General features: G+C 61.2%; 119 protein-coding genes, 1 tRNA gene, 1 other RNA gene, 1 pseudogene and 1 riboswitch (2 of these 123 only partly in view). Of the genes and pseudogenes, 69 read left to right on the top strand and 53 right to left on the bottom strand.

What is annotated here, in order from left to right:
- Positions 1-320: the end of a DMT family transporter gene (locus FTO60_RS11445; RefSeq protein ID WP_148056082.1), read on the top strand. It extends 583 nt beyond the left edge of the window; the window shows 320 of its 903 coding nt (coding positions 584-903); its start codon lies beyond the left edge, outside the window; it ends in the stop codon at positions 318-320.
- On the opposite strand, the gene FTO60_RS11440 is transcribed toward FTO60_RS11445, so the two are convergent.
- Positions 313-996: an NUDIX hydrolase gene (locus tag FTO60_RS11440; protein WP_148056081.1), complete on the bottom strand. Its 684-nt coding sequence runs from the start codon at positions 994-996 to the stop codon at positions 313-315. The two genes, FTO60_RS11445 and FTO60_RS11440, sit on opposite strands and share 8 nt — an antisense overlap.
- 13 nt (positions 997-1009) lie before the next feature.
- Positions 1010-1399 (bottom strand): DUF983 domain-containing protein, encoded by a 390-nt coding sequence (locus FTO60_RS11435; protein WP_148056080.1) that lies wholly within the window; start codon positions 1397-1399, stop codon positions 1010-1012.
- A 197-nt stretch (positions 1400-1596) separates the two neighbouring features.
- Here FTO60_RS11435 and FTO60_RS11430 point away from each other — a divergent pair, with 197 nt between their 5' ends.
- The 4 genes from FTO60_RS11430 to FTO60_RS11415 all read left to right on the top strand — a co-directional run bounded on the left by FTO60_RS11430 (position 1597) and on the right by FTO60_RS11415 (position 3673).
- Positions 1597-2130 (top strand): EF-hand domain-containing protein, encoded by a 534-nt coding sequence (locus FTO60_RS11430; protein WP_148056079.1) that lies wholly within the window; start codon positions 1597-1599, stop codon positions 2128-2130.
- Positions 2131-2230: 100 nt separating this feature from the next.
- A complete protein-coding gene (locus FTO60_RS11425; protein WP_148056078.1) occupies positions 2231-2827 on the top strand; it encodes an RNA polymerase sigma factor in 597 nt (198 codons plus the stop codon).
- The gene (locus tag FTO60_RS11420) at positions 2811-3167 is read left to right on the top strand and encodes a hypothetical protein (protein ID WP_254696791.1); all 357 of its coding nucleotides are present in this window, start codon (positions 2811-2813) and stop codon (positions 3165-3167) included. The genes FTO60_RS11425 and FTO60_RS11420 overlap by 17 nt, the downstream gene beginning before the upstream one ends.
- Positions 3168-3169: 2 nt before the next feature.
- Positions 3170-3673 (top strand): periplasmic heavy metal sensor, encoded by a 504-nt coding sequence (locus FTO60_RS11415; protein ID WP_148056076.1) that lies wholly within the window; start codon positions 3170-3172, stop codon positions 3671-3673.
- Between the two features lie 6 nt (positions 3674-3679).
- Here FTO60_RS11415 and FTO60_RS11410 read toward each other — a convergent pair whose 3' ends face one another.
- Positions 3680-5080 carry a diguanylate cyclase gene (locus tag FTO60_RS11410; RefSeq protein ID WP_148056075.1) on the bottom strand — a complete coding sequence of 467 codons (1401 nt, stop codon included), beginning with the start codon at positions 5078-5080 and terminating at the stop codon, positions 3680-3682.
- Positions 5081-5173: 93 nt separating this feature from the next.
- Here FTO60_RS11410 and FTO60_RS11405 point away from each other — a divergent pair, with 93 nt between their 5' ends.
- The 3 genes from FTO60_RS11405 (at position 5174) to FTO60_RS11395 (ending at position 7875) form a co-directional block, all read left to right on the top strand.
- Positions 5174-5452 carry a DUF3572 domain-containing protein gene (locus tag FTO60_RS11405; protein WP_148056074.1) on the top strand — a complete coding sequence of 93 codons (279 nt, stop codon included), beginning with the start codon at positions 5174-5176 and terminating at the stop codon, positions 5450-5452.
- Between the two features lie 79 nt (positions 5453-5531).
- Positions 5532-6230, top strand: coding sequence for an HAD family hydrolase (locus tag FTO60_RS11400; protein WP_148056073.1), 699 nt, complete (start codon positions 5532-5534; stop codon positions 6228-6230).
- An 85-nt stretch (positions 6231-6315) separates the two neighbouring features.
- Complete coding sequence (locus tag FTO60_RS11395; RefSeq protein WP_148056072.1) at positions 6316-7875, top strand: trimethylamine methyltransferase family protein; 1560 nt, start codon at positions 6316-6318, stop codon at positions 7873-7875.
- Here the strand turns inward: FTO60_RS11395 and FTO60_RS11390 are convergent.
- On the bottom strand, positions 7872-8759 hold the full coding sequence (locus tag FTO60_RS11390) for a zinc ABC transporter substrate-binding protein (RefSeq protein WP_148056071.1): 888 nt from the start codon (positions 8757-8759) through the stop codon (positions 7872-7874). The genes FTO60_RS11395 and FTO60_RS11390 overlap by 4 nt on opposite strands.
- Positions 8760-8832: 73 nt before the next feature.
- On the opposite strand from FTO60_RS11390, the gene FTO60_RS11385 reads away from it, so the two are divergent.
- The 3 genes from FTO60_RS11385 to FTO60_RS11375 are packed head-to-tail and all read left to right on the top strand — an operon-like array spanning position 8833 to position 10843.
- Entirely contained in the window at positions 8833-9327 is a 495-nt protein-coding gene (locus FTO60_RS11385; protein ID WP_148056070.1) for a Fur family transcriptional regulator, read from the top strand.
- Positions 9324-10055, top strand: coding sequence for a metal ABC transporter ATP-binding protein (locus FTO60_RS11380; protein ID WP_148056069.1), 732 nt, complete (start codon positions 9324-9326; stop codon positions 10053-10055). The genes FTO60_RS11385 and FTO60_RS11380 overlap by 4 nt, the downstream gene beginning before the upstream one ends.
- A complete protein-coding gene (locus FTO60_RS11375; RefSeq protein WP_148056068.1) occupies positions 10055-10843 on the top strand; it encodes a metal ABC transporter permease in 789 nt (262 codons plus the stop codon). Before FTO60_RS11380 ends, FTO60_RS11375 begins: the two co-directional genes overlap by 1 nt.
- Here the strand turns inward: FTO60_RS11375 and dtd are convergent.
- From dtd to FTO60_RS11320, 11 genes are all read right to left on the bottom strand, one after another.
- Positions 10840-11283: a D-aminoacyl-tRNA deacylase gene (gene dtd, locus FTO60_RS11370; protein ID WP_148056067.1), complete on the bottom strand. Its 444-nt coding sequence runs from the start codon at positions 11281-11283 to the stop codon at positions 10840-10842. The genes FTO60_RS11375 and dtd overlap by 4 nt on opposite strands.
- A complete protein-coding gene (locus FTO60_RS11365) occupies positions 11280-12194 on the bottom strand; it encodes a carbohydrate kinase (protein WP_148056066.1) in 915 nt (304 codons plus the stop codon). Before FTO60_RS11365 ends, dtd begins: the two co-directional genes overlap by 4 nt.
- A 15-nt stretch (positions 12195-12209) precedes the next feature.
- Positions 12210-13331, bottom strand: a complete 1122-nt coding sequence (locus FTO60_RS11360) for a primosomal protein N' (replication factor Y) - superfamily II helicase (protein ID WP_148056065.1) — start codon at positions 13329-13331, stop codon at positions 12210-12212.
- A gap of 127 nt (positions 13332-13458) precedes the next feature.
- Positions 13459-13782 (bottom strand): MobA protein, encoded by a 324-nt coding sequence (locus FTO60_RS11355; RefSeq protein ID WP_148056064.1) that lies wholly within the window; start codon positions 13780-13782, stop codon positions 13459-13461.
- 5 nt (positions 13783-13787) lie between these two features.
- Positions 13788-14885, bottom strand: a complete 1098-nt coding sequence (locus tag FTO60_RS11350) for an SPFH domain-containing protein (RefSeq protein ID WP_148056063.1) — start codon at positions 14883-14885, stop codon at positions 13788-13790.
- Positions 14886-14922: 37 nt separating this feature from the next.
- Positions 14923-15774: a DUF2927 domain-containing protein gene (locus FTO60_RS11345; RefSeq protein ID WP_148056062.1), complete on the bottom strand. Its 852-nt coding sequence runs from the start codon at positions 15772-15774 to the stop codon at positions 14923-14925.
- Positions 15775-15921: 147 nt separating this feature from the next.
- Positions 15922-17124, bottom strand: coding sequence for a toxic anion resistance protein (locus FTO60_RS11340; RefSeq protein WP_148056061.1), 1203 nt, complete (start codon positions 17122-17124; stop codon positions 15922-15924).
- Between the two features lie 21 nt (positions 17125-17145).
- Positions 17146-18012: a 5-bromo-4-chloroindolyl phosphate hydrolysis family protein gene (locus FTO60_RS11335; protein ID WP_148056060.1), complete on the bottom strand. Its 867-nt coding sequence runs from the start codon at positions 18010-18012 to the stop codon at positions 17146-17148.
- Between the two features lie 135 nt (positions 18013-18147).
- Positions 18148-18993 (bottom strand): TerC family protein, encoded by an 846-nt coding sequence (locus FTO60_RS11330; RefSeq protein WP_148056059.1) that lies wholly within the window; start codon positions 18991-18993, stop codon positions 18148-18150.
- Between the two features lie 60 nt (positions 18994-19053).
- A complete protein-coding gene (locus FTO60_RS11325; RefSeq protein ID WP_148056058.1) occupies positions 19054-19881 on the bottom strand; it encodes a pseudouridine synthase in 828 nt (275 codons plus the stop codon).
- A 9-nt stretch (positions 19882-19890) separates the two neighbouring features.
- Positions 19891-20673, bottom strand: coding sequence for a class I SAM-dependent methyltransferase (locus tag FTO60_RS11320; RefSeq protein WP_148056057.1), 783 nt, complete (start codon positions 20671-20673; stop codon positions 19891-19893).
- A gap of 125 nt (positions 20674-20798) precedes the next feature.
- On the opposite strand from FTO60_RS11320, the gene FTO60_RS11315 reads away from it, so the two are divergent.
- Positions 20799-21248 (top strand): nucleoside deaminase, encoded by a 450-nt coding sequence (locus FTO60_RS11315; RefSeq protein ID WP_148056056.1) that lies wholly within the window; start codon positions 20799-20801, stop codon positions 21246-21248.
- A gap of 47 nt (positions 21249-21295) precedes the next feature.
- On the opposite strand, the gene FTO60_RS11310 is transcribed toward FTO60_RS11315, so the two are convergent.
- Positions 21296-21991: a metal-dependent hydrolase gene (locus FTO60_RS11310; RefSeq protein WP_148056055.1), complete on the bottom strand. Its 696-nt coding sequence runs from the start codon at positions 21989-21991 to the stop codon at positions 21296-21298.
- Between the two features lie 127 nt (positions 21992-22118).
- Between FTO60_RS11310 and gatC the strand changes: the two genes are divergently transcribed.
- The 5 genes from gatC to rnpB all read left to right on the top strand — a co-directional run bounded on the left by gatC (position 22119) and on the right by rnpB (position 25719).
- The gene (gene gatC, locus FTO60_RS11305) at positions 22119-22406 is read left to right on the top strand and encodes an Asp-tRNA(Asn)/Glu-tRNA(Gln) amidotransferase subunit GatC (RefSeq protein ID WP_148056054.1); all 288 of its coding nucleotides are present in this window, start codon (positions 22119-22121) and stop codon (positions 22404-22406) included.
- Positions 22406-23890, top strand: coding sequence for an Asp-tRNA(Asn)/Glu-tRNA(Gln) amidotransferase subunit GatA (gene gatA, locus FTO60_RS11300; RefSeq protein WP_148056053.1), 1485 nt, complete (start codon positions 22406-22408; stop codon positions 23888-23890). The genes gatC and gatA overlap by 1 nt, the downstream gene beginning before the upstream one ends.
- Positions 23891-23922: 32 nt before the next feature.
- Positions 23923-24633: a hypothetical protein gene (locus FTO60_RS11295; protein ID WP_148056052.1), complete on the top strand. Its 711-nt coding sequence runs from the start codon at positions 23923-23925 to the stop codon at positions 24631-24633.
- Positions 24634-24686: 53 nt separating this feature from the next.
- Complete coding sequence (locus tag FTO60_RS11290; protein ID WP_172623935.1) at positions 24687-25313, top strand: N-acetylmuramoyl-L-alanine amidase; 627 nt, start codon at positions 24687-24689, stop codon at positions 25311-25313.
- Positions 25314-25325: 12 nt separating this feature from the next.
- An RNA gene (rnpB, locus tag FTO60_RS11285) (RNase P RNA component class A) lies at positions 25326-25719 on the top strand.
- On the opposite strand, the gene ppsA is transcribed toward rnpB, so the two are convergent.
- Positions 25720-28092: a phosphoenolpyruvate synthase gene (ppsA, locus tag FTO60_RS11280; protein WP_148056050.1), complete on the bottom strand. Its 2373-nt coding sequence runs from the start codon at positions 28090-28092 to the stop codon at positions 25720-25722.
- 132 nt (positions 28093-28224) lie between these two features.
- Between ppsA and FTO60_RS11275 the strand changes: the two genes are divergently transcribed.
- Both FTO60_RS11275 and rpmG read left to right on the top strand, forming a co-directional pair.
- Complete coding sequence (locus tag FTO60_RS11275; protein ID WP_148056049.1) at positions 28225-28593, top strand: hypothetical protein; 369 nt, start codon at positions 28225-28227, stop codon at positions 28591-28593.
- A 108-nt stretch (positions 28594-28701) separates the two neighbouring features.
- The gene (rpmG, locus tag FTO60_RS11270; RefSeq protein WP_011750518.1) at positions 28702-28869 is read left to right on the top strand and encodes a 50S ribosomal protein L33; all 168 of its coding nucleotides are present in this window, start codon (positions 28702-28704) and stop codon (positions 28867-28869) included.
- Positions 28870-28928: 59 nt separating this feature from the next.
- Here the strand turns inward: rpmG and FTO60_RS11265 are convergent, their stop codons facing one another.
- The 6 genes from FTO60_RS11265 to FTO60_RS11240 form a co-directional block, all read right to left on the bottom strand.
- Complete coding sequence (locus tag FTO60_RS11265) at positions 28929-29540, bottom strand: hypothetical protein (RefSeq protein WP_148056048.1); 612 nt, start codon at positions 29538-29540, stop codon at positions 28929-28931.
- Positions 29541-29644: 104 nt separating this feature from the next.
- Positions 29645-30043: an MAPEG family protein gene (locus FTO60_RS11260; RefSeq protein ID WP_172623870.1), complete on the bottom strand. Its 399-nt coding sequence runs from the start codon at positions 30041-30043 to the stop codon at positions 29645-29647.
- A 13-nt stretch (positions 30044-30056) separates the two neighbouring features.
- Positions 30057-30779, bottom strand: coding sequence for a PEP/pyruvate-binding domain-containing protein (locus FTO60_RS11255; protein WP_148056046.1), 723 nt, complete (start codon positions 30777-30779; stop codon positions 30057-30059).
- 14 nt (positions 30780-30793) lie between these two features.
- Positions 30794-31591 (bottom strand): hypothetical protein, encoded by a 798-nt coding sequence (locus FTO60_RS11250; protein ID WP_148056045.1) that lies wholly within the window; start codon positions 31589-31591, stop codon positions 30794-30796.
- Positions 31592-31706: 115 nt separating this feature from the next.
- Complete coding sequence (locus FTO60_RS11245; RefSeq protein ID WP_148056044.1) at positions 31707-32480, bottom strand: Bax inhibitor-1/YccA family protein; 774 nt, start codon at positions 32478-32480, stop codon at positions 31707-31709.
- 170 nt (positions 32481-32650) lie between these two features.
- Positions 32651-32863 carry a DUF1127 domain-containing protein gene (locus FTO60_RS11240; RefSeq protein WP_148057136.1) on the bottom strand — a complete coding sequence of 71 codons (213 nt, stop codon included), beginning with the start codon at positions 32861-32863 and terminating at the stop codon, positions 32651-32653.
- Positions 32864-32990: 127 nt separating this feature from the next.
- Between FTO60_RS11240 and FTO60_RS11235 the strand changes: the two genes are divergently transcribed.
- On the top strand, positions 32991-33845 hold the full coding sequence (locus FTO60_RS11235; RefSeq protein WP_148056043.1) for a LysR family transcriptional regulator: 855 nt from the start codon (positions 32991-32993) through the stop codon (positions 33843-33845).
- On the opposite strand, the gene FTO60_RS11230 is transcribed toward FTO60_RS11235, so the two are convergent.
- Positions 33842-34798 (bottom strand): NADPH:quinone oxidoreductase family protein, encoded by a 957-nt coding sequence (locus FTO60_RS11230; RefSeq protein ID WP_148056042.1) that lies wholly within the window; start codon positions 34796-34798, stop codon positions 33842-33844. The genes FTO60_RS11235 and FTO60_RS11230 overlap by 4 nt on opposite strands.
- A gap of 290 nt (positions 34799-35088) precedes the next feature.
- On the opposite strand from FTO60_RS11230, the gene FTO60_RS11225 reads away from it, so the two are divergent.
- The 5 genes from FTO60_RS11225 to FTO60_RS11205 all read left to right on the top strand — a co-directional run bounded on the left by FTO60_RS11225 (position 35089) and on the right by FTO60_RS11205 (position 39085).
- Complete coding sequence (locus tag FTO60_RS11225; RefSeq protein WP_148056041.1) at positions 35089-35460, top strand: helix-turn-helix domain-containing protein; 372 nt, start codon at positions 35089-35091, stop codon at positions 35458-35460.
- 62 nt (positions 35461-35522) lie between these two features.
- Positions 35523-36338, top strand: coding sequence for an inositol monophosphatase family protein (locus FTO60_RS11220; RefSeq protein ID WP_148056040.1), 816 nt, complete (start codon positions 35523-35525; stop codon positions 36336-36338).
- A 63-nt stretch (positions 36339-36401) separates the two neighbouring features.
- The gene (locus FTO60_RS11215; protein ID WP_148056039.1) at positions 36402-37088 is read left to right on the top strand and encodes a transglutaminase family protein; all 687 of its coding nucleotides are present in this window, start codon (positions 36402-36404) and stop codon (positions 37086-37088) included.
- Positions 37089-37210: 122 nt separating this feature from the next.
- On the top strand, positions 37211-38545 hold the full coding sequence (locus FTO60_RS11210; RefSeq protein WP_148056038.1) for an 8-oxoguanine deaminase: 1335 nt from the start codon (positions 37211-37213) through the stop codon (positions 38543-38545).
- A gap of 57 nt (positions 38546-38602) precedes the next feature.
- Complete coding sequence (locus FTO60_RS11205; RefSeq protein ID WP_148056037.1) at positions 38603-39085, top strand: CAP domain-containing protein; 483 nt, start codon at positions 38603-38605, stop codon at positions 39083-39085.
- Here the strand turns inward: FTO60_RS11205 and guaD are convergent.
- Positions 39082-40368, bottom strand: coding sequence for a guanine deaminase (gene guaD / locus FTO60_RS11200; protein WP_148056036.1), 1287 nt, complete (start codon positions 40366-40368; stop codon positions 39082-39084). The genes FTO60_RS11205 and guaD overlap by 4 nt on opposite strands.
- 112 nt (positions 40369-40480) lie before the next feature.
- Here guaD and mgtE point away from each other — a divergent pair, with 112 nt between their 5' ends.
- The 5 genes from mgtE to FTO60_RS11175 are packed head-to-tail and all read left to right on the top strand — an operon-like array spanning position 40481 to position 45493.
- A complete protein-coding gene (gene mgtE / locus FTO60_RS11195) occupies positions 40481-41851 on the top strand; it encodes a magnesium transporter (RefSeq protein ID WP_254696790.1) in 1371 nt (456 codons plus the stop codon).
- On the top strand, positions 41848-42408 hold the full coding sequence (locus FTO60_RS11190) for a 5-formyltetrahydrofolate cyclo-ligase (protein ID WP_148056034.1): 561 nt from the start codon (positions 41848-41850) through the stop codon (positions 42406-42408). Before mgtE ends, FTO60_RS11190 begins: the two co-directional genes overlap by 4 nt.
- Entirely contained in the window at positions 42405-42788 is a 384-nt protein-coding gene (locus tag FTO60_RS11185) for a DUF1801 domain-containing protein (RefSeq protein WP_148056033.1), read from the top strand. Before FTO60_RS11190 ends, FTO60_RS11185 begins: the two co-directional genes overlap by 4 nt.
- A gap of 41 nt (positions 42789-42829) precedes the next feature.
- Entirely contained in the window at positions 42830-43645 is an 816-nt protein-coding gene (locus FTO60_RS11180; RefSeq protein WP_148056032.1) for a TIGR00282 family metallophosphoesterase, read from the top strand.
- A 60-nt stretch (positions 43646-43705) separates the two neighbouring features.
- The gene (locus FTO60_RS11175) at positions 43706-45493 is read left to right on the top strand and encodes an SLC13 family permease (RefSeq protein ID WP_254696789.1); all 1788 of its coding nucleotides are present in this window, start codon (positions 43706-43708) and stop codon (positions 45491-45493) included.
- Here FTO60_RS11175 and FTO60_RS11170 read toward each other — a convergent pair.
- Complete coding sequence (locus FTO60_RS11170; RefSeq protein ID WP_148056031.1) at positions 45484-46218, bottom strand: glutamine amidotransferase; 735 nt, start codon at positions 46216-46218, stop codon at positions 45484-45486. The genes FTO60_RS11175 and FTO60_RS11170 overlap by 10 nt on opposite strands.
- A 15-nt stretch (positions 46219-46233) precedes the next feature.
- The gene (locus FTO60_RS11165) at positions 46234-48012 is read right to left on the bottom strand and encodes an SLC13 family permease (protein ID WP_148056030.1); all 1779 of its coding nucleotides are present in this window, start codon (positions 48010-48012) and stop codon (positions 46234-46236) included.
- Between the two features lie 160 nt (positions 48013-48172).
- Here FTO60_RS11165 and FTO60_RS11160 point away from each other — a divergent pair, with 160 nt between their 5' ends.
- A complete protein-coding gene (locus FTO60_RS11160) occupies positions 48173-48922 on the top strand; it encodes a YebC/PmpR family DNA-binding transcriptional regulator (protein WP_148056029.1) in 750 nt (249 codons plus the stop codon).
- Between the two features lie 6 nt (positions 48923-48928).
- Here FTO60_RS11160 and FTO60_RS11155 read toward each other — a convergent pair whose 3' ends face one another.
- Positions 48929-49651: a leucine-rich repeat domain-containing protein gene (locus FTO60_RS11155; protein ID WP_148056028.1), complete on the bottom strand. Its 723-nt coding sequence runs from the start codon at positions 49649-49651 to the stop codon at positions 48929-48931.
- Between the two features lie 110 nt (positions 49652-49761).
- Between FTO60_RS11155 and FTO60_RS11150 the strand changes: the two genes are divergently transcribed.
- The 3 genes from FTO60_RS11150 to rpoD all read left to right on the top strand — a co-directional run bounded on the left by FTO60_RS11150 (position 49762) and on the right by rpoD (position 54751).
- Positions 49762-50658: a DMT family transporter gene (locus tag FTO60_RS11150; protein WP_148056027.1), complete on the top strand. Its 897-nt coding sequence runs from the start codon at positions 49762-49764 to the stop codon at positions 50656-50658.
- A 29-nt stretch (positions 50659-50687) separates the two neighbouring features.
- Positions 50688-52637: a DNA primase gene (gene dnaG, locus FTO60_RS11145; RefSeq protein ID WP_148056026.1), complete on the top strand. Its 1950-nt coding sequence runs from the start codon at positions 50688-50690 to the stop codon at positions 52635-52637.
- A gap of 131 nt (positions 52638-52768) precedes the next feature.
- Positions 52769-54751: an RNA polymerase sigma factor RpoD gene (gene rpoD / locus FTO60_RS11140; protein ID WP_148056025.1), complete on the top strand. Its 1983-nt coding sequence runs from the start codon at positions 52769-52771 to the stop codon at positions 54749-54751.
- A 27-nt stretch (positions 54752-54778) separates the two neighbouring features.
- Here the strand turns inward: rpoD and FTO60_RS11135 are convergent, their stop codons facing one another.
- On the bottom strand, positions 54779-55207 hold the full coding sequence (locus FTO60_RS11135; protein ID WP_148056024.1) for a hypothetical protein: 429 nt from the start codon (positions 55205-55207) through the stop codon (positions 54779-54781).
- Positions 55208-55424: 217 nt separating this feature from the next.
- Here FTO60_RS11135 and FTO60_RS11130 point away from each other — a divergent pair, with 217 nt between their 5' ends.
- A complete protein-coding gene (locus tag FTO60_RS11130) occupies positions 55425-55682 on the top strand; it encodes a hypothetical protein (RefSeq protein WP_148056023.1) in 258 nt (85 codons plus the stop codon).
- Between the two features lie 32 nt (positions 55683-55714).
- On the opposite strand, the gene FTO60_RS11125 is transcribed toward FTO60_RS11130, so the two are convergent.
- Complete coding sequence (locus FTO60_RS11125; RefSeq protein ID WP_148056022.1) at positions 55715-57328, bottom strand: sulfotransferase; 1614 nt, start codon at positions 57326-57328, stop codon at positions 55715-55717.
- An 83-nt stretch (positions 57329-57411) separates the two neighbouring features.
- Between FTO60_RS11125 and FTO60_RS11120 the strand changes: the two genes are divergently transcribed.
- The 4 genes from FTO60_RS11120 to ribD all read left to right on the top strand — a co-directional run bounded on the left by FTO60_RS11120 (position 57412) and on the right by ribD (position 61181).
- Positions 57412-58983 (top strand): amidohydrolase, encoded by a 1572-nt coding sequence (locus tag FTO60_RS11120; RefSeq protein WP_148056021.1) that lies wholly within the window; start codon positions 57412-57414, stop codon positions 58981-58983.
- A gap of 1 nt (position 58984) precedes the next feature.
- The gene (locus FTO60_RS11115; protein WP_148056020.1) at positions 58985-59497 is read left to right on the top strand and encodes a hypothetical protein; all 513 of its coding nucleotides are present in this window, start codon (positions 58985-58987) and stop codon (positions 59495-59497) included.
- Between the two features lie 131 nt (positions 59498-59628).
- Complete coding sequence (gene nrdR, locus FTO60_RS11110) at positions 59629-60096, top strand: transcriptional regulator NrdR (protein ID WP_148056019.1); 468 nt, start codon at positions 59629-59631, stop codon at positions 60094-60096.
- A 14-nt stretch (positions 60097-60110) separates the two neighbouring features.
- Positions 60111-61181 carry a bifunctional diaminohydroxyphosphoribosylaminopyrimidine deaminase/5-amino-6-(5-phosphoribosylamino)uracil reductase RibD gene (gene ribD, locus FTO60_RS11105; protein ID WP_148056018.1) on the top strand — a complete coding sequence of 357 codons (1071 nt, stop codon included), beginning with the start codon at positions 60111-60113 and terminating at the stop codon, positions 61179-61181.
- On the opposite strand, the gene FTO60_RS11100 is transcribed toward ribD, so the two are convergent.
- The 3 genes from FTO60_RS11100 to FTO60_RS11090 all read right to left on the bottom strand — a co-directional run bounded on the left by FTO60_RS11100 (position 61178) and on the right by FTO60_RS11090 (position 65796).
- Positions 61178-63211, bottom strand: a complete 2034-nt coding sequence (locus tag FTO60_RS11100) for a capsular polysaccharide biosynthesis protein (protein ID WP_148056017.1) — start codon at positions 63209-63211, stop codon at positions 61178-61180. The genes ribD and FTO60_RS11100 overlap by 4 nt on opposite strands.
- A complete protein-coding gene (locus FTO60_RS11095) occupies positions 63211-64344 on the bottom strand; it encodes a polysaccharide biosynthesis/export family protein (protein WP_148056016.1) in 1134 nt (377 codons plus the stop codon). The genes FTO60_RS11100 and FTO60_RS11095 overlap by 1 nt, the downstream gene beginning before the upstream one ends.
- Before the next feature lie 165 nt (positions 64345-64509).
- Positions 64510-65796, bottom strand: coding sequence for a capsule biosynthesis protein (locus FTO60_RS11090; RefSeq protein WP_254696788.1), 1287 nt, complete (start codon positions 65794-65796; stop codon positions 64510-64512).
- 132 nt (positions 65797-65928) lie between these two features.
- Between FTO60_RS11090 and FTO60_RS11085 the strand changes: the two genes are divergently transcribed.
- The 6 genes from FTO60_RS11085 to FTO60_RS11060 all read left to right on the top strand — a co-directional run bounded on the left by FTO60_RS11085 (position 65929) and on the right by FTO60_RS11060 (position 70004).
- On the top strand, positions 65929-66531 hold the full coding sequence (locus tag FTO60_RS11085) for a riboflavin synthase (protein ID WP_148056015.1): 603 nt from the start codon (positions 65929-65931) through the stop codon (positions 66529-66531).
- Between the two features lie 167 nt (positions 66532-66698).
- Positions 66699-67829 carry a 3,4-dihydroxy-2-butanone-4-phosphate synthase gene (gene ribB / locus FTO60_RS11080; RefSeq protein ID WP_148056014.1) on the top strand — a complete coding sequence of 377 codons (1131 nt, stop codon included), beginning with the start codon at positions 66699-66701 and terminating at the stop codon, positions 67827-67829.
- Positions 67830-67965: 136 nt separating this feature from the next.
- Positions 67966-68481 (top strand): 6,7-dimethyl-8-ribityllumazine synthase, encoded by a 516-nt coding sequence (locus FTO60_RS11075; RefSeq protein WP_148057133.1) that lies wholly within the window; start codon positions 67966-67968, stop codon positions 68479-68481.
- On the top strand, positions 68478-68945 hold the full coding sequence (gene nusB / locus FTO60_RS11070) for a transcription antitermination factor NusB (protein WP_148056013.1): 468 nt from the start codon (positions 68478-68480) through the stop codon (positions 68943-68945). The genes FTO60_RS11075 and nusB overlap by 4 nt, the downstream gene beginning before the upstream one ends.
- Before the next feature lie 175 nt (positions 68946-69120).
- The gene (locus tag FTO60_RS11065) at positions 69121-69435 is read left to right on the top strand and encodes a hypothetical protein (protein WP_148056012.1); all 315 of its coding nucleotides are present in this window, start codon (positions 69121-69123) and stop codon (positions 69433-69435) included.
- A 26-nt stretch (positions 69436-69461) separates the two neighbouring features.
- Positions 69462-70004: an HdeD family acid-resistance protein gene (locus tag FTO60_RS11060; protein WP_148056011.1), complete on the top strand. Its 543-nt coding sequence runs from the start codon at positions 69462-69464 to the stop codon at positions 70002-70004.
- A gap of 399 nt (positions 70005-70403) precedes the next feature.
- Here the strand turns inward: FTO60_RS11060 and FTO60_RS17710 are convergent, their stop codons facing one another.
- From FTO60_RS17710 to FTO60_RS11050, 3 genes are all read right to left on the bottom strand, one after another.
- A complete protein-coding gene (locus FTO60_RS17710) occupies positions 70404-70547 on the bottom strand; it encodes a hypothetical protein (protein WP_172623869.1) in 144 nt (47 codons plus the stop codon).
- Between the two features lie 117 nt (positions 70548-70664).
- The gene (locus tag FTO60_RS11055; RefSeq protein ID WP_148056010.1) at positions 70665-71084 is read right to left on the bottom strand and encodes an SRPBCC domain-containing protein; all 420 of its coding nucleotides are present in this window, start codon (positions 71082-71084) and stop codon (positions 70665-70667) included.
- Positions 71081-71401, bottom strand: coding sequence for a helix-turn-helix transcriptional regulator (locus FTO60_RS11050; protein ID WP_148056009.1), 321 nt, complete (start codon positions 71399-71401; stop codon positions 71081-71083). Before FTO60_RS11050 ends, FTO60_RS11055 begins: the two co-directional genes overlap by 4 nt.
- A gap of 115 nt (positions 71402-71516) precedes the next feature.
- Here FTO60_RS11050 and FTO60_RS11045 point away from each other — a divergent pair.
- Positions 71517-72001: pseudogene (locus tag FTO60_RS11045) on the top strand (MmcB family DNA repair protein).
- Between the two features lie 281 nt (positions 72002-72282).
- On the opposite strand, the gene FTO60_RS11040 reads toward FTO60_RS11045, so the two are convergent.
- The gene (locus tag FTO60_RS11040) at positions 72283-72468 is read right to left on the bottom strand and encodes a DUF6324 family protein (protein ID WP_148057132.1); all 186 of its coding nucleotides are present in this window, start codon (positions 72466-72468) and stop codon (positions 72283-72285) included.
- A 132-nt stretch (positions 72469-72600) separates the two neighbouring features.
- Here FTO60_RS11040 and FTO60_RS11035 point away from each other — a divergent pair.
- Positions 72601-72677, top strand: a tRNA-His gene (locus FTO60_RS11035).
- Positions 72678-72784: 107 nt separating this feature from the next.
- Here FTO60_RS11035 and FTO60_RS11030 read toward each other — a convergent pair.
- From FTO60_RS11030 to FTO60_RS11010, 5 genes are read right to left on the bottom strand one after another with little or no spacing between them, the layout of a single operon-like run.
- The gene (locus FTO60_RS11030; RefSeq protein WP_148056008.1) at positions 72785-73087 is read right to left on the bottom strand and encodes a DUF4387 family protein; all 303 of its coding nucleotides are present in this window, start codon (positions 73085-73087) and stop codon (positions 72785-72787) included.
- Positions 73080-74426 (bottom strand): acyclic terpene utilization AtuA family protein, encoded by a 1347-nt coding sequence (locus FTO60_RS11025; protein WP_254696787.1) that lies wholly within the window; start codon positions 74424-74426, stop codon positions 73080-73082. The genes FTO60_RS11030 and FTO60_RS11025 overlap by 8 nt, the downstream gene beginning before the upstream one ends.
- Positions 74426-75958 carry a tripartite tricarboxylate transporter permease gene (locus FTO60_RS11020; protein WP_148056007.1) on the bottom strand — a complete coding sequence of 511 codons (1533 nt, stop codon included), beginning with the start codon at positions 75956-75958 and terminating at the stop codon, positions 74426-74428. Before FTO60_RS11020 ends, FTO60_RS11025 begins: the two co-directional genes overlap by 1 nt.
- A complete protein-coding gene (locus tag FTO60_RS11015; RefSeq protein WP_148056006.1) occupies positions 75958-76392 on the bottom strand; it encodes a tripartite tricarboxylate transporter TctB family protein in 435 nt (144 codons plus the stop codon). Before FTO60_RS11015 ends, FTO60_RS11020 begins: the two co-directional genes overlap by 1 nt.
- Positions 76393-76402: 10 nt before the next feature.
- The gene (locus tag FTO60_RS11010) at positions 76403-77362 is read right to left on the bottom strand and encodes a tripartite tricarboxylate transporter substrate binding protein (RefSeq protein ID WP_148056005.1); all 960 of its coding nucleotides are present in this window, start codon (positions 77360-77362) and stop codon (positions 76403-76405) included.
- Between the two features lie 128 nt (positions 77363-77490).
- Between FTO60_RS11010 and FTO60_RS11005 the strand changes: the two genes are divergently transcribed.
- The 3 genes from FTO60_RS11005 to FTO60_RS10995 are packed head-to-tail and all read left to right on the top strand — an operon-like array spanning position 77491 to position 80554.
- The gene (locus tag FTO60_RS11005) at positions 77491-78156 is read left to right on the top strand and encodes a response regulator transcription factor (protein ID WP_148056004.1); all 666 of its coding nucleotides are present in this window, start codon (positions 77491-77493) and stop codon (positions 78154-78156) included.
- Positions 78153-79532, top strand: coding sequence for a sensor histidine kinase (locus FTO60_RS11000; RefSeq protein ID WP_148056003.1), 1380 nt, complete (start codon positions 78153-78155; stop codon positions 79530-79532). The genes FTO60_RS11005 and FTO60_RS11000 overlap by 4 nt, the downstream gene beginning before the upstream one ends.
- Positions 79502-80554: an ABC transporter substrate-binding protein gene (locus tag FTO60_RS10995; protein WP_148056002.1), complete on the top strand. Its 1053-nt coding sequence runs from the start codon at positions 79502-79504 to the stop codon at positions 80552-80554. Before FTO60_RS11000 ends, FTO60_RS10995 begins: the two co-directional genes overlap by 31 nt.
- Here FTO60_RS10995 and FTO60_RS10990 read toward each other — a convergent pair.
- On the bottom strand, positions 80538-80837 hold the full coding sequence (locus tag FTO60_RS10990) for a DUF6476 family protein (RefSeq protein WP_148056001.1): 300 nt from the start codon (positions 80835-80837) through the stop codon (positions 80538-80540). The genes FTO60_RS10995 and FTO60_RS10990 overlap by 17 nt on opposite strands.
- Between FTO60_RS10990 and FTO60_RS10985 the strand changes: the two genes are divergently transcribed.
- On the top strand, positions 80836-81873 hold the full coding sequence (locus FTO60_RS10985) for an RluA family pseudouridine synthase (RefSeq protein WP_148056000.1): 1038 nt from the start codon (positions 80836-80838) through the stop codon (positions 81871-81873). The genes FTO60_RS10990 and FTO60_RS10985 overlap by 2 nt on opposite strands.
- Here the strand turns inward: FTO60_RS10985 and FTO60_RS10980 are convergent.
- The gene (locus FTO60_RS10980; RefSeq protein ID WP_148055999.1) at positions 81870-83159 is read right to left on the bottom strand and encodes an Nramp family divalent metal transporter; all 1290 of its coding nucleotides are present in this window, start codon (positions 83157-83159) and stop codon (positions 81870-81872) included. The genes FTO60_RS10985 and FTO60_RS10980 overlap by 4 nt on opposite strands.
- A 251-nt stretch (positions 83160-83410) precedes the next feature.
- On the opposite strand from FTO60_RS10980, the gene rpoH reads away from it, so the two are divergent.
- The 4 genes from rpoH to FTO60_RS10960 all read left to right on the top strand — a co-directional run bounded on the left by rpoH (position 83411) and on the right by FTO60_RS10960 (position 85943).
- Positions 83411-84316: an RNA polymerase sigma factor RpoH gene (gene rpoH / locus FTO60_RS10975; RefSeq protein WP_148055998.1), complete on the top strand. Its 906-nt coding sequence runs from the start codon at positions 83411-83413 to the stop codon at positions 84314-84316.
- Between the two features lie 51 nt (positions 84317-84367).
- Positions 84368-84637, top strand: coding sequence for a DksA/TraR family C4-type zinc finger protein (locus FTO60_RS10970; protein WP_148055997.1), 270 nt, complete (start codon positions 84368-84370; stop codon positions 84635-84637).
- A 63-nt stretch (positions 84638-84700) separates the two neighbouring features.
- Positions 84701-85684, top strand: coding sequence for a Gfo/Idh/MocA family protein (locus FTO60_RS10965; protein WP_148055996.1), 984 nt, complete (start codon positions 84701-84703; stop codon positions 85682-85684).
- Positions 85677-85943, top strand: a complete 267-nt coding sequence (locus FTO60_RS10960) for a DUF4389 domain-containing protein (protein ID WP_148055995.1) — start codon at positions 85677-85679, stop codon at positions 85941-85943. The genes FTO60_RS10965 and FTO60_RS10960 overlap by 8 nt, the downstream gene beginning before the upstream one ends.
- 59 nt (positions 85944-86002) lie before the next feature.
- On the opposite strand, the gene FTO60_RS10955 is transcribed toward FTO60_RS10960, so the two are convergent.
- The 3 genes from FTO60_RS10955 to FTO60_RS10945 all read right to left on the bottom strand — a co-directional run bounded on the left by FTO60_RS10955 (position 86003) and on the right by FTO60_RS10945 (position 89091).
- Positions 86003-86227: a hypothetical protein gene (locus tag FTO60_RS10955; protein WP_148055994.1), complete on the bottom strand. Its 225-nt coding sequence runs from the start codon at positions 86225-86227 to the stop codon at positions 86003-86005.
- Between the two features lie 82 nt (positions 86228-86309).
- The gene (locus FTO60_RS10950) at positions 86310-88121 is read right to left on the bottom strand and encodes a M3 family oligoendopeptidase (protein ID WP_148055993.1); all 1812 of its coding nucleotides are present in this window, start codon (positions 88119-88121) and stop codon (positions 86310-86312) included.
- Positions 88122-88221: 100 nt separating this feature from the next.
- Positions 88222-89091, bottom strand: coding sequence for an amidohydrolase (locus FTO60_RS10945; RefSeq protein WP_148055992.1), 870 nt, complete (start codon positions 89089-89091; stop codon positions 88222-88224).
- 111 nt (positions 89092-89202) lie between these two features.
- On the opposite strand from FTO60_RS10945, the gene FTO60_RS10940 reads away from it, so the two are divergent.
- The gene (locus tag FTO60_RS10940) at positions 89203-89970 is read left to right on the top strand and encodes an HpcH/HpaI aldolase/citrate lyase family protein (protein WP_148055991.1); all 768 of its coding nucleotides are present in this window, start codon (positions 89203-89205) and stop codon (positions 89968-89970) included.
- On the opposite strand, the gene FTO60_RS10935 is transcribed toward FTO60_RS10940, so the two are convergent.
- Complete coding sequence (locus FTO60_RS10935) at positions 89949-90896, bottom strand: alpha/beta hydrolase (RefSeq protein ID WP_148055990.1); 948 nt, start codon at positions 90894-90896, stop codon at positions 89949-89951. The two genes, FTO60_RS10940 and FTO60_RS10935, sit on opposite strands and share 22 nt — an antisense overlap.
- A gap of 5 nt (positions 90897-90901) precedes the next feature.
- A complete protein-coding gene (locus FTO60_RS10930) occupies positions 90902-91192 on the bottom strand; it encodes an SCP2 sterol-binding domain-containing protein (RefSeq protein WP_148055989.1) in 291 nt (96 codons plus the stop codon).
- A gap of 71 nt (positions 91193-91263) precedes the next feature.
- Here FTO60_RS10930 and FTO60_RS10925 point away from each other — a divergent pair, with 71 nt between their 5' ends.
- From FTO60_RS10925 to FTO60_RS10905, 5 genes are all read left to right on the top strand, one after another.
- On the top strand, positions 91264-91818 hold the full coding sequence (locus FTO60_RS10925) for a tetratricopeptide repeat protein (RefSeq protein WP_254696786.1): 555 nt from the start codon (positions 91264-91266) through the stop codon (positions 91816-91818).
- Positions 91819-91838: 20 nt separating this feature from the next.
- Positions 91839-94619: a helicase-related protein gene (locus tag FTO60_RS10920; protein ID WP_148055988.1), complete on the top strand. Its 2781-nt coding sequence runs from the start codon at positions 91839-91841 to the stop codon at positions 94617-94619.
- Entirely contained in the window at positions 94616-95026 is a 411-nt protein-coding gene (locus FTO60_RS10915; RefSeq protein ID WP_148055987.1) for an RNA-binding S4 domain-containing protein, read from the top strand. Before FTO60_RS10920 ends, FTO60_RS10915 begins: the two co-directional genes overlap by 4 nt.
- 46 nt (positions 95027-95072) lie before the next feature.
- Positions 95073-95408 (top strand): ferredoxin FdxA, encoded by a 336-nt coding sequence (gene fdxA / locus FTO60_RS10910; RefSeq protein WP_148055986.1) that lies wholly within the window; start codon positions 95073-95075, stop codon positions 95406-95408.
- Between the two features lie 239 nt (positions 95409-95647).
- On the top strand, positions 95648-96157 hold the full coding sequence (locus FTO60_RS10905) for a CarD family transcriptional regulator (protein ID WP_148055985.1): 510 nt from the start codon (positions 95648-95650) through the stop codon (positions 96155-96157).
- A gap of 149 nt (positions 96158-96306) precedes the next feature.
- Here FTO60_RS10905 and purD read toward each other — a convergent pair whose 3' ends face one another.
- On the bottom strand, positions 96307-97569 hold the full coding sequence (gene purD / locus FTO60_RS10900) for a phosphoribosylamine--glycine ligase (RefSeq protein ID WP_148055984.1): 1263 nt from the start codon (positions 97567-97569) through the stop codon (positions 96307-96309).
- A gap of 68 nt (positions 97570-97637) precedes the next feature.
- On the opposite strand from purD, the gene xseA reads away from it, so the two are divergent.
- Positions 97638-99182 carry an exodeoxyribonuclease VII large subunit gene (gene xseA, locus FTO60_RS10895; protein ID WP_148055983.1) on the top strand — a complete coding sequence of 515 codons (1545 nt, stop codon included), beginning with the start codon at positions 97638-97640 and terminating at the stop codon, positions 99180-99182.
- On the opposite strand, the gene FTO60_RS10890 is transcribed toward xseA, so the two are convergent.
- The gene (locus FTO60_RS10890) at positions 99179-100198 is read right to left on the bottom strand and encodes an alkane 1-monooxygenase (RefSeq protein WP_254696785.1); all 1020 of its coding nucleotides are present in this window, start codon (positions 100196-100198) and stop codon (positions 99179-99181) included. The two genes, xseA and FTO60_RS10890, sit on opposite strands and share 4 nt — an antisense overlap.
- Positions 100199-100293: 95 nt before the next feature.
- On the opposite strand from FTO60_RS10890, the gene FTO60_RS10885 reads away from it, so the two are divergent.
- From FTO60_RS10885 to folE2, 7 genes are all read left to right on the top strand, one after another.
- On the top strand, positions 100294-100938 hold the full coding sequence (locus FTO60_RS10885; protein ID WP_148055981.1) for a lysoplasmalogenase: 645 nt from the start codon (positions 100294-100296) through the stop codon (positions 100936-100938).
- 60 nt (positions 100939-100998) lie between these two features.
- Positions 100999-102486, top strand: a complete 1488-nt coding sequence (ftsY, locus tag FTO60_RS10880; protein ID WP_148055980.1) for a signal recognition particle-docking protein FtsY — start codon at positions 100999-101001, stop codon at positions 102484-102486.
- Positions 102483-103385 (top strand): hypothetical protein, encoded by a 903-nt coding sequence (locus FTO60_RS10875; protein ID WP_148055979.1) that lies wholly within the window; start codon positions 102483-102485, stop codon positions 103383-103385. Before ftsY ends, FTO60_RS10875 begins: the two co-directional genes overlap by 4 nt.
- A gap of 6 nt (positions 103386-103391) precedes the next feature.
- The gene (locus tag FTO60_RS10870) at positions 103392-104294 is read left to right on the top strand and encodes a DMT family transporter (RefSeq protein WP_148055978.1); all 903 of its coding nucleotides are present in this window, start codon (positions 103392-103394) and stop codon (positions 104292-104294) included.
- Positions 104295-104303: 9 nt separating this feature from the next.
- Positions 104304-104915, top strand: coding sequence for an inner membrane-spanning protein YciB (locus tag FTO60_RS10865; RefSeq protein ID WP_148055977.1), 612 nt, complete (start codon positions 104304-104306; stop codon positions 104913-104915).
- A 32-nt stretch (positions 104916-104947) separates the two neighbouring features.
- Positions 104948-105025: riboswitch (SAM riboswitch) on the top strand.
- Positions 105026-105072: 47 nt separating this feature from the next.
- Positions 105073-106251, top strand: coding sequence for an aminotransferase class V-fold PLP-dependent enzyme (locus tag FTO60_RS10860; protein WP_148055976.1), 1179 nt, complete (start codon positions 105073-105075; stop codon positions 106249-106251).
- Between the two features lie 153 nt (positions 106252-106404).
- Positions 106405-107508, top strand: coding sequence for a GTP cyclohydrolase FolE2 (folE2, locus tag FTO60_RS10855; RefSeq protein WP_148055975.1), 1104 nt, complete (start codon positions 106405-106407; stop codon positions 107506-107508).
- Here folE2 and FTO60_RS10850 read toward each other — a convergent pair.
- Both FTO60_RS10850 and FTO60_RS10845 read right to left on the bottom strand, forming a co-directional pair.
- On the bottom strand, positions 107505-108311 hold the full coding sequence (locus FTO60_RS10850) for a hypothetical protein (protein WP_148055974.1): 807 nt from the start codon (positions 108309-108311) through the stop codon (positions 107505-107507). The two genes, folE2 and FTO60_RS10850, sit on opposite strands and share 4 nt — an antisense overlap.
- On the bottom strand, positions 108308-108731 hold the final stretch of the coding sequence (locus FTO60_RS10845; RefSeq protein WP_148055973.1) for a GSCFA domain-containing protein. 617 nt of this gene lie beyond the right edge of the window; 424 of the gene's 1041 nt are visible here — the last part of the coding sequence; the start codon falls outside the window, past its right edge; it ends in the stop codon at positions 108308-108310. Before FTO60_RS10845 ends, FTO60_RS10850 begins: the two co-directional genes overlap by 4 nt.

Here is a 108731-nt window from a genome sequence, read left to right as displayed (position 1 = left end):
CGCTGGCTTTTGTGACGGCGTTTCAGACGCTGGCGATGGCGGCGTGGATGGCATGGCGCGAACGGGGCGAGATCGGGCGCGTCTTTGCGGTCTGGCGCGTCGGCGCACTGGTCGGGGTCAGCAGCATGGTCGGGTCGATCTGCTGGTTCACCGCCTTTGCCTTGCAAACGGTCGCCTACGTCAAGGCGCTGGGGCAGGTCGAGCTGGTCTTTTCGTTCCTTGTTTCAGCATTGATTTTCAAGGAAAAAACCACCGCGCGCGAATATCAGGGCGTGGCGGTTCTGTGCCTGGCGATCATCGCACTGATTGTTGCTATCTAAGCGGGCTGTCCCCACCCAGTTGCGCGACCAGATGTGCCTCGTCGTCGTTGCGAAAGAACGGCACCGTGGCGGGAGGCGCGGTATCATGGACCCGGGCGCTGACCTCGGCCAGCACGACTTGGGTAATAAAGGGCAGGTCAAAATCGCGCGCCTGCGCAAGCGGGATCCATTGCAGGTCGCGCAATTCGTCCTCGGCGTTGCTGAAATCGTCGGGATCACTGGCAAGCGCACCCGCATCCGCCAAAAAGAAGCGCGCATCAAAACGGCGTGGCAGGCCCTTGGGGGTGATGGCGCGAAAGACAAATTGTAGCCCGTCAGGCGATGGACGGTGGCCCGTGCGCGCAAATCCACGCCACCCCTGCGGGGCATCGGGCCAATCGGCGGCTGTGCCAAGGATCTGGCCGGTTTCCTCCCACAGCTCGCGGATCGCGGCAGCGGCAAGGGCGTTGGCGGGCAGGGTGCTTTGATCGGCAAGGCGCGCAGCGCAGGGGGCGGCAACGGGTTTGGCAAGCGGGATCGCCCGGTCACCGGCATCTACGGCGCCACCGGGAAAGACGAATTTATTGGGCATGAAAACGGCCTTGGCCCCGCGTTGCCCCATCAGGATACGCGGGTTACTGGCACGGTCGCGCAGCACGATGATCGTCGCCGCATCGCGGATTGACGTTTTATCCATGAAAGACCCCCGATTATTGGGGCGCGCCAAACCCGTGCATCCGCCGCGACCATTGTATGGCAACCACGACCCCCTTCAGTCTGGGCAGAAGGTAAAGTGATAATCCCACAGTCCCAACCGTAAAAATAGTGGCGAGAACAAGGGGATCGGGGCGAAACTGCGTAAATGCCACGTGTAGCAGGGGGGCCATCACGTGGCCAACCACAAGAATGGTCAGATAGGCGGGGCCATCATCAGCGCGATGGTGATACAGGTCTTCGCGGCACACAGGACATTGATCCACAACCTTGAGATAGCCCTGAAACAGATGCCCCTCACCGCAATTTGGGCACTTACGCTGAAAACCCCGCCAAATGGCGGGTTTTGTCGGCCGGTCATCCACGAAGGCTGTGTCCTGGGGCATGATTGATCCTTTTGCAGGCTCAGACATGCGGCTTTGGCGCTGAAAAATAAAGGGGGCATCGTGGCGTTGCGGCGCGATGTCGCAAAAAGATGAAAAAAAATTTGGCATGCGCGACGGAACTCCGGCGCTGGCCCGTTTGAGGTGTATCGGCGGCAGTTGAGGGCCGCTGGTGAAGTTGAACCTCGAAAGGACAAGAAATGAAAACGACACTTCTGATGGCAGGTATTGCGACGGCACTGATGGTCAACACGGCCGAGGCCCAAGGGCAAACTGGCCGAGGGCCGGATCTGCCCGGCTTTGAACAGATCGACGCCGACAATGATGGTCTGGTGACGACCGCAGAACTGCAGGCCGCAATTCAGGCACAGGCAGCCGAGCGGTTTGCACAGTCGGACACGGACGGCGATGGCGCCCTTTCGGCCGAAGAACTTGCCGCCGCGGCTGCGGCCCGCGAAGATGCGCGCCGTGAACGCAACATGACCCGCATGATCGAACGGCTGGACGCCAATGATGACGGGCTTTTGCAGATGGACGAAATGCAGGCCCGCAGCGAAGACCGCAACACGGATCGTCAGGGCCGCATGTTCGCCATGATGGACACCGATGATGACGGTAGCCTGAGCGCGCAGGAATACGAGACCGCTCTGGCCTTTATGGCTGAGCGCGGTGATCGCGGTGATCGCGGTGGACGCGGCGATCGTGGTGATCGTGGTGGACGTCACGGCAACTAAGCCGTGACCGGTGGTGCCCGCCTGTCTCTTCCCCCTGTCCCGCAGTGCGGGCGGGCACCAGTATTGCCGCAAGCGGCACAAGTGATTAGCAAAGCGTTTAATGCAAACACGAACGGCCCCCAGCGCCCCGCAGGACGCACCGGACGACGCGCTTCTGATCGCTTATGCGAATGGGGATGTTTCGGCTGCGCAGGAACTGGCGGCACGTTTGGCGCCGCGCATCATGGGGCAGGCGTTTCGGATGCTCCAGGACCATGCCGAGGCCGAGGATGTGACCCAGGACGCGTTGATGCGCCTGTGGAAAATCGCACCCGACTGGCGGCAGGGCGAAGCACAGGTAACGACCTGGCTGTATCGCGTGGTGGCCAACCTTTGCACGGACCGGCTGCGCAAACGCGGGCGCGGTGTCGCGCTCGCTGCGGTGGCGGAACCCGAAAGCGGCGCGCCATCGGTCGCGCAACGGATGCAGGACGATGCGCGCATGAATGCGCTGCGCGACGGATTGGCGGGTTTGCCCGAAAGGCAGGCCCAAGCGGTGGCCTTGCGTCACCTCGAAGAACTGGGCAATCCCGAGATTGCACAGATTATGGACATCAGCGTCGAGGCGGTCGAAAGTCTGATCGCACGGGGTAAACGGGCCTTGGCTGCCGGATTGGCACCGCGCAAGGCGGAACTGGGGTATGAAGATGACATCTGACCACGACAACAAAATGCTGGACCAGCTGTTTGCGAAGGCGCGTGAGCGTGATGCTGTGCCCTCGGATGCCTTGATGGCGCGGATCGCGGCGGATGCGGTTGCCAATCTGGCGGTGCCAGCGTGCGCACCTGCACGTCGTGGCGGGTTTATCGCCACGCTGGTGGGTATCTTGGGTGGTTGGCCCGCCGTGAGCGGGCTTGCGGCGGCGACTGTTGCTGGCATCTGGATCGGGTTCGCGCCGCCACAAAGCCTTGATAGCTTTGCGGGCGATCTGCTGGGCAGCAGCGATGTCGCGGTTCCGTTCCTCGAGCTGAGTGATCCATTCGGATTGGAGGGCTAGTGATGGCCAATGAGCAAACACCACCGCCCGCCAGCGGGATCGGGCGCAAGGTAAGGATCGTTCTGGTAATCTCGCTGGCGCTGAACCTGCTGGTTGTAGGAGTCATCGCGGGCGGGCTGTTGTCGGGGCGTGGGCCGGGCGGTGACGGACGCCGGGTAGACCTGTCGCTTGGGCCTTACGCGCGGGCGCTTGATCCGCACGATGTCGACGCGATCCGTGCCGAAATGCGTGGGCGTGGCCTTGATTTGCGCCGTGATCGCCGGGCGATGATCGAAGACACGCACAGCTTCGTTGCTGCCCTGCGCGCCGTGCCCTATGATCCTGAAAAAACTGCGGAAATTCTGTTGCGCCAGCGCGGGCGTGTGGCCCAGTTCCAGGCGCTGGGGCAGGATCTTGTGCTGGACCGCATCGCCCAGATGAGCGCTGAAACACGCGCTGCATTTGCCGACCGGCTTGAGCGGGAAATGGGCCACATAGGCCGTGAAGGTGGTGGGCGCAACAACTAGGCGTGCTTAGGCGGGCGACATCGCGATCGTGTTGCGCCCCGATGTTTTTGCGTCAAACAAGGCGGCGTCGGCACGGCCCATGATTTCGTTTGTGCCATTGTCGGTCAGGCGCTCTCCGTGGCCAAGGGCGACACCGATCGACAGGGTCACCGGAATGGCTTTGCCGTTGGTCGTGCTTTGGAAGGGGTTACTCTGGATCAACGCGCACAGGCGCTTGGCCGCGTCGCGGGCTTCGCTTTTGGTGGTGTCGGGCATGGCGATCAGAAATTCCTCGCCGCCGATCCTTGCGATCATGTCGATGGCGCGCAGGTTATTGCGCAGACGGTCGGCGACCTTGACCAGAACATCATCGCCCACTGCATGGCCGTGGGTGTCATTGATCGCCTTGAAGTGGTCGATATCCAGAACCATCACCGCAAAATCCCGCCCCGTAGCGGCGGCGCGATCTGCCATGCGTTTCAGATGGGGCAGGGCGTAGCGGCGGTTGAACAACCCGGTCAACTGGTCGGTGACAGCGGCTTGCAGCCCGCTGCGCACGGTGTCGCGCAACCGGTCCTGCTGGTGTTTGTGCTGCAACAGGGCGTTGATCCGGTGGGCAACTTCGCGCGGGTGCGCGGTTGCGGGCACAATATCATTGGCCCCCAGATCAAGCACCATCGCCGCCACATCGTCCGCGCATTCGGGAAAGCGCACCAACAGGGCTGCGTGCCGTGTTTCGGATCGGCTGCGCAACTCAGAGACCAATTTGTAGATTTGCGCCTTGTCCAGGCCCAACGCGGTTTCGGCCGTATCGGTGGCGTCGATCACGAACATGTCGGGAAGCGGGTTCAGGTTAAGACAGGTCAGCAATTGTTGCGGCGCGATGCGGTTGCAGCGGCGCCCTTGGCCCGCCACCAGCTTGGCGCAATCCATTTGCGCCGCGTCCGTGCGGGCCGTGACGACCGTGACTTCGCTGGTCGTCACGAAGGCCTGTTGCGCCTCGGCAAAGCCGAGCGCGCGTTTTGTATCGTCGCGCAGGCGCAGTTCCGATTGTGCGTCCTGGGCGCGCAGCAAACTGCGTATCCGCGCCTGCAGGACATCATCGCTCAGCGGTTTGGCCAGCAGATCATCCGCGCCCGCCTCAAGTGCGGCGACACGGGCCTGCGGCGTGTCGAACTGACCGGTCGCGATGATCGGGATATGGCTGGTCGCCGGGTTGGATTTCACACTGCGGAAAAAGGCGAATGCCGCAGCTTCGCCATTGGCGGTGTCGCAAATGATCAGGTTAGGCAGAGCGCCATTCAGCGCCGCGCGCGCCTGTTCAAGAGAGGCGCAAAGGCGCACTTCGTGTCGGCTCGCAATAAGGTTCACCCTTAATACGATTCTGTTCGTCGCAACTGTATCGACAATCAGAATTTTGCCAGACATTATTGCCGTCCTTTCGCAGGGTCTTAACGACCGATGGAGCTAAATTGACGTGCAATGGTTAAGAAACAGTTTCCGTCTTCGTAAGGAAGGCAAATGACTCCTGAACGTGCCGAATTGATCGCAATTCAGGCTTTGGGCTGGCTGGCGGGGAACGATGACCTTGGCCCAGCCTTTCTTGGCCAAACGGGCGCGCGGGCCGAAGATTTACGCGCCCGCGCTGCCGATCCGGCGTTTCTGGCCTCGGTTCTTGAGTATTTGACGATGGATGATCAATGGATCATCGCCTTTTGTGACGACCATGGGCTTGGTTATGACCTTCCGCTGCGCGCGCGATATGCGCTGCCCGGTGCCGAGCAGATCAACTGGACATGACCTGTTTGCCGCCGCGTGATGAACGAAAACGTGATGCAAACCTTTCCCGTGTGTTCATCAACCTTACGGACATCCTAACATGAAGATTAACGCGATCCTCTTCGATAAAGACGGCACATTGTTTGATTTCAACGCGACCTGGGGCGGGTGGACGCGCGGCTTGCTTGAAGGTGAATCGGGTGGTGATACGGTGTTGATGGCCGCGCTGGCCGATGTCTTGGGCTATGATCTGCGCACCGGCCTGTTCCGCCCCGACAGCATCGTGATCGCCCATACGGCCAGTGACGTCGCCGATGTGATCCTGCCGCTGTTGCCGCCCCAGTCAAAGGCTGACCTGATCGCGCGCATGAACGCCAAGGCCGCCCTTGCGCCACAAGCCGAAGCCGCGCCGCTGATCCCGTTTCTGAGTGGTCTGGTGGCGCGCGGATTGCGCCTTGGGGTGGCGACCAATGACGCCGAAGCCCCCGCACGTGCGCATCTCGATGCCGCCGGAATTTCTGAAAAGTTCGATTTCATCGCCGGATTTGACAGCGGTTTTGGCGCGAAACCTGCCGCCGGGCAGCTTTTGGCGTTTTGCGACCATATCGGTCTGCCGCCCACGCAATGCGCGATGGTCGGGGATAGCCTGCACGACCTACATGCGGGGCGCGCGGCGGGCATGGTCACCGTTGGGGTTCTGACCGGGCTTGCCACCCGCGCCGAACTGGCCCCAAGCGCCGATATCGTGATGGGCAGCATCGCCGATATTCCCGCATGGCTGGACAGTTCCCGCACCTAGACACGATTTGCGACAAAACAGGTCGCGAACGGCCCCGCGCGCCTGTGCTGCGGGGGCAATGCTGGGACAACGAGGAGAGTCCCGGATGAGTGACACATCGCAACGCAAACGCCGCTCGGGTGGCCGCGCCGCCAATACCGCCCGCCGCGGCGCGCAACTGTTCAAACAGATGCCGTTCAATCCGCCGATCAATATCGACCGTCCGACCGAGCCGTTGGACGAGGGTGGTGTTCAGGCGATTCACGATGGCGCGATGCGTATTCTCGAAGATATCGGAATCGAGTTTCTGAACGAGGAAGCGCTGGAAATCTTCAAAAAGGCGGGCTGCACCGTCAACGGCACGAATGTGCGGATGGGGCGTGACTGGGTCATGGAAATGCTGGCCACGGCACCGGCACAATTCACCATCACCCCGCGCAACCCCGACCGGGAAATCACCATCGGTGGCAAGACGATGCTGTTTGGCAATGTGTCGTCGCCGCCCAATTACTTCGACCTTGAAATCGGAAAAAAGGTCAGCGGCAACCGTGAACAATGCGCCAATTTGCTGAAACTGACCCAGTATTTCAACTGCATCCACTTTGCGGGCGGCTATCCGGTGGAACCTGTCGATATCCACGCCTCGGTCCGGCATCTGGACGTGGTGCACGACAAGCTGCTGCTCACCGACAAGGCCTGCCACGCTTATTCCTTGGGCAAGGAGCGGGTCGAGGATGTAATGGAAATGGTGCGTATTGCGGGCGGGCTGAGCGAGGAAGAATTCGCCGCCAGGCCGCATATGTATACCAACATCAATTCCACAAGCCCGCTGAAGCATGATGTGCCGATGATTGACGGTTGCCTGCGCGCCATTCGCAAGGGGCAGGCGGTGATTGTCACGCCGTTCACCCTTGCGGGGGCGATGGCGCCGGTCACCATGTCGGGCGCCGTGACCTTGTCGATTGCCGAAGGTCTGAGCGCGATTGCCCTGTTTCAATACGTCAAACCGGGGTGTGCCTGTGTCATCGGCACCTTCACCAGCAATGTCGATATGATGTCTGGTGCCCCGGCCTTTGGCACGCCCGAATACATGCGTGCCACGCAGATGACCGGTCAGATGGCGCGGTTTTACGGGCTGCCGATGCGCGCCAGCGGTGTATGTGCCGCCAATGTGCCGGACGGGCAGGCGATGTGGGAGACATCCAACAGCCTGTGGTCGGCGGTGCAATCGGGCACGAATGTGGTCTATCACGCGGCTGGCTGGCTCGAGGGCGGGCTGATCGCCAGCCCCGAAAAATTCATCATGGATTGCGAAATCCTGCAAATGATCCAGCGCTATATGGACCCCGCCATTACCGCCACGGGGCCAGATGAGATCGCCGTCGAGACCATCCGCGAAGTTGGCAGCGGCGGGCATTATTTCGGTGTGCAGCACACCCAGGATCGCTATGAAACCGCGTTCCACCAGCCGTTCATCAGCGACTGGCGCAACTTTGAGGCATGGGAAATCGCAGGCGGCGTCTGGACGGCCGAGCGCGCCCACAAGATGTTCAAGAACATCATCGCCGAATTCGAAGCACCGCCGATGGACATCGCTATCAAGGAAGAGCTGGCCGCCTTTGTGGAGCGCCGCAAGGCCGAGGGCGGCGCGCCAACCGATTTCTAGGGCGCAAGACAGGTTTCAAACTGGTCCGCCAAGCGGGTCAGCATCGTGGCGTAATGATCCGGCCCCGGCGCGATGTCGCCGCCAAGCACGTCGACCGGCACCAGCCGCACATCGGCCCCTTCACCGACCAGTGCGGCCCAGCGGGGATCGACCTGCGGGTCGATCAGGATGCAGGTGATGGCTTCGACCTGGAGGGTCGTTTGAAGACTGGCGATCCTTGTTGCACTGGGCGTTTGCGCATCCGACAAGGCAATCGCGCCGCTGCTGGGCAGATCAAACCGGCGTGCGAAATAGCCATAGGCATCGTGTGACACCAGATAGGGCGTGCCGCGCAGCGGAGTCACACGGGCGTCGATATCAGCCACCAGACTCGCTAGGCGCGCGCGGGCTGCGGCGGCGTTGGCAGCGTAGGCGGCGGCGTTTTCGGGGTCAGCAGTGGCCAAGGTGTCGGCGATCTGCGTCAGCCAAGCCTGCGCGACTTCGGGGTCAAGCCATGCATGGGTTTCGGTATCGCTGTGAACATCCTCAAGGTTATCATCGTGGCCCTCTTCGGTGCCAACCGCCTCCCATCCGTCGGTGTCCAGCAGGGTCAGCACCGACACGTCATCGGCGAAGTTTTCGATCGGATCCAAGAGCCACGGCGTCAGCCCTTCGCCAACCCAGATCACGACACCGGCGTCATTGAGGGCGCGTGCATCGCTTGGGCGCAGGGCGTAATCATGCGGCGAGGCACCGGCGCGCAGCAACAATGCCGGGTCGCCAAGGTCGCCCATCACCTGTGCCACCAGGCTGTGCACAGGGGCGATATCGGCCACCACATTGGGTGTTTCGGCCCGTAAGGCGGCTGGGAAGAACATTAGAAAAGGGAGGGAAAAGCGCAGCATGGGAACCTCTTGCGAATGGAGTGCGCGGCCGATATAGAGGATATGTTATAACGTAACAACCCCTAGGTTTGCGATGGCCCGCCACGACACATCTGAAACGCCGCTTGGCTTTGTTGCGCATGATCACAGCGCCTGCCAGTCCGGTGCCTTGGCGGCGGCTGATCGGCGATGCGCCGCGCGCGGGGTGCAGTTCACGCCCGTGCGCCGCCGTGTGCTGGAAATTCTGCTGGAATCCCACGAGGCGCTGGGCGCCTATGACGTTCTGGCGCGTCTTGATGCCGAAGGATTTGGGTCAAAGCCGCCGGTGGCCTACCGCGCCCTGACGTTTCTGGTCGATCAAGGATTCGTGCATCGGATTGAGCGGCTCAATGCCTTTATCGCCTGCACCGACCCCAACGAAAGCCACAGCCCCGCGTTCATGATCTGTCGCGCTTGCGGCACCGTCGCCGAGGCCCGCGCAAAGGCCCCCTTGGGTGACAGCGCAGCGCGCAGCGGTTTCCAGATTGAGCAGACCGTGATCGAAGCTGAAGGGCTGTGCCCCGACTGCCAGACTGGTGCACGTCCATGAGCCTGCTGACGCTGACCGGGATCGAGGCGCGCCATAGCGGCGGCGCTGTCTTGCACAACGTCACCCTGGCTATTGAAAAGGGCGAGATCGTCACGATTGTCGGCCCGAACGGGTCGGGGAAATCGACTTTGTTGCGGGTGATGATCGGCGCGCTGCAACCGACCAAGGGCACCGTTGTCCGCGCCCCTGATCTGCGGATCGGCTATGTGCCGCAAACCCTGCATATTGACCCGACCTTGCCGATGACGGTGCGCCGGTTTCTTGATCTGCCCAAGCGGGTGCGCAGCAGCGATGCCTCTCAGGCGCTTGAAAAGGCTGGGGTTTCGGGGGTGGGGCAGCAACAGATGGTGACGCTTTCGGGTGGGCAGTTCCAGCGCGTGCTGCTGGCCCGCGCGATCCTGTCGCGCCCCAATTTGTTGCTGCTGGACGAGGCGACGCAGGGGCTGGACCAGCCCGGTTCGGCCAGTTTCTATCGCCAGATTGACGCGGTGCGCCACGAGCTTGGCTGCGCGGTTGTCATGGTCAGCCACGAATTGCACGTGGTGATGAGCGCGTCGGACCGTGTGATCTGTCTGAACGGGCATATCTGCTGCGAAGGCACGCCCGACGTCGTGACCGCCGCGCCGGCCTACCGCGAATTGTTCGGGACGGGGACCAAGGGGGCGCTGGCCCTTTACCGCCACGACCATGATCATGATCATGACCACGACCACAAGGATCACGCCTGATGCTCGATGATTTTGTGATACGCGCGGTGCTGGCTGCGGTCGGCACCGCCCTTGCTACAGGCGTGCTGGGCTGTTTTGTCGTTTGGCGGCGCATGGCCTATTTCGGCGATGCCACGGCCCATGCGGCGATCCTTGGGGTGGCCTTGGCGCTGGCGTTTTCGTTTTCGATTTTCACGGGCGTGCTGGCCGTGTCGCTGGCCGCGTCCTTGCTGGTCTTTTCCCTGAGCGGGCGGGGGGTTGCGATCGATACCTTGCTGGGTGTCGTGTCGCATGGGGCGCTGGCGCTGGGGCTTGTCGCGGTGTCGCTGGTACCGGGACGGCGCATTGATCTGGATGCCTATCTGTTTGGCGATGTGTTATTGGTCAGCACGACAAATCTGGCGGTGATCTGGGGCGGGGCGGTGATTGTCAGCGCGGTGCTGTGGCGCCATTGGACGGCCCTGCTGACAGCCACGGTGTCACCCGATCTGGCGCATGCCGCAACGATCAATCCGCGCCGCGAACAATTGATCCTGACCTTGCTGCTGGCGATGGTCGTTGCGGTGTCGATCAAGGTGGTGGGCGCGCTTTTGATCACTGCATTGCTGATCGTTCCCGCTGCCACCGCCCGCGGCATGGCGCGCACCCCCGAAGGCATGGCGGTGCTGGCGGTCTTGATCGGCGTGCTCTCGGCGCTTGGTGGAATGGCCCTGAGCTTGCGGTTGGAAACACCCGCTGGCCCGTCGATTGTGACCGTTGCTGTGATGCTGTTCGCGCTTGGCACCATTGCGACGCGGCTGCGCGCCTAGGCGTCGGTGTCGATCCAGATCGTGACGGGGCCGTCGTTGGTGAGGGCTACCTGCATATCCGCCCCGAAACGCCCCGATTGCACCGGGATTCCAAGGGCTGCAAGGGCGGATTTGAACGCCTCGTAAGCCGCGTTCCCGGCCTCGGGTGCGGCGGCGGTGGAAAATCCGGGGCGATTGCCGCGCGATGTGTCGGCCGCCAGTGTGAACTGACTGACGACCAGGGCGCTGCCACCAATATCGGTCAGGGACAGGTTCATCTTGCCCGCGCCATCGGAAAAAACGCGCAGTTTGCTGATCTTGGCCGCAAGTTTCGCGGGCAGGTCGGGCGTGTCACCCTGCATGGCGCAGACAAGGATCAGCAGACCGCGATCAATAGCGCCGATCGGTTCGCCTGCGACCAAAACGCTGGCGGCGCTGACGCGCTGGATCAGTGCCCTCACAACTCGTGCGCCCAGGGCGGGTTGGCGCCCGCGCGGCTGACAGTCACTGCGGCGGCGTTCACCCCCATCGTCAATGCGGCGGTGATCGTGGCCGGATCAAGCGTGGCGATCTTTTCCTTGGTCAGCACACCGCGCTTGTGCAGTGCTGCCAACAGGCCCGCATTGAACGTGTCACCGGCACCAACCGTATCGACGACCTGCACCACATTTGACGGCACGAAGATATTATCGGCAGAGGTGAAACCGGTCACACCCTTGGCGCCTTCGGTGATGCAGACAAGGCGCGGACCCATCGCCACGATCTTGCGCGCCAAATCGGTGATATCGCCCGCACCCATCAGCCAATGCAGGTCTTCGTCCGACAGTTTCACGATGTCGGCGGCGCGCAGCATCCGGTCAATACGGGCGCGGTAGCGGGCTTCGTCCTTGATGAAGGAGGGGCGGATATTGGGGTCAATCATCGTGACCTTGGATGCGCTTTCGCGTAGCATCAAAGCCTCGTAAGCGCCACCACATGGGTCAACCACAAGGCTGATTCCACCAAAAAACAGCGCGTCTGCCGTGACGCTGGGAAGGTCATCAACCGCAAGCATCCGCCCGGCTGTGTTTTCATCGTAAAACGCATAGGTCGCCTGACCGTTCACCAGTTTGACAAAGGCCACCGTGCAGGGACGGTCGCTGATGTGGCATAGACCGTTTGCAACGTTGCTCTCGCGTAGCGATTCCAAAAGGATGTCGCCCAGAAAATCCGAACTGATCCCACTGAAAAAGCTGGCAGGCACGCCAAGCCGCCCCAGCGCAATCGCCGTGTTGAACACCGCCCCCCCCGCATAGGGGGCAAAGGCGGGTTCGCCCGCGTCTGATGTGCGCGGCAGCATGTCGATCAGGGCTTCGCCACAGGACAGAATCATTTGCGGTCTCCGGTTCTATTGGCTGTTAGCGATAACATATCCTGCGATCCCTGCAATGATCAGACCAAAGATCACGGCCATCGCGATCTTGATTGCGGAATAGGGGCGTTCGCCCTGGACGCGCCCTGTGCGACCATTGACGACAAAGCGATAGGTCTTACCACGATATTTATAGGCGGCCATCCAGACGGGCAGCAGAATATGTTTGAACGTGACATCGCTGATCTGGGTGTTGATCCCGTGCACGCGCTGGCGGTCACCGCCAATGTCGAATTTCACGTCCCGCAGGATCACGCGATCCATATGCGCGCGAGCCTCGCCATAGCCTTGGTCCAGTTCCACCTGATACCCCTCGGCGCGGAAACCGGCCAGATATTCAGGACGGTAGGGTTCCAGCGCGGCTAGATCCCAGGGTTCCAGCCCGTCGGTGTATCGCTTGGGCAAGGATTTCGAGGCCAGCACCAGCACATCATCAAAGAACCGTGCAACGCGGCCCGATGTATTGCGCCACCGGGTCTTGCGCACGCGCACCTGCGTGCGTTTGCCATCCCGCATCACGGTTTTTGTTTCGTAGTAATCGGTCCCGCGTTCGCCGCGATACTGGCTTTTGGTGTCCGCATCAAAGGTCCAGTAGGGCACGTAAATGCCGTTCATCGCGCGGCCTTTGCGGGCATATTGTTTCACACCGTTCGGGGCAAACCACAGGCTGCCCAGCCAGTTGGTCAGATTATTGCGCGCCTCGCGTTCATCCAGTGCAAAAGGCAGCAGCCCCTTTGGTTTGATGTAACGATGCAGCCCGGTATCCGTGACCACGGGCGTGGCGCAGAACGGACATTCGATTGCATGGGCGGTTTGATCGATTTCGATCTGCGCGCCGCAATTGGGGCAGGATACCACGCGGATTTCTTCGATTTCGGCATCCGGAAGCTGATTGTCGAGGGCCGCGCGAAAGTCCAGTTCGCGGATCGCACCGCCGCGATAATCGCCTGCCGACAAGGCTTGGGTGTTGCCGCAATGATCGCAGATCAGGCGGTTTTCCCCCGGATCAAAGCGCATATCAGCACCGCATTGATCGCAGGGAAAGCGGTGTTCTTCGACGGGGGCAGGCGTATCGTATGGCGCGGTGGTATCACTCATGTCCGAGACATATCAACGCTTGGCGGCTGACGCCATATCCGGCGCGCATTTCACAAGAAACGATGCAGGATTTTCGGGGCCATGATCCGCAAGGCGACGTAAAGGCGGGTGCGGCGGGCAGATAGTTTCAGTGTGTTGATGTTCGGTCACGATAGCGCCCGAGCAACAAAGGGATAAGACTGTTGCGCCAGACATCGCGGTCAACCATGCCCGAGGACATGCCGCCATTTTCTGAGAAGAACGCCCTTACAGGTATTCGCTGGGGCGCATCGGCAAGCGAACAGCCGATCAACCCTTCGATCCGTGTGGTAAGGGCTGTTTCAAAGGCGGCACTACTGTCGGGCAGACCTGATTGATCAAAGTGGATTTGCAGCGCGTCCCAAAGGACCGGATCACCCTGCAACCCCCAGCGCACGCTGGTGCGATCAAACAGGGCAGGGTGATCCGACATTGATCCTACGCCCCCGGTGGCGGGGGCGGCATCACCGTGAACAGCTGCGCCAGCTCGGCAACGTCATCGGCGGTTTTCCAGCCATCCTGCCCGGCAGTCCAGACGTGGGTTTCGCGGGTGACTTCGCCCTTAGCGACCATCTGACCCATCGTGGCGCGCGAAAACGGCCCCTTGGTCTTGCCCGCTTCAGCGATGTGCCAGACTTTTTCGACGGGCGGTGGCGGGGGCGCGACAGGGGCAACAGCAGGCACCGCCCCCCAAGGGCCAGCCATTCGGCCCGCCATCGCCATACCCATGCCTGCGCCCAGTCCCGCACCCATCGCGCCGGATGCTTCGCCGCCCTGACGCAAGGCTTCGGCGGCGGCATATTTCATATGCGCGTCCAGATCGCCCGTCAGCCCGCGCGAGGTGCGGGTATCGAGCGCTTTTTCCACCGCAGGCGGTAGGGAGATGTTTTCGATATAGAGCTCAGGGATGGAAATACCGTAAGCTGCGACCGTGTCGGCAATCGCACCAGCAATCAGCTTGCCCAGATCGGCGGTGTTGGCAGCCATATCCAGCACCGGAATGCCCGAGGCGGCGATCACGCGGGAAAACTCCTGCACGATGATATTGCGCACCTGATAGCTGATCTCGTCCATCGTGAATTCGCCGTCCGTGCCGACGATTTCGGTCAGGAACTTGGCGGGATCGGTGACGCGCACGGAATAGGTGCCATAGGCGCGAATACGGGTCGGGCCAAATTCGGGGTCGCGCAGCATGATCGGGTTCTTCGTGCCCCATTTCAGATCGTTGAACCGCGTCGTATTGACGTAGTAGATTTCCGATTTGAACGGGCTTTTGAAACCATGATCCCAGTGTTGCAAGGTCGTCAAGATGGGCATGTTGTTGGTTTCAAGCATATAAAGGCCCGGCGTGAACACATCGGCCAACTGGCCTTCGTGCACGAACACTGCCGCTTGCCCTTCGCGCACGGTCAGCTTGGCGCCATACTTTATCTCGTGGTCCTCGCGCTCGAACCGCCAGACCATCGTGTCGCGGGTATCGTCGGTCCAATGAATGACGTCGATAAATTCGCCGGTTAGAAAATCGAGAATGCCCATGTTTGGCTCCCTTCCAGTGTGAAATCGGTGGTGTCCATCAACTTGCCCCCTCCGCCATCAATTCCCGCGCGATCACCCGTGCGATCGGCGCGGCCTCGGCGGCGGTCATGCCGTTTTTCAGGCGCGGATCATACAGCATTTTCAGCAGCATTTCGTCGTGGGTTGTCAGTAGGCCGAATTCTTCGTCGTCGTTGAAAATCGACGGGCGGGCCTGCGGGCTGTCATTTGCCAGGCCGAGCCCTTGGGCGATTTCCTCGTGGATGCAGGCAAGGCGCATCAGATCGGGGTGTTCACCACGGATCAGCGCGATGGCGCGGGAATAGCTGGCATCTCCGCCTTCTGAAAAGGCAACCACAAGGCACAGGGTGTCGCGCGGCAGATCAATGATCGCCCGCATCGTGGAGGCGTCCATATTCGGGACAAGGGCACGCAATTGCGCCTCGTAACCACGCCGGTCGTTTTCGTTCAAAATCAGGACGTTGAAATTGGCGTTATTGCTGGTGGGTGTGATTGACAGCCCGGTCAGACGCGCCAGGCGGTCGGCATAAGCGCGCACGGAATCTGTGTCGGCGACGCGCTGCGCCTCGGGGATGCTATCACCAAAGGTAATGTCCATCCGGATCGGGCGTTCCCAGCGGCGCAGGTTACTGATGGTCGGCTGGGCGCGAAACCCGCCGCCGTCAGCGACATACTCGTCAAACAGCGCAATACGCACGAAGTTGCGTGCCAGCATCGTGTCGGTAAAGGGCGTGTCCGGCCCACCACCGTCGGTGCGCAACAACCCTTGGGCCAGCAGGTCATTTTGCAGGCGTTGATAGTGAATCCGCAGGGCGGCACTGTCCGCGTCCACCTGATCGGGCGCAAGGATCGGGGCAGGCATGGCCGGCATCGGCTCAAACAGCCGGTCAGGGCGCGAAGGGGGGCGGGCATCGGGTCGACAGGCAGCGATTGTTCGCAGCCCATCAATCCGACCAGGGCCGCGAGGCCCAAACCGCGCAGAACCGTGCCTGCGATGTTTCCCTTGCGGCCCAACCGTTTAGTCCGCGCCTGCGGCCGTGCCGATGGTGTCGCCGGTGCCCGTGCCACGTGCCTTGGCGGCAGACAGCGTTGCCTTGAGTTCGGCCTCCATTGTCTGCAGTTCCTTTTCGGCCTCGGCGCGCTTGCGCTTGCCTTCGTCCGCGATTTGCAGGGATTCCTCGATGGTGCCGATCAGGTCGGCGTTGGCCTTTTTGATCGCTTCGATATCGAATACGCCGCGTTCCATTTCGGTGCGGATCATCTTGTTGGCGCTGCGCAGGTTTTCAGCGTTCGCGGTCAGCAATTCATTGGTCAGGTCATTGGCGTCGCGCACCGCCACGGCGGCCTCGGCACTACGCTGGATGGTGACGGCCTGCGCCAGTTGCGTTTCCCACAGCGGCACGGTGTTGATCAGCGTCGAATTGATCTTGGTGACCAGCGATTTGTCGTTTTCCTGCACCAGACGGATCGAAGGCAGCGATTGCATCGTTACCTGACGGGTCAGTTTCAGGTCGTGGACCCGGCGTTCCAGATCGTCACGTGCGGCGCGCATGTCGCGCAGTTCCTGCGCCTTCATCACGCCCTGTTCTTCGGGGGCTTTTTCGACTTCGGCGACCTTGGCGGGAATGGTTTTCTCGTCCAGCTCTTTCAGCTTTTCCTCGCCAGCGGCAATATACAGCGCAAGTTCGTCGTAAAACGCCAGCGTCTTGTCATAAAGCACATCAAGGCTTTCGATGTCTTTGAGCAGCACATGTTCGTGGCGCAGCAGATCGTCCGTCACCTTGTCAATCTGGCCCTGCACGGTTTCGAAACGGGCGGCGAATTTTGCGGCAGGCGCCATGCGGCCAAGCAGCCTTTCCCACCACGAGCGTTTGCGGCGCACATCCAGTTCGCTGACGTTGAAACCGCGGATCGTGGTGACGATCTGGCGCAGGCTGTCACCGGCAGGGCCGACATCCTTGTTGCGCACGCCTTGCAGCATGGATTGGCTGATCACCTGCAATTCCGACTGGGCTGATGACCCGAACGAGATGATCGAATTGGTGTCTGACATGTCCAGTTCGGCCATGCGCTTGGTGATTTCAGCGCCGGTTTTCTTGTTTGCGCTTTCAAGGGTCACCAGCTCGTTCTTGGGCTCGGCCAGAACCACGGCGGTGACTTTTTCGACCTCGGCCAGCGTGGCTTGGGCTTTTTGCATATTGTTCACAACGGTATCAGACATAATGTCCCCCTTTACTGACCCTTACAGGCCTTCGCGCTGCAACCGATCGCGCAGCACCTTGATTTCAATGTCCATGTCACTGCGGTCGTCCAGCAACAGCTTTTCTGTTCGTGCGGCGAAATTCTGCTCAAGATCGCTCAGCAGGGCTTCATAGTCGGCACGCGCCACGTCGTCGCGATTGCGCTTGTAGACATCAACGAACTTGACCGAGGCATCGCGCGCACCCATCAGATAGACGCCCAGAAACTTGCGCGCGCCCGTCAGGTCGCGCGGGTCTTCTTCGACTGTGCGGATCATCCGGCGGGCGGCGGTTTGAAAGGCAGTGACGCGCAGATCAAGCGGGCGATCATTGAGCGTGGCAATATGGTCTTTCATGGCGCGCAAATAGGCCTCGGCCTCGTCCACGACGCGGGCAACGCGGTCTTGCTGGAAGGTGTCGATGCCGTCCATGCGCTTGTCTTTCAAGGGGTCGATGCCGAACGCCGTGATGTGCAGGGCGCCAGCGATCAAGGCATAAAGACCGCCCGCAATCAAATTCGGGTCAGTCGCATAGCTGGCCAATCCGGCCCCAAGACCCGTAGCCACAGCGGCAAATATCTTGCGTGGAACAGCGGGGCGGCGGGCAACCTTGCGCGCCTCATAGGCCGCCGTCGCGCGTAATCCGTCCCGCAGCAACCACGCACCCAGTGTCAGCAAGCCGGCGGCGACCAGCCCAATGGCAAGGCCCGTTGCCCCTTCGTTGAGCGAGGTAAACACAAGGATCACCGGCGGCACGAAAAGTAAATTCGCGCGCGCGCCCGCGGCATCGACCTTGCGTTCGTCAATGACTTCGGGCGCGGGGGCGCTTGCAGTGTTCGGGCTATGTTTGCCGCCAAAGCGTTGTGCCATGCCTAAAGCCCCGCAATCCAGCCGGTCGAAATGCCAAGCAGAAGCAGCAAAAGCGCGCCGTATGCCACATTCTTGATCATGTCTGTGCCCCCAGTTGCACCGTATCAGCCCTAAGATAGTCCGTGGCGCGCGCGTTTACGAGTGTTCTTGCAGCGCGGCGCGTTCGGCGTTCAATTTGCGGCTATAGCCCGATTGCAGCACTTCGACCGCAACCAGCACCACAACCGAGAAGTAAAAGGTGGATTTCGACATCGGGATGATTTCGCGGCCAAAGACCTTGAGCGCCTCGGCCTTGGCCTCCTCGTAGGGCACGCCCATCGCCTCAAGGCCATGCACCGCCGCCTGCCCACTTTCGCCCAGCAGCACAACGCCGACGATCAGCAGGATAAACAGGCCCAGAACTTCATACATGCGGTTCTTTTGCAGGAAATTGGTAACACCATCCGCCAGCAACAGCATGGCCAGCCCGCTGAGGATGATTGCGGTTGCCAGGATCGGGAAGACATCGGTAATCGCAATCGCCGACAGCACGGAATCAAACGAGAAGATCAGGTTCATAAAGACGATCAGCAAGACGACCTGCGTCGCCGATTTGCCCGACTTCCCCTCGACATCGTGCGCAAGCTTTTCAATCGACAGCATGTGCCCGATTTCCTTGACGGCCGTATACATGATGAATGCCCCGCCGACGATGAACACGACAGTAGCAAAGTTGACGCTGCCGGTGATCACTCCGTCCCATTCAAAGGTATAGAACGGCGCGTTCAGGGCATTGAGAAGCTGGATCATCACAAACAACAGGATCACACGCAACGCCACGGCGATGATGATGCCCCACGTGCGCACGGCCTTTTGCTGGGCCACCGGCGCGCGCTGGCTTTCGATCGAGATATAAAGCAGGTTATCAAAGCCCAAAACCGCCTGCAAAAAGCAAAGCATGATCAGGTTTGTCGCGTTTTCCAGTGTCAGCAGGTCGGCCATGATATGTCCCCAAATGTCGCGTTGGGGTTAAAATGCACAGACTGGCATATGGCACAAGGTTCAACTGCGCGAGCTTTTCCCCCTATTGGGGGCAGATTTGGCGTTGCGGGGCGTTGGCTTGCCGATGTTGCGCCGCGTGCGTTGCGGTTGCGGGCGCTCGGACAGGCCAAGCTGGTCGCGCACAACGCGCGATTTCAGTTCCTCGACCGCGCCCTGTTTCAGGTTGCCCAGTTGGAAAGGGCCATAGCTGACCCGGATCAGCCGGTTCACGGCCACCCCGATCGCCTCCATCGCGCGACGGATTTCACGGTTCTTGCCCTCGCGGATGGCCACGGTCAGCCAGGCATTCGCCCCCTGTTGGCGGTCAAACGTGACCTCCATCGGCTGATAGGTGATCCCCTCAAAGGTGATCCCCTTGCGCAAAAGATCGAGCTTGGCCTCGCTCACCGCGCCATTGATGCGCACACGGTAGCGGCGCAACCAGCCGGTGCTGGGCAGTTCCAGCTTGCGCTTTATTTCGCCGTCGTTGGTCAGCACCAGCAAGCCTTCGGAGTTGATATCCAGACGTCCCACCGACATCACGCGGGGCATATCGGCGGGCAGCGCGTCAAACACGGTCTCGCGGCCCTTTTCATCGCGCTCGGTCGTCACAAGGCCGGTGGGTTTGTGATAAAGCCAGATGCGTGGCGGATCAGGCTCGCCCACAGGTTTGCCATCCACCAAGATCCTGTCTTTGGCGGTGACATTCAAGGCAGGGCTGTCGATCAGTTTGCCATTCACCTGCACACGACCCGCTTCGATCATGCGCTCGGCCTCGCGGCGGCTTGCGATACCTGCACGGGACAGGACTTTGGCGATGCGGTCGCCCGGTGTGGGGGTGTCGGTCATGGGCCAGCCTTAGTGCGGCACGGCGCGCGGCGCAATCGGCTTGTGACCGGCAACACTGGTGGCGCAGCCGAAAAAGTGGCGCTTCATGGCGACGTTCAGGCCTGCGGCGCGCAGGGCTTCGGCCATATGTGCACAATCACCGAAACCACGGGTGTAATCGCCGATCATGGAAAAATCTTGCGCACCTTTCAGAAACAGCTTTTCGATCAGGGGCAGGGCGCGATCCAGATAAAAGCGGTAGAACGGGCGCAAAATCCAGCCCTTGGGGTCTGAGGCCTCGATCAGGGCGAAACTGCCGCCGTCGTGCAACAGGCGCGCGATCTGACGGGCCAGAACAGTCTGTTGGCTGGGATTAAAGGTCTTGAGCCCAAAGGTCGAAATCAACAGGTCTGCGCTGCCTTCGGGCAAGATATCCTGCAGCGCATTGGCCGCCAGATGTTCGATCTGGCCTTCGCGGCCGCTGTGCAGCCGAGCGACCGCCTCGCGGTGCATCCTTGGGGAAATATCGATCGCGCGAATGCGCGCGCGGGGAAGGGCTTTCAAAACATGCGGCCAGACCTCGCCGGTGCCGGCCATCAGATCAACCACGACCGGAAGCGGGGGCGGGGCATCGCCCAGCTGACCATCCCTGATCCGCGCAATCTGCCGTTGCCCGATCAAGCGCGAGACGCACTGTCGGCGCCAAAGCCACACAAAGCCGAACGAACTGATTGCCGACCACCGGCGATAGTTGCCGCTGCATCGGTCAAACAAATCAGCCACATAGGCGGGGTCGTAGATGTCCTTGTCCATGCCCCACGCTAGCCAGCCGCACCCCGCCTGACAATCGCACAAACTCCAAAACTCTTCTGTTTCGATAAACCCCCGCCTGAGGCATCCGCCCTTGCAACCTCGCGCGACCCGCTTATTGAAGGAGCATGACGTTTCGCAGCCATATGGACAGTGCCTTATCCGAGGCCCGCGCTGCCGCCGCGCGCGGCGAAGTCCCGGTGGGGGCAGTGATCGTCGATGCCGGTGGCAGGGTGCTAGCCGCCGCCGGCAACCGCACGCGTGAATTGAACGACCCGACGGCGCATGCCGAAATGCTTGCGATCCGCGCGGCCTGTGCGGCGCTGGACCAGGAACGGCTGACGGGCTGCGACCTTTATGTGACGCTGGAACCCTGTCCGATGTGCGCCGCCGCGATCAGCAACGCCCGCATCGCACGGCTGTATTACGGGGCAAGCGATCCGAAATCCGGCGGCGTGGCCCATGGCGCGCGGGTGTTCACCCATCCGCAGTGCCATCACGTGCCCGAGGTGTATGATGGGATATCGGCCCAGGCCGCGGGCGCGCTGCTGAGCGACTTTTTCGCCAATCGGCGCTGATTGAAACCACACAGTTTCCGCGGCAAATCCCGCGTGGATTTTTGCCGTCAGATCGTGATCACCTCCAGCACATCAGGCGTCAGCACATCAACATCGGGCAACGCTGCCACCAATTCGTCGGCCGATTGTTCAAGGATCGGAAAGGTCTTGTAGTGGCACGGAATCAACGTCTTGAAATTGAAATAGCGTTTGGCCGCATAGGCCGCGCGCGCCATATCCATCGTGTAGTGCCCGCCCGCGCACAGGATGCCCACATCGGGTTTGTGCAGATCGCCCATCCAGTCCATATCGGCCATGATGTCGGTGTCGCCGCTGAAATAGATCGTGTGCCCTTCGCCTGCGATCATGAAGCCCGCCTCGGAGCCCGCATAGGTCGGGCGGCCACCGTCAAAATCAATGCTCGAGGAATGGCTGGCATTCACCATCGTGACCTTAACGCCATCAAGGTTCATCGTGCCACCCTTGCCAAAGCCGATGGTTTTCACGCCCTCCGTGGCGCTCCAATGCTCGGACAATTCGTGGATGCACAGAATCGCAATGCCCAATTCGCGGGCAATCCCAAGCGCGTTGCCCGCATGGTCCCCATGTCCGTGCGAGAGCAGGATATGGGTCGCGCCCGCAATCGCCTCGGCGCGCCGATCTTCGGGGAATGCGGGGTTTCCCGCCAACCAGGGATCAACCAGCAGCACCTGCCCGCCAATTTCAATCCGGAAACTTGAATGCCCTAGCCAGATAATCTTCATCGCTGCCTCCTTTTCCATCACCGCAGTCTAACCCGGTGCGCAGTCATTGCCAGATCGTTGTCGCACCTTGCGACCTGTGTCGCGTGGCGGTAAACGCGACTGAACTGACAAAAACCCGGAGACAACCATGTCAATCGACACGGAAACAGCCCGCAAGGTGGCCCATCTGGCCCGCATCAAGGTCGAGGAAGACGCATTGCCAGCTCTGGCGTCGGAATTCAGCGCGATTCTTGATTTTATCGAGCAGTTGAACGAAGTGGATGTGGAGGGCGTTGCGCCGATGACGTCGGTCACACCCCAGCGTCTGAAGCGCCGCGATGATGTGGTCACCGACGGCAATCAGCAGGCCGCCGTGCTGGCCAATGCGCCCGATGCCCGCGAGGGGTTTTTTGCCGTGCCAAAGGTGGTTGAATAATGTCTGACCTGACCAAACTGACAATCAGTGCCGCCCGTGACGCCCTGCGCAAGGGGGATATGACCAGCGCCGAGCTGACCACCGCCTGTCTTGCTGAAATCGACAAATCCGATGCGCTGAATGCCTTTGTGCACAAGACGCCCGAGATCGCGATGGAACAGGCCAAAGCGGCTGATGCGCGCCAGTCAAAAGACGCGCCATCTTTGAATGGTATTCCCTTGGGGATCAAAGACTTGTTCTGCACAAAAGGTGTGCCATCACAGGCCGCCAGCCGAATTCTCGAAGGGTTCAGGCCCGAATATGAAAGCACCGTGACAACGCAGTTGTTTGACGCAGGCGCGGTGATGCTGGGCAAGCTGAACATGGACGAATTCGCAATGGGGTCCAGCAACGAAACCAGCACCTATGGCAATGCGGTGAACCCCTGGCGGCGTGGCAATGATGATGCCGCATTGACGCCGGGCGGGTCGTCGGGCGGGTCCGCTGCGGCGGTGGCCGCTGATCTGTGCCTTGGCGCAACCGGTACCGATACGGGCGGGTCCATTCGCCAGCCTGCGGCCTTTACCGGTATCACGGGCATCAAACCGACCTATGGCCGCGTCAGCCGCTGGGGTGTTGTCGCCTTTGCCTCAAGCCTGGATCAAGCCGGGCCGATGACCAAGGACGTGCGCGATGCGGCGATCATGCTGCAGGCCATGTGTGGTCATGATCCCAAGGACAGCACCAGCGCCGATCTGGCCGTGCCTGACTTTGAGGCTGCATTGACGGGTGACATCAAGGGCAAGACCATCGGCATCCCCAAGGAATACCGCATGGAGGGCATGCCCAGCGAAATTGAACAGCTTTGGGCCGATGGCACGGCCATGCTCAAGGATGCAGGTGCGAAAATCGTCGATATCAGCCTGCCGCACACGAAATACGCGCTGCCCGCCTATTATGTGATCGCGCCTGCCGAAGCGTCTTCGAACCTTGCGCGCTATGACGGTGTGCGTTTTGGCCATCGCGCCAAACTGGCAGCAGGTGACGGTATTACCGAAATGTATGAAAAGACGCGCGCCGAAGGGTTTGGCCACGAGGTGCAGCGCCGCGTCATGGTCGGCACCTATGTGTTGTCGGCCGGTTTTTATGATGCCTATTACAACCGCGCCCGCAAGGTCCGCACCCTGATCAAGAAAGACTTTGAGGATGTGTTTGCCCAAGGCGTCGATGCGATCCTGACACCGGCCACGCCCTCGGCCGCCTTTGGTCTGGGCGACATGACGGATGCCGATCCGGTGCAGATGTATCTGAACGATGTGTTCACGGTTACGGTGAACCTGGCCGGATTGCCCGGAATTGCCGTGCCTGCGGGTGTGGATCGTCAGGGGCTGCCGCTGGGGCTGCAACTGATCGGGCGCCCGTGGGAAGAGGCGGATTTGCTCAATACCGCCTATTCGTTGGAACAAGCAGCCGGGTTTGTAGCCAAACCGGCCAAGTGGTGGTAAGACGCGCCAAATTGCAAAAGGCAGGATGTGCAATGAAAAAGTTTCTGATCTTGGTCGTGGCCGGTGTGGCACTTGCAGGCTGCGCACAACAGGTGCCTGACAGCGGGGCTGGCGTCGGCTTTGGCGACTATGCCCAATACGAGATTGATCGCGCGCGCCGCGAGGCGCAGTTGCAAAGCCGCACTGTCCCCGCTGACGCCCCCGCGACGCTTCCGGCTGCCCCCGTGGTCAGCGAAAGCGCGATTCCATCGTCAGAACTCGCAGCCGCCGGGATCGGCGCGCAAACCCCTGTGGCTGCCGATGCAGGCGCAGGCGTTGCTGCAGCACCGGGTGGTGCGCCGGTCGAATCCGCAGACCTTTCTGACGAACAGAGCTTTGAAGCGGTGACGGGCCGCGAAAGCATCGAGTCAGCCGCCGAACGCCGCGCCGCCCAGGCCGCAGCCTATCAGGTTGTCGAACCCACGGCGGTGCCCGAACGCGATGGCGGTGTTGGCCCCAATGTCGTGCAATACGCGCTGGAAACGACCAACGCCAAAGGCGTGGCGGTCTATAGCCGCTCCAGCCTGTCGGGTCAGGCGCGGTTCCGACGCAATTGTGCCGATTATCGTTCGGCTGACGATGCGCAGCGCGACTTTCTGGCCCGTGGCGGCCCCGAACGCGACCCACGCGGGATCGATCCTGATGGCGATGGATTTGCCTGTGGCTGGGATCCGACCCCGTTCCGTCTGGCAGCGGGCAACTGATCAGCTTTGCGTCACCGAACTGCGGCCCGCGCCGCGATGGCGCACGCCCTGATATCGTCGTGATCCACTACACGGCGATGGCCGATCACGCCGCCGCGCGCGACTGGCTGTGCCACGCGGATGCGCAAGTTTCGGCACATTACATCATCTCGGCGCGGGGCGAGGTCGATCAACTGGTCGATGAAGACGCGCGCGCCTGGCACGCCGGCGCTGGCCGCTGGGGGGACGTGGAAGACGTCAATTCGCGGTCCATCGGGATTGAATTGTCCAACATTGGCACCGCGCCCTTTGCCGCCGCGCAGATGGACGCATTGGAAGCGTTGCTGGCGGGGATCGTCGCGCGCTGGGACATTCCCCCGCAGCGGGTCATTGGCCATTCCGACATGGCACCGGGGCGCAAGATTGACCCGGGCGCGCGGTTTGACTGGGCGCGCCTTGCGCGGGGTGGTCTGTCCATTCAACTGACCCATATTGACGGGCAAAACACTGATCCTGCGCGGTTTTTCGATGACTTGCGCGTCGCCGGATACACCGCTGATGCCGACCACGCTGCCCTGCTTTCGGCCTTTCGCCTGCGTCACCGCCAGGGCGCGACAGGTCCGCTGGACGCTTTTGACTGCGCATTGGCCGCGCAACTGGCCCAACGCTTTCCCGTTGACCAAACCGTTTCCAGCGCCTAAGTCGCAGATCGCGCGGATGGCTGGATGGCCGCGGGTGGCAACACCCGAGGAAAGTCCGGACTCCACAAGGCATGGTGCCGGGTAACGCCCGGCGGGGGAAACCCTAGGGAAAGCGCCACAGAAAACAAACCGCCCCGGACGTGATCCGGGGTCAGGGTGAAACGGTGGGGTAAGAGCCCACCGCACGCGTGGCAACACGGGTGGCACGGCAAGCCCCACCAGGAGCAATGCCAAATAGGGGCCCCGCGCGGGCAGGTGCCGCAAGGCATACCGCCGCAAGGATGCCTGAACCCGAGGGGCCCGGGTTGGCAGCTAGAGGGCGGTTGGCAACAGCCGCTCAAGATGAATGGTCATCCAGTCGGGGAAACCCGATGGACAGAATCCGGCTTACAGGCCATCCGCGCATTTATCCTTTTTCAGCGGCCGCCACGTTGGCTTTGACACTACGAAACGCATCCGGCGTGACCGAGATTGAATCAATTCCAAACCCCACCAGACGTTTGGCAAAGGCGGGATCGTTACTGGGCGCCTGACCGCAGAACCCGACCTTGGCCCCGACCGCATGGGCGCGGGTGATCATCTGTTCAATCATCCAAAGCACGGCGGCGTTGTCCTCTTTGAACAGCGGCGCGAGGGTTTCATTGTCACGGTCCACCCCAAGCGTCAGCTGGGTGAGGTCATTCGAGCCAATTGAAAACCCGTCGAACCGTTTGGCAAATTCTTCGGCCAGAATGACGTTGGCAGGGATTTCGCACATCACATAGACCTGCAAGCCATCCTTGCCGCGTTCCAGCCCGTTTTCGGCCATGACCTCAAGCACGCGGTCGGCTTCGTCGGGGGTGCGGCAGAAGGGGATCATCATCAGGATGTTGTCGAACCCCTTGACGCCGCGTGCCTTGGCGATGGCCTGACATTCCAGCGCGAACCCGTCCTTGTAGGCATCCGAATAATAGCGGGACGCGCCGCGCCAGCCGATCATCGGGTTTTCCTCTTTGGGTTCAAACTGGGTGCCGCCCAGAAGGGCCGCGTATTCATTGGTCTTGAAATCCGACATGCGCACGATCACCGGATTGGGGTAATGCACCGCGGCAATCCGCGACAGACCCAGCGCAAGCGTATCGACAAAGTATTCCGGCTTTTGGTCGTAACCACGGGTGAGGGTCTCGATTTCATCTTTCACGGCGTCATCTGTCAACTGATCAAACCGCGTCAGCGCAAGCGGGTGCACCTTGATCGCGTTGTTGACGACGAATTCCATACGCGCGAGCCCGACACCATCGGCAGGCAGCCGCCACCAGCGTGATGCCGCAGACGGGTTGGCCATATTGAACATGACCTTGGTTTTCGTGTCGGGCAGATCGCCCAGATCGATATCCTCGACCTCGATCTTGGCGTAGCCGGCGTAAACATAGCCTTCTTCGCCCTCGGCGCAGCTGACCGTGATCTCTTGGTCGTCGTGCAGGATATGGGTGGCGTTGCCGGTGCCGACGATGGCGGGCAGGCCCAATTCGCGGCTGACAATCGCGGCGTGGCTGGTGCGCCCGCCATGATCGGTGACGATGGCGCTGGCGCGCTTCATGATCGGCACCCAATCGGGATCGGTCGTCTGGGTCACAAGGATTGCGCCGTCGACAAAATTGTCGATGTCGGCAGCGGTTTCGATCAGGCACACGGCCCCCGTCGCCACGGCCCCGCCGACGGATAGCCCCGTTAACAGGCGTTCGCCGGTTTCGGTCACGTTGTAGGATTTCATCGCGCCGACTTCGGCCCGTGATTGCACCGTTTCGGGGCGCGCCTGCACGATATACAGCTTGCCGGTGTTGCCATCGCGCGCCCACTCCATGTCCATCGGGCAGCCATAGTGGTCTTCGATTGTGCTGGCCTGGCGGGCCAATTCGCAGATTTCGTCCTCGGACAGCACGAACTGCGCGCGCTCGGCGCGGCTGGTGCGCACGTTTTTCACCGCCTTGCCGCCGCCTGCATAGATCATCTTGATTTCTTTGGCACCAAGCGTGCGTTCAACGATGGGTTTGCGTTTTTTGTCTTTCAGGAAGGGCTTGTAGACCATGTATTCATCCGGCGTGACCGCCCCCTGCACCACGTTTTCGCCCAAACCCCAAGCGGCGTTGATCAGCACGACCTTGTCAAAGCCAGATTCCGTGTCGATAGAGAACATCACACCCGATCCGCCGATATCCGAGCGCACCATTTGCTGCACGCCAATCGACAGGGCCACGGCCATATGATCAAAGCCCTGGAGTGTGCGGTAGGTGATCGCGCGGTCGGTGAACAGCGAGGCATAGCAGCGCTTGCAGGCGGCCAGCAGGGCTGCATCCCCTTCGACGTTCAGGAATGTTTCCTGTTGTCCGGCAAAACTGGCATCGGGCAGGTCTTCGGCAGTTGCCGAGGATCGCACGGCGACGGAAGGATTTTCCTGCCCGGTGCGGCGCGCCATTTCGCGGTAGGCGGTCAGGATATCGGCCCGCAGGTCATCGGGCCAGTCGCCCGCGTTGATCATCGCACGGATTCGGGTGCCGGCCTCGTGCAGGGTGATCTTGTGGGTGGCAAGGGCATCCATTTCGGCGGCGATGCGGGTTTGCAGATCGTTGGCCGCAATAAAGCCGCGATAAGCGTCCGAACTGGTCGCGAAACCTGTTGGCACATCAATGCCCTTGGGCCCCAGCGTGCGGACCATTTCGCCCAGTGACGAATTCTTGCCACCCACGCGCGCAACATCGCCCCGCGCGAGGTGTTCAAACCAAATGACGTTCTCAGACATGGATATTCTCCCAATAGGTGTATGGGGGCAGTGTATTCCTGCTTGTGCGGGGCCGCTTTGACGCACGTCATGGCCGGGTTCTGCCGACTGGAATAAAGTAAAGGGGATATCGCAACACAGGGGAGAAAACCTATGGACGCGCAAGCACTTGTCGCACTTGCCGAAAAGATCGAACAAGAGCCGCTTTATGATGCGGGCCTGTGCAAACTCGCCTTTGACGGGGTGGAGACGAAGCTGCCGGACGTTGATCAGGCGATGATCCGCAACGGGGCAATGGGCGGCGTGGATGCCGTTTTGATGGTGATCGACCACGGGTTGCCCGGCTGGGCGATTTCGCTGCAAGGCACCGCCAGCGAGGTGCATGGCCACTGGACCTGTTCACTGCGCCGCCAGATCGGGCGCGACGACGATCCGGCCATGGGTGTCGCCAAGGGGCCGAAATTGTCCAACGTGATGATTGCCGCATTGCTCAAGGCGCTGACACGCAAGGACATGCGCTAGCCCGCACGGTTCAGGGTTGACAGCATCACCCGAGGCGTTAAGTAGCGGGCTTCTAATTCACGCACGCGTAGGGCCACAGCGCGCCCCGCTTAACCGAGGACAAGTGACATGGCGAAGCCGACCACGATCAAAATCCGCCTGAACTCCACCGCGGGGACCGGGCACTTTTATGTGACCAAGAAAAATGCACGCACGATGACCGAAAAAATGACGGTCAACAAATATGACCCCGTTGTGCGCAAGCATGTCGAATACAAGGAAGGCAAGATCAAGTAATCTTGCGTTTCCGGGACAGTGAAAAAGGGGCCGCGCAATCTGCGCGGCCTTTTCGCGTTTTAGGACGGGTTTGTCAGTTTCAGGGTGGCCCGGGTCCAGATGCGCAGCTCTGACGCGGTGGCCAGCACAAGGCTTTCGCCCGTCCAAGAAAAGCCGAATGCGCGGATGTCGTCGGCTTCCTTGGCCATCAGATAGAATGTCGTGCCCATGCCGCGCTGCACCTGCGCCAAGGCGTGAATCGACGCATCAGGCGGTTGCAGGATGCAATAGGTTTCCGGCCAGCACAGGCTGATCCGGTCAACATGCCAGCCATCGCTGGTCACGGCCCGCAACCCGCCTCCATCCATGCCCGCCATATCGAAACGCTCGGCTGCGGGGTGATCAAGGCGCGCGGCCTTGAGGGGCGGTGCGTCATAGCCATCGGCGTCCTCGTTGCGGTAGCGCAGCGTGCCGCTGCGGCAATCGACAACGCTTTGACCGTTTTCCGCAACGATCAACATTTCCTCGCTTGTGCGATCAAACCCGACGGCCACCAGCCCGCCAATGGCATGGGTTCCCACGGGGTGCCAGATATCAGCGGTTTCCACAGCGCGCGCCGCCAACAACGCATCGCGCACCGGGTCAAGGCCATCCGCCTGCTTGGCGGCGAACAGATTCTGCATCAGCTTCAAGGTTGGCTTTCCTTATGGCTCGCGCCAAAAGCTAGCAAGCCAAGCACCCGGCGGGATAGGAAAATCACCGCCGTGCCGGTGTTCAAGCGGGAAGTCGCCGCACCTCAGGACAGCAGCGTATAGGCCATCAGCAGCAAAAGACCGGCCTGCGCGGCCAGTGTCGCCGCCATCCCCCACATGCGAAACCGCCAGTGGGTGCCGTGGATCGTGAAATAGGCGGCGTGCAGTGCGCGCCCCAGCGTGAACAGCATTGCCAGGCCCGCCAGCAGCTCCGTATCGATGCCTTGGAATTCAAGCAGCGCGATCAGGATCAGCGCCAGCGGTATCTGTTCGGCGGCATTGGCATGACCGCGGATACGTTTTGTCATGATCCGGTTGCCATCATCGCCCAGCACGATCCCGTCGCGCCTGCGCAGCCGGATCACCCGCCACGTCAGGATCAGATAGATCAGCCCATTGGCAAACACCGACAGGTTGGTGACGGGCAAGGCGTTTTCGATCATGGCGGTGTCCCTCCTAGCCCGTCCACGGGCGTGACTGCTTGATTGCAAGGGCGCCATTGACGTCGAATTTAAACGCGATGTCCAATGCAAACGTCGGGTCGGTGTCGCGCTGATACAGCGTTTTGAAATGGTCGTGGACCGTTTTCAGGTGCGAAATCAACTGCATCAGGTCGGCGCGGGCGATCACTGCCGTTTGCCGCGCCACAAGGGTCGAGCTGCGCACATAGATTGTTTCATAAGACTCTGCGTTGCGTATATTCAGATCCTTGATCAGCAGCACGCCCATTGCCGCACCCAGATGGTCGATGCGATAAAAGTTGCGTTCTTCAAAGGCGCGGGCGTTCCAAAGGCTGGCCCAGACCTGTTTGATCGATTTGCTGATATGTCCCTCGTCAAGGCGGTGGGTATAGGAATCATAAAGCCCCGCACCGGTGAACCCGACCAGATCTTCGTGATCGGCCAACGGGGTGGGCATGGGCGCATCCTTGATCGCGCGGCGGATGGATTTCAGCATCTTGGGGCGTTTGGTTTCATCGGCAAAGTCAGGATCAGCCATTTCGGTGCGGATCAGGTCATAAAGCCCGTTGGCCAGCATGAAGGTGCGATAAAACGAAAATGGCACTGCGAACCCGTCAGGCACATACATCGGGTCAATTGCGCGGCGCAGTTCGGCGAGATTCGTGGCCTTGGCCCCGAATGCATCCGCCTGATCGAAACGCAGATCCGACAGTGGCACAATCGCGCGCGGGATCAGGTCGCGTGGCGGTGTTTGCTCCCGGGCGGGAGCACGCCTGCGACCAGCGGCAGATCATTGGGCAGGCGGTCGTAAATCACGATGTCGGAGGGGGCTGGCGGGCGGCGTTCGGTCCCGTCGATCACCCGCAGAGCGCCAACGGCCGTGCCAAGGTTGAGCGGGTTAAAGCGTACATCCTCGAATATCTCGAAAGTCCAGATTGTCGGGACAGCGAAGGCGGCAAAGAGCTCGGCTTCTTCGGTCAGGCGCGCCTCTTGAATGTCGCCCGAAGGGTGAAACGCCAGCGTTTCGCGGGCAAAGGGCATCGCCTCGGACAGCATCCCATAGGTGCGGGCGACTGCCATCGCGCCTATTGGGTCGGTCGGCCAGAATTCTAGCACATATAGGCCGGGACTGCCGCCGGGGCGAGTATAGTTGTCATAGGCGACGATATTGCCGACGATAAAGCGCCGGTTGTCGGTGAAATAGGTCACGCGGTTGAAATCGGCCACGGACAGACCAACACCCAGTTCATCGCGGGCAAAATAGTAATGCAGTGGGTTCAGGTTGCTGTTCATGAACACAAGCTGGGGCGCGTCTGTGTCGACATCGGTGATGATAAACTTGACTTCGCGCAGGCCCAACGCACCGGGAACATCGTCGCGCACGGCAAAGCGATCAAAGGCGGCGCGGTCTTGCAGGGTGGTATCGCTGACCTGCCGCCCTGGGGCGCTGACACCTGATCCGCAGTCAACGCAGTAGGCGTCCAGCGGCAGCGCGCGCAGGCGCACATGGCGGGGGAAACGTGGTGTCATGGCATGTCCTTGCGGGGTGCATTGACAACATGACGGATGTGGATGGCCAAGTCTTGGATATAAAAAAAGCCCCCGTGATGACACGGGGGCTTTGAACGGTGGTGTGCAGCGCTGCCTAGTTGCGGTTGCCCAGCAGTTGCAGCAGGAACATGAACATGTTGATGAAATCAAGATAGAGGTTCAGCGCGCCCATGATGGCGGCCTTGCCCAACCATTCCTGATCGCCATGGTGGGCGTGTTCCAGGTAGGTGTTCTTGATGTTCTGGGTGTCATAGGCGGTGAGGCCTGCAAAGATCAGCACACCGATCATCGAAATGGCATACATCATCACCGGCGATTGCAGGAAGATGTTGATGACCATCGCCACGATCAGGCCGATTACGCCCATGATCAGGAAGCTGCCCCAGCCGCTGATGTCTTTCTTTGTCGTATAGCCGTACAGCGACAGGCCCGCGAAAGCGATCGAGGTCACAAGGAAGACCTGAATGATCGAATACCCGGTGAAGCTGAGGAAGATCCAGCTGATCGACACGCCCATCGCCAGTGCAAAGACGTAGAAGAACAATTGCGCGCCAGCCGCTGACAAACGGTTAATCATCGCGCCAAAGGCGAAAACCATCACCAGCGGCAGGAACATGACCACCCAGCGCAGTGGTGTCGTGTAAAGCGTCACGCCAAAGTCGGACAGGAATGTGCCGTTTGACAGTTGCGCAGCGGCGGTTCCGGCATCAGCCGTGGCCAGGCCGGAAATGGCCCATGCGGCCAGCGCCGTGATAATCATGCCCACGGACATGGTGCCGTAAACTTTGTTCATGTGGGCGCGAAGCCCTGCATCGATATCAACGCTGCGGGCACCTACGCCAGCGTCCATCGGTCTGTAGTCAGCCATCAAAGCCTCCAAGGTTGAACGGGTTGCACCGCACATGCGGTATCCTTGGTGCCGATATTGGCGTATTTCCCCGCGTTTTCAAGGAATACCGGACGCGGAATATGCAAAAATCCAATCAATTCACGCAGTGTTGTGCGAAAGGACCGGATTCTTTTGCATATTTAAAGGGATCAGGCGCGCCAGCCCGTTGGCACGTCCCAGACGGGGCGGGCGGCTTCGCGGCGCGCATCTTCGCGGCTCAACCCGATGTCACACAGGCGGGCATCGTCAAGGCGGGCAAGCGCACGGCGCTGCTGCCAGACCACAAGGGCTTCGGCAAAAAGGCCAAGCGGTGAACGCAGGGCAGGGCGGCGGGCGGGGGCATAGTGCATGTCGTGGGTCATGGACATCGGATCGTCCTTTCAGGTTTGTGATGCTTTATCTGATTTGAATCAGGATGATTGATATATGGCTGATCCTGTGGCATATTGAAAATGAATGTTTGATAGTTAATGCATCACGGATATTGATATGCCCCGCAATCTTGATCTCACCGCCCTGCGGTCCTTTGTCGCCGTAGCCGATACCGGCGGCGTCACCAAGGCGGCGGGCGTGCTGCACCTGACGCAATCGGCGGTGTCGATGCAACTCAAACGGCTTGAGGACTCGATGGGTGTGTCGCTGTTTGACCGCTCGGCGCGCAGCATTTCCCTGTCGCCCAACGGCGAACAACTGTTGGGCTATGCGCGGCGGATGCTGTCGCTTAACGATGAAATCTACAGCCGCCTGACCGCGCAGGAATTCGAGGGCGAAGTGACGCTGGGCGTGCCGCACGACATTGTTTATCCGGTGGTGCCGCAGGTCTTGCAACGCTTTGCCGCAGAATATCCGCGGGTGCGGGTGCAATTGCTGACATCCTTTACCCGCGCGCTGAAAGACCAATACGCTAAGGGCGAGATCGACGTGCTGCTGACCACAGAAGACGAAGTGGGCGAGGGCGGCGAGACGCTAGCCATCAAGCCGCTGGTCTGGGTCGGCACGGAAAACGGCACCGCCTGGCGCAACCGCCCACTGCGTCTCGCCTTCGAGAAAAACTGCATCTTTCGCCAGGGGGTGCAGCGGCGCCTGTCCGAGGCGGGCATTCCATGGGAGATGGTGGTCGAAACCAACTCATCCCGCACGATCGAGGCCACAGTTTCCGCCGATCTGGCGGTGCATGCGCTGATCGAAGGGACTGAACCGCGTCACTGCGAACGGATCAACCACGGCGGAGCCTTGCCCGAATTGCGTCAGACCCGCATCAACATGTATCACCGCGCCAGCGACGATAGCCCCGTGGTTGGCGATTTGGCGGCGCTGATCCATGCGGCCTATCAGGCGCATTAGATCGTCACGACAACCTTGCCGGTTGATTTGCGGCTTTCCAGCAGGTCCAGCGCATCCTGTGCGCGGTCCAGCGGCAGGGCGTGGCTTACATGCGGGTGCAGGCGACCTTCGGCGTGCCAGTGCATCAATTCGGCCATGCTATCAGTCAGGGCGGCCGCGTTGAACGCCAGATACCCGCCCCAATAAAATCCGATCACGGTGATATTCTTGACCAGCAGGATATTGGCCGGAATTTGCGGCACGTCACCGCTGGCAAAGCCAATCACGATCACCCGCGCCTCGCGGTTGCAAGCCCCAAGCGCTGCCTTGAACAGGTCTCCTCCAACGGGGTCATAAACCACATCGGCCCCGCCCAGCGCCTTGACCTCGGCCTTGATGTCCGCGCTGGCGTCGATGCAGTGATCCGCCCCGGCGGCGCGGGCCACAGCCAGCTTGTCGGCGCCGCGCGCCACAGCAATCACGGTTGCGCCCATCGCCTTGCCGACTTCGACTGCCGTCAGACCCACACCACCCGCCGCACCCAGCACCAAAAGGGTTTCTCCCGCCTGCAAGTGCGCGCGCCGTGTCAGCGCCAGATGCGATGTGCCATAGGCGACCTGAAAGCCCGCCGCCTGTTCGTCGCTCATCGTGGCGGGCACGGCGCGGCACAGGGCGGCCGGGAACACCCCCGTTTCGGCCAGCCCGCCGCGCCCGCCAAATACTGCCACGCGGGTGCCGATGGCGGGGTCGGTGACATCCGCGCCCAGCGCCGTGACGGTGCCGCAGACCTCGAGTCCCAAGGTAAAGGGCGGCGGCGGCGTGTCTTGATAGGTGCCCTTGGCCATCAACAGGTCGGCAAAGTTCAGACCGCATGCGTGGATGCGCAAAGCAACTTCGCCCTCGGCCGGGGATGGCGCGTCGATCTCGGCCATTTCGGCCTTTGTTTCAAAGGATTTTACTTGAAATGCTCGCATATTGCCATCGCGCCCTTTTTGAGATTCGCCTTTAACGACTCTAGCTTTCCCTTTGGAAAATAGCCAGAATCGCCTCTGAACTCACTGAAATACTGACAAAAAGACAGGTTGACCGAGGGGTGCGTAAGCCCAAGACTGTCCTAAAGGTAAGGTCGGGTTATGCAACCGTTGCGTGTTTTGAGAAAATGGGCGCATTCAGACTTCGGTAGAAAACATGTGTTCGCTCAACGTGGTCACTGATTTTCTGCCGCGTGTTGCCGGAGCCCGAGTAAGCAAGAAGGAACGAAAGTATGAAGCACCCTGTTGATGTGCATGTGGGAAAGCGTATTCGCCACCGGCGCTGGATGAATGGCGTGACCCAGCAGCAACTTGCTGAACAGGTCGGGATCAAGTTCCAGCAGATCCAGAAATACGAGACCGGTATGAACCGCGTCAGTGCCTCGCGGCTATGGGATATTGCCCACGCCCTGACGGTGCCTGTGTCGTCCTTTTTCGAAGGCATGGAGACGGGCGCTGCGCCAAAGGATGCCTCGGGCAATATGCCCAACGACGTCCTGAGCGACAAAGAGGCGCTGGAATTGCTGCGCTCTTACTATGCGATTCCCGAAAACCAGCGCCGCCGGTTGTTCGATCTGGCCCGCGTCCTGAGCGAAGCGGCCTAATGCACGCTTGACCTTGCGACCCGACCCGCGCTAGCGCCTGTTGGCGTAGCGTCGGGGGCAAGATGACCGTTTACAGTAGTGACCTGCAGGCAGAGCTGATCCGTACGGCCCATGCAATGGCCGACGCGGCCCGCCCGGAGACCCTGCGCCATTTCCGCCAAACCGCCTTGGTCAGTGACAACAAGGATGGAGATGGCGGCTTTGATCCCGTGACCGAAGCCGACCGGAGCGCCGAACGCGCCATGCGCGCGGTGCTGGCTGAACTGCGCCCCGACGACGCTATTCTGGGCGAAGAATACGGCACCACCACCGGCACGAGCGGGCTGACCTGGGTGCTGGACCCGATCGACGGAACCCGCGGCTTTATCAGCGGCACGCCCACATGGGGTGTCCTGATTTCCGTTGCGGATGCGCGCGGCCCCCAGTTTGGCCTGATCGACCAACCCTATATTGGCGAACGTTTTGCTGGCGGCTTTGGCGTGGCCGAGGTTGTCGGGCCACATGGCACGGCACCGCTGAAAACGCGCCCCGAGCGCGATCTGTCTGCGGCAACCGTCCTGACCACCTTTCCCGAAGTGGGGTCCGAGGCCGAAGCCCGCGCCTTTCGCGCCGTGGCCGCGCAGACCCGCCTCGTGCGCTACGGGATGGATTGTTACGCCTATGCATTGGTTGCGGCAGGGCAGGTCGATCTGGTGGTCGAGGCAGGTTTGAACGCCTACGACATTCAGTCACCCATCGCCGTGATCACCGCCGCGGGCGGGATCGTTACCGACTGGCAGGGCGGTCCGGCCCATGACGGCGGGCGCGTGCTGGCGGCGGCAAACCCCGACATTCACGCGCAGGCGCTTGCGGTTTTGCAGGCTAGCCTTGCGGCGTGACCTGTGCCGCCGCGACTTGATCGGTATCAAGGACAGTCTTTCGGTGTCGCGCTACTTGGCGGCATGGAAAAACTTGCCGACTTTGATCACCCGCTTGTCGCACAGACCGCCGCAAGGCTGGTCGCCGACGCAAAGACCCCGCGCGAAAGTCTTGCGCGGATTTTCAACTATGTGCGTGACGACATTGCCTTTGCCTTTCCGCCCGATGGCGATTTCGTCAAGGCATCGGACACGATCAGGTCGGGGTATGGACAGTGCAACACCAAGGGCACTTTGTTCCTTGCCTTGTGCAAGGCCGCAGGCATTCCGGCGCGCCTGCATTTTTCAAAGATAACCAAGGAGATTCAGCGCGGATTCTTTACCGGTATCCCATATGCGCTGTTACCCGACCAGTTGTCCCATAGCTGGATCGAGGTTGACCTGGGTGGTGAATGGTATGCGATCGACAGCTATATCAACGATCAGAAACTTCATGACATGGCCGTCGCCGAACTGGCGCGGCGGAACTGGAAGACCGGGTTTTCCGTCAGTCTGGCCAAGGGTGCGGCAAGTGCCGATCTTGTCCTTGACGGCGCTCATTTTTCGCAGATGGCAGCGGTGGAAGGGGATGACGGTGTTTGGGGCGATCCGGCTCAATTTTATGCGCAGGGGGATTATCGCAACAAGGTGGGCCCGATCCGACAGCGGCTATATCGGATGTTTCTGCCACTGATCAACGGGCGCGTCGCGCGGTTGCGCGAGGGACGATGACAGGGCAAGCACTTGCCAGCCCATGTCACCCCCCTTAACCTGAGCATCACGCCGAGTCCTTCCCCCTTCTGTCGGCGCAGGTTGTCCAATCCACCGAAGGGGGTGGAGCGAAAGGACATCCCATGCCCACAACCCTGATCAGGCACGCCGACACCATTCTGACGATGGACGACACCCGCCGCGAACTACAAGGCGCGGATATTCTGCTGCGTGACGGCGTGATTGCCGGGATTGGCGCGATAGATGCACCGAATGCCCACGTGATCAACGCGCGCGGTTGTGTTGTCACCCCCGGTTTAGTCAACACCCATCATCACCTGTATCAAACCCTGACCCGCGCGGTGCCGGGCGGGCAGGACGCGCTGTTGTTCGGCTGGCTGCAAGCGCTCTATCCGATCTGGGCGCGCTTTGGCCCCGAAGAAATGTTTGCATCGGCGCAAGTGGGGCTTGCCGAATTGGCGCTGTCGGGCTGCACGATGAGCTCTGATCACCTGTATCTGTTTCCCAACGGGTCGCGCCTTGACGATACAATCGCCGCCGCCCAAGAGGTCGGCCTGCGGTTTCATCCCACACGCGGCGCGATGAGCATTGGTGAAAGCGACGGTGGCCTGCCCCCTGATTCCCTGGTCGAGGACGAAGCGGCCATCCTGAACGACTGCATCCGCGTGATCGACACCCATCATGATGCCAGCGTGGGCGCGATGGTGCGGGTGGGCGTTGCCCCCTGTTCGCCATTCTCCGTCAGTCGCGAATTGATGCGTGACGCCGCGATTCTGGCCCGCGACAAGGGCGTGATGCTGCATACCCATCTGGCCGAAAACGACGAGGACATCGCCTATTGTCTGGAAAAATTCGATTGCCGCCCGGGTCAATATGCCGAGGATCTGGGCTGGACGGGCAGGGATGTTTGGCATGCGCATTGCGTGAAGTTGGACGAACAAGAGATTGATTTATTTGCGCGTTCCGGCACCGGTGTCGCCCATTGCCCCTGTTCCAACTGCCGCCTTGGCAGCGGGATCGCACCTGTGCGGGCGATGCGCGATGCGGGGGTAAACGTGGGGCTGGGCGTCGACGGATCGGCCAGCAATGACGCGAGCAACCTGATCCTCGAGGCGCGCCAGTCGCTGCTGTTGCAACGGGTCGCGCGTGGCGCTGACGCGATGAGCGCGCGCGCGGCATTGGAGATTGCAACACGCGGTGGCGCGCAGGTCCTGGGCCGCGATGACTGCGGGCAGATCGCCGTGGGCAAACGCGCCGATCTGGCCATCTGGGACGTGTCCGGCGTGGAAAGTGCCGGCAGTTGGGACGCGGCGGCGCTGCTGCTGGCGGGGCCAACCCGCGTGCGCGATCTGATCGTCGAAGGGCGCGAAGTCGTGCGCGACGGTCAGATGGTCACGATTGATCTGGCGCGCGCGGTCACCACGCAAAACAGGCTTGCAGCAGATTTGCAGGGTTAAGGCTCGACAAAATGGACCACCCGCCCCTAGGGTGAGACAACGGTTCGGGAGGCTGTGATGCGGGGCGTTTTCTTCTCATTGTTTGCACTTCTCGCGCTGACAGCTTGTGTTGTGGTGCCGGTGCCGATTGCGGGCGGCACGGCGTCCGGTCCGGCGGCCCCGCTTGCGGCCGTTCCCACATCGGGATTTGGCGCCATGCTGAACAAGGCGCGCGCGGACAACGGGCTGGGTCCGCTTGCCCCGAATGCGCGTCTTGCTGCGGCGGCGCAAGTCCATGCCCAGGACATGGTGCAGCGTAGTTATTTTTCGCACCAATCGCCAAATGGCGCGACCCCCGCGACACGGGTGCGGGCGCAGGGCTACTGTTACCGCTTCCTGGCGGAAAATATAGGCAGCGGTCAGCCCAACGAAGCACGCATTGTTGCGGCCTGGATGGGCTCGCCCGATCACCGGGTGAACATGCTTGCCGGGCGCGCGCGCGAATACGGGTTGGGGCGCGTGGACGATATGTGGGTGCTTTTGCTGGCTGAGGCGTGCTAGCGCACCTTACCCTTCACCCAGACCTCTGCGATTGCGCGATCATCGCCCATCATGATTGTGGGAAACAGCGCTTCCCAGATGTCATTCGCAACGCCGGTGCGCTGGGCGATGGCTGGGGTCGAGGCAAGGTCGATCACGCAGATGTCTGCCGCCGCACCCTGGCTGAGCGATCCGATTTTCCCACCCATATGCAAGGCGCGCGCCGATCCTTCACTTGCCAGCCACATCAGTTGTGCGGGGTGTAACGGAACGCCGCGCAGCTGAGCGATTTCATAGGCCGCCGCCATCGTGCGCAGCATCGAAAAGGACGATCCTCCGCCCGTATCCGTAGCCAGCCCGATGCTGATGCCGCGCGCCTTGAGGCCCGCCATGTCGAACAGGCCAGAGCCGATAAAGGTGTTAGAGGTCGGGCAATGCACCACTGCGCCGCCGACCTCGGCGATGCGGTCAATTTCGCGCGGTTCAAGGTGGATCGCGTGGCCGTAAAGGCCGCGTTCGCCCAGCAGGCCCGCGCTTTCGTAGGTATCAAGGTAGTCGCGCGCCTGCGGGTGCAAATCGCGCACCCAAGCGATTTCATCGACCTGTTCGGACAGGTGCGTTTGCATCAGGCAATCGGGGTATTCGCGCCAAAGCGCGCCCAGGGCGTGCAACTGATCGGGCGTCGAGGTGGGCGTGAAACGTGGGGTGATCGCATAGGTGGCGCGGCCCTTGCCATGCCAACGCCCAAGCAGGGCCTTGCTGTCGTCATAGGCCGATTGCGCCGAGTCCCGCAGCCCGTCAGGGGCGTTGCGATCCATGCAGGTCTTGCCCGCGACCACGGCCATATCCCGCGCCTGCGCCGCGCTGAAAAACGCATCGACGCTTTCGGGGTGGATCGTGCAAAAGCTGGTCAGCGTAGTTGTGCCGTGGGCCAGCGCCAGATCCAGGGTGCGCGCGGCGATCTCGTCGGCGTAAGCGCGGTCACCAAACTGCATTTCCTCGGGGAAAGTATAGGTGTTGAGCCAATCAATCAGCCGCTTTCCCCAACTCGCGATCATCGCGGTCTGCGGATAATGCATATGCGCATCGACAAAGCCCGCCGTGATCAGGGCATTGCCGTAATCGTGGATTTTCGCCTGTGGATAATCGCGACGCAGGGCCGTGGCGGGGCCTGTCGCGGCAATGCGCCCATCCGCGACCAGCACCGCGCCCGCACTGTCATGATGGGTCACGTCGCGCCAGTCCGAAACGATGGGGTCGCCGGTAAACGAAAGGGTCTGCCCAAGAAGGAGATGCTGTGTCATTGTTGTAAAAATAGGCCGCGAAGCGCGCGGAGGTAAACTACGGATTTTCAAGAGAGACCTTCTTGCTGACGGTGGGTGATCCTCTATGCTGCGCGAAGATTGGGGGTGCCAGGTGGAAGATCTGACCGACATCGAAGACGACGGCCAAAGCCTGACCAAACGTGTCCTGGACGCGGTGCTGGCGGCTGTCGAACTGGGCGATGCGGCAGCGGTTGACGACTTGTTGAATCCGCTGCACGCCGCTGACATCGCCGACCTTCTGGAACAGATTGATGGGCGTGACCGCCGTGCGCTGCTGACGCTGTGGCGCGGCGGGATGGACGGTGAAATCCTGTCCGAGCTTGAAGAATCCCTGCGCGAAGAAGTGATCCAGAGCCTGGCGCCGCTGGAACTGGCCGAGGCTGTGCGCGAGATGGAAAGCGACGATGTCGTGGACCTTGTCGAAGACCTTGATGACGCACAGCAAGAGGCCGTTCTGGATGCGCTTGGCGTCACCGACCGGATCGCTGTTGAACAGGCGCTGTCCTACCCCGAGGAATCCGCCGGCCGCTTGATGCAGGTCGAAGTGGTGCGCGCGCCGGTTCATTGGAGCGTTGGTGAAACCATTGATTTCCTGCGCAGTCACGATGATTTGCCAGAACAGTTTTACCATGTGATCCTTGTCGATCCGCGCATGAAACCAATGGGTTACGTGACGCTTGGCCGCCTGTTGGGTGCGCCGCGCGCTACCAAGCTGGCCGACCTGACCGAGGACAGCTTTCGCACCTTCCGCTATGATCAGGACGAAGGCGACGTTGCCTATGCCTTCAACCAGTATCACTTGATTTCCGCGCCTGTGGTCGATCAGAACGACCGCCTTGTCGGCGTGATCACGATTGACGATGCGATGATCGTTCTCGACGAGGAGCACGAGGAAGACATCCTGCGTCTGGCCGGTGTTGGCGAGGGCAGCCTGACCGACCGCGTCATTGAAACGACCCGGCAGCGCTTTCCGTGGCTGGCGGTGAACCTTGTCACGGCGATTCTGGCCAGTCTGGTGATTTCCCTGTTCGAGGATGTGATCGCGGGCTTTGTCGCGCTTGCCGTGCTCATGCCGATTGTCGCGTCGATGGGGGGCAACGCCGGCACGCAGTCGCTGACCGTGGCCGTGCGCGCCATTGCCACACGCGATTTGACCGGCGCCAACGTCTGGCGCGTGATCCGGCGCGAGGTCTATGTGGGCTGCGTAAACGGTGCGATTTTCGCCGTTGTGATGGGGGCCGTGGGCATGATCTGGTTCGGCTCGCCGATGCTCGGTGTCGTGATTGGCGTGGCGATGATTATCAATATGGTTGTGGCCGGACTGGCGGGCACGGTGATCCCTGTGGCGCTGGAAAAACTGGGTGTTGATCCGGCGCTGGCCTCGGGTGCCTTTGTCACCACGGTCACGGATGTTGTTGGATTCTTTGCCTTTCTTGGCTTGGCAGCGGTCGTTCTGTTGTGACCGGTCGAGCGGCAATAAAAGCGCAGGCCCGCAAGGCTGCCTTTGCGCGCCGCAAGCTGGCCCATGACAGCGGCACGGGCCACGCGGGCCATCTGTCGGCGGTTCTGGCCGGTTATCGTGGCGTGCCACTGGCGGGCTACATGGCGATGCGCACCGAGATCGACCCGACGGCGGCGATGGAAGAAGCCGCGGCGCATGGCCCGGTTTGCGTGCCTGTGATCATCGGAAAGGGCCAGCCGCTGAAGTTCCGCGCGTGGGAGCCTGACTGCGCCATGATTGCCGGGGAGTTTGGCGCGCAGGTTCCGGCCAGCGGCGATTGGATCACCCCGGAAATCCTGATCGTGCCGCTGGTTGCATTCAGCCGTGCAGGCGGGCGGCTGGGCTATGGTGGCGGGTTTTATGACCGCACGCTGGAGGGTCTGCGTGCTGCGCAGGCGACCTTGGCCATCGGCTTTGCCTATGCGGATCAAGAGGATGCGAACCTGCCGCTGGAGCTCACCGATCAACCGCTTGATTTGATCGTGACAGAACGCGGTGTGATCGAGGTGGGCAAATGAAGCCGGAAATCGCCGCCGTATTCGCCGCACAACCCCCGCTGGTGGCGCAGGGCATGGCGCGTCTGCGCAATTTGATCATCGACACGGGTGCAAGTGATCCGCGCATCGGCCCGCTGACCGAAAGCCTGAAATGGGGCCAGCCCGCCTTTCGGCCCAGGGCGGCAAACACGGGCACGACCCTGCGTGTGGCACCGCATAAATCCGCGACCTTTGCCTTTTGTGCCCCCTGTTCCACCACCGTCATTGCAACCCACGCGCAGCGTTTTGCGGGTGCCGACCGGATTGACGGCAGCCGCGCGATTCTGTTCGATCACCCCGACCAGATTGACACCGATCGCTTGCGCCTGACGATCCTGCACGGGCTGACCTATTTCTTATAATTCGCTTGCGCTTGGGCAGCGTGATTGCTTTACGGACCCCCATGCGAATTTTGTTTCTAGGCGATGTCATGGGCCGCGCAGGACGCGCGGCGATCACCACCCACCTGCCGCGTTTGCGTGATGAATGGCGGCTGGATTTTGTCGTGGTGAATGGCGAAAATGCGACCGGCGGCATGGGGCTTTCGGGCGCACATGCCAAGATATTGCTGGACGCGGGCGCCGATGTGCTGACCCTTGGCGATCACGCCTTCGATCAAAAAGACATGATGGCATTCATCGACAGTGAGCCGCGGATCATTCGCCCGCTGAACTTTTCCAAGGCCGCACCGGGTGTGGGCGCGCGGGTGTTCAACGCGCCCGGCGGGCGCAAGGTGCTGGTGGCGCAGGTGCTGGGTCAGGTGTTCATGAAACGTCCGTTTGACGATCCGTTTTCGGCGGTTGATTCCGTGCTGCGCCAACACCCGATGGGCGGTATGGTGCAGGCCAGCTTGATCGATGTGCATTGCGAGGCGACCTCGGAAAAAATGGCGATGGGCCATTTTTGTGACGGGCGTGCCAGCATTGTCGTCGGCACACATACCCATGTGCCCACAGCCGATGCGATGGTGCTGCCCGGCGGCACGGCCTACCAGACCGACGCGGGCATGTGCGGCGATTACAATTCGGTCATCGGCATGGAAAAAACCGAACCCCTGCGCCGCTTTATCACCGGCATGCCCAAGGCGCGGTTTTCCCCCGCTACGGAAGAAGCAACCCTATCGGGCCTGTTCGTCGTCACCGATGATCGCACGGGCAAGGCGACCCGCGTGGAAATGATCCGCACCGGCGGGCGTTTGCAGCAGGCGGCCCCGGCCTAATCCGCTTGCGTCGCTGTCCGCGCTCGGCGAAACTCGTGTGGTATAACAGGGTCATGCAATATGATTGAGCTTTTCGCGATCTCGGACACGGGGCAGGCGGTTTTGACCCTCATCGTCGTGGGGATCATGTTCGTGTTGTTCCTGCGCGAAACCTTCCCGACCGAAGTCGTGGCGATTGCCGGCGTGGCCCTGATGCTGATCAGCGGGGTGCTGCCTTATCAGGACGCGCTGAACGTGCTGTCCAACCCGGCGCCCTGGACCATCGCGGCGATGTTCATCGTCATGGGCGCGCTGGTGCGCACAGGCTCGCTTGAGGCGCTGACCAAGGTCGCCGAACGCAACGCCAAGACGCGGCCCGCGCTGGCGCTGGGCGGGTTGATGGCCTTTGTCGTGCTGTCCTCGGCGATTGTGTCCAATACGCCGGTGGTCGTCGTGATGATCCCCGTCTTTGTGCAACTGGCTCGCACGATGGGGCTGTCGGCGTCCAAGCTGTTGATCCCGCTCAGTTACGCGGCGATCCTTGGTGGCACGCTGACACTGATCGGCACCTCGACCAATCTGCTGGTCGATGGTGTGGCGCGCGCCCAGGGGCTGCGGGCCTTCACGATTTTCGAGGTCACGCCGCTGGGTATCATTCTGGTGGCGTGGGGTATGGTCTATTTGCGGTTCATTGCGCCGCGCCTTTTGCCCGATCGGGACAGCATGGCCAATTTGTTGTCGGACAAATCCAAGATGCGCTTCTTTACCGAGGCCGTGATCCCGCCCGAAAGCAACCTGATCGGGCGCGAGGTGACGGGGGTGCAACTGTTCAAACGTGACGGCGTGCGCCTGATCGACGTGGTGCGCGGCGATGCATCCTTGCGGCGCAATCTGGCAGGCGTGACCCTGCAGGTGGGTGACCGCGTGGTGTTGCGCACCGCGATGACAGAATTGCTGTCGCTGCAAGCCACCAAGGAGTTGAAGCGCGTCGATCAATTGTCCGCCGTGGAAACATCGACCGTCGAAGTGCTGATCACACCCGGGTGCAAGATGGTCGGACGCACGCTTGGCGCGCTGCGTCTGCGCCGCCGTTACGGGGTTTATACGCTGGCCGTGCATCGCCGCAACCAGAACATCGGGCGACAGCTGGATGAACTGGTTGTGCGGATTGGCGATACGCTGCTGCTGGAAGGCGCGCCCGAGGATATTCAGCGCCTCGCCAGTGATATGGATATGGTGGACGTGTCACACCCTTCGGCCCGCGCGTATCGTCGCAGCCATGCGCCGATTGTGATTTCCGCCCTTTTGGGGATTGTCGCGCTTGCGGCCTTTGGTGTCGCGCCAATCTTTTTTCTGGCTGTGCTGGCTGTTGCGCTGGTGCTTGTCACCCGCTGCATTGATGCGGACGAGGCGTTTTCCTTTATCGATGGCCGTTTGCTGGCGCTGATCTTTTCAATGCTGGCGATTGGCGCGGCTTTGGAGGCTTCGGGCGCGGTGGCCCTGATCGTCAGCGGCCTTGCCCCCGCCTTGCAGATGCTGCCGCCGTTCCTGATTGTCTGGGCGATTTACTTGCTGACTTCGGTACTGACGGAAATGGTGTCAAACAACGCCGTCGCGGTAGTGATCACCCCGATTGCGATCGGGCTGGCCACGGCGATGGGCCTTGATCCGCGCCCGCTGGTGGTGGCTGTGATGGTCGCGGCCAGTGCCAGTTTCGCCACGCCCATCGGCTATCAGACCAACACGCTGGTTTACGGCCCCGGCGGGTACAAGTTCAGCGATTTTCTGCGGGTCGGCATTCCGCTGAACCTGTCCGTCGGGATGCTGGCCAGTGCCGTGATCCCGTTCATCTGGCCGCTTTATCCGTAGCGCGCGACAAAGCGTTGCAGGATCAGTTCGGGTGTCGTGACATCGGCGGCGCGGCACATTGCGATCAGGTCATCGGCCTCGGATGGATCGAAATACCCTTTGTTTTTATAAAGCCTTATGCGCGTTTCAAAGCCTGCGGCGTCGGCTTCGGGGTGAAACTGCGTGGCGTAGACGTTGCTGCCGTGGCGGATCATCTGAAACGGGCAGGCGGGCGATGCGACAAGGTGGGTGCAGCCCTTTGGCAGGTCTTGCACCGCTTCCTTGTGGCCGACAAAGGCGTCGAATGTCTGTGGCAGGCCTGACAGCAGCGCATCATCGCGCCCGGCCTCAGTCAGGGTGCAGGGCGCGGCGCTGACCGGTTCGCCATAGCGCTCCTTGCTGACCGTGGCACCCAGATGGTGCGCCAGAATGCCGATGCCATAGCAGCAGCCCATGAACGGGTGATCCAGCGCCGTGATCTGCGGCATCAATGACAGGCAGGCGGCTTCGATCCGTGCCTCTTGCGGGGTTTTGTCTTCGGGTGCATCGCTCACACAACCCGGGCCACCGCCGACAATCACACCGGCAAAGTCACGCACATCCAGCCCGTCGGGCAGGTCTTCGCAATCCAGCCGGATACGCTGCGTATCCCCCGCCGCCAACCCGCCCTTGCGCAGGATCGCGGCGTATTCATCATCGCTCGCCTCGGTCTCGGGGCGCAGTTGCAGGATCAGAAACGGTTTCATAAGCGTGATGTCATCTTAAAGCGGCCAAAAGACAAGAATGGCCGGGATCGATACGGCGACAACCAGCACTTCGAGGGGCAATCCCATGCGCCAATAGTCGCCAAACCGATAGCCGCCGGGGCCAAGGATCAGCGTGTTGTTCTTGTGCCCGATGGGTGTGAGGAATGCGCAGGATGCCGCCACGGCCACAGCCATCAGAAAGGGATCGGGCGACACGTTCAGGGTTTGTGCCATCTGGATACCTACGGGGGCGGCGACGATCGTGGTGGCGGTATTGTTGAGCACATCCGACAGGGTCATCGTCACGACCATCAGCACCGTCAGGATCATCCAGGGCGCCATGCCCGCCGTCAGCCCGACCAGCCAGCCCGCGATGAGTTCCGTGCCGCCAGAGGCTTCCAGCGCCGCGCCCAGCGGGATCATCGACCCAAGCAATACGACGACGGGCCATTCGATGTGGTGATAAAGTTCGGACAGGGGGACAATTTTCGCCAGCACATAGGCGACCACGACCAGCCCCAGGGCGATGGGCAGGTAGATCAGCCCGAAGCTGGCCAGCGCCACGGCCCCGCCGAACAACCCGATGGCCAACCAGACCTTTGTGTCGGCGGTCACGGCCAGGCCACGGTCAGCCAAGGGCAGGCAGCCCAACCAGTCCGTCACCTCGGCGGTGTTGTCTTCGGGTGTGAGCAGCAGCAGGATATCGCCCGCGCGGATTTGTGTTTTGCGCAGGTTCGTGCGGATCGCTTTGCCCTGACGCGAGATGCCCATCAACACCGTGCGTTGCCGCCACGACAGACCCACGGTCTGCGCGGTCTTGCCGTTGATGCGGCTTTGATCGGTGACCACGACCTCGATCACCGACAGGCCTGCACCGTCCGCTTTCAGCAGGTCCTCGTGTTTGTCGTTGGCAAAGTTGAGCGACAGTGCGGCGCGAAATTCGTCCAGTGCTTCGGGCGCCGCCTCAAGCACCAGCGCGTCACCGGCGGCGATCTTGATGTTGCGTGCGGTGCCATAGCGGCGCTTGCCATCACGGATCAGCCCAAGGATGGCGACATCGTTCTTTTCGGCGATGTCGTAAAGGTCATTGACGCGTTTCCCGATATGTTTGCTATCGTCCGGCACGGTCAGCTCTGCGATGTAATCTGTTACGTTTTCAAGGGCTTGCCCCGCGTCTGGCCCGTCCTTTTGTGGGATCAACCGCCAGCCGACCAGCGCGACAAACAGCAAGCCGGCGACTGCTGTCACCGCCCCTACAGGCGCAAAATCGAACATCTTGAAGGGCGCGCCAAGGCTTTCCTGCCGGATCGCGGCGATGATGATATTGGGCGGTGTGCCGATCAGCGTGACCATGCCGCCAAGGATCGTCGCAAAGGACAGCGGCATCAGCGACAGGCTGGCGGCGCGCCCGGCCTTGCGCGCGGTTTGCACATCGACAGGCATCAACAACGCAAGGGCCGCGACGTTGTTCATGAACGCCGACAAGACGCCGCCGATCCCGCCCATGATGGCGATATGCGCCCCAAGGCTGCGGGTGCTGTCAACCAGCGTGCGGGTGATCAGATAGACCGCGCCCGAGCGCACCAGCCCGGCTGAGACAACCAGCACCAAAGCGACGATAATCGTTGCCGGATGACCAAAGCCGCTGAACGCGTCCTTGGTCGGGACCACGCCCAGCACCACGCCGATCAGCAGCGCGGTAAAGGCCACGAGATCATAGCGGAACCTGCCCCAAAGCAACATGCCGAACACGGCGCCGAACAGGGTAAAGAGGATGATTTGATCTGATGTCATGGCACAGGTGTAACGCGCGGTGCAGCCCGAAAACAGCGGATTTTTTGCCGTATGGAAACCGTATGGAAAACGTATGGCTGTCGTCTGGCCCGGCGGGGATTGCGGCCCCAGGCGTGAGTGCCATATAGAGACGCAGAAATCGCAAACCGGGAGAGCACCTATGGCAGGCCATTCCAAATGGGCAAACATTCAGCACCGCAAGGGGCGACAGGACAAACTGCGCTCCAAGCTGTTTTCCAAGCTGGCCAAGGAAATCACCGTGGCCGCCAAGATGGGCGATCCAGACCCCGACAAGAACCCGCGCCTGCGTCTGGCCGTCAAGGAGGCGAAATCGTCGTCGGTGCCCAAGGATGTGATCGACCGCGCGATCAAGAAATCCCAGGGTGGTGACGCCGAAAACTATGACGAAATCCGCTATGAAGGATACGGCCCCGGCGGGGTTGCCGTGATCGTCGAGGCGATGACCGACAACCGCAACCGCACCGCATCCACCGTGCGCTCCACGTTTTCCAAAAACGGCGGTAATCTGGGCGAAACCGGCAGCGTTGGTTTCATGTTCGACCGCAAGGGTCAGGTGATTTACCCCGCATCCGTTGGCGATGCCGACACGGTGATGATGGCGGCAATCGAAGCGGGCGCCGAGGATTGCGAAAGCACCGAGGACAGCCATGTGATCATCTGTGCCGACACGGACCTGAACGATGTGTCCACAGCTTTGGAAGCCGCATTGGGCGAGTCGGAATCAACCAAATTGATCTGGCAACCCAACATGTCCACCGACCTTGATCTGGACGGGCTGACCAAGCTGATGAAGCTGGTCGATGCGTTGGAAGACGACGACGATATCCAGACCGTCACGACCAATCTGGATGCCAGCGACGAGGTGATGGAAGCCTTTGCCAATAGCTGATCCGCGCTAGCAGACGGGCATCACCGGCGTATAGCTGACGGTGATCCCTGCCGCCTCGAGTTGTGCGACCTTGCCCGCATGGTCGGGGTCGGGTCCGAAGTTGTCCAAGGTCACTTCGCGCAGGTTCGGAATTGTCAGCAGCACCGACACGTCGAAATCATCCACCCCTTCGAGGTTGATGAATTCAAGGCTGGGGTGGTTGCGCAGGGCGCCAAGGTCGCGCACGTCGGAATAGCTGAGGTCAAGCTGTTTCAGGTTGGGCATGGAGCGGGCGAAAATCACGTTGGGAATGGGCGTGTTGCCGATGGCCAGCACTTCAAGCCCCGTCAACTGGCGCAAAACGCGGTAGTCATCCGTGTCCACGCCCTGCATGTGCAAAAGCCGCAGATTGGGAAAGCCCGCCAGTGGTGACAGGTCCGTCACCGGGGTGTCGCCGATATGGATTTCTTCAAGGGATGTCAGGGGTGTCAGCACCGACAGGTCGTTGAATCCTGTATAGCTGACCATGACGGACCGCAGGTGCGTCATGGATGAAAGGGCGGTGTAATCGGGCAGGTTGATGCTATCGAGGTTCAGTGTCGCGCAGCTGGTCGCCACGCAATCGGCGATGGCTGCGCGGCCGCGTTCCTGCGGCGTCTGGCTGGCCGGTGCCATCTGGCAGCTGGCAAGGGCCATGATGGTGGTGGCAAGGCCCAGCCCCTTGGTAGCGGTGATTGCGGATGCCAACATGTCAGTCCCCTTCATGGTTGGGGGCGAGTGTCGCCAAACTGGCGCACCGCGGCAAGTCGGGAATTGCTGACCCCCTTGTAGGGCGGCGCGCGTTGGGGTCATCTGCGCCCATGACACCCGCACCCAAATCACCCCTGATCGGCATTGTCTGGATGGCCCTCACGGGCCTGAATTTCGTTGCCGTGACGGCGATTGTGAAACATGTGGGCAGTGCGGTGCCACCGGCGCAGGCGGCATTTTTACGCTATGCTTTGGGGGTGGTGTTTCTGGTGCCGATGATCCGGCCAATTCTGGCGGCACATCTGACGCGTCGACAGGTCAAGCTGTTCGCCCTGCGCGGGGTCGTGCATACGCTGGCGGTGATCTTGTGGTTCTACGCGATGACGCAGATTCCCATCGCCGAGGTTACGGCGATGAATTATCTGTCGCCGGTTTACGTGACCATTGGCGCGGCCTTGTTTCTGGGCGAGGCCCTGCCGCCGCGCCGGTTGGCGGCTGTGGGAGTGGCGCTGATCGGGGCGGTGATCATCCTGCGCCCCGGATTGCGGGCGGTGGAACCGGGCCATATCGCGATGCTGTTCACGGCCGTCGCCTTTGCCGCCGGATACCTGATCGCGAAACGCATGTCGGGCGAGGTTTCGGCGCCTGTGGTCGTTGGCATGTTGTCAGTTACCGTCACGATCGGGTTGTTTCCCTTTGCATTGATGGACTGGGTCACGCCCACCTGGACCGACATCGGCTGGCTGTTTCTGGTCGCCTGCTTTGCCACGGCGGGGCATTACTGCATGACGCTGGCGTTCGCCGCGGCCCCCCTGACGGTGACGCAGCCGGTGACGTTTTTGCAACTGGTCTGGGCGGTCATGCTGGGGGCGTTGGTGTTCAACGAGGCGGTTGATGGTTGGGTGATCGCCGGTGGCGCGTTGATCATGGCGTCAGTGTCGTTTATCACATGGCGCGAGGCGCGCGCGCGGCGGATCATCACCCCGCCGGTCCCCGCCACCAAGTAGGGCGCATCCGCCGCCAACCTAGGGGAAACATGTCACTGCCACCCGGCTTTCTTGATGAATTGCGCAACCGGCTGAGTATTTCTCAGGTCGTCGGGCGCAAGGTCATGTGGGATACCCGCAAGTCGAATCAGGGCAAGGGCGACATGTGGGCGCCATGCCCCTTTCATCAGGAAAAAAGCGCGTCTTTTCATGTGGATGACCGCAAGGGATATTATTATTGCTTTGGCTGCCACGCCAAGGGCGATGCGATTTCCTTTGTGCGCGAAACCGAAAATGTCGGCTTTATGGAAGCGGTCGAGATTCTGGCGCGCGAGGCGGGCATGCCGGTGCCGCAGCGCGACCCGCAGGCCCAAGCCAAGGCCGACCGGCGCACCCAACTGGCCGATGTCATGGAACAGGCGGTGCAGTTCTTCCGCCTGCAGGTGAAAACCGGCGGCGGCGCGGCGGCGCGCGACTATCTGGCGGGGCGCGGCCAGCCCGACGGCTGGCTGGACCGCTGGGAAATCGGCTTTGCCCCTGATGGCTGGCAGGGCTTGTGGGATCATCTGACTGGCAAGGGTGTGTCGCAAGACCTGATCGTGGGCTGCGGGCTGGCCAAGGAAAGCCAGCAGGGCAAGAAACCCTACGATACCTTCCGCAACCGGATCATGTTCCCGATCCGTGATGCGCGCGGGCGCTGCATTGCCTTTGGCGGTCGCGCGATGGACCCCGCAGACAAGGCGAAATATCTGAACTCGCCGGAAACGGAACTTTTTGACAAAGGGCGCAGTCTTTATAACCACGGGCCCGCCCGCGAGGCGGCAGGCAAGGGCCAGCCGCTGATCGTCGCCGAAGGGTATATGGATGTGATCGCGCTGTCGGAGGCAGGCTTTGGCGCGGTCGTTGCGCCGCTTGGCACGGCGATCACCGAAAACCAGTTGCAGATGCTGTGGCGGGTCGCGCCCGAACCGATCATCGCGCTGGATGGTGACACGGCGGGCCTGCGCGCGGCGATGCGGCTGATTGATCTGGCGCTGCCGCTGCTTGAGGCGGGGCAGTCGTTGCGCTTTGCCCTGATGCCCGAAGGCCAGGACCCTGATGATCTGATCCGCGGGCAGGGGGCAGGGGCGATGCGCGCGGCCCTTGAAAGGGCGATGCCGATGGTCGAACTGCTGTGGCAGCGCGAAACCGAAGACCGTGTTTTCGACAGCCCCGAACGCAAGGCCGCGCTGGATAAGGCCTTGCGCGAAAAGATAAATCTGATCCGTGATCCGTCGATCCGCAACCACTATGGGCAGGCGATCAAGGAAATGCGCTGGCAGTTGTTCAGCCCGCGCCGCGCGACACCGCAAAGGGGTGGCGGGGGCGGCAAATGGCAGCCGCCGGGCGTGCCGCATCAAAGCACCAAGGCGTCAATGCTGGCGATTGGTGGCGGGGGCGAGGACCATCTGCGTGAAGCGGTGATCCTGGCGACGCTTATCGCAAACCCGCAGGTCGTTGGCGGGTTCTGGGGCGCGCTTGAGCGGATGGGGTGTTCCAGCCCTGACCACGCCACGATCCGTGACGCGATCCTGCGGCATGGCGATGCGCAGGACTTGCGGGCCGCGATCGAGGGCGAAATCGGGCCGGACCCCCTTGCAAAGCTGTTCACCCAGGCCCATGTCGCCATTTCACCGGCCGTGCGCCGCCCCGACAACGGCGAGGTCGCCAAGATGTGCCTGGCCGAAGAACTGGCGAAACTGAGCGCGCGGCGCGGCCATCTGCACGAAATCCAGGAGGCGATTGAGGATCTGTCGTCTGATGTCGCCGACGAACGCCTGACTACGCGGCTGGCGCAATCGCGTGATGCGATGAACCGCGCAGGCAAGCTGGACGACGATGACAGCGCTGAATTTGATAGGGGCGCGAATGGTGCGCTGATGAACAAGGACGAGCGCAGCGCATTTGATCGACTTTTAGAGCAGATCACCTTTGAAAAGGGGCGTGCGCGCCCTAAATAACCAGTCTGGCAACAGATCGAAAGAATCAGGGGGTATCGCCTTGCGAATCACCCCCGCAACAGGTTGATTCGGAAGCAAGCGAATCACCGAATCACTTCCACGGGCGTCAGCCCTTCCGCAAGGAGCCCCACATGGCCGCGAAAGACAACGATGACCGCAAAGTGGACGACGGTGATATTTCCCTTGATATGAGCCAGGCGGCCGTCAAAAAGATGATCGCCGAGGCGCGCGAGCGGGGCTACATCACCTATGACCAGCTGAACGCCGTGTTGCCCCCCGAACAAGTCAGCAGCGACCAGATCGAAGACGTGATGTCGATGCTGTCGGAAATGGGCATTCAGGTCACCGAGGAAGAAGAAAGCGAAGAAGTCGACGACGACGGCAAGGGCCGCGATGTCGCGACAACCGGCGGCCCGCGCGAGATTGCGCTGGCCGGGGCCGACAACGAAAAGCTGGATCGCACGGACGATCCGGTGCGTATGTATCTGCGCGAGATGGGCAGCGTTGAACTGCTGTCGCGCGAGGGTGAAATCGCCATTGCCAAGCGGATCGAGGCCGGCCGCAACACGATGATCCTGGGGCTATGCGAAAGCCCGCTGACATTCCAGGCGATCACGATCTGGCGCGACGAATTGCTGTCCGAGGACATTTTGCTGCGCGATGTGATCGACCTTGAGACAACGTTCGGTGATCAGTTGGACGAGGACGCCGAAGGCACGGCGCCCGTGGTTGACGGCGCCAGTGCGGACGATGGCGACGACAAGGACGACAAGCCCGAGCTTGACGCCGACGGCAACCCGATTGCCAAGGATGACGACGACGAGGATGACGAAGAGCAGGCCAACATGTCACTGGCCGCGATGGAAGCCGCGCTGAAACCGCGCGTGCTGGAAACGCTTGACCTGATCGCGCGCGACTTTGCCAAACTGTCGGATATGCAGGACGCACGGATTTCGGCGCAGTTGAACGAAGATTCAAGCTTTACCGACAAGGCCGAAAAGAAATACCAGAAACTGCGCTCGGAAATTGTGGAGCTGGTGAACTCGCTGCACCTGCACAACAACCGTATCGAAGCGCTGATTGATCAGCTTTACGGCATCAACCGCCGCATCATGCAGATCGACAGCAATATGGTGAAGCTGGCCGATCAGGCCCGCATCAACCGGCGCGAATTTGTCGAAGCTTACCGCGGCCGCGAGCTTGACCCCAACTGGCTTGAGGATATGGCCGAAAAGGCAGGGCGCGGCTGGCAGGCGTTCATTGAACGCTCGACCGACAAGGTCGAAGACCTGCGCGCCGAAATGGCACAGGTTGGCCAGTATGTCGGCGTTGATATCACCGAATTCCGCCGCATCGTGCAGCAGGTCCAGAAGGGTGAAAAAGAAGCCCGGCAGGCCAAAAAGGAAATGGTCGAGGCGAACCTGCGTCTGGTCATTTCGATTGCCAAGAAATACACGAACCGCGGCTTGCAATTCCTTGATCTTATTCAGGAAGGCAACATTGGCTTGATGAAGGCCGTGGACAAATTCGAATACCGTCGCGGATATAAATTCAGCACCTATGCCACCTGGTGGATCAGGCAGGCGATTACCCGCTCCATCGCCGATCAGGCCCGCACGATCCGTATTCCGGTCCACATGATCGAAACGATCAACAAGCTGGTGCGCACGGGCCGCCAGATGCTGCACGAGATCGGCCGCGAACCGACCCCCGAAGAACTGGCCGAAAAGCTGCAAATGCCGCTGGAAAAGGTCCGCAAGGTGATGAAAATCGCCAAGGAGCCGATCTCCCTTGAGACCCCCATTGGTGACGAGGAAGACAGCCAGCTTGGCGATTTCATCGAGGACAAGAACGCGGTTCTGCCGCTGGATTCCGCGATTCAGGAGAACCTGAAGGAAACCACGACACGGGTGCTGGCGTCATTGACCCCACGCGAGGAACGTGTGCTGCGGATGCGTTTTGGCATCGGCATGAACACCGATCATACGCTGGAAGAAGTCGGTCAGCAGTTCAGCGTCACCCGCGAACGCATCCGCCAGATCGAAGCCAAGGCGCTGCGGAAATTGAAGCACCCCAGCCGCTCGCGCAAGCTGCGCAGTTTCCTGGATCAGTAAAACACACGGGCGCTGCGGCGCCCGTTTTCATCCCAGCAAGGCGCCCGGTTCGGGACAGCTGGTGATATTGCGCAGCACTTTGGTGGTGATATAGCGCCCGTCGCCAAACCCGTTGGCAAAGATATAGCCATCGCCGTTGCGATAGACCTGAAAACACGAGGGCGACGGATCGCCGTTAGGCGGGTAGGAAAAGCAGGCCATGCCCAGATCATTGACCTGCAATAACCCTTGCTGCGAATAGGGTTGCGGGTCGTCGGCATCAATGGTGCGGTAAACCGTCAGCCCCGAGGGTTCGATGCATTCGTCCCAGTCAAACCCCAGCGTGTCGGTCACACCGAAGATATGCACGCCGAACAATTCATCGCGGACCTCTTGCGCGCTGAGCAGGGCGAGGGGTTCGGCCAGTGCCGCGTTCGCGCCCAAGGCAAGGGTCAGTGCCAGTAGTCGTGCGATCATTGTAGCCTCTATCGTGCCGTGAACTGTGCCGAGTTTGCCCAAGATGCGCGTGAAAGGCCAGCCACAAGCCCTGTTGTGCAAAAGACTCAAGGTCGGAAAAAACGCCGTAATTGCGGAGGTATCGCGCTGTCATGGCACCGCGATCCCTTATCATGGGGCCGATGGATCAACCATCACCCCCACCAATAAGGGGACACCCTCCATGAAGGATAAAAACATGGCAGATGCAAAAACCCCGCTCACAGACGAGCAACGCCAGCGCCGTCGGGTCGGTCGCACACTTGGTCGCGGTCAGTGGCTTGCGCTTTTCAAAGAAGCAAACCCCGAGGCCAGCAAGGAAGACCTGAAGACAGCATGGACCGCCGTGCGCAAGGAGCAGACGCGCCTTGGCATGCGGATGCTGAAAACGCTGGAAAAGAACGGCTATATGGTCATTGAAAACCCGGACGCGGCAAAGGCAGCCAAAGCGGCCTGAGTAGAATTTGACTGTCGCGCGCCGCGCGGCAGTCACCCCAACCCGTCAGGGTAAAACCGCCCCAGTTCCGATTTCAGCGGGTCAAGATGCGCATCATAGCGCCGCCAGCGCTGCACGGATGTCTTGTAGACCGGCTGACGCACCTGCCAGACCGACAGGGTGCGCGCACGTTTTTCCGATGATTGAAAATCAAGGCAGGCCGGATCCCAGTCCAGACTCAGAAAATCAATGATGCCGCGCGCTGTGCCTTCGGTATCGGCGACCATATCTTCGTAATGCACGTCCATCATGGGGATCGGCAGGACCGTGGCCCAGTGTTGCATCAAGCGGTCGTAGTCACAGTAGTAGCGCCCCAGATCGGCCAAATCGCGCGTGTAGCTGTGCCAGGCGGACAGTGGCTGCATGTAACAGGACACGCAGTTATCCATCGGATCGCGTCGCGCATGCAGGATGCGCCCCTTTGGGAACATACGTGCGAAAACCCCAAGCAATTCAAAGTTATGCAGCTTTTTGTCGACGATGCGGGCCGCTTTGGGGGCGGCTTTGCGCACCTCTGTCAGGTATTTTTGTGCCAGGGTTTCGCTGTCCTTTTGCGTCAGCCCTTTGGTCAGGCGGGCAAGGGCGGCTCCGTCGTGTTCGGGCAGTTTCAGATCGCGCATCAAGTTGCTGAGGGCCGCGCTTTCGCCCACCCCGGCAATCTTTGGGTGCGATGTGAGGACCTGTTCCAGCAGGGTGCTGCCCGAGCGCGGCATCCCGACGATCAGCACCGGCGTTTCATCTTGTGACCCACCCCCGCCGAAATAATCCGCAGGGCTGATCGCATCGCACTGCGCCGCAACAAAACGGTGGTATTTCGCACCGTCATGGCGCAGATTTTCTGTCTTTTTCGACCGGGTATAAAGGGTAAAGGCATCGTCATGTGCCCCCATGTCGTCGCGGGCCTTGGCCAGCAGGGCCAGCGCCTTGGCCTGATCGCGTTGCGACAGTTTGGCGATATCGGGCAGGATTTTGTCGCGCAGGTAGAGATACATCGGATCGTCCTGGGCCATCTTGCCGGTCAGCCCGTAGATGCTGTGCAGCACGAGGTTATCGGGGGTTTGGGCAAAAATGTCGCGGCACAGGGCGCGCGCGTCGTCCATCTGTCCGGCCGCGCGATAGACGGTCGCCAGTTGCAGGCGGGCCTGCAGATGGTCGGGGCGCACCGCAAGCGAGGCCTGCACGGCCGCGATGGCGTCGTCGTGACGGTCCATCTGGTGATAGATGCTCGAGGCAACATAAAGAACATCCGCGTTGCGCGGGGCAAGGGCGCGCGCGCGTTTGAGATGCTTGAGAGCAGTGTCAAAGCGTTTCAGTTTGCAGGCCGCTTCGGCAACTTCGAGATGTGCGCGGGCGGATTTCGGCATGACCTTGACCGCCCGTTCACCTGCGGCTTGGGCACGGGGGAAATCATGGGTGACGCGGTTGTGCAACTGGGCCAGCGCGACAAGAATGGCCTCGTCCCTGGGGTGCGTCTTGTGCGCGCGTTCCAGCAGGGCCACGGCATCGGCCACCCGCCCGGATTTGACCAGCGTATTCAACTGCGCCGAAATTGTCGTGGGTGTGGCGGCCATCATGCCCTCGCGTTTGCCTGAGCTTGTGAAAACCATGTCTGGGCGCGGCAATCAAGGTGGCCTTGCAAAGCTGCGGGCGCGCGGGCAGTTTCGACGCATCCCAATACAGGACCGGTGCCATGCCCCTTTCTGACGCCCAATCCAGCGCGATTGCCCATGTCAAAGGTGCGGCGGATGATCTGTCGCAGGGCTGCGCGACGATTTTCAGCTATGGCGAAACCGCCTGGCGCGAGTATCGCTCGGTCGCGTGGTATGTGGACAGGTTGCGCGCCGAAGGGTTTGACGTTGAGGAAGGAAGCGGCGGGATGCCCACGGCGTTTTGTGCGCAGTGGGCCAACGGCGATGGCCCCGTTGTGGGCATGTATGCCGAATATGACGCGGTGCCGGCCAATTGTCAGGCCGCCGATGTGATGCGCGCGCCCCGTGCCGGGCTGGATTATGCGGCAGGGGGGCATACTGATCCGCACTCGGCGCTGGGCATGGCGGGTCTTGGCGGCTTGCTGGCCACCAGGGCGGCGATGGAAAAGCACGGGATCAAGGGCGGGCTGCGTTTTACCGGCGAACCTGCGGAAAAACTGCGCGGGTCCAAACCGATCCACGCGGCGAAGGGGTATTATGACGGGCTGGCGGGGATATTGTCGTTCCATCCGTTTTACATGCTGCCCATGTGTAACACGGTGCGCTGGGATACCCACTGTGGCGCCGCCTATGCGATGATTTACCGCTTTATCTGTGACACGCCCGAAGGCTGGGGCGCGCAGGGTGTGTCTGATGCGCGCCATGGGGGCGATGCGCCGATCCCGCAAAGCCATTCGGATGTGCGTGCCCCCGGCGCCAATGATGCGCTGGTGATGATGTATCACTCTGCACGGTTCTTGCGGGACGCGATGCTGTCCCATCAGGGGGGATGGTCGATTTCCGAAAGCATCCTGTCCACGGGGCAGGCGACGGCGGATAACCTGCCTGCGACCTTGGCTGACATTCAGTATATGATGCGGGTGCCGACGATTGCGATGGCTGAAAGGGTGACGGCGCAGCTGGACGCCCTGGCCGAAAGTGCCGCCGCTGCAACGGGCTGTCGGGTTGAGCGCCACTGGGTTAGCAAATCGCGGCACGGGCTGGCCAATCACGCGATGGCTGGGCTGGTTTGGGAGCAAATTCAAAAGGTTGGCGCACCTGTATGGGGCGCGGCGGCCAAAGACATCATGCGGCAAGTGCAGGAAAGCTGCGGCGTTGCGCCGATGGATGACCCGATCCTGCCCGCCTGCGAGGCATTGATTGACCCGCAAGAGGCCGAAGCGATTTTGCGCCGTGATCTGCCGCCCAGTCAGCTCAATTCCACCTCTGATGATTACACCGATATGACCTGGCACGCGCCCACCGCGCGGTTCTATATTGCGCGCCCGGCCCTGCGCGGCGGGCCATATCCGGCCTGGGCGATGAACGCCCTGGGGGGGATACCGGCGACGATTGATCCGATGGTGCAGGTGGCCGCGCAGGTGCTGGCGCTGTCGGCCCTGCGGTTGCTTGAGGACGTTGAGGCGCGCACGGCGGCGATGGATGAATTCCAGCGGCGCAAGGCGGAGGGCGACACGCCCCCGCTTTGCGATTATGATCCGCCGATTGATTTCAAATGGCCCGAATACGTGCAGACGCCGCGTGGTTTTGGCTGGCATATTCCGACGGGGTGATATGATGGTCCGCTTTCTGCCGTTCCTTGTCTTGGCGACACCCGCAGTCGCCGAATGCCTGCCGCAGGGCGAAACCTTCGTGTCTTGCACGATCGCGGAGAGTGGCAAGCAGCTTGAGGTCTGTATCAACGGCGGCGATGCGCTTTATACCTATGGCGCGGCGGGCCAAGCGCCCGAACTGGCGCTGCGCGAGCCGATCCGCGATCTGGATTACCGGCCGTGGCCCGGGATCGGCCGCACCATCTGGGAGGAAATCGCGTTTGCACGCGGCGGCTATGCTTATTTGGTCTTTGGCGGGATAAACCGAGAAGCCTCTGATATCGATGATGAAATTCAGGTCACTGCCTTTGGTGGGGTCGAGGTATATCAAGGCGAAACCCTGCTGACGCGGCTGTCGTGTGTGCCTGAAACGGTGGATTTCACCTGGACCAATGCCCTGTCTGACGGCAAGCGTGCCGCCGGTCTGGAATGGGATTTGCGCGCCCGACGCTGGGTGCCGATCGGGCAAAACTGAATCCTAAAGGCCACGCTGCCGACCCATCATATTGGGGCGAAAATTGCGGGCTACCCAAGACCTGCCGTTGCCCCTATAGTGGTGGCAATCAAATGGGGCAAAGACCCCAGAGGCAGAGACGAGGACAGAATATGCGTTGCCCCTTTTGCGGAAACGTCGACACACAAGTGAAGGATTCACGCCCCGCCGAGGATCACGTTGCGATCAGGCGCAGGCGGTTTTGCCCCGCGTGCGGCGGGCGGTTTACCACCTATGAACGCGTGCAACTGCGCGATCTGGTGGTGATCAAATCCAACGGACGGCGTGAAGATTTCGACCGTGACAAGCTTGAACGCTCGGTTCGGATTTCGCTGCAAAAGCGCCCCGTGGAACCCGAACGCATGGACCAGATGATCAGCGGTATCGTGCGCCGTCTTGAAAGCATGGGCGAAACGGACATCCCCTCGGGCACCATCGGCGAGATCGTGATGGAAAGCCTCGCGCGGATCGACACGGTGGCATATGTGCGATTTGCCAGCGTTTACAAGAACTTCCAAGCCGCAGATGATTTCGACAAATTCGTGAGCGAGCTGCGCCCAGACGCCAAACCGGAGGAGTGAGCCACAGCCGACACATGGCGCACGCCCTGACATTGGGGCGGCGCGGCATGGGGCGGGTCTGGCCCAATCCGGCTGTTGGTTGTGTGATCGTGGCTGGTGGTCGTGTCATCGGGCGCGGCTGGACGGGCGATGGCGGGCGTCCCCACGCTGAAACGCAGGCACTGGCGCAGGCTGGCGCAGCGGCGCGCGGGGCCACGGCCTATGTCACGCTGGAACCCTGTTCCCATCATGGCAAAACACCGCCCTGTGCGGATGCGTTGATCGCTGCGGGCCTGGCCTGCGTTGTCGTCGCGTTGGGCGATCCTGATCCGCGCGTGGCGGGGCAGGGGATCGCGCGCTTGCAGGCGGCGGGGATCGAGGTGATCACTGGTATTTGCGCCGATCAGGCCCGCGCCGATCATGCGGGTTTCCTGGGGCGCGTGGTTCATGGCCGCCCGTTCCTGACGCTGAAACTGGCGTCCAGCTTTGACGGCCGGATTGCCACCGCCACGGGCGAAAGCAAGTGGATCACCGGGCCGGATGCGCGTCGCGCCGTTCATGCCCAGCGCGCGCGCCATGATGCCGTGATGGTTGGTGCAGGCACTGTGCGCGCAGATGATCCGGCATTGACGGTGCGGGGCTTGGGCAGGGCCCGTCAGCCCGTGCGGGTGGTGGTGTCACGCAAGCTGGATTTACCGGTCGAAAGCGCGCTGGTGCGCTCACTCGACGTAGCACCGCTGTGGCTGTGTCACGGGGCGGAGGCGGCGGACAAAGACGTCAGTGCATGGCAAGAACGCGGCGCGCGGACGATCATGTGTGACAGCACGGGTCGGCAAGTTTCGGCGGATGATGTCATGGTGAAACTGGCTGACGCCGGGTTGACCCGGGTATTTTGCGAAGGCGGCGGCAGCCTGGCCGCATCGCTGTTGCAGGCCGATGTGGTGAACCAGTTGGTTGGCTTTTCGGCGGGGCTGGCGATTGGGGCCGAGGGGACGCCTGCGATTGGTGCGCTGGGCGTGGAACACCTTAAGGATGCGCCGCGTTTCGAGTTGCATGATCATGCGCGTGTGGGCGCGGATCTGATGCATATCTGGCAACGTGCCTAGCGCCAAAGCGGCGCGTAACTCGCGAATATCCCTTGCAGTTTTGCCAGTGCACGATTGCTGCGCGAAGGGCGGGGCACGTCGCCCTTGGCAAGCCTTTCGACGGTGACCTCGACCGGGCAGGGCAGATTGGTCTGCGGGTCGAAATACCTGGGGTAATCAATCAGAACCGCATGGGCGAGGGCGGTGAGATCAGGCAGGGCCGTGCGCCGGGTGACGGGCGCGGCGCGGTCATCCGTCAGCCCCCATCCGGCATAGAACGGCATGCCCAGACAGGTGACGCGCTTGCCGCGCAGCAGTGCCTCGAACCCAAGCGTTGATGTCATGGTCCAGACCTCGTCGACCGCATCGAGCGCAGTGATCGGATCGGTCCGGGGCAGCACCGCATCGGCGATGTCAGCGGCGTCGGGCACGGCACCGTTGCGCAGGCCCGCCTCTGTATCGGGGTGCGGTTTGTAAAGGATCACAGCCGCCGGATTGGCCTTGCGGGCCGCCAGCAGCAGGTCGCGATTGGTGCGCACATCGGTCGTGCCAAGCCGGATCGAGGCATCGTCTTCGACCTGACCGGGCACAAGGATGCGCCGCCCCGCGGGCAGTCCAGCGGGCAAGGATGTGTCGGCGTCAAGGTTGTATTTTGTCAGCCGGTTTTGCGTGAGGCGGGCGATCAGCCGGTCGGCGCGCACACGGGCCACGGCGGGCAGATCGGTGCTGGCGTTAATCAGCGCCTCGAGGCGGCTGGGTGCGGTTGGGTCGTAGTAGATGCCCAAGTCATCCACGACCAGCGAGAGCGGCGCGATCAGATCAGCCCCCAGCCCGCGCGAGCGTAGAAAGCCATCCTCGACCCGCAGCGCACCTTCGTGGCCTTGCGATTTTCCGGCCCAAACCATGTATCCGCGCCCATCCTTGGCGGCGCGGGCCACGGCGCGGGCGGGATCGTCCTGAAACACGATTTGGCGCTGTTGGCCAAAGAATTTTTGCAAGGGTGCGCGTTTCCACAACCGCATGCCCGCAGCGACCCAGCCTTGGTGGTCTTCGCGCCATGCACGGGCCTGCGCGGCGAGCGTTTCAATGGCTGTTTCCAACGTGCAAAGCCGGTCGCGATGAGGGTCATACCATTTGGGATAGAGGATCATCGCACCTGCAAAAAGCTGTGCGCGGGTCAGTTTGCGCTGGCGGCGATCCAGCGGTTTGCGATCGTCGCTCAGCCCCCAGCCCATATAGAACGGCTGGCCGAAAACCACGGGTTTGTGCCCCATCTGGATCGCCTCGAAGCCCATTTGCGACGATACCGTGTAAACCGCCACGGCCCCTTCAAACAGCGCCCACGGGGAAATCGGCGTGTCGAACAGCGAGACGCGGTCGGTGCAGTCATCCGCAGAGAAATAGCCGCCGCGATGGCCTGCTGCGGTTTCGGGGTGGGTCTTGATCAGGATGCGCGCGCCGGGGTGTTCTTCTTGTGCGTAATACAGCATCTCGCGGAAGGTATTGAGGTCGGCCCCACTGGCCTTGACGGATGCATCGCCGCGGGTCTGGTCAATCACCACGACATAGCCGGGATCGGGGGCAGGGGTGGCGGCATCAAAGGCGTTGTATTTGGACAGATGCAGGCGTTGAAGTTCGCCCATGCAGTCGCGCGCGCGGTTGAGCAGAGCGGTGTCGTCCAAAGGATCGTCGCGCAGGATCAGTTCCAGATCGCTGGGACTGGCAGGGTCGAAATGCACGCCTGATTTGTCCAGATGCAGGCCAAGGGGCGGGTCGCCGTCGCGCCCCGGCTGGACAGACCGCAAAAAGGCATCCTCGACCCGCAAGACGGGCGTGTCGGTGCGACTTGCCACGGCCTCGCCCCGCCCGGATGTGGGCGATTGCCCCCAGACGCCGACCATATCCGCGCCCGTGGGTTTGCCAAGGCGGATGTCATATCCGGCCAGTGCGAGGATGCGCCGCACGCGCGTTTGCGTCAGAAATCCGCCGTTAAAAACGTAAAGCCGCCGCAGAGTTTCCCCCGCGGCGGCCTGGATCTGGGTGTCAGCCATTAGTTGCCAGCAAGGCCCTGGACCGCATTGGCCGAGTTCAGGGAACCCGTTGCTGCGGCGATCGCCTTGTTGAACTGGGTGAACGGGGCTTCTGTCACATAGACCGTGTCACCATCGCGGATCGCAAAATCACGGGCCATGAACATGCCGTTTGGTCGTGTCAAATCAAGGACATAGACAACACGCTGCGTGCCGACCAGATCGTCGCGGCCAACCAGTTGGCGGGCGATTTCTTCGGGTTCGTTGCGAAACACAAAGACACCAGTCGGATCGGCCACCGCGCTGGACAGGCCACCAACGGTTGCCAGTGCTTCGATTGCGGAAATGGTCTGGCTTTCGAAGGGAACGCGGTTTTGCGCGCCCGTTGCGCCAAGCGCGGTAAAGGTGCGCGTGTCTTGTTCAACGATGATCCGGTCACCACCGCGCAGGGCAATATCGTGACCCGGATGATCGTAAAGGTCTTCAAACCAGATCGAGTCAGAGTAGTTCCCGCGCACAACCGTAACCTGGGCGATATCGGGTTCGATCACGACGCCACCGGCGCGCGCCAGCATGGCTGTGAGCGTGCGGGTCGGGCGTTCAATCGCATAGACACCTTGTGCGCCCACGGCACCAACGACGGATACGGTCGATCCGTCACCGGCCAAGCGGCGCACCTGCACCTGCGGGTCGGGGGTTTCGTCGTTGAGTTTTTCGCTGATCAGGCGGCGAATTGCCTCGGGCGTGTTGCCGGCTGCGCGGATGCGGCCCGCGTAGGGCACAAAGATGAAGCCCGCGCCGTCAACCTGCACCTCTTCGAGAACGGTCGCGTTCTGCCCTGTGGGGACCAGCAGACCATCGTCAACGTTTTCCCAGATCGTCAGGCCCAGCACGTCACCGGGCCGGATCGTGTCGGATCCGAGCAGTGCGGCGCTACTGAAGCCAGCAGAGAAGGCCAGCGCAGGGGTCACGCTGGCAATGCGATTGACCCGATCATTGACCGTGAGAATGAATGCATCGCCTTCTTCGAGGACGGACCCCGAGAAGATTTCGTTTTTGTTTGGCCCGGACCGCGGCAAGCCACAGGAGGACACAAGGCCCAACACTGCCACGATGGCCACGCCCTTGGACAGGCGCGTCACTAGGGTTTTCACTGCTCCGGTCTCCTCGACCTTGTTATTAACTGCCTCAGTTTTTCTTTTAATCTACTGGAATCGTGGCGGCTTTGCTAGCCATAGGTCTTGTGGTTTGTGGTTTGGCGGACGCAACTGTTGCTATGCTGCCGCGATCGTCCGGGCGCACGCAATCCCTTGTGGGTGTCACGTGACAACCCGCAACTGCTGGCGTGGCGCGGCGGTGCCCGCGCGCAGCGCGTCATAGGGATCATCGGGCGCAAGCATCAGATCGACCACCTGGCGCATCAATTGGCGCCGCCCGCGCGCCGAATAAAACCCGCCTGCGACCTGACTGGTTTCCAGCAGAAAGCGGCGGTAATCCTTGTAGGCGCGGTTGTCGGGGCGACCGGGTTGCGCGAAAAATTCCGGCAAGGGGTCGACCGAGACAAATTCGGGTTTCGCATAGACCGCCTTGCCAAATACCTTGAGCGGGATACCCCGCCACAGCACCTGTTGTGCGGCGGTGGAATTGACGGTGACGGCGGTGCGCGCGTGATCAAGCAGGCGGGCAAGTTTGCCGCCCCGCACGTAATGCACACGGTCCTTGACGCCATTGTCGCAGGCCAGTCGGCGGATGATCTTACGGATCGGCGAACGGCCGTTTTCCAGCGGATGCGCCTTGAAAACAAGGTGGTGATGCTGTGGTGCCCCTGCGGCAAACCCTTCGATCACCAGTTCGAGGAATTCTTCCATCTGCGTGAACGGGCTGTGCATCTGGAAACTGGCATCATGTTCCAGCTGCAGCAGGGCCAGATGATAGGGAAAGCCGCCGTATTTGATGCGGGCCGTGGCCAGTATCCGGTCCAGTGCGATCAGCGGCATCAGTAGCAACCGTTTGGTATAAAGCATGGTTTCGCGGCTGACGGGCAGTTCGCGGTGCGGTCTGAAATTGCGGTAGTCGCCGTTTCGAAACATCACGAACCAATGATAAAGCGCGCCGTAGAACACATGCTGGCGCATGTCGCCCCAATGGGCTGGCGCTTCGGGGATATCCAAATCGGACAGTTCCAGCGCGCGCTGCATCTGCGGGATCGTCATGTCCATCAGGCGGGAATTGCCGTTGGTGCCGCCGCGTTCATAGGTCACCCAATAGGGGCGCATGTATCCTTCTTCAAAGACATGCACGGTCAGGCCCGCCGCCTTGGCGACCACAACCGCCTGTGCGTGGATCGGGCGGGTATCGCCGTAAAGCACGATATCGGTGATCTGCTTTTGCGCAATCAGCCCGGCAAATGTTGTTGGCCAGTCGGCGCCCGTGCCGCGAAACGGGATATAGGTCGCAGGCGTGAACCAGAACGCACGATCACCGGCGTTAAACCCCACGCGCCATGTTTCGGCCCCCGCCGCACGCAACATGCGCGACAGGCGGTGGAAAAAAGGGCCATGTGGCCCCTGAAGAAACAAAAAGCGTCTGGTGGTGTCTTTGGTCACGATACCGCCCACAATCCTCTGATACTGTTCCTAATCGGTAAACGCGTGATTTGGCAACATTATGGCGCGTGCTATGACCTTGCCCACCGGGGGCCAATTGACTAGGTCTGGATCAGGCAATCAGGGGGAAATATGTTCACCGGCATCATCAGCGACATGGGCGAGGTTCTTGAGGTAGAGCAGCGCGGCGATCTGCGCGCACGGATCGCCACCGCCTATGATATCGCGGGTATTGATATCGGCGCCTCGATTGCCTGTGACGGGGTGTGTTTGACGGTGATCGCGCTGGGCGCGACCCCGCGAAACTGGTTTGATGTGGAAATATCGGCCGAAACCGTCAGCAAGACCAATATCGGTCGCAACGGCTGGCCCGTGGGCAAGCGGATCAATCTGGAGCGCGCTTTGAGGGTCGGCGATGAACTTGGCGGGCATATCGTGTCGGGCCATGTGGATGGCGTGGCCGAGGTGATCGGCGTGGCAGAGGAGGGCGACAGCACCCGCGTGACCCTGCGTGCCCCCGATGATCTCGCGCGGTTCATTGCGCCCAAAGGGTCTGTGGCGCTCAATGGCACGTCACTGACGGTGAACGAGGTCAATGGCGCTGATTTTGGTATCAATTTTATCCCCCATACAAAGCAGGCCACCACATGGGGCGGCGTGGGTCTGGGCGATCATGTGAACCTCGAGATTGACACGATGGCGCGCTATGTGGCGCGGTTGCGTGAATGGGAATAGGGGGGTGGGTTGAAACCCACCTTACGAGGGGGTCGGAACCCGGATTTTCCTGTATTGCCCTGCAAACCCAAGCTTGCCGGGCGTCGCGTAATGTGGGTCTTGACCCACGCCCCCTTTCCTTGGGCCGCGCAAACCGCTAGCAAGCGCGCAACTGCAAGGATGCTGCCATGACCCAAGCTTTTGAAACACCCGGACCCGTTGAAGAAAACTGGCGTGATGCCATTTCCAGCATCGACGAAATCATTGACGATGCCCGTAATGGCAGAATGTTCATTCTGGTCGATCACGAGGATCGCGAAAACGAAGGCGATCTGGTGATCCCCGCACAGATGGCCACGCCCGATGCAATCAACTTCATGGCCAAACACGGGCGCGGTCTGATCTGTCTGTCGATGCCCGGATCGCGGATCGACGCGCTGGGTCTGCCTTTGATGTCGACCTATAATTCCAGCCGCCACGAAACCGCCTTTACCGTCAGCATCGAGGCCCGCGAGGGTGTCAGCACCGGTATTTCCGCCCATGACCGCGCTTTGACCGTGGCCGTGGCGATTGATGGCACCAAGGGGGCCGCCGATATCGCCACGCCGGGCCATGTGTTTCCGCTGCGCGCCCGCGATGGCGGGGTGCTGGTGCGGGCCGGTCATACCGAAGCGGCGGTTGATGTCGCGCGCCTTGCCGGGCTGAACCCCAGCGGTGTGATCTGCGAGATCATGAACGAGGACGGCAGCATGTCGCGCCTGCCCGAACTGGTGGCCTTTGCCCAGTTGCACAACCTGAAAATCGGCACGATCAGCGATCTGATCGCCTATCGCCGCCGTCACGACAACCTTGTGCGGGTGCGCGACGAACAGGTGATCCAAAGCGAATTTGGCGGCGAATGGACCCTGCGTATCTTTACCGATGAAACCCAAGGGGCCGAACATCTGGCCCTGATCAAGGGCGATATTTCCGGTGATGATCCGGTGCTGGTGCGGATGCATGCAATGGATCCGCTGCTGGACGTGGTCGGCACCGGGGGCAAAGGGCGCGCGCATGAATTTGGCGATGCGATGACATTGATTGCACAGGAAGGGCGCGGCGTGCTGGTGCTTTTGCGCGATCTGCACATGAAACTGGCCGCAGCCGATGAAGTGTCCCCCCAGACCCTGCGACAATACGGGCTTGGCGCGCAAATCCTGTCGTCGCTTGGCTTGTCGCAGATTACATTGCTGACCAATTCGCCCCAGCCCAAGGTTGTCGGCCTTGATGCCTATGGGCTTGAAATTGTCGGCACCCGCAAGATTTCGGAGATAGGCTGATCATGTCCTGCTTCATTGATCCCGCCCAACTGTCCGACCGCATTCGCTGTGTGATCGCTGCCTCGAACAGCCGTTCGGTGACACAGGCTTCATTGACTCAGGAGGTGATCTAGTGGCTGGACCGTCCCATTACATCATGCCCCGCGCGGAGTTTGAAAAACCCGTCAAGGTGCTGATCGTCGCTTCGCCCTATTACAAGGATATCAGCGACAACCAGATCGCCGGCGCCCTCGCCGAACTGGACGCCGCGGGCGCTGGTCATGACATCGTGCATGTGCCCGGCGCGCTGGAAATACCCACCGCGATCGGAATCGCCGAACGCCTGAGCAATTTTGACGGCTATGTCGCCCTTGGCTGTGTGATCCGCGGCGAGACGACCCATTACGACACGGTCTGTAATGACAGCAGCCGCGCCCTGCAACTTCTTGGTTTGCAAGGGCTTTGCATTGGCAATGGCATCCTGACGGTTGAGAATTATGAACAGGCCGCGGTGCGCGCCGACCCCAAGGATCAAAACAAGGGTGGCGGGGCTGCGGCGGCGGCCTTGCACCTGATCGCGCTCAGCCGTAAGTGGGGCAACTCTGGCCAAAGCGTGGGCTTTGCCAGTGATATCCTTTTGGCAGGCGGCACAGGCGGCAAGACGACAGCATGACGATTTCAGGCAACCAGAAACGCAAGATGCGCGCGGCCAGCCGCCTTTATGCGGTGCAGGCGCTGTTCCAGATGGAGCAGTCGGGCCAGACCGTTGACGGCGTCATGCGCGAATTTGAAGAGCATCGTTTCGGGGCCGTTTACGAGGGTGACGAGATGGCCGAGGGCGATGTGGATACCTTTCGCACCGTCATGCAGGACGCCGTCAACCATCAGGCCAGGATTGATCAGATGACCGACCGTGCCTTGGTTGCCAAATGGCCGATCGGGCGGATTGACCCGACGCTGCGGGCGTTGTTTCGGGCCGCAGGTGCCGAGATGATCGGCAAATCCACCCCGCCCAAGGTCGCCATTGTTGAATACGTCGATGTGGCGCGCGCCTTTTTTCCCGATGGCAAAGAACCGCAATTTGTCAATGCCGTGCTGGACCATATGGCCCGCGAGGCGCGGCCCGAGGCGTTTTAGTTTTCACGCCCGGAATGAAGCCGCAGGCGCCGAGCCAGCGTATGCCCGCCCCCTCGGGCCAGCGATTACCCTCACTCTTATCAGCCAAGACTGGCCTGCGCGCCGCGTCATCCCGCCGCCCCCACTGGAAATGCCCTTCGCAGGGGAATACGGTTAAATTTAAAGGAGAGTCGCCATGTCACAGCGCAACGGACCGAACCTGATCCGGATGTATATCAAGCATTGCATCATCGGCTTTGTCGCCTCGGCGATCTTTGTCGGGATGCTGTTCGCCTTTGATGTGGGCGGCTTGTGGCGGCTGGTGTCGGGATCACCCATCGGGATGATCGCGGCCTTGATGCTCTGGGTCTTTAACGGGATCGTGTTTGCCGGTGTGCAATTCGGAATCGCGATCATGAACATGGGCGATGATGACGACGATGACGACAAGGGCCACCGCGGCCGTGTCGGCCTTCATGTGCCGATCCCTGTGCGGGCCGATCGCCGCTAAACGGTCCAAATTGCAGGAGAGATGCCATGAGCGACCCCGGTTTTCACATTGATCGGGCGATTGCCCGCCACGCCAAGCGGTTTCGCACGCTTGGTTTGATCCTGATGGTGCTGGGTGTTCTGGCGATCCTGTTTCCGCTGGTTGCCAGCATTGCAATCAAGGTAATGATCGGCTGGTTCCTGATGTTGACAGGGGCGGCGGTGTTTTTCTATGCCTTCCAGACGCGCGATTGGTCGTCGGCGATCTTTAGCGGGTTGGTGGGGGTTTTGCATTTGGCCGCAGGGGTTTATCTGGCGTTTTTCCCGCTTACCGGATTGATCGGGCTGACCGCGCTATTGGCGTTGGTGTTCCTGATTCAGGGCGGGGTTGAAACCGCTATCGGCTTGCGCACACGGCCCATGCGTGGCTGGGGCTGGCTGGTGGCCAGCGGTGTCGCGGCCGGGTTTGTCGGATTGTTGTTGCTGATCGGATTGCCCGGAACGGCCACCTGGGCCATTGGACTGTTGGTGGGCGTGAATTTCCTCAGCTCGGGGCTGTCGTTCTGGGCATTGTCGCGTGCGGTTCAATAACGCCACGCCCGGAATCAAGCCGCAGGCGCCGGGCGATCGTCGGCCCGCCCCGACGGGTCGGCGATTTGCAAGCCACGTGCGATACCGTGAACGAAGATGAACGCGGCAGCCATAAAGTGCCAAACGGCAAAGTCTCATCGCCAACCCACGGGCCGCCGATCGCCCGTCTTGGATTGATATTGGGTGCGGTTGGTGGCGGGAACCGCGGCATCCGTCAGGGTATGTATTCCCGAGGACCTGTATGTACAGGTGGTAGCCAGGTAACGAAGCCAGGGCCACGACAGCGCCAGCCACCTCGGATTTGCTTAAGGCCACTGGAATTATCCCAGACGACGTGAAGCGCAGAAACCCGCCACCACTTTAGGTAGGGTGCTTTGCATGATCCGGCAAGGGGTGTCGTCAGCCCTGCGTATCGCTGCGCAAAAGCCAGCCGTTGGGGCCGACGACGTTTTTGGGCAGAAACTGCGCCAGTTGTTCCAGCACGCCAACGGCAAGCAGGCTCATGATGACTTGAAAGAATGTGACGTCCTGAAACAGTGTCATGGCAGGTATCCCCTTTTGATGTGGGGACACCTGTGGCGGACAAGCGGGGCAGGAGTGTGACGCTGGAAAGGCATGACGCGGGGTCACGCGTCACGATTTGGTCCAAGTTGTGCCGCGCTAGGCCGCAGCGTGCAGGCTGTCGCGCATCCGGTCGAAATGATCGTCCCAGCCACGATCCAGCGCGAGTGTCAGGCCGAACGCGTCTGCGCCAGCGGGCAACCCGCTGTGTTCCAATGAAAGGCGTGTGCCGCCTGCCACATCATCCAACGTCCATTTCACGGTGCTGACGGCATCACCCATCGGGGTGATCGTAAACGTGTATTCCAGCGCGTCATGCGGCGTGGCGCGGGTGACATCGCCCCACATCAGTTTGTCGCCGCTTTCAGTTCCAAACATGGCGTATGCCTCGCCCTGTTTGAGGGGCGTTTTGGGTTTGTGGAACCAGATGCCCAGCTTGTCAGGGTCGGTGAGATAGGCCCAGACCTGTTCTTTTGAGGCGCGCAGGAAGATCGTTTTGCGAAGGGTATTGTCGGTCATTGGTTGTCCTTTTCGATTGCGGATTTGAGGGTGGCAAGGCGGTCGTCCCAGAAGGCATCAAAGAACGAAAGCCAATCAAGGACGGGCGCCATGCCCCGTGGATTCAGGGTGTTGATCCGTTCGCGCCCCCGTTTCTGGGTGGAGATCAACCCGCCGTCCGACAGCACTGTCAGGTGCTTTTTGACGGCGGCGCGGGTCATGTCGAACTGTTGGGACACCTGTGCGACACTCAGGTCCTGATCGCGCAGCATCACCAGAATGGCGCGCCGCGTGGGATCGGCCAAGGCACGAAAGGCGGGGAGGTCCTGTTGGATCATCGGATTCTCTTTTGTGATACTTTTTGGTTTCATTTCTTATAGGATACCAAAAGGTATCGTGTCAACCACGGATCGCATCTTGCTTTTTGTTCACCTATTGTTCATGTTTGTCCCCATGCAGCACGATGTCACCACTGATACCCTGTTGGAGGCGATGCAGCCCGGTCAGCGGCTGGCGCGCGGGGTCTGCCGGCACTTGCTGGGCCACAATTTTGTCAGCGTCGAAGAACTGGTGCCCACATCGGGCCTGCGGGTCGATGTCATGGCCCTTGGCCCCAAGGGCGAGGTCTGGGTGATCGAATGCAAATCTTCCCGTGCCGATTATCAGTCCGACAGCAAATGGCAGGGCTATCTGGAATGGTGCGACAGGTTTTTTGGGCGGTGGACAGTGATTTTCCGACCGACCTGCTGCCCGAAAATACAGGGCTGATCATCGCCGATGCCTATGACGCGGAAATCCTGCGGATGGGACCGGAAAGCAAACTCCCCCCGGCCCGGCGCAAGGTCATGGTGCAGAAATTCGCGCGAACGACGGCGCTGCGTCTGCAATCCCTGCGTGATCCGCGCCCCAGCCGCGTGTTCAGCCTTGCGCAGCCATAGCGCGCGGTTTCATCAGCCGTGGGCTGCACCAGCACATGTTCGGCACTTTGCGTTTTTCGTCTGATAGGTGGGCGATCAGGTTGCCCGCCCCAAGCGAGGTTTGCACTGGGCCGGGCGGGGCGCGCGCCGAGGCTCCAAAAATTTACGCGCCCATCACGGTCGTCGAGAAACCGCCCGATTTTTCGCCGGTTTTGAAGAGTCGAAACATCCCATCCCCCGCCGATCAAACAGGCAGGCGAAAAGGGGCGTTGGCAGGGGTGAAACGCCCGATGCGTCAGTCTTTATTTGATCAAACGGGCGGCCTTGGCGGCGGTCATGATTTCCTCGGCGATCTCTACGGCCTCGTCGGGGTCAAAATCCATCGGAATTTCGATGCCGTTGCCTTCGACGAAAATGCGCACCATGCCGTGATCGGTTGGGCCGATTTGCAGGTTGGCTTCGATGTCGCGTTCGGTGTCGATGCCCATAGCGGCCTCCGGTGTTGGTCTGGCCACGGGCTTAGCGCGGGGCGGGCCGGATTGGCAAGGGCTAGGCGGCGCACAATTGCCGCAACTGGTGGCTTGCAATCGCGGGGCGGGGGCGCTAAATCCCCCTCGTGTGCCGCCTTAGCTCAGTTGGTTAGAGCACTGGTTTGTGGAACCAGGGGTCCCCCGTTCAAGCCGGGGAGGCGGTACCATCCCCTCATTTGCTGATTTCTGGTGTTGGCCTGGCCGCATTCTAAGCGCTGCACCTGCCGCCGCCGTGGCTGTTGGGGCCGATGCTGGGCAAGCTGGCGCGCCGCCGTTAATTCACCTCGAGTTCGGCAACGAGTGCCGCCCAGCCCGCACCATGCATGTCACGGTCGCTGACGGTGCCCTGGATCGCGGGGCGCGGCATGCTGAATTTCACCACGTTCAGATCGGGAATATCGAACCGCTTGATTTGGTCAGGCGTGGTTTGAAACAGCTGCGCGATGCGGTCCGTCGATACACCGCCCTGCACCCGCGCAAAGGCATTCGGCGTGCCGCAAAAAATGTCGATGGTCAGCCAGAATGGCCCGGCGTTCTTGCTGCGCACTTTTTCGACGATCTGGCCCAGTTCAGACATCGCGCACCTCCAGGGTGAAAGCATCCATCGGGTCGGCCAGCGTCATCACGTGGTTCAGGCAGAATTCATAAGCCGCCCCGCGGTCGATTTCGGCGGGTGAGAACGGAAAGGCGAATGTCGGCTGTTCTTCGTCCCGCGTCAGCGGGTGATGCAGCAGGTAAGGGTTGAGCAGTTTGGCGATATCGTTGGCGGTGGCCTGATCAGGGGCGGTGACGACGGCCATGACGCCGACCTCGACCAGATCGGCGGCGCGGTTTTCCAGCGCCCCAAGGGTCGCGTCCTGCCCGATGATGCGCAATTCCAGCCCATAGGCGATGTCGCCCAGACGATCCGCCACCTTGGCGGCGTGTTTCGCGGCGATATCATCGCACCACGCCTGCACGTGGGTGACATAGCGGCGATCCCGCAGCAGGGCCATGACCACGGTTTGATAACCGGTGATCCGCGCCCCTTCGAGTTTCACCGTATAGCGATCAGAGGGCACCCAGACCGACCCTTCGACCCGCACACGGGTGTCATCAAGAGCGCTGTAACGGGCATGCGTCACGTCCAGATGGCCACCTGGTTCAAACAGGATAAACGGGTCTGAATTTTCGTAGAGCATATGCGCGCTGACCGTGTGGGGCGTGGCATGCGCGCCCTCGGCCATCGGGGTGATGATGAAGCCGGTGGCGTCAAAATCCACCAAGATCACGCCTGATTGCGGGTTGGTCGCACAAAGTGCGCCACATTCACCAATTTTCGCGCCATGCCATGCCGCCCCCGTGTGGTCGCCGCGCATGATCGGCAGGGCGGCGATGATCGCGGTGTCGGTGGTGCGGCCCGCGATGACGATATCGGCGCCCGTGTCCAGCGCCGCAGCAATTTGTTCGGCCCCTGCAAGGGCGACGATATGGGTGCAGGCGTCGATCACGTCCGCATCAATGTCGGGCGCGTGGGGCAGGGGTGTGATACCGCCTGCTGCCAGCGCGGATTTGATCCGCGCGGCGGGTTGGCCGGATTTCAGCACGGCGATCCTGGCGGTTTGGCCCAGCTCGTGCAGGATTTCGACGGTGATGTCATAAAGCCAGTCCACGGCGCTGTCGGCCCCGCAGGTGCCGGCCGTGCCGATCACCAGCGGCACGCCCGCGATGGCGCGCGCCTCGATCAGCCCGCGCCATTCGGCCTTGGTGGCGGCGCGCGCGTATTTCGACACGCCCCGCCCCAGATAGGACGGCCCGCTATCGGTGGACCCCCCGTCAATAGCGATCAGATCGGGCGCGGCGGCGACAGCGCGCGCAAGTGCATCCTTGTCATAGCCCAGCCCAAGGGCGCCGGAGGGCACCAGAACACGCACCATCAGTCCGTCACCGCCTGTGGTTTTTTCAGGACCTTGCGCAGGAAGATCGGTGCAACAAATCCAACAACAGCCGCAATCAGAAGGCCAAGCGCGATCAGCGACAGATCGGTCGGGTCGCTGGGTCTGGTATAGATCAGCCCCCATGCGCTGCCGTCCGACAGCACCATCGCATCACGCAGCTGCTTTTCCATCTGATGGCCCAGCAAAATCCCAAGGATCACCGGCACCGTCGGAATATCCAGCTTGCGCAACAGATAGCCCAGCACCCCAAAGGCGACGACCAACAACAGGTCGAAATAGCTGCCCGTCAGGGAATAGATGCCAACGAAACTGACCATCGTCACACCCGGTAACAGGATCGCGGGCGGCACCTGCAAGACGCGCACAAAGATTTTCACCATCGGCACGTTCATGAACAACAGCACGAAGTTGGCGATGAGCAGGGATGCAATCAGCCCCCAGACCACATCGGGACGTTCTGTAAACAGCGTCGGGCCCGGCGTGATGTTCAGCGTGACAAGCACAGCCAGCAGCACCGCCGTGGTGCCAGAGCCGGGCACACCCAGCGTCAGCATCGGCACCAGCGCGCCACCGGCGGCGGCGTTATTGCCGGCTTCGGGGGCGGCGACGCCCTTGGGCACACCAGTGCCAAAACCGCCCTTATCACCGGCGATGGATTTCTCCATCATATAGGTCATGAAGCTGCCCAGACTGGCCCCCGCACCGGGCAGGACGCCGGCAAAAAAGCCCACGAAACTGGACCGCAGCATGGTCCAGCGGGTCGCCCAGATATCGCCCCAAGGCACGCGGACCTTGCCCACCAGCACACCAACAGCCGAGGATTTCCCGTGGCTTTCGATGAAAAAGAAAATCTCGGACACGGCGAACAAGCCGACGATGGCGACCAGAAAGTCGATGCCGTCATAAAGGTGCAGATTGCCGCCCGTCAGGCGCGGCAGGCCGGAATTGGGATCAAGGCCGATCATCGCAATCATCAGACCGATGCAAGAGGCCAGCGCCGCCTTGGCCTGATTGTTGCTGGAAATGCCGCCCAGGGTGGCAAAGGCCAGCAGATAAAGCGCAAAATATTCACCGGGGCCAAATTCATAGGCGACCCGGCTGAGGATCGGGGCCAGCAGCATCAACCCGATGGTTGCCAGAAATGCACCGACGAAACTGGCCACACCGGAAATCACCAGCGCATCGCTGGCGCGCCCGTTCTTGGCCATCGGATAGCCATCAAGCGTGGTCATCAGGGCCGGTTCATCGCCCGGAATGTTGAGCAGGATCGAACTGATCCGCCCGCCATACATCGCGCCGTAATAAATCGCCGTCAGCAGAACGAGGGCAGGCACCGCGCCAAGACCCATCGAAAAGGTGATTGGGATCATGATCGCCACGCCGTTGCTGGGGCCAAGCCCGGGCAGCGCGCCGACAATGGTGCCGATAAAGCAGCCCAGAACGGCCAGCATCAGCGTGTAGGGCGAAAAGGCGATGGAAAATCCCAGCGCAAGATTGTCGACAAGTTCCATCAGAACCACCCCTTGGGAAAGGCCACAAGGCCCAGATCAAGCACGAATTTGAACAGCACGAACAACCCGACAGACAGGCCAAGACCAGTCAGCGCCGCCAAGGCGGGCTTGGGGTTGATCTGGTAGCTTAGCGCGCCTGCAACGATGGCCGTCGGGATCAGGAACCCCAGCGGGCGCAGTGCGTAGGCATAGGCGACCAGCAGCCCGATCGAGATAAAGATGGACACGACCGTCCACAGGACCGGCCAGTCCGGTTCTTCGTCGGGGCGCAGGATCATCACCACGCAGCAGATGATGGCGATCGACGCGACACCAATCGGAAAGGCCTTGGAACCAATCGGATCGGTAAGGAAACTGACCTGAATTTGCATGGCGCTCGCGATATACACGAGCGCCACACAAATCATGGCCAGACCAAAAATGCGGTCTGACATGCGTGACATCTTACTGGATCACACCGATTTCACGGCTGAGTTCCTCGGTCGAGGCCACAACACCGTCAATCCAGGTCTGGAAGTCCGCACCAACCTTGGTGAAGGGTGCCAGACCATTATCGCGCATGGCCTGCTGCCATTCGTCGCTTGCGGCAACGGCGGCCAGACGATCAGCCCAAACCTGGAACTCCTCGTCCGAGATGTCCTTGGGGACATAGAGACCACGCCAGTTCACGGCGACCACGTCATAGCCCTGCTCGCGCGCGGTTGGGATGTCTTCGAAACCGGGCACGCGCTCTTCGGTCAGAACGGCCAGCACACGCACTTCGCCCGCTTCGATAAAGCCGACGATTTCGGACATGTCGCCTGTCATCGCCTGGGTAAAGCCACCGACAGTCTGGGTGATCGCATCCGCGCCACCGTCAACACCGATGTATTTGATTTGCGTGATGTCTTCGAGACCGGCGGCCTTGAGGATTTGCAGCGGCTTGAGGTGGTCAAACCCGCCAACGGCGGAACCGCCGGCAAAGGCAACCGAACCCGGATCGGCCAGTGCGGCATCAACCAGATCGTTCAGCGTCATGAACGGGCTGTCAGCGGCGACGACTATCACGCCCGGATCAGCACCGATTGCACCGACGAAACGCACCTGATCGGCCGTTGCGCCACCATAGGCGTTCTGCGCCAGACGGGTGGTTGTTGCCGAGGACGCGGCGACGATCAAATCGGCATCATTGGAGCGTTCGGTGACAACGTGGCTGAATGCCAACCCGCCGCCAGCGCCCGCCATATTGGTGACCTGCACGGGGCTGTCGACTTCGCCGATGTCAAACAGGATCTTGCCAATCTGACGGCAGGTGAAATCCCAACCGCCGCCGGGGTTGGCGGGCGCGATACACTCGGCCGCCGTGGCCGATGTGCCAAGGGTCATGACGACGCCGGTAACCAGCGCCTTGAAAGTGGTATTCATGGTATGTCTCCTCCCAGAGATCGTTGCGGGGCCGTTCCGATTGTGACGGCCCCTTGCAGAACGTCAGGTTTTCGCTTCAACCTGACACGAACCTGTCACGGGCAAAAAATAGACAAAAAGGGGGGGTGATGCGTTTTTTGTTGGTCGAAGATAACGCCGACCTTGCACAGTCGGTGCAGACCCGCCTGAGCATGGACGGGCACGGGGTCGATTGGGCGGCGACACTGGAAAGTGCTGCGGATCACCTGGGCTCGGCGAGCTATGATCTGATCTTGCTTGATATCATGCTGCCCGATGGTGACGGGCGCGATTTTCTGGCCGCCCACCGGCGCGCCAAACGCGACACGCCGGTGATCATCATGACGGCGCGCTCGGCCGTGTCCGACAGGGTGGCCCTGCTGGATAGCGGGGCTGATGATTACGTCACGAAACCCTTTGATTTCGCCGAGTTAGAAGCGCGTGTTCGTGCGGTGTTGCGTCGTCGTTCGGGGGCGGCCCAGACCACGCGCAGCTATGGCGATCTGGTGTTCGATCCCTTGAGTGCGACGGTGATGGTAAACGGGGTCGCGCGCGAATTGCGCAACCGCGAATTGCGCCTGTTCGAGGTGCTTTTGTCGGCGCCTGACCGGATATTTTCCAAGGCCCAGTTATACGACCGGCTGTTTTCCTATGCCGAATCTGTTAGCGATAACGCCATAGAGGTTTACGTCGGTCGTTTGCGCCGCAAACTGGACGGAAGTGCGGCGCGGATCGAAACCGTGCGCGGTGTCGGCTACCGGCTGACCCAGTCATGAGCCGCGCGCGCCGGTCCGCCCCATCGATTCGCCAGCGGCTTGTGGTGCAGCTGGTGGTGGTTGCGGCGCTGTTGTCGGGGCTGTTGTATCTGTCGGTGCGCACCGTGGCCGATGCCGCCGTTGAAACCACCCAGGACAGCATTCTTGGCGCGGCGACCACCACCATCGCCGAGGAAATTCGCGGCGGCGAGGACGGGATCGAGGTCGATATCCCCTATACCGCCTTTTCCATGCTGGGGGCGATCGGGCAGGACCGCGTGTTTTACCGCATCATGGTCGGGGCCGAAACGATCACCGGCTATGATGATTTGCCGCCTCCCGAAGGAGGTGCCGCCACGCTCGAGCCGCGTTATTACACGCGCAGCTTTCGCGACGTCGATCTGCGGATCGCGGCGGTGTCGCGCACGGTGTTGGTCGACGGGCGCGCGGTTGAAGCGGTGATACTGGTCGGCCAGACCCGGCAGGGGCAGGCGGTGATCGTGGCGACAATGGCGAATCGTGCGGCGGCGTTGGGGCTGGGGTTCTTCGTGGTGGCCACCCTGCTGTCGATTGTCACGGCGGGCACCGTGCTGCGCCCGATCAACCGTCTGGCCGAGGCCGTGGGCCGACGCGGCCCGCAAGACCTGCGCCCGATCCACCGTGATGTTCCACGCGAACTGGCGCCGTTTGTCACTGCGCTGAACGGGTTTATCACCCGCCTTGGCGGGGCCTTGTCGCGCACCGAAACATTCATCGCCGAGGCCGCGCATCATATTCGCACGCCCCTTGCCACGGTGCGCGCGCAGGCGGAAATCGCCCTGCGCCAGACCGATGATGACGCGACCCGCGCCGCCCTGCGCAGTGTTGTGCGTGCGGTGGATGGGTCGGCCCGTTCGGCGGGGCAGTTGCTGGATCACGCGACCGTGGTTTACCGCACCGATCAGCGCACCGATGAACGCGTTGATCTGGGGGCGTTGACCCGCGATATCGCCCGCACCTTTGAACCCACCGCCGATCTGCGCGAGATCGCGATTGCGCTGGATGTGCCGGATGATCTTGTTGCCGTTACCGGTGATCGGTTGTTGCTGGAAAGCGCGCTGCGCAATCTGATTGATAACGCAATCAAATACGGCGCGCCTGACACGCAGGTGGATATTGCCCTGACAACCACAGACGGCGCCGCAAAAATCTGTGTGCTGGACCGCGGGCGCGGGCTATCGGGGGCAAAGGCGCTGACGGACCGGTTTCAGCGGGGTGAGAACGTGGGAGATATTGTTGGCTCGGGCCTTGGGCTGACGATCGTTCAGGAGGTTGCCCAGGCACAGGGCGGCACATTTGATATCGTCAACCGCGAAGGAGGCGGCGCATGCGCAATTCTGCAATTTCCCCTGTCCTGAGCGCCGTTCTGGTCTGTTGGGCGGCGCTGGCCGGGGCATTCGAGATCGAAGAAGACACCCTTTTTGCGGGCAGTGGCGCGGGCGGCGAATTGCGGATCCTGTCCACGACCGACACGGTGATATTTGCCCCGTTGTTGCAGGCGTTTCAGGCGATCCGGCCCGATGTGTCGATTCGTTATACTGTGGCCAGCAGCCAGGAGGTCTATCGCGCCCTTTACGAAGAGGGGGCAGATTATGATCTGGCGATTTCCTCGGCGATGGATTTGCAGATGAAGCTGGCAAATGACGGCTTTGCCCAAGGCTGGCGGGGGGCAGGGGCGCTGGATTGGCCGGTCTGGGCCATGTGGCAGGATCGTCTGTTTGCCTTTGCACAGGAACCAGTTGTGCTGATCGTCTCGCGTGCGGGCTTGGGCGATTTGCCGGTGCCGCGCACCCGTCAGGACATGATCAACCTGATGCGCGACTATCCGGATGTGTTCCGTGGCCGCATCGGCACCTACGACCCGACCCAATCGGGGGCGGGTTACATGTTTGCCACACAGGATGCGCGCCAGTCCGATACCTTTTGGCGTCTGGCCGAGGTCATGGGCGGGATGCAGCCGCGCCTTTATGCGACCTCGGGCGATATGATCGCCGATTTGCAGGCGGGTGATCTGGTCATGGCCTACAACGTGCTGGGCAGCTATGCCCAAGCGCGCCTTGATGCAGATGCCGGTGAAACGATTGTCGCGCTCGAGGATTTCACGCTGACCTTGCTGCGCACTGCCCTGATCCCGCAGCAGGCCCCGTCGCCCGAGTTGGGCGGCGCGTTTCTGGGGTTCATGCTGTCAGCGGATGGGCAGCGTATCATCGCCAGCGAAACCGGACTGCCCGCAATCGACGCGGCCGCATTGGCGGCAGGCCCACATCTGCGCCCGATCCGGCTGGGGCCGGGGTTGCTGGTGTTTGTCGATCCGTTGAAACGCCAGCGGTTCCTGGACGAATGGCGCGCCGCCGTGCAGCAACCTAGCGATCAACCGTGATCGTCTGGCGCAATGCACCCGTGCCCTGGTCATAGATCAGGATACGATCATCGTCTGTCACGACCGCAAACCAGTCGCTGCCTTGGGTAAAGGCGGTGGCGCTGGTCCCGGCGGGCAATGTCACGCGGTCGGGAAGTGTGACCGGATCGCCACCAAAGCGAATGACAAACAATCCGATCAGGACTATGAAGCCCAAAATCATCACGCCGGTCAGCACAAAGACCATGCCGCGCAGCAGTTTCAGGCTGGCAGGCAGTTGCGTTTCTTCAGGAGCATCTTGCATGGCTGCGTCCCGCCAAATTGTCAGTTTTCAGATCGCGGCTGATCCGCCTCAGCGCCTTGATAAGGCGCTTTCGCGCGATGTGCCAGACGCGGCGTCGCTGTCGCGTTCCCGCCTTGCGCGGATGATCCCGCTGGGCGAGGTCACGGTCAACGGGGTCGTGGTGAGCGACCCGCGCGCCAAGGTGGTCGAGGGCGACACGATCGAAGTCAGTGTCGAGCTGCCCGCCGACAGCCACATCAGCGGTGAAGATATCCCGCTTGAGGTGGTGTTCGAGGACGACGACCTGATTGTGATCAACAAACCGGCAGGTATGGTCGTGCATCCCGCCCCCGGGTCACCCACCGGCACGTTGGTCAACGCGCTGCTACATCACTGCGGCGATAGCCTGTCAGGTGTGGGCGGCGAAAAGCGCCCCGGCATCGTGCACCGGATCGACAAGGACACCAGCGGGTTGCTGGTGGTGGCGAAATCCGACAAGGCCCATCATGGTCTGGCGGCGCAGTTTGAAAAGCACACGGTCGTGCGCCATTATCACGCCATCTGTTACGGTGCGCCCGATGCCAACGATCCGCGTTTGCGCGGCGTGCGCGGCACGAACTTTGAGGCCGGCAATATCCTGAAAATTTCCACGCAACTGGCGCGCCACAAACATGACCGCCAGCGTCAGGCCGTGATCTGGCATGGCGGGCGGCACGCGGTGACACGCTCGCGAATCCTTGAGACCTTTGGCGTGACACCCGTCGCGGCCCTGATCGAATGCTGGCTGGAAACCGGCCGCACCCATCAAATCCGCGTGCATATGGCCCATGTGGGGCATGCGCTGATCGGTGATCCGACCTATGGCGGCAAACGCAAGCTGTCCAACAAGGCCGTGAGCGAAGCCGCCGTGCAGGCCGTGCGCGATTTTCCGCGTCAGGCGCTGCATGCGGCCAGCCTGGGGTTCGTGCATCCTGTCACGGGCGAAAACATGGCATTTGAAGCCGCGCTGCCTGACGATATGCGCGCCTTGCTTGCCGTGCTTCGGGGGGCTGATTAGCCAAACAGGGTGGTCATGGGCAGGCCAAAGAAATCCGCCAGCAGGACAAAGTTCAGCCCCAATACGGCACAGGCACCCAAAAGCGCCAAGACGCGCAGCCCAAGGGGCGGGATGAACGCGCCCAAGATGTCTTTGCGCGACGAAAAGACAATCAGCGCAACCATTGGCACGGGCAGGGCGATGGAAAGCACAACCTGGCTCATCACAAGGGCCTGGGTCGCATTCACGCCCATTCCGACCACCGCGAAGGCGGGGAGCATCGTCACCAGACGCCTGATCCAGATCGGCACGTGGAAGCGCAGAAAACCCTGCATGATCATTTGCCCCGCCATTGTCCCCACGACCGAGCTTGAGATGCCCGAGAAGATCAGCGACGTCAGGAACATGCCCGCCGCCGCGGCCCCCAACAGCGGTGTCAGGGTGTAGTAGGCGGTTTCGATCTCGGCGACATCAGAGTAGCCCTGGTTGAATGCGCTGGCGGCCATGATGACCATCGCCATGTTGATCATGCCTGCCACAGCAAGGGCCAGAACCACCTCGATGTTGGAATAGCGCAGCACTTTGCGGCGCTCGTCGTCGTTGCGCACATCGGCGCGCGATTGCATCAGGCCAGAGTGCAGATAGATCGCGTGCGGCATCACTGTCGCGCCAATGATCCCGACGATAATGATCAAGGCAGCCGTGTCAGGAATAATCGGTGTCATCAGCCCGATACCCGCTGCCGCCCAATCAACCGGCGCAATCAGCATTTCCGCGAGATAGGCAAGGCCGATAATGGCAACCATCGCCCCGATGATCAGCTCCATCGGACGAAAGCCCAGGCGCTCGAAAACCAGAATGGCGTAGGTGATGATTGCGGTGATGACCATTCCGACAAACAGCGGCAGGCCGAACAGCAGTGACAGGCCAATGGCACCGCCCAGAAATTCCGCAAGATCCGTGGCCATTGCGGCAATCTCGCTGATAACCCACATGATCCAGACCACGGGTTTCGGGAAGTTGTCGCGCGACAGTTCGGCCAGATTCTTGCCCGTGACGATCCCAAGCCGGGCAGACAGCGCCTGAAACAGCATCGCGATCAGATTCGCCAGCAGCACGATCCACAAAAGCGTATAGCCATAGCCTGCGCCCGCCTGAATGTTGGTCGCATAGTTTCCGGGATCCATATAGGCGACCGAGGCGATGATTGCCGGACCGGCAAAAAACAGTTTGCCACGAATGCCGCTGTTTTTGCCGCTGAGAACGGTGCTCATCCCTATGCGGGTCTTGCGGGTCAGGTTGCGCATCGGGCTCTCCGTGTTAATGAGAAGCGTTTGCAACTAATGCCGTAGATTGTAAAGCAGTATCTTGGGCCTTTTCGCGCGGATGAATGGCATTTCGTGTGATCTCATGTGCGTGAACGCACTGACACAGTCCTTTAAGTTCGTGAGTATGATCTTCATATTACCTTCAAGCTTTGCGGCCATACGGACTTGAAAACAGTCTGCGATGTGCCCATGTGCATGTTAAGCCCGTAAACATTGGGAGGGACACACGAATGAGTAATGTCAGTAGCTACGCCAACCTGCCGGCCCCGTCGCCAGAGCAAGGTTTGAACCGTTATATGCAGGATATCCGCAAGTTTCCGATGCTTGAGCCGGAAGAGGAATACATGCTGGCCAAGCGCTGGGTGGATCACGAAGACACCGAAGCGGCCCACAAGATGGTCACGTCGCACCTGCGTCTGGCTGCCAAAATCGCGATGGGTTATCGCGGCTACGGTCTGCCGCAGGCCGAGGTCATTTCCGAAGCCAATGTGGGCCTGATGCAGGCGGTGAAACGGTTTGATCCCGAAAAGGGTTTCCGTCTGGCGACCTATGCCATGTGGTGGATCAGGGCGAGCATTCAGGAATATGTGCTGCGCTCGTGGTCGATGGTCAAACTGGGCACGACATCGGCCCAGAAAAAGCTGTTCTTCAACCTGCGCAAGGCGAAAAACCGCATTGGCGCGCTGGAAGAAGGCGACCTGCGCCCGGAAAACGTTGAACGGATCGCCCATGATCTTGGCGTCACCGAGGACGAGGTGATTTCAATGAACCGCCGCTTGTCGGGCGGGGATGCTTCGCTGAATGCCACCGTCGGCTCTGAGGGCGAAGGCACGATGCAATGGCAGGACTGGCTTGAGGATGAAAACGCCGATCAAGCCGGCGATTACGAGGAACGCGATGAATTGGAATCGCGCCGTGAACTGCTGGCCGAGGCAATGGATGTTCTCAACGAGCGCGAAAAGGATATCCTTGTGCAGCGCCGTTTGCAGGACAAGGCGGTGACGCTTGAAGACCTGTCGGGTCAATATGACGTCAGCCGCGAACGCATCCGCCAGATCGAAGTGCGCGCCTTTGAAAAGCTGCAAAAGCGGATGCGCGATCTGGCCCGCGAAAAAGGCATGCTTGAAAGCGCTTGATTTGACAGCCCCCCGCCCGGACACTGGCGGGGGTTTTCACATGAGGGTCATATGGCAGGCGGATGGGCGCGCGATGGCGCGGTAAGCGAACAGATCGAAGCATCCATTGATGATGAGTTGGCCCGCCTTAGGGCGCGTCGCCAACCTGTTGGAGACAGTCTGATTCATTGCGCGGAATGCGACGAGCCGATCCCCGAAAAACGCCGCGCGGCCCTGCCCGGGGTCAAGCTGTGCATTGACTGCCAGCAGGAGCGCGACGGCGCCCACAAGGCGCGCGGCGGGATCAACCGGCGCGGGTCGAAAGACAGCCAGCTTAAGTAACGCGACCTTGCCAAGTGCTGCGCGCCCTGCGAGATTTTACCTTTCAGCAAGGGAACGCATCTTATGAGCAAGGTCATCCGATGGGGCATTCTGGGTGCTTCGAAATTTGCGCGTGAACAGATGGGGCCAGCGATTCACGGCGCCCGCGGAGCGCAGCTTGCGGCGCTTGCCACGTCGTCACCTGACAAGGCGCAGGGCTTTGCCGCATATGTGCCGGACCTGCGGGTGCATGACAGCTATGACGCGCTGCTGGCCGATCCCGACATCGACGCGGTCTATATCCCGTTGCCCAACCAGCTGCATGTGGAATGGTCCAAACGGGCGCTGAATGCGGGCAAACATGTGCTGTGCGAAAAACCCATCGCCATGCAGGCCAGCGATATTGACGATCTGATCGCCCTGCGTGACAAAACTGGCCTGCATATCGCCGAAGCCTATATGATCGTGCATCACCCGCAATGGCAGCGCACGCGCGAGCTGGTGCAATCTGGCGCGATTGGCACCCTGATGCATGTCGAAGGGACATTCGCCTATAACAACGCCGCCGATCCTGAAAACGTGCGCCAAAAGCCGGAACTTGGCGGCGGCGGCATTCCCGATATTGGCGTTTATACCTACGGCGCGACCCGCTATGTCACGGGGCAGGAACCGCTGGCGATCACCCACGCCGATCTGACCTTTGAAAACGGCGTTGATGTGGTGGCGCGGGTGGCGGCGCGGTTTGACGGGTTCAGTGCGCATTGGGTCAATTCGATGCGGATGCATCCGATTCAGGACATGGCGTTTATCGGAGATCAGGGGATCGTCAAGCTGACCGCGCCCTTCAATCCGCAGGTGTTCGGCGAGGCGCGGGTGGAATTACATCAAGATGGGCTGGCCGTGCGGGTTGAACGTTTCCCGCGCGACAATCACTATATCAATCAGGTCGAGGCTTTTTGCGAGACTGTGCGCAGTGGCGCGCCATATGCCTGGCCACTGGAACAGGCACGCGGCACGCAGGCGATGATCGACGCCGTATTTGCCAAGGGGAGACAAGCCAATGAATGACGAAACCGAAAGCGATTTTGAAAGTATCTGGATGCGCCTTGTCTGGATGATCCTGATCGCGGTGATGCTCTCGGCGTCGCAAACCGTGCTGGGCGTGATCACCGTTTTGCAATTCATCATCATGGTGTTCAACAAGCGTGAACCCAATGAAACGCTAGCCGAATTCGGCACGACCCTGGGTGTGTGGATGGCCAAAGCGGTGCGGTATCAAACGGCGGCGTCCGAGGTGAAACCGTGGCCCTGGACGGAACTCGATTAATCGGGTTCCGCGTGCGGTGTAGCAATTTTTCAACGAAAAATTTGGGCCGCACCCGGTTGCTATTTTTTCTGCCGCCGTCCTTTCACCCAACGCCACAGCGGCACCACATCAAGCGCGGCCACGGCAATCCCCACCGGGATCATCCAGAACCCGACGATGGGCAGAAAGCCGACGATCCCGAGACCGATCAGCACGATCCCAAGCAGCAGGCGCACGCCCGTCGGAACCCGTTGGCGCACGTGCACCTGCAGGCGTTTGATACGATTGCGAAGGCTGTGTTTCATGGGGCGGGCGGCGCCAGTGGCAAGACATGTTTCTGAAGGGTAACCGCGCCCATATCCCTGTGGGACAGGGGCGCGCGCGCGATCATTCTTCCAGGGCCTCCAACTCGTCGATGAAGCCTTCGATCATGGCCAGCCCCTTGTCCCAGAAGGCGGGGTCAGAGGCGTCCAGACCGAAAGGTGCGAGCAGCTCCTTGTGGTGTTTGGATCCGCCTGCTTTCAGCATGTCGAAATACTTGTCTTTGAACTCCTCGCCCGACTCCTCGTAGACCGCATAAAGCGCGTTCACGAGACCATCGCCAAAGGCATAGGCGTAGACGTAGAACGGCGAGTGCACAAAATGCGGGATATAGGCCCAGAAGCGTTCATAGCCGCTTGCATAATCAAACACCGGGCCAAGGGATTCCGCCTGCACCGACATCCACAGGGCGTTGATGTCATCGGGTGTCAACTCGCCTTGGGCGCGGGCGGCGTGGAGCTTGCATTCAAAGTCGTAAAACGCGATCTGGCGCACGACTGTGTTGATCATATCCTCGACCTTGCCGGCGAGCAGGACCTTGCGTTCCGCCTTGTCCGTGGCCTGTTCCAGCAGCTTGCGGAACGTGAGCATTTCCCCAAAGACCGATGCGGTTTCCGCCAGTGTCAGCGGGGTCGAGGACAGCAATTCGCCTTGCCCCGCCGCCAGCACCTGATGCACGCCGTGGCCCAATTCATGGGCCAGCGTCATGACGTCGCGCGGTTTGCCAAGATAGTTCAGCATCACGTAGGGGTGCACGGTCGTGACGGTGGGGTGGGCAAATGCGCCCGGAGCCTTGCCCGGTTTCACGCCCGCATCAATCCAGCCCTTGTCAAAGAACGGTTCGGCCAGTTCGGCCATGCGCGGATCAAACGCGCCGTAGGCGTCCATCACTGTCGTGCGGGCCTCGTCCCAATCCACAAGGCGTTCGCTTTCCATCGGCAGGGGCGCGTTTCGGTCCCAGACCTGCATGGTATCGAGGCCTAACCATTTGGCTTTCAACGCATAATAACGATGCGACAGGCGCGGGTAGGCGGCGACCACGGCATTGCGCAGGGCCGCGACCACTTCGGGTTCGACGTGATTGGCAAGGTGGCGACCGGTTTGCGGGCTGGGCATGCCGCGCCAGCGATCTTCGATCTCCTTCTCTTTGGCGAGCGTGTTGTGGACGCGGGCAAAGGTCGGCAGGTGGTCACCAAAGACGCGCGCGATCTCGCGCATCGCCGCCTCGCGTGTGCTGCGGTCCTGTTCGGTCAGCAGGTTGAGTGCGCCCTCGATATTGAGATCCTCGCCGTTGACCGTGAAAGACAGGCCCGCAATGGTTTCGTCAAACAGCCGGTTCCACGCGGCGGCGCCGACAGTGGATTGATCATGCAGGAACTTTTCCAACTCGTCGGAGAGCTGGTAAGGGCGCATCGCGCGCATCCGGTCGAACACGGGGCGATAGCGCGCCAGATCGGCGTTTTCGGACAGGCGCGCGTTGACATGGGCGTCTTCAAGGCGATTGAATTCAAGGCCATAGAACACGAGCGGCGTGGTAAACGCGGTGATCTTGTCCTGCATGTCGGACATGAATTTGGCGCGTTCAGGGTCGGTGGTCACCTGATAATAGCGCAGGCCCGCAAACGACATCAGCCGCCCCGTGATGACGTCGATCTGTTCGTAACGTTTCACCGCCTCAAGCAGCGCATCGGCGTCAAGGGAGGCCAGTTTCCCTTCGTAGTCGCGGGCGAAATCGGTGCAGGCCCGTTCGACCCAGTCCATGTCGCGTTTGAGTTCGGGGGCGTCCGTGGCAGGGTAAAGATCGCTCAGATCCCATTCGGGCAGGTCGCCAAAGGCCTGGCCAGCGGATGCGTTCGCGTCATAGGTCGGAGTTTTCATCAAAAGCCTCTTGGGGTTGGTTTGTTTTGATATAGGCGGGCGCTGTGCGGGTTGAAACCTTGGGAGCCTCTGGCGGAGGTATTTTTCGGCAAGATGAAGCCTAGGCGAAGAACAATGTGTCAGGATTGGTGACAAGGATTTGCTGGCGATGGTCCGGGTCCGGCACGGCGCGGTGAAAGGCATCAAGTAATGCGCTGGCCTGGGGCATCTGCGCATCGGCCAGCATCAAGTGCGGCCAGTCGCTGCCCCAAAGACAGGCTGCGGGGTTGGCGGCGACAAGGGCGGCGACATGGGCATCGGCATCGGTATAGGGCGCATCGCAAAGGCGGTAGAGCGCTGAAAGTTTGACGTAGACGTGCCCGTCGCCGACAAGGCGCAGCAGGGTCTGGAACCCGGGTTCAGTGACCCCCGCCGCAAGGTCCGGCCAGCCAAGGTGATCGATCACCAGCGGGCAGGGCAGGTCGGCGATATCGGCGGCAATGCTGCCCATGTGTTTGTTGGCGTTCAGCAGCATCTGGATATGCAAACCGCGATCTGCCAGCGCGGGTGCCAGCTTGCGCGCGCCCTCCCAGGTCAGGATGCCGCCGTGGACGTAGTTCAGGCGCAGGGCAACCATCTGGTTGGCGGCGAAATGGTCAAGATCGGCGGCGGTGGCGGTATCGGGCAGCAGGCCGACCCCTTTGAAATCCGGGCCCATTGCCCGCAGGGCGGCGAAAGTAATGCTGTTGTCGGCCCCGTAAAGGATCGAGTGGACGATCACACCGCGGGTGAACCCCAGAGTGTCCAAGTGGCGGCGATAAAGATCAAGATAGCCCTGAAAATCGGGCCCCGGTGCGGGGTCTTCGACACGTCCGTCCCAAAGCGGGAAATCGGCGGGCGCGCCGACAAGATGGACGTGGGCGTCGCAGGCCCCGGCGGGTGCCTTGATCTGTGGCGCGGTGGCTGCGGGGGGCAGGGTGGCGTGGGGCATGGCATGTCCTTTCGGGCGCGTTTGTTTCGCAATTTGACGCGCGCGTCCAGCACTTGCCCCGTTGCGCTGGCCCGCCGTCTGTGCTGCCTTGGGCCAAAGCAGGAGGATCACATGCGCACAGCGACTTTGCGGAAACGGATTATGACGGGCGAGCCCCTTGCGGGCACGTTCGTCAAAACGCCCGAAGTGACGGTGATCGAGGTGCTGGCACGGTCGGGTCTTGATTTTGTCTGCCTTGATGGTGAACACGCAGCGTTTGATCGCGGGCGGCTGGATGCCTGTCTAGCGGTCTGTCGCGCGCTGGATTTTCCGGCATTGGTGCGGATTTCTTCGGCGCGTGCGGAACACGTGCTTATGGCGCTGGATGCCGGCGCGGTTGGGATCGTCGTGCCGCATGTGGATAGCGTGGACAAGGCCAGAAAACTGGCCAAATCGGCGCATTTCGGGGATGGCGGGCGTGGTTTTGCCGGATCGACGCGCTGGGCGGGTTTTGCCACCCGCGCGATGGGGGATGTGCTGGATCAGGATGCCCAAACGATCGTCATCGCCCAGATCGAGGAACCGGCGGGTGTTGCGGCCTGCGAGGGGATCGCTGCGATTGACGGGATAGATGCGCTGTTTGCGGGGCCCGCGGACCTGTCGGTCGGCTATGGTCATCGCAGTCAGGACAACCCCGACTTGCCCGCCGCGCTCGGGCGGATCGGCAAGGCCTGCGCGTCTCATGGCAAAGGTTATGTGTCTTGGGTGCCGGACGGCGCCAAGGCGCAGGAATGGGCAAAATACGGGATCAACGTGTTTGTTGTCGCGTCAGAACATACCTGGATGCGGCAAGGGGCGGTGGGTGCCGCCGCCGCCGTTCACGCCATCACAGGCGACTGAGCGTCAAACAACGCGCAGGCCTTGTCGAACACCAGTTTGCGGGTCTCGGGCGTTTCCATCATCACTTCGTGGCGGGCGTGCGGGATCATCACCAGTTCGCTCTGGGGCCATTTGCGCATCCGCGCGACAATCCGGTCGGGATCGACGATCAGTTCGTCACTGCCCAGAAAGGAAACACAAGGCACGTTGGGGGCCGCCCGTAGCGATAGCCCGCGCATTTCGCGCAGGGATTCGTTGAGCCAGTGCAGGGATGCTCCGCCCAGCGAAAATTCGGGGTGGGCGGTCAGTTGGGCTTTCATGTAGTCGAACATGTCGCGATCACTGGTCAGGGTATTTTCGCTGAAGTCCACCTTTTCGATATAGCTGTCCGAGACCTGCCCCGGCGCAAAGGCATGGCTGAATCCCAGTGAACGGCTGACGGTGGACAGCCCCCAAGCAAGCGGGCGCAGCGGGGCGGCCATCTGGATGCCCCACATGGGCGCTGAAAAACACGCCGCCGCCACGGGCAGATCCTCGTAGAGAGAGCGCAGACCGATACAGCCGCCCATCGAATGCCCAAGCAGGAAAAAGGGTTCCGGCAGGCCTAGTTCGCGGGCATGGGCGACGGCGGCCTGAGCATCCAGTTGGTAATCCTCGAAGCGGCCAACATGCCCCACGGCGGGGTTGTCATGCACCCGGTCAGCGATGCCCTGGCCGCGCCAGTCAATGGCAAGGGTCGCATAGCCGCGCTGCGCCAGATCCTGCGCGGCGCGGCCGTATTTTTCGATATATTCGGTGCGCCCGGGGAAAAGCAGGACAGTGCCCTTGGCCGATGCCAGCGGCCAGTGACCGACGCGAATCCGGTGGCCATCGGCGCAGCGCAGCCAATGGGCCACGCCGCCGTCAGGACCGTCCGCGATATCGGCGAAGAAGGGCGCCTGCTCCATGTCGTTTATCCCAATACGCCTGCAAGTTTCATCGCCAGACCCATGTCACCGTCAACCGACAGCTTGCCGGTCATGAAGGCGGCGGTGGCGTTTTGTTCACCTTCAAGGATCGCCTGAAAGGTCTCGGCGCTGGCCGACAGGGTTACTTCGGCGTCATCGTCGCCCGCGCGCGCGCCGCCATTGTCGATGATGATGCTGCCCTCGTCTTCGATGTCGAATTTCGCGGTGCCGTCAAAGCCCGCGCCGCCCATTTTTTCGTTCAATGCCGCTACGGCCTTGGTCACAACGTCGCTCATATTTCCGTCATCCTTTGTCAGTTTGCCCGAACGCCTCTGGTATCGGGCGCTGTGTGCGTTACACTATGGGGATGATGAGACAGAGCTTCAAATGTATCGTTACGGCATTCGCTTTTGTAGTCGGGGTTTCCTTACCTGCGACGGCTGACGAGGCGCGCCTTGAGGAACTGCTGGAGCAGTTGAAACAGGCGGATGAGGCAACATTCCAGTGGATCGAGGACCGCATTTTCGAGGAGTGGAGCAAGAGCGGATCGCCAGCGATGGATTTGCTGTTGCAACGCGGGCAAGACGCGCTTGAGGCGGGTGAAGCCGATGTCGCCCTCGAGCATCTGACCGCCCTGATCGATCATGCGCCGGATTTTGCCGAAGGGTATAACGCCCGCGCCAATGCCTATTACACCCTTGGGATGATTGGCCCCGCGATTGATGATCTGCGTCAGGCGCTGGTGTTGAACCCGCGCCATTTCGGGGCGCTGCTGGGCTTTGGCTATATGCTCGAGGAACTTGGGCGCGAGGATGAGGCGCTTGAGGTCTACCGTCAGGTGCAGGCGATCCATCCGATGTCGCCCGATGTCGGGATGGCGATTGACCGGCTGGCCCTGAAATACGAGGGGCAGGCGCTGTAACGCGTCTGTTCAGTGCGCGTATGCTTAACCCCGCCCGAATTGCGGCCGTTCTTGGCCCGACGAATACCGGCAAGACCCATTATGCAATCGAACGCATGCTGGCCCATCGCACCGGCGTTATCGGTCTGCCGCTGCGCCTTCTTGCGCGCGAGGTTTATGACCGCATTGTCGCCCTGCGCGGCCCGTCCGTTGTCGCGCTGGTCACGGGCGAGGAACGTATCGTGCCGCCCCGCGCCGCCTATTGGGTCTGCACCGTCGAGGCGATGCCCGAGGGCATGGGCTGTGATTTTCTGGCGGTGGACGAAATCCAGCTTTGTGGTGATCTGGAACGGGGCCATGTGTTTACCGACCGGTTGCTGAATGCACGTGGCCTGCATGAAACCCTGTTTCTGGGCGCGCAAACCATGCGCCACGCCATCGCGACACTGGTCCCCGAGGCTGAATTCGTCCGCCGCGAACGTATGTCGACCCTTACCTATGCGGGTTCCAAAAAGATAAGCCGGATGCCCGGACGCGCCGCGATTGTCGGGTTTTCGGTTGATAATGTCTATGCCATCGCCGAACTGCTGCGCCGCCAAAAGGGCGGGGCGGCGGTTGTGATGGGGGCACTATCCCCGCGCACGCGCAATGCCCAAGTGGAGATGTATCAAAATGGCGATGTGGACTATCTGGTGGCAACCGATGCCATCGGCATGGGGCTGAACCTTGATATCAATCACGTCGCGTTTTCATCGCTAAGCAAATTTGACGGGCGGCGAATGCGCCCCTTGGCCCCCGAGGAACTGGCGCAGATTGCCGGGCGCGCCGGGCGGCATATGTCGCACGGCAGTTTCGGTGTCACCGGCGAGGCTGATGAACCGGACCAGCATGTGATCGACGCGATCAGCAATCACACCTTTCGCCCGGTGCAGAAACTGCAATGGCGCAACACTCGGCTGCAATTTGGGTCTGTGGACCGGCTGATCCAGACGCTCGAGATGCGCACGGATGACGATTTGCTGACCCGCGTGCGCGAAAGTGATGATCTGGCGGCGCTGAAATCGCTGGCAAATGACGCCGAGGTGCGCGCGCGTGCCAGTGATGGCCCTTCGGTGAAACTGCTGTGGGATGTTTGCCGTGTGCCGGATTTTCGCGGGATCAGCCGCGGCGAACATGCGGGGCTTCTGACCCAGATTTACACGTTTTTGCACCAGTCGGGTCGGGTGCCGGACGACTGGATGGCGCGGCAGGTGAAACGCATTGATCGCAGTGACGGCGACATTGATACCCTGTCCAAACGATTGGCATATATCCGCACATGGACCTATGTGGCGCAGCGCAAAGGCTGGGTCGGGGACGAATCCCATTGGCGCGAGGCGACGCGCGCGGTAGAAGACCGCTTGTCGGATGCCCTGCACGGGGCGCTGACCCAACGATTTGTGGACCGGCGGACATCTGTCTTGCTTCGCCGGCTCAAGCAGAAGGAGAGCCTTGTGGCCGAGGTGAACGACAAAGGTGAAGTGAGCGTCGAGGGCGAATATGTCGGGCGTTTGGAAGGTTTCCGGTTCCGGCAGGACAAATCCGGCAGCCCCGACGAGGCAAAAACCCTGCGCCAGGCATCCGAACAGGCGCTTGCGCCGCATTTCCATCTACGTGCGGACCGTTTTTACAACGCGCCCGACACCGAAATTGATTTCACCGAACAGGGGGGCCTGATGTGGGGCAGCGACGCGGTGGGCAAATTGGTGGCTGGGGCTGACCCGCTGAAGCCTACGGCGCAGGCCTTTGTTGACGATGAGGCTGGTGCGGATGTGGCGGCCAAGGTGCAGCGCCGTTTGCAGCACTTTATCGACCGCAAGATTGCCACGGCATTTGAACCGTTGATCAACATGCAGCGCGACGAAACCCTGACCGGTCTGGCGCGCGGTTTTGCATTCCGCATGATCGAAGGGTTTGGGTTGTTGACCCGTGCCGATGTGGCCGAGGAAGTCAAGGCGCTGGATCAGGACGCACGCGGTGCGCTGCGCAAGCACGGTATCCGCTTTGGCCAGTTCACGATCTTTTTGCCCTTGTTGCTGAAACCCGCGCCAACCCGCCTGCGTCTGGTTTTGTGGAGCCTTGCCAAGGGCTTGCAGGAGTTTCCCGAAAGTCCGCCTCCGGGTCTGGTGACTGTGCCGACAACCAAGGACGCAGTGGAGGGATACTATACGATGGCCGGGTATCGCGCCGCTGGAGAGCGGGCGATCCGGATCGATATGCTGGAACGGCTGGCCGATATGCTGCGCAATGAAAACACTCGCGCAGGGTTTGAGGCCAAGGCCGATATGCTGTCGATCACCGGCATGACCCTGGACCAATTCGCCGACCTGATGCAGGGGCTGGGATACGCGGCCGAAAAGGGTGAACGCGTCAAGGTGAAGGCCGCGCAAGACCCCAAGGAACTGCCCGAACCGGCACCGCAGGAAGCGCCCGTTGAAACACCGGTTGAAACACCCGCGCAGCCTGATGAAATACCGGCCGAACCGCCCGCCGAGGTGCCCGCCGACGCCCCCGCCGACGCCCCTGCCGAAGTGCCCACCGAGGCCCCCGAAATGGAAGTGTTCTATACCTTTACATGGGGGGCACGTGCGCCGCGCAATCAGGGGCGCCGCCCGCAAGGCGACAAGCCCCGCGCCAAGGGCAAACCCCGTGGCAAATCAGAAGGGGGCAAGCCGCAAAACCGTGGCCCCAAAACCGTATCGGCCCGCCCGCCCAAGCCGGAAAAGAAGATCGACCCCGATAACCCCTTTGCCGCCGCCCTGTCGGGTTTCAAAACCGATTGAGTGAACCGCGCGACACGATTCGGATCGACAAATGGCTGTGGCATGCGCGATTCTTCAAGACACGTGGGCTGGCCACAAAAACCGTGGCCGCAGGCAAGGTGCGGGTCGATGGCACCCTCGTGAGCAAGCCCGCGCGCATGGTCGGGGCGGGCGATGTGCTGACATTCGCCAAGGAAAAAGACGTGAAAGTCGTGAAGATCATCGCGATTGGGCTGCGCCGTGGGCCGGCCCCCGAAGCGCAGGCTCTGTATGAGGATCTGTCGCCAGCGCCTGTCGCCGATCCGGTCAAAACCCGGAACGCTGGTTCGCCAAATCCGCGATATGAAGGGAAGGGTCGCCCCAATCGCAAGGAACGCGCAAACCTCGCGTCCCAGAAGCGCGATATCGGGCCGTCCCGCCTTGAATGAGCGGCGCGTCTGGACTAGCTAGGCGGCAAAGAAGGATGGACGTGCCATGACATATATCGTCAACGACAACTGCATTGCCTGCAAATATACAGATTGCGTTGAGGTCTGCCCCGTGGACTGTTTCTACGAGGGCGAAAACATGCTGGTGATCCACCCTGACGAATGTATCGACTGTGGCGTTTGCGAACCTGAGTGTCCCGCCGATGCGATCCGCCCCGATACCGAGCCGGACATGGAAAAATGGGTCGAGTTCAACCGCAAGTATTCCGAGATGTGGCCGGTCATCATCACCAAGAAAGACCCCCTGCCGAATGCCGACGAGATGGACGGCAAACCGGGCAAGATCGACCTGTTTTCGGAAAACCCGGGCGAGGGCGGGTAAAACGCGATTCGCGTGGTTTGCCGTGTGACGTTGCGTTCAAAACGCGGCAAAACACCCTGAAAAACAAGCTATATCGCCGCTTGCTGCATCGCGGCGCTTTGTTTGGGGCGTTTTTTGTGGTATGGTAACGCCAATGCTACAAGAATATTGATCTTGACCGCCCCTGAAACACCTGCTGGTGACATTGTCACTTGCGGGTTTTTTGTCGGCTCCGGTCAAGATGTCTGGAAAGGACACCTATGAGCAAGTCAAAGAAAAGTGAATTCCGCCCCAATGATTTCGTCGTTTATCCGGCGCATGGGGTTGGCAAGATTGTGTCAATCGAGAAGGACGAAGTCGCCGGTTTTGAACTGGAACTTTTCGTCATTGCGTTCGAAAAAGACAAGATGACCCTGCGGGTGCCGACCAACAAGGCAACCGAGGTCGGGATGCGTGGCTTGTCTTCGCCCGATATCGTAGCACATGCGATGAAAACCCTGCGCGGCAAAGCCAAGGTCAAAAAGGCGATGTGGTCGCGCCGTGCGCAGGAATACGAGCAAAAGATCAACTCGGGCGATCTGATCGCGATTGCCGAAGTGGTACGCGACCTGCACCGCGCTGACGATCAACGCGAGCAAAGCTATTCCGAACGCCAGCTTTATGAAGCCGCGTTGGAGCGCCTGACCCGCGAGATTGCCGCCGTGGGCAATGGCGACGAAGGCGATGCGGCCAAGGAAATCGGAGATGTGCTGATCAGCCGGGCCGCCTGAACCGACTGTCCTGACATTGAAAAAGCCGCGCCTTGGGGCGCGGCTTTTGCCGTTTTTATGGGGGTCTTGCAGCGCGAGCCCGCCAGAAATCCTGACGCGCCGGTCGGTATGTTGTTGCGCTCAGAGGGCGTATTTTTGAACAGAAGACGTCAGAGGGCACGCCAGCCGATGTCGGTGCGGTTGAACCCTTCGGGCCAATCGATTTGTTTGATCATTGCGTAGGCGCGCGCGTGGGCCTGTTCCAACGTATCACCCCGCGCAGTGATGTCGAGGACGCGCCCGCCACTGGCGATGATTTTGCCGTCTTTTTCCGCAGTGCCGGCGTGAAAGCCCATGTGATGTGAATCTTCGGGCAGATCGTCCAGCCCATTGATCACACTGCCTTTTTCATAAGAGCCGGGGTAGCCTCGGGCCGCCATGACCACGGTGAGGGCGTGATCATTGGCCCAGTTGACCTGCATCCCCGCCAGACGCCCTTGGGCGCAGGCTAGCATCAGATCAAGCGCTTGCGCCCCAAGGCGCATCATCAGCACCTGACATTCGGGATCGCCAAAGCGGCAGTTGTATTCGACTAGCCGTGGTTGGCCGTCCTTGATCATCAGCCCGGCATAGAGGATGCCCTGATAGGGAGCGCCGCGCCGCACCATTTCGGCCAGTGTGGGTCGGATAATTTCATCCATTGCCTTGGCGGCGATGGCATCTGTCAGCACGGGCGCGGGCGAATAGGCGCCCATGCCGCCGGTGTTTGGCCCCAGGTCGCCGTCAAAGGCACGTTTGTGGTCCTGGGCGGTGCCGATGGGCAGGGCTGTTTCGCCGTCACAAAGGATAAAGAACGAGGCCTCTTCGCCGTCCATGAATTCTTCGATCAAGACTTCGGCGCCCGCATCGCCAAATCCACCGCCGAACATGTCGTCGATGGCCGCCAGCGCCGTTTCGGTGTCCATCGCAACGACCACGCCTTTGCCTGCGGCCAGCCCATCGGCCTTGATCACGATCGGTGCGCCCTGTTCTTTGACATAGGCGCGGGCCGGCGCGGCTTGGACAAATCGCGCATACCGGGCCGTGGGGGCATTTGCCGCGTCACAGACAGATTTGGTAAAGTATTTCGAGGCTTCCAGCTGCGCGGCCGCTGCCGAAGGTCCGAAAACCGTAAACCCTGCATCGCGCAAACGGTCGGCGACACCGGCGGCAAGGGGGGCTTCTGGCCCGATAATGACAAAATCGACCGCGTTTTCGGCGGCAAAGGTGGCGACCGTGTCACCATCGTTGATGTCGATATCGGCGCATTCCGCGATCTGGGCGATACCTGCATTGCCCGGCGCAACAATCAGCCGGTCGCATTTCGGGTTCTGTTGCACAGCCCAGGCCAGGCTGTGTTCGCGACCGCCGCCGCCCAAAATCAGGATATTCATGGATGCCCCCGCTTTCCCTTGGTTGATCGGCGTTCTAAGGTCGCAGGCAAGCTAGCACAAGGTGACAGATGGACCTGATCGACGATCCCGAACAGGCGGGCAACGCGCCGGAATTTACCGTTTCCGAGATATCGGGCGCGGTGAAGCGCACGATCGAGGGCGAATTCGGTTTTGTCCGCGTCAAGGGCGAGGTCGGGCGCGTGTCGCGGCCCCGCTCGGGGCATGTTTATCTGGACCTCAAGGATGATCGCGCCGTGCTATCGGGCGTCATTTGGAAGGGCCGCGCCCAAGGTCTGGTGACCCAGCCCGAGGAGGGGATGGAAGTCGTCGCCACTGGCAAGCTGACCACATTCCCCGGTCAGTCGAAATACCAGATGGTGATTGAAGATATCGCGCCGGCCGGCGTGGGTGCGCTGATGGCGATGCTGGACAAGCGCAAAAAGGCGCTTGAGGCCGAGGGGCTGTTTGCGGCCGAGCGCAAGCGTGCGCTGCCCTATCTGCCCGAGGTGATCGGCGTGATTACATCGCCCAGTGGTGCCGTTATTCGCGATATTTTGCACCGTTTGCGGGATCGGTTCCCGCGCAAGGTGCTGGTCTGGCCGGTGGCGGTTCAGGGCCAGCAATGCGCCCCCGATGTGGCCCGCGCAATTGCGGGGTTCAATGCGATGACGCCAGGGGGCAGCCTGCCGCGCCCCGATCTGCTGATCGTGGCGCGCGGTGGCGGTTCGATCGAGGATCTTTGGGGCTTTAACGAGGAAATCGTTGCCCGCGCTGCCGCCGCTTCTGAGATTCCACTGATTTCGGCGGTCGGGCATGAAACGGATACGACCCTGATCGACTATGTCAGCGACAGGCGCGCGCCCACGCCCACGGCGGCGGCGGAACTGGCCGTGCCGGTGCGCTTGGAACTGCTGGCCTGGGTTGGTGATCAGGATGCGCGCCTGACGCGTGCCCTGACAGGTGGGATTGCGGCGCGCGACCAACGGGTGCGTGATTTGGCCCGCGCGCTGCCCAAGCCGGATATGTTGGTGGAACAGGCCCGCCAACGGCTTGATTACTGGGATGAAAGATTGGATGGCGCGCTGCGCGGTGTAGTGCAGAAACGCGGGCTGCGGCTGTCACAGGTGTCGGGAGCCTTGCGCCCGTCACTTCTGGCAACACGGGTAGAACGCGCGCGCGAAAAGGCGGCGGCGCAGGGCGCGCGGCTGGCCCCGGCATTGGCACGCGTGGTGCGCGATGGTGGCCGTGATCTTGCGCGTCTTGCCCCGCGATTGCGCCCCGATGCGCTGATGCAGATGATGACGCAGCAGGCGGATGCCTTGCTGGTCTGGACGGGGCGGATGGCGCGCGCAGGCGTTGCGCAGGAACATCGCCGCCGTGCGCGCCTTGATGGCCTGGACCGTTTGCGCGAAACGCTTGGGTATCGCGAGACATTGAAGCGCGGCTATGCGGTGGTGCGCGGCGACGGCGATGTCGTGACGGGTGTGGCCGCGGCCAAGACGGCCCAGGCTCTCGAGATTGAATTTGCCGACGGGCGCTATGATTTGACCGGCAAGACCCCGAAACCGGCCAAGGCAAAGACACCGCCGCCTGATCAGGGCAGTTTGTTCTAGGGCTTGGTGGCCCATTCATCGGCGCGCGGGTCCATCACGCGCCGCCACAGGCGCGGATAAAGGGCCACGCAGGCCATGACAGGTAGTGAACGGGGCAGCATCGGCGCATCGGCGGGCAATTCAAGTGCGGGGTAGGGCCGCGCGGGATGGGCGTGGTGGTCGGAGTGGCGCGGGGCATTCAGCATCAGCGCCGACGAAAACCAATGCGGCGTATTCCATGAATGACGCGCGGCGACGGGAACAGGTTTCCCGTTCCCGCCAATGGCCCGCGTCAGCCCGTAGTGCTGCACATAATCCGACATCAAAAGCTGTGTTTGCGCGAAGCCTGCCAGCGCCAGCAGGGCCGCGATGCCCCAGGGTCCACCGATCAGCGCAGCAAGGGCAAGCATGATCGCGCCGCCGCCGATATACATCATATAGGGGTGGTGCCAGCGGGGCTTGCCTGCGCGTTTGAGCCGCGCGCTTTCCACCGCCGCCCCCTGCCGGAACGACCCGCGCCACGCCCGCCACATGAACCGATAAAGGCTCTCGCCCTGCCGTGCGGAACTGGGGTCGGCGCGGGTTGCGACATGGATGTGATGCACCAGCGGATGTGCCGAAGTGTGATGCCCGAACAGCACCGAAATATAGACCCATTTGCCCAGACCATGCAGAAACCGTGATGACCGGTGGATCAGCTCGTGGGCGTTGGAATTGCTCACTTGTCCGAAAAACAGCCCGGCGGCAGCGAAAGCTGCCAGCTTTTCAAGCGGATTAAGCCAGTCCCGGGTCAGGGTGGTGATCATCAGGGCCAATAGTGCAAAATGCGCCAGCGCAAGGGCCGTGGAGAGCCTGTCGGCCTCGGGAAATTCGCGATCCTCGCCGCCCGGTGCGCTGGCAAAGCTGACGAATTCGTCCAGCGACGCGGTAATCGCCGTCAGAAAAGCGAGCGCGGCAACCGCCCACCAGCCGCCCCATAGCGCAGCGGCGGCGATCAATACGGGGGCCGTCAGGGTGACGGCGGTGAAAAGGATCATCTGGCGTGACATTGCAGCCCTCGGGTTGGTTGCCCATGATATAGCACAGGAAAATGGCGGGCCTAGGGCGGGTCTGCGCAACCTTGGGGGCAGAAATGACGGAGATGCTATTTGGCGCGGCGGCGGCCCTGTCGCTGCTGTTCTGGCTGGGGTTTAGTGCGCGCGGTCCAAGCTGGGTGAAATCACTGATCAAGACCGCTTCGGTGGCTTTGCTGGCCGCGGCTGCCCTGACCGCAGGCGGGCCTTTCTGGCTGGTCGCGGCACTGATGCTGGGGGCGGTTGGCGATTTTTGCCTGTCGCGTCATGGGGAACGTTGGTTTTTGGGTGGCGTCGCCGCGTTTGCCCTTGCGCATATTGCATATATTGTTTTGTTCCAACAGGTTGACGGGTTTGATCTGGCGCAGGTCACGCAGGGTTGGCGCGCCACCACGGCCCTGGCTCTGGTCGCATTTGCCGTTGTTATGGCGCGTTTGCTGTGGCCGCGCACCGGTGCGTTGCGCGGGGCGGTCATGATATATTTGTGCATCATTGTCGCGATGGGCTTGGCCGCTTTGGGCTTGCCCGTCGCGGGATTGGCGATGCTCGCGGCTTTGTTTTTCGTCATCTCGGATGCGGTTCTGGCGGCGGAACTGTTCCTGATCCCGAAAGGTCACAGGGCGCATTTTCGCACGCCTTACGTTGTTTGGGCCACATATTGGGGGGCGCAGGCGCTGTTTTACTGGGCATTCGCGCTGGCCTAGGCTTCCATATCGGGCGCGAGGGGATTAGGTGGAATAGGCAAGGTTATTCCAAAGGTTCCCATGTCCTTTTTCAAGAAACTGAAAGACAAACTGTTCAAATCGTCCTCGAAAATCGAGGAAGGGCTGGACGCGATCGTCGATGACGGTGGCACCGCCGAGGAAATCGAAACCGAAGTGATTGAGGAACAGGCCCGTATCGCAGCCGAAAAAGCCGCTGCCGAACAGGCCGAAAAAGCTGCGCGTCTCGCGGCTGAGGAAGCGGCGAAACAGGCGGCGGAAATAGCGCGGGTCGAAGCCGAAAAAGTGGCCGAAGCGGCGGCGCAAAAGGCAGCGCAGGCCGCGGCCCAAAAGGTCGAAGCGGCAGAGCGAGCGAAACTTGAAAGCGAGGCAGCGGAAGCTGCGCGACAGGCAGAAGTGGCCCAACACGCCGAAGCCGCACGGCAGGCCGAGGCCAAGCGCGAACAAGACGCGCGTGAGGAAACTGCGCGCCAAGACGCAAAACGCCAGGAAGACCTTGCCGAGGCAAAACGCCAAGAGGAGGCGCGGGCAGAAGCCGCGCGCCAGGACGCGGCCCGCACCAAGGCAGCGCTGGAAGCCGCCCAAGCTGCGCAGGAAGCCCAAGAGGCGGCGCAGGCTGAAAAAGCCGCGCAGGAGGCCCAAAAGCCGGGTCTGATCGGGCGCCTTCTGGGACGCACCGAAAAGAAAACCGTGGTCCGGCGCGAGCTGGACGACGACATGCTTGAACGCCTCGAGGAGTTGTTGATCAGCGCCGACATGGGCGTTGATACCGCCCTGCGCGTGACCGCAAACATGGCCGAGGGGCGTTTTGGGAAACGCCTTTCAAGTCACGAAATCAAAGAGTTGCTGGCAGCCGAAATCACCCGTATCATGGAGCCTGTGGCACGGCCCATGCCGCTTTATCCCAAGAAACCGCAGGTGGTTCTGGTGGTCGGCGTAAACGGATCAGGCAAGACGACGACGATTGGCAAACTGGCCAGCCAGTTCCGCGCCGCCGGAAAATCCGTGGTTATCGCCGCTGGTGACACCTTTCGCGCTGCCGCCGTGGAACAGTTGCAGGTTTGGGGTGATCGCGCCGGTGTCCCCGTGCTGACCGCACCCGAAGGATCGGACCCCGCGTCGCTGGCCTTTGACGCGATGGAAAAGGCCGCCGCCGATGGCGCGGACCTGCTGATGATCGACACGGCAGGGCGTTTGCAAAACCGCGCCGATCTGATGGAAGAGCTGTCGAAAATCGTGCGTGTGATCCGCAAGAAAGATCCCGATGCACCGCACAATACCCTGCTGGTGCTGGATGCGACAACGGGGCAGAACGCACTGAATCAGGTCAAGGTGTTTCAGGAGCTGGCGGATGTCAGCGGCCTTGTCATGACCAAACTTGACGGCACGGCCAAGGGCGGGGTGCTGGTGGCGCTGGCCGATAAATTCGGCCTGCCGATCCATGCCATTGGCGTGGGCGAACAGATTGATGATTTGTCGCCCTTTGATCCGCAGGAATTCGCCGCAGCTTTGACCGGGCTGGAGCCATGAAAACCATTCTGACGATGGTGGTGTTTCTGGCGGCCACGCAGGTCAGCGCCTTTGGCCGGATGAGCATGTCGGACTGCACGCAGTCGTGGGAGGTGTTTAACCTTTTGATGAACGAGGGCGATCGCGATGATCCCCGCCTTGGTGCGTTTGTGCGCGTCACGCCGCAGGGCTGGTGCGCAGTGCGGGGCAGCGATCCGGCATTCGCGACATCGCGTTTTGACGAAATGACATGGCGCGCCGAGGAGATATCGCGCTTTGTCGATGATGGCATCCCGCCGCTTGCGCTGGAATTTCGCATAAGCGGCCTTGACCCCGACGAAATGGAAGCGGGCGATATCAGCACAAACCGCCCACCGCTGACGCTGTCGGCGACCCTGCGCCAGATTCCGGCGGCCGGACAGGTGATCGTGGAGCGGGCCGAGTTGGCGTCCGATGCGGGCGATGTGATTGCCGGGTCGATGGTGTTTGAACGCCTGTTCCTGTCGTCGAAATCCATGATGCAGGTCAGTATCGGCTCCGTTACCTACAAGGCAGGCTTGTTTGAAATGTCCTTATCAGGGGAATACGAAAATCCCTTTGGTTTCAATGGTAAGCTGACGATGCGCGGCAGCCCCGAGGCACAGCGCCGCGCCGCTTTTGACCTGATTTCGCGACTGCCCGACGGGTTCGTGGATGATGCCAGTCGCGCCGAATTGACGGGCTTTGCCGGTGAATTGCCACGCCCGCAAGGGTCGCTTGATCTGGCGCTGGATTCTGAAACCGGATTTGGCTTGGTCAAGGTCGGGACGTTCGCGGCAATGGGCTGGGTCGATATGGTCGAAAACGGGGGCTTGGATGTCCTGCTGGATGGTATGACCCTGGGTGCGGACTGGTCGCCGACCACGGGGCAGACGGACTGACGCGACATGGGTGACTGGCTGGTCAGCATCGCGGGCACGCCGCAGGGCGCGCAACTGGCCACGGGGCTGGCGTTGATGTCGGCCCTTGCCCATGCGGTGTTTGGCGCGCTGCAAAAGGGGCGGCACGATCCCTGGTTGATGCGCGGGTCAATTGACGGCTGGCTGGTTGTTATGTCCGCCCCCGTCGCGTTTTTTCTGGTGCCTTGGCCCAACGCGCAGACATTCGCGATTCTGGGCGGCGCGCTGTTTATTCACTTTGGCTACAAGATGACTGTGGCGCTGGCCTACGAAAGAGCCGCCTATACGGTGGTTTATCCGGTCATTCGCGGCACGGGGCCATTGGTCACGGTGCTGGCCGCTTCGATCTTGTTCGGGGAACATTTCACGCCGCTGCAATGGCTGGGCGTAGCCTGTTTGTCGGGCGGAATGCTGTTGCTGGCATTGCGTAATCTGGGCGAGGAAACGCTGGACCCGCGCGGCTTGCGGATCGGCCTGATCTGGGCGGTGCTGGGGGGGATGCTGGTTGCGTTTTATACGGTTTATGATGCCTGGGGCATCCGGCAGTCGGCCAACCCGTTTACCTTTCTGGCGTGGTTCTTTTTCATCACGGCGCTGGATTTTCCGGTGATTGCATGGGTGCGCATTCGCCGCTTTGGCGCGCCTGGTGGCATCGGGTCACTGATCGCACGCGGGGCGGCGGGGGCGGTCATTGCCTGGATCAGTTTTGGCGGCGTGATGGTCGCCACGCGGCTGGACAAGGTCGGCGAGGCAGCGGTGCTGCGCGAGACATCGACGGTTTTTGCGGCGCTGATCGGCTGGTTCATCCTGGGCGAAAAAGTCGGCCCGCGGCGGCTGGTTTTGATGGCAATGATCGCTTTGGGGGCTGTCATTGTGGAAATGGGCGGCTAAAAGGACGCCATGACAGAACGCAAAATCAATCCCGTGCTGAAACAGACCCTTGAACTTGGGCCGACGATTGCATTCTTCGTCGTCTATCTTTGGATCAAGGACGAGACTTTCAGCTTTGCTGGCACGGAGTATTCCGGCTTTATCGTCGCGGCTCTTTTGCTGATCCCGCTGTTGCTGGGGGCGATGGCGGTCTTGTGGATATTGACCAGGAAAATCAGCCGGATGCAGGTGTTCACCGCCTTTATGGTGATCTTTTTCGGCGGGTTGACGGCCTGGTTCAACGACGAGACGTTCTTCAAGATGAAGACCACGATCGTTTACGGGTTTTTCGCTGCTGTGCTGGGGTTCGGCCTGCTGCGCGGGCGCTCGTTTCTGGAATACGTCATGGGGGAATTCCTGCCCATGCAGATGGAAGGCTGGATGATTTTCACCCGCCGGATTGTCTGGATGTTTCTGGCTTTGGCCATCGCCAACGAGGTGATCTGGCGCACGATGAGTGAGGCGACATGGGTCACGCTGGAAACCTTTGCCTTTCCGGCGGCGTTAATCGTGTTCATGTGGTCGCAGATTTACGCGCTTCAGCACTTCTTGATCGAGTCCGAAGACAGCAAAACCGACTGACCCGTTCTTGACCCCGCGCCAAGCTGGGCGTAATGACGCGATGTGGCGATTTGTTACCGGATTGCGGGCCACGTTAAACATGCCGCTAAAAGGGTGAGGGATAAACAGCCCGATACCTGCACCGGTATCGGGTTTTTTGTGCCAAGGGGACAAGCACATGGCAGACTGGGACAAGCGCACCAAAGCGGTGCACACAGGATCGCGCCGCAGCCAATATGGCGAGCTGAGCGAGGCGATATTCCTGACGCAGGGGTTCGTTTATGACAGCGCCGAGGACGCCGAGGCGCGGTTTTTGCAGGCGGGCGAGGATGAATTTATCTATGCCCGCTACGGCAACCCGACCGTGCGCATGTTCGAGGATCGGTTGGCAGCGCTGCTGGGCTACGAGGATTGCTTTGCCTGCAATTCCGGCATGTCGGCGGTCAGCGGCGCGCTGATGGCCCTGCTGAAAGCGGGCGATCACGTGGTGTCCTCGCGCGCGCTCTTCGGGTCATGCCTCTATGTGCTCGAGGATATTCTGGCGCGCTTCGGTGTTGAAATCACGCTTGTGGATGGCACCGATAACGCCGCATGGGACGCGGCCATTCGGCCTGACACGCGGCTGGTGTTTTTTGAAAGCATTTCCAATCCGACGCTGGAAGTCGTCGATATGCGCCATGTGGTAAAGGCGGCGCATAGGGTTGGCGCGCTGGTTCTGGCCGATGATGCGATGGCCACCCCGGTCTATTCCTATGCCCGCGCCTGCGGGGCGGACCTTGCGCTTGTGTCCACCACGAAACATATCGATGGGCAGGGCCGGATGCTGGGTGGTGCGATTTGCGGATCGCGCGAATTGATCCGTGGGCCGGTTGAAACCTACGTCAAACATACTGGCGGAGCGATGAACCCTTTTGCCGCCTGGACCCATCTCAAGGCCTTGGAAACGCTGGATTTGCGGGTGCGCGCGCAGGCAGGGGCGGCCGAAATGGTGGCCGATGCCCTGGCGGGGCATCCAAAACTGACGATGCTGCGCTACCCGACCCACGCGGCCCATCCGCAACAGGCGCTGGCCCTGTCGCAAGCCGATAGTGGCGGCACGGTGCTGGCATTTGAAATCGCAGGTGGGCGTGACGCCTGTTTCAGGTTTCTGAACGCCTTGGAGGTGTTCACGATCTCCAATAACTTTGCCGATGCCAAATCCATCGTGACACACCCGGCAACGACGACCCACCAGCGCCTGCCACAGGACCAAAAGGATACCTTGGGCATTTCGGGGGGGCTTGTGCGCTTGTCGGTGGGGTTGGAACACCCTGATGATTTGATTGCCGATCTGATGGCTGCACTTGACAAGGTGTGATTGCGCAGGCTTGCGTGCTAGGCTGGCGCGACCTGCGTGAAAGGCCCCGATATGACTGATCCAAAAGATGCTTTTCAGCGTAATCTAGATGATTTCGTTGGAAAACTGTCACGTGAGCGCCATATGAATGGGATCACGTCAAAGGGGGACGCCATGAACATTCACCAGCCCGATGCCGCGCGCGCACCCAGCCGCGCCGAGGCCGAGGATGCGCTTGCCCTGCTGCGCCGCTGGGCCGTTGATGCCACTGCCGAAGAGGTCGCGACCCTTGATCCGCTGGTGTCGCGCCTGATCCCCGGATCGGAATTGCCGAACTATCCCGCTTTGGCGCGCGCCTACCCCGAGGATTTTGCCGTCGATGAGGCGTATCGCGCCATGTTGCCCGATCTTCAGAATGGCCCCGCCAGTCTGATCCGCGGCGCCAAGCAGCAAATCCAGCACGTCGGAATCAGCAATTTCCGCCTGCCGATCCGCTTTCACACCCGGGACGGCGATGATCTGACGCTTGAAACCAGTGTCACCGGCACTGTCAGTCTTGAGGCGGAAAAGAAGGGCATCAACATGTCCCGCATCATGCGCACGTTCTACAAACATGCGGGCGAGACATTCAGCTTTGACGTGATCGAACGCGCGCTTGAAGCCTATAAGGCCGATCTGGACAGCTTTGATGCGCGCATACAGATGCGGTTTTCCTTTCCGATGAAGGTTCAAAGCCTGCGCTCGGGTCTGGAAGGGTTCCAGTATTACGACATTGCGCTGGTACTGATCGAACAAAAGGGTGTCGCGAAAAAGATCGTGCATCTGGATTACGTCTATTCCAGCACCTGCCCCTGTTCTTTGGAACTGTCTGAACATGCCCGCCAATATCGTGGGCAGTTGGCGACACCGCATTCGCAGCGATCCGTCGCGCGCATTTCGGTCGAACTGGAACAGGACGCACCCTGCCTCTGGTTCGAAGACCTGATCGACATTTGCCGCGCGGCCGTGCCGACTGAAACGCAAGTCATGGTCAAACGCGAAGACGAACAGGCATTCGCAGAACTGAACGCCGCCAATCCGATTTTCGTCGAGGATGCGGCGCGGTCATTTTGCGAAAAACTGCAACAGGATCAACGTATTCGCGATTTTCGCGTGGTGGCAAGCCATCAGGAAAGTCTGCACAGCCATGATGCCGTATCGGTCCTGACCGAAGGGCAGACATTCGCCGCCGACAGTCTTGATCCCAAGCTGTTCGCGACCCTGTTCCACATCGGCTAGGCCGTCAGGGCGGTTTGCAACTGCGTCAGCGTCACCGCCCCATATGCGGCATTGGCGTGCAGGATGTCCTCTTTGGGTTGCTTGTGGCGATCTTCGCGGGCCAGACGCATTGCCTCGCTGGTAAACGGTTCAGCGGTCAGGATATGTTGGGCGCGGGTGTGATCGGGTTGCGGCAGGAACGTGATCCCGGTTTGGGCCAGCATATCCGTCACCACAGAATCAAAGCGCGCCGAAAGGGCTGCGCCGTCACCTTTCTTGACGATCCGCAGGTGACCGGTGGAGAGCTTTTTGCCCCCCAGCAGCACGCGTTCGCCGGCCCGCGGCTGGCTCAGGACATAGAGCGGCAAATCGGGGGCCGCATCACGGATTTTGGTGGCAAAGCGCGCGCCCAGTGTCTTGGCAACCTCGCGCCGCAGGCAGGTATCAAACAGGCTGACCGACACAAGGCGTTCGCGCATCAGGGCCGGGTCTTCAAGCGCGGCGAGCGAGGGCAGACCAAGCCAGCGCGCATCCTTATAAAGCACCGAGGCCAGATTGAAGGTGATCTGGCAGCCTGAAATTGCCACGGCGTCAAAGGCCGCAAGGTCCACCTCGCGCAGGCCATTCAGGGACTGAAAGGTGCGTTTGGCGGCGGGCGATGTGGGGCGCAAAACACCATCCGTGATGTCGGTTTCCAAAAGCTGGGACTTGTGTGCGCCGACGAATGTGATGTCGATATCAGGCCAGGCATCGGGGCTGTCGCGCAGGGCAAACTTCTGCGCGGCAAGATGCGAATTGCCGAAGATGGCGATGCGTTTCGTCATTTGGCAAAAGCATCCAGCAGCAGTTCGTCGCAAAACAGATCGTCGTCTTCGTCGTCTTCCCTTTGCGAGGCAGGCGCGTTGGTGACGGGGTGCGGCGCAAGCCCGTGTGCGGCCAAAAACAGCTGCATCACCTGCGCCACACCCTCGGGGCGCACGGTGCGTTTGTTGTCGCCAAACCACGGCCCGCCCAAAGCGTGCGAGGTAATGATTTCAAACGATGGGAAATAATCGACATCCTCGAAACCGGCCATGGCCTCGCCTGCGGCGGCGCGCAGAACGGCTTTGGAATAGGTCGTGGCAGGCACCACATGGGTCTGCGAGGCGGTCGCCGTCAATGGAACGGGCGAGACCGTCAACAACAGCCGCATCGCGGGATTAAAGCCCAGCAGCAGGTCACGCATGCGGATCAGATCGGCCAGC

This window comes from Octadecabacter sp. SW4 (assembly GCF_008065155.1).
GTDB lineage: Bacteria > Pseudomonadota > Alphaproteobacteria > Rhodobacterales > Rhodobacteraceae > SW4.
This window is presented reverse-complemented; position numbering and strand designations above follow the sequence as displayed.

Excerpts from the sequence above, each read along its gene's own strand:
- FTO60_RS10850 (WP_148055974.1), bottom strand. The coding sequence starts at position 108,311 with ATGACGAAACGCATCGCCATCTTCGGCAATTCGCATCTTGCCGCGCAG.
- FTO60_RS11055 (WP_148056010.1), bottom strand. The coding sequence starts at position 71,084 with ATGACCGACAATACCCTTCGCAAAACGATCTTCCTGCGCGCCTCAAAA.
- FTO60_RS10945 (WP_148055992.1), bottom strand. The coding sequence starts at position 89,091 with ATGCCCCACGCCACCCTGCCCCCCGCAGCCACCGCGCCACAGATCAAG.
- xseA (WP_148055983.1), top strand. The coding sequence starts at position 97,638 with ATGGACCTGATCGACGATCCCGAACAGGCGGGCAACGCGCCGGAATTT.
- FTO60_RS11310 (WP_148056055.1), bottom strand. The coding sequence starts at position 21,991 with ATGAAGATTATCTGGCTAGGGCATTCAAGTTTCCGGATTGAAATTGGC.
- FTO60_RS10875 (WP_148055979.1), top strand. The coding sequence starts at position 102,483 with ATGAAAACCATTCTGACGATGGTGGTGTTTCTGGCGGCCACGCAGGTC.
- FTO60_RS10980 (WP_148055999.1), bottom strand. The coding sequence starts at position 83,159 with ATGCGCAACCTGACCCGCAAGACCCGCATAGGGATGAGCACCGTTCTC.
- FTO60_RS10885 (WP_148055981.1), top strand. The coding sequence starts at position 100,294 with ATGACGGAGATGCTATTTGGCGCGGCGGCGGCCCTGTCGCTGCTGTTC.
- FTO60_RS10955 (WP_148055994.1), bottom strand. The coding sequence starts at position 86,227 with ATGAAACACAGCCTTCGCAATCGTATCAAACGCCTGCAGGTGCACGTG.
- FTO60_RS10965 (WP_148055996.1), top strand. The coding sequence starts at position 84,701 with ATGAGCAAGGTCATCCGATGGGGCATTCTGGGTGCTTCGAAATTTGCG.
- ribD (WP_148056018.1), top strand. The coding sequence starts at position 60,111 with ATGGCGCACGCCCTGACATTGGGGCGGCGCGGCATGGGGCGGGTCTGG.
- FTO60_RS11250 (WP_148056045.1), bottom strand. The coding sequence starts at position 31,591 with ATGACACCACGTTTCCCCCGCCATGTGCGCCTGCGCGCGCTGCCGCTG.
- ftsY (WP_148055980.1), top strand. The coding sequence starts at position 100,999 with ATGTCCTTTTTCAAGAAACTGAAAGACAAACTGTTCAAATCGTCCTCG.
- FTO60_RS11065 (WP_148056012.1), top strand. The coding sequence starts at position 69,121 with ATGTCACAGCGCAACGGACCGAACCTGATCCGGATGTATATCAAGCAT.
- ribB (WP_148056014.1), top strand. The coding sequence starts at position 66,699 with ATGACCCAAGCTTTTGAAACACCCGGACCCGTTGAAGAAAACTGGCGT.
- FTO60_RS11400 (WP_148056073.1), top strand. The coding sequence starts at position 5,532 with ATGAAGATTAACGCGATCCTCTTCGATAAAGACGGCACATTGTTTGAT.
- FTO60_RS11155 (WP_148056028.1), bottom strand. The coding sequence starts at position 49,651 with ATGTTGGCATCCGCAATCACCGCTACCAAGGGGCTGGGCCTTGCCACC.
- folE2 (WP_148055975.1), top strand. The coding sequence starts at position 106,405 with ATGAACATTCACCAGCCCGATGCCGCGCGCGCACCCAGCCGCGCCGAG.
- FTO60_RS11240 (WP_148057136.1), bottom strand. The coding sequence starts at position 32,863 with ATGACCCACGACATGCACTATGCCCCCGCCCGCCGCCCTGCCCTGCGT.
- FTO60_RS10930 (WP_148055989.1), bottom strand. The coding sequence starts at position 91,192 with ATGAGCGACGTTGTGACCAAGGCCGTAGCGGCATTGAACGAAAAAATG.
- FTO60_RS11115 (WP_148056020.1), top strand. The coding sequence starts at position 58,985 with ATGATGGTCCGCTTTCTGCCGTTCCTTGTCTTGGCGACACCCGCAGTC.
- FTO60_RS11015 (WP_148056006.1), bottom strand. The coding sequence starts at position 76,392 with ATGTCAGACCGCATTTTTGGTCTGGCCATGATTTGTGTGGCGCTCGTG.
- FTO60_RS11245 (WP_148056044.1), bottom strand. The coding sequence starts at position 32,480 with ATGGCTGACTACAGACCGATGGACGCTGGCGTAGGTGCCCGCAGCGTT.
- rpoD (WP_148056025.1), top strand. The coding sequence starts at position 52,769 with ATGGCCGCGAAAGACAACGATGACCGCAAAGTGGACGACGGTGATATT.
- FTO60_RS11275 (WP_148056049.1), top strand. The coding sequence starts at position 28,225 with ATGGACGCGCAAGCACTTGTCGCACTTGCCGAAAAGATCGAACAAGAG.
- FTO60_RS11350 (WP_148056063.1), bottom strand. The coding sequence starts at position 14,885 with ATGGGCATTCTCGATTTTCTAACCGGCGAATTTATCGACGTCATTCAT.
- FTO60_RS11430 (WP_148056079.1), top strand. The coding sequence starts at position 1,597 with ATGAAAACGACACTTCTGATGGCAGGTATTGCGACGGCACTGATGGTC.
- FTO60_RS11440 (WP_148056081.1), bottom strand. The coding sequence starts at position 996 with ATGGATAAAACGTCAATCCGCGATGCGGCGACGATCATCGTGCTGCGC.
- FTO60_RS11210 (WP_148056038.1), top strand. The coding sequence starts at position 37,211 with ATGCCCACAACCCTGATCAGGCACGCCGACACCATTCTGACGATGGAC.
- FTO60_RS11030 (WP_148056008.1), bottom strand. The coding sequence starts at position 73,087 with ATGTCTGAACTGGGCCAGATCGTCGAAAAAGTGCGCAGCAAGAACGCC.
- FTO60_RS11135 (WP_148056024.1), bottom strand. The coding sequence starts at position 55,207 with ATGATCGCACGACTACTGGCACTGACCCTTGCCTTGGGCGCGAACGCG.
- FTO60_RS10920 (WP_148055988.1), top strand. The coding sequence starts at position 91,839 with ATGCTTAACCCCGCCCGAATTGCGGCCGTTCTTGGCCCGACGAATACC.
- FTO60_RS11025 (WP_254696787.1), bottom strand. The coding sequence starts at position 74,426 with ATGGTGCGTGTTCTGGTGCCCTCCGGCGCCCTTGGGCTGGGCTATGAC.
- FTO60_RS11230 (WP_148056042.1), bottom strand. The coding sequence starts at position 34,798 with ATGCGAGCATTTCAAGTAAAATCCTTTGAAACAAAGGCCGAAATGGCC.
- FTO60_RS11380 (WP_148056069.1), top strand. The coding sequence starts at position 9,324 with ATGAGCCTGCTGACGCTGACCGGGATCGAGGCGCGCCATAGCGGCGGC.
- nusB (WP_148056013.1), top strand. The coding sequence starts at position 68,478 with ATGACGATTTCAGGCAACCAGAAACGCAAGATGCGCGCGGCCAGCCGC.
- FTO60_RS10985 (WP_148056000.1), top strand. The coding sequence starts at position 80,836 with ATGGCTGCGTCCCGCCAAATTGTCAGTTTTCAGATCGCGGCTGATCCG.
- FTO60_RS10935 (WP_148055990.1), bottom strand. The coding sequence starts at position 90,896 with ATGGAGCAGGCGCCCTTCTTCGCCGATATCGCGGACGGTCCTGACGGC.
- FTO60_RS11175 (WP_254696789.1), top strand. The coding sequence starts at position 43,706 with ATGATTGAGCTTTTCGCGATCTCGGACACGGGGCAGGCGGTTTTGACC.
- FTO60_RS11315 (WP_148056056.1), top strand. The coding sequence starts at position 20,799 with ATGACGTTTCGCAGCCATATGGACAGTGCCTTATCCGAGGCCCGCGCT.
- FTO60_RS11325 (WP_148056058.1), bottom strand. The coding sequence starts at position 19,881 with ATGACCGACACCCCCACACCGGGCGACCGCATCGCCAAAGTCCTGTCC.
- FTO60_RS11225 (WP_148056041.1), top strand. The coding sequence starts at position 35,089 with ATGAAGCACCCTGTTGATGTGCATGTGGGAAAGCGTATTCGCCACCGG.
- FTO60_RS11390 (WP_148056071.1), bottom strand. The coding sequence starts at position 8,759 with ATGCTGCGCTTTTCCCTCCCTTTTCTAATGTTCTTCCCAGCCGCCTTA.
- FTO60_RS11160 (WP_148056029.1), top strand. The coding sequence starts at position 48,173 with ATGGCAGGCCATTCCAAATGGGCAAACATTCAGCACCGCAAGGGGCGA.
- nrdR (WP_148056019.1), top strand. The coding sequence starts at position 59,629 with ATGCGTTGCCCCTTTTGCGGAAACGTCGACACACAAGTGAAGGATTCA.
- FTO60_RS11000 (WP_148056003.1), top strand. The coding sequence starts at position 78,153 with ATGAGCCGCGCGCGCCGGTCCGCCCCATCGATTCGCCAGCGGCTTGTG.
- FTO60_RS10865 (WP_148055977.1), top strand. The coding sequence starts at position 104,304 with ATGACAGAACGCAAAATCAATCCCGTGCTGAAACAGACCCTTGAACTT.
- FTO60_RS11125 (WP_148056022.1), bottom strand. The coding sequence starts at position 57,328 with ATGGTTTTCACAAGCTCAGGCAAACGCGAGGGCATGATGGCCGCCACA.
- FTO60_RS11330 (WP_148056059.1), bottom strand. The coding sequence starts at position 18,993 with ATGGCCGACCTGCTGACACTGGAAAACGCGACAAACCTGATCATGCTT.
- FTO60_RS10905 (WP_148055985.1), top strand. The coding sequence starts at position 95,648 with ATGAGCAAGTCAAAGAAAAGTGAATTCCGCCCCAATGATTTCGTCGTT.
- dnaG (WP_148056026.1), top strand. The coding sequence starts at position 50,688 with ATGTCACTGCCACCCGGCTTTCTTGATGAATTGCGCAACCGGCTGAGT.
- FTO60_RS10860 (WP_148055976.1), top strand. The coding sequence starts at position 105,073 with ATGGCAGACTGGGACAAGCGCACCAAAGCGGTGCACACAGGATCGCGC.
- FTO60_RS10960 (WP_148055995.1), top strand. The coding sequence starts at position 85,677 with ATGAATGACGAAACCGAAAGCGATTTTGAAAGTATCTGGATGCGCCTT.
- FTO60_RS11295 (WP_148056052.1), top strand. The coding sequence starts at position 23,923 with ATGAAAAAGTTTCTGATCTTGGTCGTGGCCGGTGTGGCACTTGCAGGC.
- FTO60_RS11360 (WP_148056065.1), bottom strand. The coding sequence starts at position 13,331 with ATGAGTGATACCACCGCGCCATACGATACGCCTGCCCCCGTCGAAGAA.
- FTO60_RS11220 (WP_148056040.1), top strand. The coding sequence starts at position 35,523 with ATGACCGTTTACAGTAGTGACCTGCAGGCAGAGCTGATCCGTACGGCC.
- FTO60_RS11085 (WP_148056015.1), top strand. The coding sequence starts at position 65,929 with ATGTTCACCGGCATCATCAGCGACATGGGCGAGGTTCTTGAGGTAGAG.
- FTO60_RS11170 (WP_148056031.1), bottom strand. The coding sequence starts at position 46,218 with ATGAAACCGTTTCTGATCCTGCAACTGCGCCCCGAGACCGAGGCGAGC.
- FTO60_RS11435 (WP_148056080.1), bottom strand. The coding sequence starts at position 1,399 with ATGCCCCAGGACACAGCCTTCGTGGATGACCGGCCGACAAAACCCGCC.
- FTO60_RS11420 (WP_254696791.1), top strand. The coding sequence starts at position 2,811 with ATGAAGATGACATCTGACCACGACAACAAAATGCTGGACCAGCTGTTT.
- FTO60_RS11040 (WP_148057132.1), bottom strand. The coding sequence starts at position 72,468 with ATGGGCATCGACACCGAACGCGACATCGAAGCCAACCTGCAAATCGGC.
- FTO60_RS11010 (WP_148056005.1), bottom strand. The coding sequence starts at position 77,362 with ATGAATACCACTTTCAAGGCGCTGGTTACCGGCGTCGTCATGACCCTT.
- gatC (WP_148056054.1), top strand. The coding sequence starts at position 22,119 with ATGTCAATCGACACGGAAACAGCCCGCAAGGTGGCCCATCTGGCCCGC.
- FTO60_RS11005 (WP_148056004.1), top strand. The coding sequence starts at position 77,491 with ATGCGTTTTTTGTTGGTCGAAGATAACGCCGACCTTGCACAGTCGGTG.
- FTO60_RS11050 (WP_148056009.1), bottom strand. The coding sequence starts at position 71,401 with ATGATCCAACAGGACCTCCCCGCCTTTCGTGCCTTGGCCGATCCCACG.
- FTO60_RS11395 (WP_148056072.1), top strand. The coding sequence starts at position 6,316 with ATGAGTGACACATCGCAACGCAAACGCCGCTCGGGTGGCCGCGCCGCC.
- FTO60_RS11340 (WP_148056061.1), bottom strand. The coding sequence starts at position 17,124 with ATGTCTGATACCGTTGTGAACAATATGCAAAAAGCCCAAGCCACGCTG.
- FTO60_RS11130 (WP_148056023.1), top strand. The coding sequence starts at position 55,425 with ATGGCAGATGCAAAAACCCCGCTCACAGACGAGCAACGCCAGCGCCGT.
- guaD (WP_148056036.1), bottom strand. The coding sequence starts at position 40,368 with ATGACACAGCATCTCCTTCTTGGGCAGACCCTTTCGTTTACCGGCGAC.
- FTO60_RS11385 (WP_148056070.1), top strand. The coding sequence starts at position 8,833 with ATGGCCCGCCACGACACATCTGAAACGCCGCTTGGCTTTGTTGCGCAT.
- FTO60_RS11320 (WP_148056057.1), bottom strand. The coding sequence starts at position 20,673 with ATGGACAAGGACATCTACGACCCCGCCTATGTGGCTGATTTGTTTGAC.
- FTO60_RS11405 (WP_148056074.1), top strand. The coding sequence starts at position 5,174 with ATGACTCCTGAACGTGCCGAATTGATCGCAATTCAGGCTTTGGGCTGG.
- FTO60_RS11235 (WP_148056043.1), top strand. The coding sequence starts at position 32,991 with ATGCCCCGCAATCTTGATCTCACCGCCCTGCGGTCCTTTGTCGCCGTA.
- fdxA (WP_148055986.1), top strand. The coding sequence starts at position 95,073 with ATGACATATATCGTCAACGACAACTGCATTGCCTGCAAATATACAGAT.
- FTO60_RS11120 (WP_148056021.1), top strand. The coding sequence starts at position 57,412 with ATGCCCCTTTCTGACGCCCAATCCAGCGCGATTGCCCATGTCAAAGGT.
- FTO60_RS11215 (WP_148056039.1), top strand. The coding sequence starts at position 36,402 with ATGGAAAAACTTGCCGACTTTGATCACCCGCTTGTCGCACAGACCGCC.
- FTO60_RS11205 (WP_148056037.1), top strand. The coding sequence starts at position 38,603 with ATGCGGGGCGTTTTCTTCTCATTGTTTGCACTTCTCGCGCTGACAGCT.
- FTO60_RS10925 (WP_254696786.1), top strand. The coding sequence starts at position 91,264 with ATGATGAGACAGAGCTTCAAATGTATCGTTACGGCATTCGCTTTTGTA.
- FTO60_RS11335 (WP_148056060.1), bottom strand. The coding sequence starts at position 18,012 with ATGGCACAACGCTTTGGCGGCAAACATAGCCCGAACACTGCAAGCGCC.
- FTO60_RS10970 (WP_148055997.1), top strand. The coding sequence starts at position 84,368 with ATGGCAGGCGGATGGGCGCGCGATGGCGCGGTAAGCGAACAGATCGAA.
- FTO60_RS11260 (WP_172623870.1), bottom strand. The coding sequence starts at position 30,043 with ATGATCGAAAACGCCTTGCCCGTCACCAACCTGTCGGTGTTTGCCAAT.
- FTO60_RS11375 (WP_148056068.1), top strand. The coding sequence starts at position 10,055 with ATGCTCGATGATTTTGTGATACGCGCGGTGCTGGCTGCGGTCGGCACC.
- FTO60_RS11365 (WP_148056066.1), bottom strand. The coding sequence starts at position 12,194 with ATGATTCTGTCCTGTGGCGAAGCCCTGATCGACATGCTGCCGCGCACA.
- rpmG (WP_011750518.1), top strand. The coding sequence starts at position 28,702 with ATGGCGAAGCCGACCACGATCAAAATCCGCCTGAACTCCACCGCGGGG.
- FTO60_RS11020 (WP_148056007.1), bottom strand. The coding sequence starts at position 75,958 with ATGGAACTTGTCGACAATCTTGCGCTGGGATTTTCCATCGCCTTTTCG.
- FTO60_RS11165 (WP_148056030.1), bottom strand. The coding sequence starts at position 48,012 with ATGACATCAGATCAAATCATCCTCTTTACCCTGTTCGGCGCCGTGTTC.
- purD (WP_148055984.1), bottom strand. The coding sequence starts at position 97,569 with ATGAATATCCTGATTTTGGGCGGCGGCGGTCGCGAACACAGCCTGGCC.
- FTO60_RS11075 (WP_148057133.1), top strand. The coding sequence starts at position 67,966 with ATGCCCCGCGCGGAGTTTGAAAAACCCGTCAAGGTGCTGATCGTCGCT.
- FTO60_RS11180 (WP_148056032.1), top strand. The coding sequence starts at position 42,830 with ATGCGAATTTTGTTTCTAGGCGATGTCATGGGCCGCGCAGGACGCGCG.
- FTO60_RS10995 (WP_148056002.1), top strand. The coding sequence starts at position 79,502 with ATGCGCAATTCTGCAATTTCCCCTGTCCTGAGCGCCGTTCTGGTCTGT.
- FTO60_RS11185 (WP_148056033.1), top strand. The coding sequence starts at position 42,405 with ATGAAGCCGGAAATCGCCGCCGTATTCGCCGCACAACCCCCGCTGGTG.
- FTO60_RS11060 (WP_148056011.1), top strand. The coding sequence starts at position 69,462 with ATGAGCGACCCCGGTTTTCACATTGATCGGGCGATTGCCCGCCACGCC.
- FTO60_RS11345 (WP_148056062.1), bottom strand. The coding sequence starts at position 15,774 with ATGCCGGCCATGCCTGCCCCGATCCTTGCGCCCGATCAGGTGGACGCG.
- FTO60_RS11150 (WP_148056027.1), top strand. The coding sequence starts at position 49,762 with ATGACACCCGCACCCAAATCACCCCTGATCGGCATTGTCTGGATGGCC.
- FTO60_RS11425 (WP_148056078.1), top strand. The coding sequence starts at position 2,231 with ATGCAAACACGAACGGCCCCCAGCGCCCCGCAGGACGCACCGGACGAC.
- gatA (WP_148056053.1), top strand. The coding sequence starts at position 22,406 with ATGTCTGACCTGACCAAACTGACAATCAGTGCCGCCCGTGACGCCCTG.
- ppsA (WP_148056050.1), bottom strand. The coding sequence starts at position 28,092 with ATGTCTGAGAACGTCATTTGGTTTGAACACCTCGCGCGGGGCGATGTT.
- FTO60_RS10890 (WP_254696785.1), bottom strand. The coding sequence starts at position 100,198 with ATGATCCTTTTCACCGCCGTCACCCTGACGGCCCCCGTATTGATCGCC.
- FTO60_RS17710 (WP_172623869.1), bottom strand. The coding sequence starts at position 70,547 with ATGACACTGTTTCAGGACGTCACATTCTTTCAAGTCATCATGAGCCTG.
- FTO60_RS11100 (WP_148056017.1), bottom strand. The coding sequence starts at position 63,211 with ATGGCTGACACCCAGATCCAGGCCGCCGCGGGGGAAACTCTGCGGCGG.
- FTO60_RS11415 (WP_148056076.1), top strand. The coding sequence starts at position 3,170 with ATGGCCAATGAGCAAACACCACCGCCCGCCAGCGGGATCGGGCGCAAG.
- FTO60_RS11355 (WP_148056064.1), bottom strand. The coding sequence starts at position 13,782 with ATGTCGGATCACCCTGCCCTGTTTGATCGCACCAGCGTGCGCTGGGGG.
- rpoH (WP_148055998.1), top strand. The coding sequence starts at position 83,411 with ATGAGTAATGTCAGTAGCTACGCCAACCTGCCGGCCCCGTCGCCAGAG.
- FTO60_RS10870 (WP_148055978.1), top strand. The coding sequence starts at position 103,392 with ATGGGTGACTGGCTGGTCAGCATCGCGGGCACGCCGCAGGGCGCGCAA.
- FTO60_RS10990 (WP_148056001.1), bottom strand. The coding sequence starts at position 80,837 with ATGCAAGATGCTCCTGAAGAAACGCAACTGCCTGCCAGCCTGAAACTG.
- FTO60_RS11410 (WP_148056075.1), bottom strand. The coding sequence starts at position 5,080 with ATGTCTGGCAAAATTCTGATTGTCGATACAGTTGCGACGAACAGAATC.
- FTO60_RS10940 (WP_148055991.1), top strand. The coding sequence starts at position 89,203 with ATGCGCACAGCGACTTTGCGGAAACGGATTATGACGGGCGAGCCCCTT.
- FTO60_RS10950 (WP_148055993.1), bottom strand. The coding sequence starts at position 88,121 with ATGAAAACTCCGACCTATGACGCGAACGCATCCGCTGGCCAGGCCTTT.